This window comes from Vibrio sp. YT-16, assembly GCF_033337405.1.
In the GTDB taxonomy this organism is placed as follows: Bacteria; Pseudomonadota; Gammaproteobacteria; order Enterobacterales; family Vibrionaceae; genus Vibrio; species Vibrio alginolyticus.
This window is the reverse complement of record NZ_JAWOQQ010000001.1, coordinates 338,659-454,001: the sequence shown is the minus strand read 5'-3', so window position 1 is coordinate 454,001 and position 115,343 is coordinate 338,659. Positions and strand designations below refer to the sequence as shown.

Sequence of the window (115,343 nt, the reverse complement as noted above, 5' to 3'; positions counted from 1 at the left end):
AGCCTAGTATGAGCAACGTTCTCAATGGTTATTTTATCTAGTAGGTTATCGAGTTCTTTAGCTAGTGATACCTTTTTATCAGTAATTTTTGAACGGATCATTCTAATGTACATTATTCTTATAAGAATGATCTTAGTTGAGGTTGATGAGAGAACATCTAGGCTATGAACCAAGTCTGATAGTGATATTGCTTGTTCATCTTTACCTTCATCATATAGTCTTGTTATTTCACGTTCAAAAATCTCAGCATCGATTATTTCTGGTGTCGAGCTATAATTTTGAATACCTTGAAAGTATAAAGATCTTGCTTCTTCATTGTGTGGTTCCAAATATGTAGAAAACTTATTACACAAAAATTCATATTCAGGGTCTATAATTTCTCTATCTAATGATTTAATAAAGTTTAACGTAGATATCCACCTTTCCTTTTTAGACTCACTTTGTAAATCAAGTACAATACACATGATTAAGTTGTGGAAAAAATCAATATTTAGTGATTCTGACTGTTCAATTATTTTTTGTATACATTTTAGATATTCTAAAAATCTATCATCATCAAGACTTTGAGATAGGTTTATAAAAAACTTTATATGAGTGTCTTTCAATAAGTATGGATTGGAATTTTTATTAGAAGTGTGGATTTTTTTACTCTCATTAATTTTTCTGAATATAGAGTCCCAAAATAAATCACAGTCTTCATCTTTTTCATATCGCATAATAGAAGGAACTATAACATCCAGTCCAACAGCATACTGACATGCACTATCTATATGATGTTCAGAACTGATATTATCTAGTTCTTTAAGAATCATACTTGCAATATATAACACTTCCATAATTGAATTCTTTATATCTATTGAAGATTCATTTTCAACTGATATAGATAATTCCTGAATTATTGATTTACAAAGTCGTATTATTTCATCGGTATGATTACTATTAGATTTTAACAGAGCTAGACAATAATCTACTGTTGCTCGATATTTCAATAAATCTAGCTCATCGCCATTTACTAAAGTTGATAGCTCTTCGATAGCTGCCTCTATAGAGTTTGTTTTAAAAAAACTAAACCCAAGCATCCAAGAAACTTCTCTTTGATCTATTTTTTCTACGTCTTTTAATAACTTACAATACTTAATAGTATCAGTATATTTAGCATTAAATAGCGTACAAGCAGCTAGCTTGTAACGAATAAAGTCCAACTTTTCATCGTTGATTTCAGAGTCAATTAATGTCAGAAACTGCTTTTCAGCGGCTATGTACTCTTTTTTATTGAATAGGTCTAGTGTTGACTCAATAGATGCAGAACTATTTATACTTAGACTACTTAACCAAGTTTCAGATAGACTTGCTTCAACTACTCTATTTTTAAATGCTACAGATTCGCCAGCTTCAGATGGAGCAGCAATGCCCGCTAAATATAACTTAGACCTTATGTGATCGGATACTGGTTTATTATAGTGCATTGAAAATAGACCACTTTGTAAGTCTTTATCAGCAGATGCGAGAACTCTTATATGATCTATTGGTGGTCGATCAAAATTTGAAAGATATAGGTCTTTTATTACAGAGTTAATTGAATCAATATCAATATTTATACCAGCTTTTACCTTGTCTTCTATAGTAGATAAAACTTCCCATGACATTCTAGGATTTCCCTGAATCCAATGATAAATACGCTCGATGATAATATTGTTCAGTTCTAATTTGGACTTCTCGACAAATAAACGAAACTCACTAAGGCTAAAATCGTTTAAGAATATTTTTTGACCAATGTTAAATGGTGATATAGATTTATCTTTGATTATCTCACTTGGTTCGGCAACACCAGATATTATATATGTTAAACGCTTTAACTCTGGGAAGTTTACTCGTTCAAAATATACACTTCTAATATGTGCGAATATTTTATCAGAGTAATCTGCTGAAGTGAGGGAATCAATCTCATCAAGGTTGATAATTAGTTTTCCAGAAAGTTTATTTAATATCTTTCTTATTTCAAATCCATGTTCTTTATGTGATGGTATTTTTCTGTTGTTTCTTCTGTTTTCTATTTCTTCTTCTATATCTTCCAATTTATCATAGTTAGATTCAATGATTGTGTCTATTATACTTCTAAAACACTCTCTTGCGGTATTAAAACGATTAGATAGATCTATATAAGCAAAGATATCATTCTCAGTTTCAAGTTTTCTTTTTGTATGGATTAATAAATTTGTTTTACCCATTTGTCTAGATACTAGTATGTATCCAGGCCTCCCCATATCATTGACTATTTGCTCAATCTGTCTATCTGCATCTCGTTCTATGTATAATTCTCTAGGAATTATTGTTTCTGATATTAATTTTTTAGTCATGATCTAGCCTTTAAAATGTCTAATGACTCTCGATAGTGGCTTTTTAACTTCCTAGGTGAACCTTCTATAAGTTCAATATCAACATTAGGTAGGTTATCAATATGCAAATGTCTGTTTATTATTTTGTCTAATTCAATTAGATCTTCTTTATTCCAGTAACCAAGAGAGAATATACTAAAGTTGTCTGATATCTTTTCAAACTCCGTTCCAACTAGAGAGTCAGGCTCAAATATAGAAGATAATACTAGTTTGAAATTTTTAATTTCTTTTAATTTTACCAATATAGAGTAGATGCATTGAGAAAATTCTTTAAATGCACAATGATCACTGATTGGTATTTCTTCAATAAATAAAACAAAACCATCAGATTTACATTTATTTCGTATGATCAACTCTATATTATTTAAAATTACAGATATTCGTTCGGAATCATTTATTATGACATTTTCATCGAGATCGTAGGCAATACTTGTAAACATTTGTTGAATATTTTCATTTATAGAGGTACCTAAAGAAATATATTGAAAGTCAACTCCGTTTTTGAATAACATTCTTTGAATAATAGCAGTTTTTCCAACACCAGATGGGCCACAAACCCATAGTCCTGATAATCTGAATTTATTTAAGATTATTTGATCTACATCTCTATGTAGGTAAAAGTTTTCTTGATTAGGGCTATATAAATCGAAAAGGACATCTTCCTTGGAGTCATCTGTTTTTGCTGATGAACTTATTAATTTTATTTTACAGAAATCATTTCTTTCAATAAAGCCCCAGAGTACTTTGTGTGATTGGCTATCTTCATTTTCTGGCTTTACGATAGATGAATGATCTGTTCCTGCTATAAGTTTAGCTTTACCAAAGTAGCGTGCGGCTGACTCCTTGGATACAACTCGGTGTTTTGAATGATTTAACAAGGTCAAATGAAAAGGAGACTTATTTTCGTAGCACTCTAAACCGACAATATCAAGCTTAGATGATTGCAATAACTCTTTAAATCTACCATCAAGATCATCTAATAATGCACTTCCCCAAGCTAGTTCTTGAGCTAGTTGGTTTTTGAATCGTTTTGCAATCCAACCTAAGCTAGTTGCCATCCGAGAGCCAAAAGAAGGAGATGCATATAGTGCCAATCCAATTTTCTTTCCAACAAAGTTGTCTGATTTTGACTCTAAAATATACCTTGCAATTATTCCACCAGTACTGTGAGTTACGAAAATGATATTACTTTTACTTAGAGCTGGACTTCTCATGTATTTGTCGGTTTGGCTAATATGATCCCAAACTTCGTCTGAGCAGTTTTGAACTCCATAATCATTTGAGTCTATTGATGTATAAAAGTTGGCTAGAAATATATCAATTCCATTAAATCTAGGATCGCTTGCGATTAAGTCAGGCCAGTAGCGCTGATTCTTATCGTTGAACCAGCATTTTTTACTACTAGAAAATAATCCATGGATAAATATTATGACAGTATTACTGTTTGAGTACCTTAACCAACCATTTTCTTGGACGTTCAAATTATGCCTTAAAGCTTTGATTTTTAACTATGATACAGCGCTCGCATCATTAAAATCAATGAACAGTGTCAGTCCTGTTTAACAATTCTGAAATTTCATTATTTAAAGAGAATTGCGTTAGGTCATCAAGATTCCACTCTAATCGCTCTATGTAGGGCTGTAACACGCCTATCAAAATCCTTACCATGTCTATCAAAAGCAATTGAGCTATTCTCATGCCTAACAATGCCCTGTACAAAGCAGCTCTCACGGTGGCGTCTTGCTTGAAGTAGTTGATAACAGTATGTCAAAAAGAATGAAAGTCATGCCCCTTGTCCAAACCAAGATTTGATTTAAATCGAGCAAACCACTTCGAAGCGTTACCACCAAATCCATTTGTTTTCTGTATAGGGTAGTTCTGAGAAAACTCTCTCTTCATTTGATGCCACATAATCTAAAAAGCCTAATTCGATTAGCTTTGAATGGATTGGGACTAAACGTCTAGCTGAATCATTTTTTAGTCTCTGGCCTTCAAGAGTGTCAGAGAAGCTAAGACAGCAAATATTGTCTGTTTTTGTATGTCGGTACAGTGATGCTGTGCTAGCTCATTGAGTGTTGCACCAGTGAGTTCTCTCTGAAATTAGATTTTATAGTCTTTATTATTCCTGGTAAGAAGATAAGTGCTCGACAAGTAAACTGAAGGTTTTCGGAATCTCTTTTGCGCCCCCCCCCTCAGATAAATGTACTTTGAACCGTCGATTTCGAATAACTTTTTGTAGGGCAATTTCACATTAACAGGATGTGCATGAGTAATGGCACTAAGCAGAAATGGGGCAATTTCGTGCCAGTGATTTTGCTAAATTAGCAATCCATAAATTACTTTAGCTATGGAAAAGTCGCTTAATGGTTTGTCCAGTATTAATGGTGCAGATCATATCAGTGGGATGAATCCTACGTTGACATTTGAACTAGTTACTTAAATCACAGCTACCCTTGTGATAACTTAGTTTGATAAGTAATTGTTCAAAGTGGGCTGTCAGAATGGGATTATATAAACAGCATATACTGGGTCTTTTGTTCTTGTTACCTAGCATGACCTTAGCTCGACAATTGCCATTTGGCTTCGATAGTGGAACAACACAGTTTGAAATCCCCTATCCTGTAGTAGAAGTGCAGAATCTGACGGACTATTGTCCTATCGCCAGCAGCCAGTTGGTTGGGAAAAGTATTCCTTTTGCTAAGCGAGAAAGCATTATGGACTTTACGTCTGTGGATTTTGATAGACTCAGAACATCTGAAGAAATAGACAGATTTAATGAGGTTCCTTCTGGCTTTTATAGAAATGCCAAGGAACATCTTGTTAATTTTTATAAGAAGTCAAAAAAATATGAGTTTGATGTTAAGCTAGCAACGGCTTTTAGTTCTTCTGATACGTTCAAGCAAGCACTGGCAGAGATTCCAGATGATATATATCAATATCAAAAAGTGTTTGATGTTAACGGCACTTTAGTTTGCGGTGAGTTTATTAACGATGAGCTATGGTCTATTTCGTTCACCCCTGAAAGTACCAAAAAGTTTTATCTTATAAGCGCTGATATTAAAAAAAAGTATAACAAAAAAGGTCTTTTAACTAAATGGTATGCAGATTGCGATTTGTTTAAATTTAGTTCAAAGGATGAGTGTGTATTAGTTTCAAATTCAGTAAATCTCCAGCAAGGTATGTCAGTTTCCTACCTTTTAAAAGCGCCAGAACAAAAAGGATTTGGCATTTATGACCAAGAGGAGCGGCAATATGATGGTCTACCTATTTCAAGAGAAAGCAATGAGATAATACGTTATGCTGACTGGGATCTAGAAAGAAATCATTGGGACTCAAACAAGGCTGCTTGGCATAGTTTTATCTCTCGTTATGCCAAGCCTATCAGAACTATTTATGAGCAAGAAATATTAAAGCACAATGATTCAGTAAAAGAGTTCTTAGACCCGTTTTGATTTGTATTGAATAAGTATTTGTATTGAAAACAACGATTAAAAGTGCCTCTTTTGAATGGTTGTGGGAGATTCCGTGCATCGGTGTTGTGTGGTCTACCATTAGTAAAAGTCTGGGTAATTTCTGACGGGACTTACTAACGATTTGTTGCACAAACTCGAAATGGGGCAAAGACGTGTTTGCCTAGATCGGCGTCAGCACGTCTTTGGACAAAACCCTGTAAGTTACATTACTAAATTAGAACGTAACGGATTAGCTCACGTATGGAGAGGTAACGCTCCACTGAAAATAAAAACGGCTAGCGAGAATAACTCAAACTAGCCGTTTATTTTATGTTCACGTTATTAAAAACCTAAGATAGAACGCTTGTTCTTCTTTAGGTGTTTTAGGTACGGGTCTTCCTTAGCATCATAGCTCTTTAAGTGATCTATTCCTGCAAGTAATCCATACTCCTCTTCTGCCTGCTTAAGGGCTTTTTGAATGATCGAATCTTTAGAATGTAGACTGACTTTTGTCTTTGCAACCCTTGGTCGACCTATTTCCTCAACTGTAAAATATCGTCTAGCTTTGGTGAGCTCTCGAATCTGAACCCCAATGTCTTGGTGCTTCACTATATATGAGTTTGGTGTACTGTTTTCCACAACAGCTGCGATGTTGCATGCAACAGACTGCAGATCGTTTAACTGCTTTTCCCGGTGCGCGTTAATCAAACTCTCTAACGCCTTTTTTCTCTCTATAGTTCTGCGTCTCTTTGCCGATTTCAGCTTCGCATTAGAGTCATAAGATTTGCTGGAGTTAGATGTTGATGGCGCATCATCTTCCTTATATGCGTCATATAATTTTTTTGCGCCATACGCTAATGGTATAACCGCCAACCATAAAGCCATTGTTTTGCACCCTTTAAACTTGAAAGAGGGTCCTGCAATGAACACAGGCCCCTCTTGTAATGATTAAGCCGTCTTAGATTCAAACTTTCCAGTTAGTAAGTCACGAATCTCAACTAGAGCTTCAACAGAACGCTTTAATTCATCAATCTCATAGTCTGTAGCTGCATCTTCCTTCAGCTTATTGATGTACTCTTCGGTTTGTTCTACCAGTTCATCTAGACCAGCCTGAATTGCAGTCTCAGTATTGTTCCAGAACTTAGCAATGCAATCTTCAATTTGGTCCCAAACGTTTTCCTTTTTGATTGCTTCAGCAACCTTTTTAGCGAGGCTTTTCTGCCATGAACTACCCATTAAACGATAAACCATATATCCAATCGCAGCTGCAATGGCAATACCGATAGTGATCGGGCCACCAAGAGCCGCCACGAACGATGTAACTGAGGTTACGCTACTGGCAAGTCCTAACGAAACAAGTACACCCGCAGCTTTACCAACTAGGATGTAAGCCCCTAAGTTGCTTGCAATCGTAGATACATATAGTGCCATTGCACCTAGACTTCCTAGTCCGGCCATACCACCAACAAATGCTGCGCGGGAGTTAAATTCAGAAACATCGATATCAAGCCCCCCAATTTCTGAGTCAATAGAAGCCTTTGTCATTTTAGGAGCTGCTTCTTGCCATCGCACCAGAAGGGCGTCCACCTCATTTGAGACAACTTTACCGCTAGATTTTAGGTTACTCTCAAGTTTAGAGGTGATCAGTTGGCTGAAATAATTGCCAATTTCTGTTTGAGCTTCTTTCTTGTCATCATAAGTTTCGGTAATAAGCGTTTCCAAACCTTCCGCAGATGAATTGTACTGATAGAAGGTCTTCATATCAGAAAGATCTTTTTTCTTACGGTCAGCACAAGATGCAATAAGTTCCTCGAAATCGGCCTTTATTTTAGAAGCCTGCTTACGAAATCGCGCATCCTGTTCATTGACCTCATTTACACGGTCAACACTTGATTGCTCTTTGTCTTTCAATGATTCAATAGCAACCGCTAGAACCTTATCTGCTTGAGAGTAAATATTCTTGATATTTTGCTCTACGATAGCAGCATGATTCTCATTCAGGTAATCTGCCATTTCATCGACTTGACGGATAAGCGATGTACGATATAGCTCATTCTCTCGCCAGAACGGTTGTGTACGAGCAGTCAGTTCCTGAGATTCTGGTGCTTCATCGATATAACCATCTTCTATCCAATGATTGAAAATTAGCTTATCTAGCTGCTTTTTCACGCGTTTAAACGTCACTTTACCAACCATAGAAACATCATCAGCATTTAGATCGCTATGACAGTGCGATTGGACGAATAATAGATGCTTCAGAGGATTATTTTTATCAACTGGTGGGCGCTGACGGATGATATTTGCTGCAAAGCCCAAATCACTTTCCTTAAAGAAACCAGCGTGCATAGACAAGAATACAACACCATCAGCTAGCTCTACACCACCAAGCGCTTTTTCTGTGTCGCTGTCGTCTTCACTGTTTAGATCCCCAGGAGTATCCATCAACCACACTTTTTTGAGGATAGGCGCATCCATGAACACGATTGCTATGTACGCATCGTTCTCAAATGATTCATCATAATTGTGTACGCCTAAACGGTCTAGAATATCGGTACCGCCTTGTTCTATCAGGTACTTATTGACCAGTTCTTGAGAATGAATCATGTATGGCTTAAAACCTTTACGGAAGATTGCCACTTGGCCATTGATTATGGATGGTTGATCATCCGTGTGCATCAACAGGTTTACCACGCAGGTAGCAGGAGTGAACTTTTCTTTTAGTACCTTCCCATCCGTTAACGTGTTGAACATTGTGGTTTTGCCTGAGTCATAGTGTCCAAAACCACCAATGATAGGCTTTCCATTTAGAGATTTTAGAAGCTCTTCGAACTTTTCAAACTTGTCTCCAAGTTCAATCGAATCAATGTAGCTTCTCTCTTTAGCGATTTTAGCAATAGCGGATTTTGTATCGGTAATCTTATCTAAGGCCTGTGCTACTTTTGTTGCAACTTCAGTTGTAGTGATAATAGACATGGAAATATCTTCCTTTTTGTAAGTTATTTGGTTTAGGAATTCATAGAAGCGACTTGGTTCCATACCTATTGCGTTCAGGTAACCAGCCATTTTTATCGCATCTGCTTTCAGTGGTTGCTTTTCAATTCGGGAAACGGCCCTTTGATCAAGAGTTCTTCCCATACCATAGATATCAGAACGTGCAGCAACATCTTCCTGAGAAAGACCTGCTTCAGTTCTAGAACCAATGAGGAATTCTATAAGTTGTTTGTTGATGTTTTCGTTGCTCATACTCTGTACCTGCTAATCAGCAAAGCGTTATTTCTTGCAAATTTTAAGACGTTTTTGTCTAGAACAATGTTAATATAGAGCCCCAAATAAGAGCTGTCAATAGGCTAGACCATTTTGTCTATGTAAAATGCACATTATCAGTAAAGCATTAAAATTTAGTGACTTATAACTCTGATCACTTTTTCTTATCTGATAAAAAACTCATTAATTGGGTAGGTAGCCCTTGTCATAGAGCAATCTGAATAGTCACCAGTATCGTAGCCACTTTTAGCATTACCCAAAATAGGCCAATTTATGACAAAAGAAATGAGTCCTGATTCTTGTGCTAGAAAGGATTTGGGGCATAAATGAGCCAGCACAGATCTAGCTGGCTCGAAGATGGACAGAACCTTCTTAGATCTGATGCTCTTAAGGGTTTTGTGAGATTAGGAAAAGTATGTTGATGGCATAGTCTCTTGTTAGGTCATTTCTTGTGGCTTAGTAAATTCAGACGCCCAAAGCTGCTGAGCCCAATTAAGTTGCCCTTTCCCTAATTCAGGACAAACCTCTAAAGCCTGCTGCAACTCGTCTAACTTGCTCTCAAATTCAGGCTGGCTCACATTATTTGTAATGATTTTACCCAACGTCCAACTAAGCAAAACATGAATCAACATGATTCTGGTAGCTTTATTAGCATCATAAGTATTAAAGCCGAATTTCATGTACAAACTAATGCTTCCACTGTCATCCACTTTTGCACTATCTAACACTTCGAGTTGCCACCCTTGTAATTCTCGAGAGTAATGAGCGTAAGGCTGTATTGAAGAGCAGAATTCTCCAAAATATTCCGTCCAGTCTCGTGACCACAATGATTTAGTATAATGCTGCCAAACATCTTGGCTTAATCTTTTTCTTATTGCCCCCGAACTTTTTGAACCTTTGATCCATGCTATAACTAAACCTGACGAAAGACTTCGGTCTTTTAGGAAGCCACTTTCAATCAAAGTTAACGCTTCGACACTTTGCCTCGTTAAGCTCAACGCAATTGCATGTTTACCTTCTCGATTTGCATCTGCACTCGCCACTAAGCATTGAATATAATGAATAACTGCACAGTGTACCGAGGTCTTACAATCCAACGATAAGTCTGACAACTGGTCAGCAAGATGCAAAGCAACGTCAGATACTTCGCCAATTAACTTGCTACCAACTTCAAACCATTTAGGAGTACTACTCAAGTTTTACTCCTTTGACCTAACGTCGCCATAAACGGCACGAGCTAGGGAGCGAATTTGATGGCTTTGTTATACATTATCAGTCAGTAATTGTTTTAATGATTGGCTCAAAATCCTTAATCTTCTTAACCTGAATAACCATACCCAAGTTGTTCGGTATTGCTGAAACAGATACAGCTTTTTGATTCGTTGGTACGGGTACAATTCGAACATCACCTTGTGCGGTATGTTGTGGACCAGCATAAAGAACACCAAGCAATCCAAGTCTTGTGCCTACAACCGTATTACCTTTTTTGTCAAAGTACATTCCGAGATTGGCTAAAAAAACAGGTGATCCACTCGATCCAGGAAAGCACGCAGCATCAATTAAGAATTCTGGCTTACCGTTAAATTCGTACTTTGGATGTGTTGAAGTAATTCCTTTTCTAATTAATGGTAGGTTATGCTTAGAATCCCATATACCATTTGGATAGCCAATCATGACAATATCTTCCATTGAGGATATTTGGTCATAAAACTCTTCAGGGGGAATAATACTTTCATCAAGAGTAACGTAAAAAAACTCTTTCCCTTGCTGCTTAGCTTGATTGAGAATTGGCCCAGCTAAAAATATTGCCAAATCAATGCTATCTTCTGGATGCTTAATACATTGCGCCTCAAAATTGTCAAATTCGAGTCGCATATGCGAGCCAAGAAGTGGCTCTCCATTTTTGCCTTTGAGGGTTAAGTGAAATGCTCCCTTAACTGCGCCATTGATCACGTGCTTATTTGTAACTACAGCCGGTATTACCTCTTCACCGTTTTTCAAAAAACCAAAGAAAAATCCGGTACCTGAAGATTGATTTCCTTTTGAGTCTACACATTCAATTCTAACAGTAGCGTGTGCCAGTTTGTCTATAACACCTAATTCCACGATTTGTCCTTTATGTATAACAGTGTATTTTCAGCAGACATTGTCTTTATAAGATTGTAAGAAAATACAGACATCATAGCAGGCAGCATACTGTTCTATAGGTCTTATTCTTCCTTCCACTCATAAATTGCAGAACATGTCTATATAGTCATAAGTGCTCAACTAGGCTCATAATCTGCCATTAAGAAAAGTAGGTCAAGAACTGACTTAAGAAAGTAGTCAGGAATTGAATGCAGGATGATTTTGGGGCAGAAGTACTTCATAGTGATTTTTGCAACAGGCTGTTGCAAAATTGGGGTTGGAGTTTGTCCAACAGCCTGTTGGACATTCGATGAAGCAGGCAATTTCCTAATTGTGCAGCAGCTTGTTGCACAAATAAACCTCATGTTGGTTTCATGCGCTCTAAACACGTCTTGGGGCAAAGACTTCTTAGAACTATTACATCCACAACGTGCCCACTACGAATGTATTCACGGGTAAAAACACCATATGTATCGCTTCAGCTAAACAACTACCGTACACAAAGACCACAGCCAACACCGACCAACTTCTTGGATTTATACCCAACTTTTTGGCTCGATAAACAAAAAATTGTATCGGCATGCACTACTATCATCCTACCTAGCTGATTTTGCAGAAGAAAGTTAATGGCATGCTTACTGCTTATTGCCGTGATAACTAGTATTCACTTTAGGTATTTGTGTGTCCTATAAAGTTCTTCCACTGTCGGAAGTAATGTCTCATGAATTTGGATTGATAGAGGGCAACTTCCATAATATTTCGGAAGCGGATATCGCCTCTGCTATTCCTTCACATCTTACTTTTGAACAGCTAAAACAGCATCTCTACGAAGGCAATCTCGCACTCGTGAGTGATACGCCTCAAACTCCCGCTCTGCTTAGTTACAACGACCCAATAGGTCCTAAAGCTTGGCGGCTGAATTCTGAGGTTATCTCTGAACTTTCGGATGATGCGGCTAATAATTTGTTAGCAATAACGAAAACCACCAGAGCAACGGGAGGTTACCGCTCTTGTATCGGGGAAACCTCGACGCCCGAACGAGTTTACACGCCGCCGCCAATCGCAACCGCAAGTGAAGAGGAACTAATCAAGGAGTTTGAGTACAGCTTCGAAGTCGGATGCTCGGATACCACCATAAAGAAAATGGTGCACAGTGACTTTGCTTTAGCGAAAACTGAAAAAGAGAACGCGGTGACCCGTTGGGAGCAAGCCAATACCGAGCAAGGCACCCGCTACACAGCGTTATGTGTGTTTGATGAGCCAAAGCGTTTAAATATCCACATCGCTGATGACAATCTCGGACTGACACCATTGGAAGCCGTCACACTAAAAAAAGTCGGCAGCCATAAAGCTGAGGAAGGTTTTATACCTGTTGTCCCTGCAGTGCGATTGGGTGAACGTTTAGGTTTGCCTACAGAAGGCTATTACTACCACTTTAATGATGGCGAACTTGTCCAAGAATACAAAATTCTTGGGGAAGAAAAATGGGCGTTTTACGCTACGCAATCGACACAAGACAAGCTCAATGACGAGCGTGGTTTTACTAAAGACCAAAGCGCTATTTTGGTGTATTGGAAATTAGCCGATCAAATCATCGAAAATCAATACATCATTTATCTTGAGCGACAAATCACGCGTGAAGAGCTCGATAATCTCAGTGAAGATTGGCTGTGTGAAAACGGGATAAAGTTGGATATCCCCGCATTGTTTGATACGGTCAAACAGCCGGAAGAAGCGCGCTCAGAAGGTAACAACGATGAGACGCAAGCGGAACAAACCGCAGCGACGCACACCGTAACAGCAGGGGAAGACTGGCAAAGCATCGCTGAACTATATGGTATGGGAGCTAAAGCCTTGCTCTTGCTTAACCCAGTGTTTGAGGCCGACCCTCTGTCACTCGCGGTCGGTGATGAAATTACTGTTGCTGAGAAACAGCAACAACAAGCACCGGACAAAAAGAATACCTTTCCGCCGCTGCGCCCACAAACTTACAACAACATCCTCAACAGTCATTATCAGCACAGTGATCCATTGCTCGGGTTGACCAAATATAGAGCCATTAACACTGCCGATTGCATAGAAGGCGATGTGGTAATACTCAATTTAAAAGACGCCACAAGCTCGCTCGTGTTCGCTAAATCCTGCACCAGACCAGATGGATGTATTGAAATTGGCGACCAACAAGAGTCAATAAGTAACTTTGGCCCTTGGTCATTCTTCTTTGCACAAGCCAATGCAAGCCCAGCTGCTGTCATACCCGCCATTCAAGCGACACAAGCACAAATGGCTATGGGCAGTTCCGCAGCTGTCGCCGGCTCACCAGAGCAAGCGCAGCAAACCCAAACCGCGGCTATGCAGTTGGATAAACTGGCCGGCACATTGAAAGACAAAATCGTTGAGGGCTACCGCTGGCAGGTCGAGGGCATTGGCGCTTTGTTTGCCATGCAGCAAAGCTTATTTGGCGATAACACCCAATACACAGACCAAGATTTACGCCAAGTAACCACAGCGCAAAGCCGCGTTCGTGTCCACATTACCGATCCCCAAGATGGTGAGTTTTATCCGCACGTACAGGGCTATCATGTAGATGACACACGAATCCCCATCAAATATGTGAAACAGGGGAACAATGGTCAGTTGTTCGTTGCGATTGAAGAGAACGGACCAACCATCTATTGGACACCAGAAGAAAACGGTGAAGCAAGTTGGCAAACTACCCCCGATCATAGTGATGGGTTTGAAAAAGACGATATACTGGTCACGCCAATCCACTCGGATAGCGATGCGAACGTCACCGTTACGCCTGCGCCTGAAGAGAAAGACTGGCGTGATGCGATCTTGGTATTCCCTGAAAGCTCAGGCATTACACCGCTCTATGTGGTTTACAAAGAAAGCCCGAGAGATAAGCCCGGAGTCGTTACTGGTAAGGGCGAAGATATCTTGGGTATCTGGTTAGCTGATGCGGGTAAAGATTTAGGAGCTCCAATACCGTCTCAAATTGCTGATAAGCTAAGAGGAAGTGAGTTCAGTAGCTTTGACGATTTTAGAAGAGTCTTCTGGGGCGAGATTGCCAATGATCCTACTCTATCAAGTCAATTTATACCTGCGAACCTTAAACGGATGATGGATGGCAAAGCTCCTCGAGCAAGGTTTAAGGATACCGTTGGAGGAAGACGTTCTTTCGAACTACACCATGTTGAAGAAATACAACATGGCGGTTCTGTATACGATGTTGACAATTTAAGAGTAAACACCCCCCGTAACCATATTGATATACACAAGAGTTAACGATGGAATTAAAAGACACACTGAGTGCTTATACTGAAGCTGATTTCATAAACTTACTAGATGAGATAATTGAATCAAAGGGCAGCGATGATTATCAAGATAAGTTGCTTGAACACTTCATATTAATTACGGAGCATCCGGCGGGTTCAGACTTAATTTACTACCCAGAGAACCCGGGTGAGGATACGCCTGAAGGGATAGTCAAAATAGTGAAAGATTGGCGTGCTAGTCAGGGACTTCCTTGCTTCAAAGAGTAAAAGCTAAAAGGCGTCACGATGACGCCTTTTCTCATTCCCATTCCTCAACCTGCTCTAAAAACCGCTCAAAATCCTCTTGTGTCAGAACCTTATGGCTGCTCTCGGTGAACTCAATATTTTGTCCATTGCGATTGAAGATAACGTACCAACCATAAATTGGACGCCAGAAAAAACGGTGAAGGAAGTTGGCAAACTCCCGATTCAAGTCAATTTATACCTGCTAACCTTAAACGGACGATGGGTGGCAAAGCTCCTCGAACAAGGTTTAAGGATACCGCTGGGGGAAGACGTTCTTTCTAAATGCACCATGTTGAATAAATACAACATTGTGGTTCTGTGTACGATGTTGACAACTTAAGAGCCCCCGTAATACAACATGAGGATTAACAACGAATAGCATTAGAAGAATGGATTACTTTTAGTAAGGCAAAACCCAATTAACAGGATATGAATGAGTATTTACTCTGTCTTATAATGGGGCATAAGTTTGCCAGTAAGTCCCGCATAATCAGTCAGGTTTGAAATCGACAGGTTACAAGAATATAATATTGGTGCTTGCTATGAGAAACGCGGCTTCGGCTCCACTCATAGACAAATGAATTCAAATAGCCCTGTTCTCTTCCGCTCATAGAGTATTGACCGCAGGTAGCGCGTGATAGAGCCACTTATGTGGCTCTTATCGTTTATTGAGAGGGAATGAGTAACTTTGAGAAGCGATAGAACACTGCTACTCCATTTATATTGGATAATGTTCTTCTTCATATGCTTCAACAAAAGAAATTAGCTGTTCAAGCTCATCACCTTCAGGTGTACCTAGCTTCGCATCGAATATGGCTTCAATTCTCTTTAAAGCCATTCGGTAGTCGTTTTCGGAAGGCGTATTCAATTCAGTAAGCCCTTTAATCTTCTTAAGGGTCTCACCATCAAGAGTTCCATTTTTATTAAAGCGTTCAGCCATTTTTAACAGTGTTTCCATTCGGGATGCACCGAAAACATCATCCCTTTGGATTAAGAAATCATCATCAGCTTTATCTACATTTTCTGAGTAACTGCCCCAATCTCTTTCACTAGTTGTAGCAAGATCATCAGCATGTGCTGTATGAGGTGTCATCCCCTCAATCAGTTCTTTTTCTGACAACCGTTTTTTACTCATAACTTACTTCTCAATTCGAAAATGGCATTAGAAAAATTTATAGCATAATGGACTACTAGCCGTAACGTAATATCTGTTTCGAAACACATAAAGGGGCACAGGCTTTTCAGGAGAAAAGCCTGTATCAGCAAACCTCAGCAGTCTGTTTGCTCTGAGAGCCTCAGAGCGTCTTCCAGTTCCACTCCAAGGTAACGAATAGTGTTATCTAGCTTCGAGTGCCCCAGTAAAATCTGTACCGCTCTGATGTTTTTTGTTTTGGCATAGATCAAGGTTGCTTTAGTGCGGCGGATGGAATGAGTGCCATAGTAGTCCGCATTCAATCCAAGTTTTACTGCCCAGTTCCTGATAATCGATCGATAGAATGAGTAGCTGATAGGTTGTCCTTTTCGGCGACCACTTGGAAACAAAAAACTGCTTGCCTCTATGGATGCCGAGTAGATCCATCGGCTAATACTTTGTTGCGTTCTCGGGGTAATCTCGTAGTGGACGTCGGTGCCAGTTTTTTGTTGGATGCATTGAACCCTTTCATAGATTACACCTTGCGAAGAAACATCATATACATGCAGCCTTAGTAAATCACTTGCCCTTAATTTGCTATCAATGGCTAAGTTCAATAGTGCAAGCTGCATTAGGTCGCTTTCAAGCTCTAGCCTAGTTCTAATTCGCCAAATTTCTTCCAACTTGAATGGTCGTTTAATGCCGCTGCATTTTCCTGAAGATAACTTTCTCATGTTGACCTCCTCTTCGATATTATTGGTCAACATAAAGTCTGGCTATAAACTGAAACTGTTCCAGCCTGATAGCCATCGATCACGCAGTCGTTCAGGGTGCTCAGAATCATCCGTGGACATATCTGAGTTAGGGCGTCGGCACTATCAGGAGAATTTCGGATAAAAATGTCTATGGCTTAACGCTTGCGTAATAGGCGCGAGCTGGCGAGCGTCTTAATTGACGCACTTGTTAGATTCATGATTCTAAATGCTCCTCACAGCTTAAAACTACTTGCTCAACCAATGAAGATAAATCACTCGATACATATGTCTTGATTGGAAGAACCCAAGGATAATTTTTGAAGTGTTCAAACATTCCGTACTCTTGGTCATCTAACTCTAAGATAGGCTGCACCGGAACTGATGGGAGGTGTGGAACAATAGAAGTTAGTTCTTGGGGAATACTTCTAGGGTCGGACAAGTCAGCAACGATGAATTTGGACAATGCCGCTAAGGTAATAACCGTTTCGGTTATGTCTCGGCTAGATGGAACCTCAAAATCGAAAAGAACAGCAAGATAACCATGTTCATCTAATTGACTTTTAATTTCGTCGAGAACAGCCTTCCTCTCGGGAGTAAATCTACCTAAGATTAATACTACTTTTGATGTTATCGTTTCGATGACTTGCCGAAGGTTTTTACTCTTAATTAACAAGGATATAAATTGTGCTAACTCAATGGTAGGCACTGTAATTGAATTGCTAGTTTCGGATATGGCTATATTTGATTGTTTACAGTCATTTAGGACTAAATCCCAGGCAGAAATACCATATGCGCAAGAATTTTCTATTCGTGCATTAGAAAAATTTGTCTTTACCAAGCTCATATTACTTAGATTGGTGTTTACTAAATATGAACCAGTAAAATTTGTCTCTTCAGCACTACAGTAGGAAAGATCAGCGCCAGTAAAATTACATTCTATGAAATTTGCTGACCCAATTTTCGATACATTTAGACCAGCGCCACTAAAGTTGCATTTTAAACAGTATGAATCCACCAAATCTGAAAAATGAAAATGGCTATCAGTAAAGTCACATTCTATAAAAGTACTATTCCTCATAGATACGCGATTTAGATTCATGTGAGAAAAATCAAACCCTTGAAACTCAGGAAGGTCATAGAATCCACCATCACTTGGGCAAGCTCGTACGAAATCCACGTCACTTAGATCTGCTCTTCTTCCTTCTTCAGTGAGGCGCCACTTATTCCAATTTTCAGCGCCAGATTTTAAAATTTCTAATATTTGTTCCGATGCCATCACTTTCCTCGATTGAATCTAACATTTTATTAGTGCGCATGCGCGTTTACCTTATTGGACTAGTGAAAACCCACACAGTTAACTATCTGTATGTAATGAACTTATCAGTATTTTGCTAAATTCACCATCTGGAAAAACGTGCACGAAGTTGAGATAAAAATCGTCATAATTTCAATATGACTGCATGCCTGCCCAACTTTTAGGCATTGCAAAGAATTGCAACATTTGAGTGAAATGGATGAAAATTTGTAGGCGAGAAAGTCTGCGTTTGACCGCGCCACAGAGAACGAGTTAACTCTTTTTGAGGTCATAATGAAGTTCAGCGACTTATTATGCGACATATTGCTACGCTCCCACTAATGATGAAATTCTTTGTTCTAATTTTAATTGTAAGTCTCGTAGACCTTCACCATTATTCAGATACGAGACGTAACGCAAGTGCCTTAGGTCAAAAGGAATATCGCTCTCTACCTGTGTGATTAAGATAACTTCTCTACCAAGAGCATGTGCAATGCCTGCCTCATAAAAGACATTTGGATTTCTACCCGTACAGTCACAAATCACGATTCGTGATTTGTCTATTAGTGAGACTACATCTTGCATCACAGCTGGATTTTCCCAAATATCGTCGGCTCTACGGCACTTCAAACCATATTGTTCGGATATTTGTTGGAGAGCTGAATAGACCTGATTAAACTGGGGGGAGAATGGCATCATTGCAGAAACCAAAAGGGGCTCGATCTGCTCAGGATCACTTAGAGTAAAGACTTTTGGTTGTTTTCTTTTTGGATTCGCATGCCTTAATAGCACTCGAAAAAGATCTTGGCTTTTTATTGCCCAATGAGTGCGGCTGAACTCGAAATCAGCTATATCAAGTTCCCTTGCAATTCGCTCTAGAGTTTCATTGGAGATTGGAGCTATTTCTGGATCATAGAAATACTCAAGGGATATAGTGCCTCTAGATTCAGATACTTCAATGATTCTCCCGACTCTTGCGTATTGTTGCTCCGAGCCCCAAGACTCCTCCATAAATAAGGTAGGGAGACTTCGTATCGCCTCAAAATCTAGAACTCCATTGGGCTTGAAACGAGCGACTAGATCGTCAGATGTGTACTCGAGCATGCGGCCAAGGGTAAAAGTATCTCGACTTTCTGCCCAACCTCCGCCGTTAACAATCAGATTAAACATTAATCTTCCTATACATAGTTTCCAATCATGCATGACGCTCGCAGCAGAAGTGCGAGCTTGTGGGCGTCCTGCTGCCGGCATCTGTTATACGTTTTTTCTCGCAACCCACTGTGTATGTTCCCTTGAGAAAGCATACTCACTATTGATTATAAACTCGGACAGACGGCTCTCCTCTGTTACAGAAACAGATTCTCCCTTTATCAGGACAATTTCGTGAGCAGCCAAAGCATATGAGGAATTAAGCTCATTATGTTTTTTTGCTTGCACCCAAGTAAGAACAGCACTGGCTGCAGTAGCAACGACTTCAATTGGTAAGAAGGTTGATGGCTCCTTGATACGATAGAGCAGCAATAGTATTGCCAAGGAATGCAAAACTATAGAAAAAACAAACCATTTTTTTGCTAAATGTTTATTGAGTTGAGATTTGTTTGAATACCAGAGGGACTGGTTATCAATTCTTTCTGAAACATATACTTCTAGACGCTTTTCCCAAGGTAACGATCGAACATCAATCATTACATCTGAAATTGCCTCTCCTAAATCGGGAGTCCATTCCAGTTCATGTGATAATGCCCTATTTTGATCTAGAATTGCTTTAAGGTCATTGAGAAATTCTGTTTGAACTTGCTGATTTGGTCCATCTGATTCGTATGGCTCAGCTTTCATCATCCAACGCCACGTCCGTGTTTTAACAGATTCTGCGACAGCCCTTCCGTTGTACCAAGTGTCCTCCGGCTTCTGAACTTTTAGCCAAATTAGAATACCTAAAGTAATCAGGAATAACAAAGCAGATGCTATAGCAGCGTATACATCTGCCGGATAAGAAAACGACACGAGTGCAGCTATGATTAAAAGAATAAGATAGCATCTTAAAGCGTTAAAATATGCGCTTTGAGCTTTTAAAGAAGCACTATCCGCAGAATTGTACAGTGCTGGAAAATCTTCCTCATTTATAGTCACAATTGATATCCTAAGCTTGTGTATACATGATCTTTGTAGTGATAATTGTTGTTATCATTATGCATTTCATAATTCTGGATTGCGTGAGCTACTATTGCGGGTGAAAAAGGGACAAAAATAGCTCCTATATCCCTGATAATAGGAGGGCATGTATCTCTAACCATAGATCTTGAACCATCTAGATTAACCCCTATAATCGTACAGCCCTTTTCTATGGCAACCTCTGCCTCCCAACGAACGTATTTATGCTTGCTTTTAGTATCTTGCCCGATTAATAGGACATATTTTCCTGCCATATTAATTCGTTCTCTACACTTTCGCTTAATGTAAGCTTCATTTACAGAGTTAACTTCAGTCTGAAGTTGGCAATTAGCAAAATTAAAATCAATATTTTTATTGGCTTTCCACGCTTGCATCAGACGCCAATAGTGAATATCGGTGCTACTGAATCCTACAAAAGTCCTTGGTAATGACATCATCCTCTCCTTACGTATAACGCCCGCATTTCAGGCCACAGTGAAGCGTTTGTTAAAGCGCGACTAACTCTGCAAGTTTACCAGCAACATTATCTAATGGATCTTCCGCTGTATCTAAACCACTTCGAGAACCAAGTAACGGGCTTATATCACGAAGATCTTCATATGTTGTACCGTGTACAATTGGTACAAGCAAATCAGTAGAAAGTAGAGCTGATAGTTCCTTATCTGCAATACCTTCACCGTCTATACGCTTCAAAAACGAAGGAGTGACCATGACGATACCAATTCTAGATTTAGCTAAACCTTTATCGATTTCACGCATCAAGTTAGAGCCAAGTAAAACATCTTTTTCACTAAACCAAACCGAAACACCTTTCGCTTCTAGTAAATCATGTAGTTCTTTGGCAATTCCCTTACGGTCATCCCAAGCGTGACATAGGAAAATATCACGAAGGTCTGGTTTAGAAGCGCGCCTTTCTACATTTTTCCGAACTGGAGTAAGAGTTCTGATTTCAGCTGAAGTATAAATAATAGAAGAACCGGAACTAGACCAACTTGGCTTAGGGCTACTTGAGATTGACCCGCTTGACCTGTTACTACTACCTTCATACGAAGAATACGAAGACGATGGGTATGATGAAAATGAACGGTAACTTCCACGACCACTGCCACTACACGCAGGACAGTTAGCTCTAGCACTTGCTGTCCGGTGACCATTTACTGGTGCTGTACATCTTGCCATACAATAATTCTCCGATTGTAAATACAGTCCAAATGATAAGTGAACGAACACAATATGAAACAAAAGTAGTATGATATTTTAAACACTGTCAAAATATTAATTATGATACGCTCTAACATTTATTTCATGAATAATTTCCATCCATGCAATCCATTGACATGGCGAATCGATTTCACACTCCCCTTATGCATTCTAGTGCTTTAACGCGCTGTTTTGATTTAAGTAAAAAATTGCACCATTGTTCTAAATCTTTTTCTAAAGATGTTATATACAAAAGGAATTTGCCCAATATTTAGCAAAGCATGGCGAAACATTGAGATTAGAAAAAAAAGTAATGCGATTCCAGCGGTACGGTCTGCCTCTAGGTAATCACGCTAACGCGCAGAAAGGGGCATTTTTGATTCAGGCTAATTTGTGCAACTGGCTGTTGCACAATTGGAGTCGGTGGTAGTTGTTGCTGATTTTGCAACAACTGAAATTTCTCCTCGCTCAGGCAACTATTGCACATATTGCAACAGTTCAACTGCCGAGGAATACTCGATCGTTGATTGATAGGCAATGTGCATGTTTTGCACATAAGCTGATTCTATTGCCAGAACTATGCTTCCTGAAAAGTTGTGGGGCAAAGAAGATTTACGAAAGACGATGCATGTACTACTGCATCAATAACTTTCACGCTGAATTAGCAAAAAATCCAATTGCCGAACCTAAACTTAAGTGATGTAGATGAGCTTTGACAAAAAATGGTATATCACGGACTTTAAACTAATGGAGACGCTTCCTATTGAACCTGTTTAGATGAGTGTAGACACGTCACAATGTCAAAGCTATATTTACTTATCATCGTCATCGGATGAAATCCGCGGCTCGCCATCTAAGATATATGACATGAAACAAGAAACTAAAAAAATTCGCCTTTCCGACCAACAGCGTCGTGAAGCAGTTACTCGCTTGATGAGTCGAGTTATTGTCAGTGAGCATCGTGCCCCCAAGATCAAGAAAGTCCGCCGTAATGTTATACAACAGATGTGCGTTGCATTTAGTAAGGCAGTTCACGCTGAATAGCAATCACTAATAATTCTTTCACAGCCTTCAAAGGTGTTTTGTTATCTAGCCAAAAACTAGCGCTATTATTGCGTTAGCTTCCTCTCTAGAAATTGAATGAAAATGTCATCTTCTATGTAAAACAGATCATAACCAACATGCTGAATACCCTCTTGCGATATTTCCGTGATTTGCCCTTTACCATCGTTCTCGAGTGAAAACTCTCGTTGAAGGTTATATATCAACTGATTGAACCGAAGGTCAGTATTGTTGCTCCAAAGTTCCTTCAAAAGTGAAAGCGTAGTTTCTATTCGTTTAGGGTCACGCATTGAGGTGCTCCTTGTGGTCTAACGTCAAAATACATATTTGAATCAATTTTTATGGTGTTAATTATCAGCGCCAAGAAGCAACACGTCTAGCGTACATACATTTTAATTAAGGTGTTCCCTAAAGTATTACTATTTAAAACCAATACCAAAATTTAACTCTAGTTTTGGTATTTCACACTTTTCTGGTCGTGTATTTGAGCGCAAATACCAAAAGTAACGTTGAATTTAGTATATATACCAAAAGTATGCATAAATTTTGGTATCGCATGTAGAAAATGCAGGATGCAATCTCCCTTCAACCAATTTGTATCAATTTTGCTTGTCCAGGAACCTGTTAGCACCTAAAGCGTTGGAGGCGCTTTAGTCTAGAGGACGCGCCCAATAGAGAAAAAGACAATATAAACCTGATTGATTGTAACGATATCTTTACTTAGTTATTACTTGTTCCTTTCCAAAAATAAGAGCAAACTCATCACGCAAGTTGCGTCACGCAACCTGCGTGATACGTTTTTTAGCTCGTAGAAGGAATCAAGAAAGGTTTGCCATTAATGCACAGCACACTCTTGGGTAACAATTTGTTAGCTATTCACTGTGCGGGGAGCGCTTACAAAAATTGAGTAATGTGAATTTTTGAACATTAGCGACGTTCTGTCACTTATGCTAGGGAAACACATACAATTACAGAACTCGTCGCTTCAGATAGACCAAGTGCATATTTCGGGCGAGTTTACCCCTGTTCAAATAGAGTTTATTGAGTTCACCTTAGATGAGTACATTGTGGATGGTGTTCAAGAACTGGCTGTGAAAAAAATGCGTAATCTGGTCGAACTCAACTCAGTACGACACCATAAGTGATGCAGATGGGTTGCTTGGATCGCCTGCCGCTATCAGTGGCACGTTTGTTGGGTTTTAGAAGTATTTGTTTGAGTAGGGGCTTGGTAGCCCCTACTAGAATGTGCCGGTTAGAGCTTGAATTGGCTACTTGCTGTTTAGATATTCCAATACAACTTCATGGTGATCTTTGGTCTTGAACTTGTTGAATACATGTTCGAGGTTGCCTGACTCGTCAATCAAGAAACTTGTTCTTACAACGCCCATATTCTCACGGCCCATGAACTTCTTGAGTTGCCATACACTGTACTTCTCACAAACTTCGTGTTCTTCATCAGCTAGTAGAGTGAAGTTAAGCTCTTGCTTGTTGATAAAGTTCGTCAGCTTTTTTGGGGTGTCAGGGCTAATACCAAGCACAACAACATTGTGAGCATCTAGTTCAGTTTTAGTATCACGAAGTCCTTGAGCTTGGACTGTACACCCAGGCGTTGAAGCGCGTGGGTAGAAATAGAGTAGTACTTTTTTTCCTTTCAGTTCAGAGAGGGTTACTGGGTTGTTGTTTTGATCGTTTAATGTGAAATCTGGAGCGGTTTGTCCTGCTTCGATAGCCATGGGTTATCCTTACTTTCTTTAACTTTACTCTAAATCGAGCTTTCTTTTTATGTCTAGTTTTATCTATGCTTGCTAGTGCTGTCTAGTAGTAACTTTAAACGAGGCTCAGTTACTTTCTAAAATTACCTTCAACGATATTATCTGGTCTGGCATTAACCACCTTATCTATAGCTTTTTCTCGCTCTGAAGCAGGAAGCATTTCCATTAGGTCTTGAACTATTTTGATATGAGTGGCAGCTTGAACAGCTAATGCCTCCTTATGGCTTTGAGCTTCGTCGTAATACTCTTTTTTCTTTTTATTCGCTTGAGTCTTGTCTTGCTTTAGTTGTTTAATATCAGCTTGTAATACATCAATAGGTGTTTGGCTAGAGCCGTCTTGTGCCCCCCGAGCTTCAAGAAGTTTAGTCTTGATCATGACTCGAACGTCTTCATGCCTGCGCAGTGAGCCAACCGAGAGGCCGGCTTCCTTCTCAACGGTACTATTGTTAATTTTTAGCTTACCTTCACGAGCTTTTTTCCTCAGTTCACGATTTTCAGGCTTGCCTTCTAATAGTCGCTCTAGGGCTTCCAGTAATTTGTGTTTGGTCGCCTTTGTCATTATTGAGTTACCTCGTAAAGAATTAAAAGATCTTTAGCTTGTTGTGGGAGCTCAACAGGCTCAAAGTTGATGCCTAAGTCTTTCATAATGCGCTCCGCAGCCGTAATTTTTATATACGCTTCTGATGCCGTTTGAGGCGTTAATTCATCATGTACAATATCCCATAGCATATTGATTTCAGCCTCCTTACGTTTAGACTCCGCAAAAACAGCATCAACAATGTAGTCATTCTTACAGTCAACACATTCAAGAAGATTTACCTGTGTGCGCAGACTACAGCCTGTCGACGTGCAGTAAATTCCAGGGGCTACTGCATGAATGTGGCGCTTTTGATCTCGGATTTGCTTTTTCCAGTAGTTGAGCGAGAGCATGTCGTCATCGACCTTATCTTTAAACAGGTTACGCTTAGCCTTCATCATGTTTTTGGCAAACTCTTTGCCCTTGCCGCCAGCGACACGTTCTTTGTTAGCGAGCTTCTTGTAGATGTTGAGGTACACCTGCGCTTTTTGATCAATCCTTTCTTCATCAATGGCGTGAGCCAAGTTCTCCTTTTTCTTTCTTATTTTCTGGAATTTACTGGCGTTCTTAGCGTAATGGCGTGTCATCGCCATCGATACATGGCTGAACTGCTGCTTGAGTTGGGGGAACGCACAAAGCTCGAAGCCGATCAGGTAGTAGGCAAACGAGCGGCGGAGCTGATGTCCTGAGAAGTTATAGTCATCCCCCACATTAAACGAAAGGTTAGGATCGGAGACCTTCAAATCAATTAAATCGCCATTGGTAAGTGCAAGCTCTTCACTCAATTCGTTTTCAAACCAAGCTTTAGCATGCCTACTGGGATCTTTTGCCCCCATAGCACTACAGCCCCCTTTTGTTTTGTGGAAAAACGCATAGCTTTCAGGGCTGTGCTCTCTAAGTGGTGTATGTAAAGCTTGTAGTATCTCGTAAGCTTTTTTACCGACTTCTGTTGTAACAAACTCATCCTGCTTTGACTGAGAACCTCTAATAGTTTTCGATAGATCAGCATGAATAATGTGAATTGTTTGCTTTGATATGATCTCCGTTGTGCATCCGTTAGCTGTATGAATATGATAGAGTTCATCAGAGCGCATACCTGTGCGAGACATTAAAGTCCAACAACAACCACCGTTAAGATGTCTAAATAGTGACTGAGCTTCTTTAATATGTGTGATTTTCCTTGTTCCAATACTCAATTCGTTATTTGGGTGAAACTGGTCAATATAATTACTTTTGACTTCTGGCTTATACCTTTTTAGTAACTTAAGGGTTTTTGCTTCGGATGGGGAGTTTAATACTAAAAAGGCTTCTTGAAAGGCAATGGTTCTTTCTTTATTAAGGGTATTAGTCTTGCCTAAAAGCCAATGGATTTTACCTTTTTTAGTTTTTGATTCATCACTTAAAAGGTATTTAGCATAACCTTCATAAACTTTATCAAAGTAAGTCGAAATATAACAAGATAGCTGACTAAGTTTGTCACGAATAGGGTATAGCTCATTTACCAATGCTTCTGACTTTTGTAGCCCCATATAATATAGGCGTTGAGGGATAACGGTGTATTGTTCAGCCTCTCTAAAAGTTAACCCAAAAATGGAGGGAGTCAATCGTTTAGTTAATGGCACTTCAAAAGGCAAGCCTTCTGCCTCGGTGTACAATTTATTAAGTGCGGTATAGATGCTCTCCCGTTCAAAATCTATGTCAGTAAAATCTGTAATTACCCATGTTTCTAGCCGCTCAAAGTCTACGGAACCTAAGCAGTTTTCCCCTTCATCGAGTAGTGGGGGAACAAGCTTTTTTAAGGCGACGATGGTATTATAAATAGACTGAAATGAATAATTTTTAGGTGATAGCCATATCATTTTTAAAGCGAGTGCTTTTAATTGGTTTCTCAGATTTCTCTCGATTACTTTTTCATCTATCTCAAAGTTTAATGTATTAATTTTGGTAGCGTTAGGTTCAAAAAAGAGTTGAAGCTTTCTCCAAGCATCGTTGTCACCCACCTTACCCAATGATTCTCCTGTGACGCTAAAACCAATATCTAGCGCTTCAAAGTTATCCCACTCTCCCAATTTAATGGCAGGCTCTAACACATCCTTCAGGTAGTTTGTGTAGCCTCCAACATGATTTTGCGCGCTTAACAGGGCATCTTGTTGGTCAATATTGTACTTAGGTAGCTTTATCATGATTGGCTCCCAATCAATGTTGTAGGGCTAAAATGGCGTGCTCCATAGATACCCGAGGGTGACGCCCGTTTTTGTTAAATAATGCCATTGCACCGTCGTACACATTCTTGCTGGCACCATCGAGGGTAAACTCAAAAGCGGCGATTCTTTCATGGACTTCCTCTTGCGCGTTAGGGTACAGGTTTACTGCCTCCCTTAGTACATCAATGAAAGAGATAAGTTTATAGATGTGTTGAGTCTCATTGACGGCTTTGGCTGATTGGCATTTATGGCACATGTCGTACTCAGCACAAGGTAGCTGTAGCTTGATGGCGTTATTGGTTTCACGCTGGGTGTTTTTTCCACCTGCAATGATTTGTTTCCCATTGCAATGAATGCCATTGGGATTGGTTTTTGCCCTTTCTTCCTCTTGCTTCTTTTTCCATTCATCATGCGTCAGCATTGTGATGCCAAGTTTGGCTGCAACTATCTCTTTTGCTTGCTCTAACCCCGTCTCTTCATCCAATAGTTCCATCACTTGTAGAGATTGTGAGACGATGATTTTGTTAAGCCTTGGGTCGCCATTGGCATAGTGTTTCTCAATGGTTTGAAGGAGGTTTTGCAGGAGGTTTTGAACGCCGCCAGCGCCACTCACGGAGTACACTTGGTTACTGGTCATTTCTCGCCAGCGGCTTGACTGAAGTGAAATAAAGTAGTTATTTGGTTCAATTGACCACGTTAACATTTGGCTGGATGAGATCGGGCTTATCCCTTCCCAGTCCTGAGGGGTATGATTTGCTCCACCTCTTTTGAATAATAATCGTTCATGCTTTTTTGAGCATTGCTTATCTGCTAACTTAGTGGCGTATTGTTCAATATCTTGGACTAACGGTTTGTCAGTGGCAGGAATAGAGAAGTAATTGCTGTCTCCATTCCGATATTTGAACGAAATTATGATGTTGCCCTCAGCGTCTTTATCCGAATAAGTCAGCGGCAGTAATATGCCCTTGAGGGGTAAGTCTGTGTAACACGATAAAATACAGTAGGCGGTATTGGTTGCGCCTCGAAATGCTCCAGTTTTACTGCACGGCCGAATAACTTTGCGTACCACGCTTCTACCAATATCATTTACTTCTTTACTAAGCTCGATGACTCGTTGGTTTTTATAGCTATAAAACAGTTCTTTTAGCCAAGGAAGAATGGATGCTCGGGTGGGGGAGAGAAGGTTTAACATCACCATTAGATGTTTGTTTAATCTTACCAAATTGAATTTGTCGTTTATATTACCCTTATTATTGAGAGTGAATATCAACTCTGTACCTTCCTTACCACTACCGTACAGTTCTGAAAGTTTCTCCAGAGTTTTAATAAACTTCACTCCATCACGCTTTTCGACATCAAATGTCTCGTAACTCTCATTGGTTAGAACTGCGTCTACTTCTTTATTTGATCGCGCTTTAAAACTCGATACCTTAACTACCTTTATGCTTTTATCACGTTCATCAGTATGAATTGTAATTGGGTGGGCGATGGCTCTAATATTGCTGTCGTTCAATGAGGTGAAAAAACACATTAGGTGATAAGCTGCCCCCATTGCTAGGTTAAATGCAGCACTGTGGTTTACTGATGTACCGTTCTTACTTTGCCCGAGTGTTTGGCTTTTTAGAGAAGTTTGGACCGAAATTACTTCTTGATATCTACCTAAATTAATAACAACAAATAACTTTTCTGGTAGTGCTAAGTTCTCCTTTTTGGCTGCAATAAGCTGTGGTGCTAATGTGAAAAATACCTCGCTCAAACGAGTGACAAGGAGTTCTTCTTCGGTTTCAGAGTAGCCTTTTTTGGGGGTAGGCCAACGAGAAAATCCCCTATGATGCCTTGCCCATGAATCAGCGGGTAAGCCACACCAACTAAGTGCAATGCGAAGTTGTGTAAGGGAACTAGCAGCTGTTGGTTCCTTAATACCAAGTTCATCTCCGTGGTGTCTTTCCCATAATTTTTTTGACGGGGTATACATTTTAATGCGATGTCGTAGCTCACCATCATTCCCCGCATATTTTAAATATCCTTCCTCGGAGAATGGGTTAACGTTCACTGAATCACAAAAGACAATGAAGGGCTTTAAGTTTTCATAAGCCTTTGTTACTGACGATGCTGACTTATTGTTATCAACGTACTTTTGTGCTTTTTGACAAAAGTTTTTTAAATAAGGTGTGCGACTTTCAATTTTGCAGTTGTTTTTATCTGCTCTTAAGTGCAACAAGTGAGAAATATCAAACTCTGTTACCTTACTTTGCTTCATGTTTTTGTATGGAATTAGGAAGTTAAACGGGATAATATTCTTATTGTTTCTGACGTGTTTAACCGTCTTTGAGTTCTTAGCTAGTGGGCTTTTTGCCATACTACAATCCTTTGTTGATCTTGTTATTTTTGCTCTCTGCTACCCTTAACTGCTCATCAAATTTATTTATGAACTTGATGTACTTTTCCGTCGTGGCTGTGTTTGAATGCCCCATTAACAAGGCTAACTCGTCCATTAAGTACTCATAGTCAACCTGTCGTTCCTGAGACTCATTCCAAAGCCAATGTGTGGCAAAGGTTGAACGCAGATCATGGATTCGGTAGTACCATCTAGGCTCTTTTGATCGTATGCACTTTCTCAGTACGCTAAAGTACACTTCCAAAGTATTTTCTGTGTATGGCCGCCCTTTGTTGGAGACAAAGAGGTAATCAGTGGTGTCCTGTTCTTGTTTAGAGTCGATCAGCGCTTTTCGGCGAGTTAGGCTCTTTTGTCTCTGATTGCTTTCTTTGAATTGCTCTAGTTCTTCATACAGCGCAATAGGGATTTCAATCGTGCGGTGCTTACTGCCTTTGGTATGTGTAATGTGTACTGGCACAACGTCTAGCTCACTGCAATCCTTGTCACCAATATTACGAGCAGGAAAATGGGTGACTTCATCAATCCTAAGCCCTGACTCTTCACACAACCTCAGCATTAGGGAAATGGCCTTAGGCAACGCATCAAGGTGTTGAGAGAAAAGTTCTTTGTGATTGAGCGACATAGGCTTCAACTTTTGATAAGTAGGCGTTTGATCGTTTTTTGGGAACATCTTCATGATGTTTGATATTTCATACACTCGCTTTTGGGTAGGCTTGGTATGGGTAAGCATGTCGTGCTGATCGGGCGCACCTTCGTAAACCTCAACCTTGCTGAAGTGTGTCAGAACATGTTCGTCATCATTTTTGAGGTAGCCGTTTTTTTGCATCCACTTATAAAAACCAATAACAGCGCCCATATAACTTCTTGCAGAGCTAAGCGAGTATGCTTCGTCACCAGTAGCTTCCCCTTTGGCTCGGCAGTTTGCTAAAAGGTGTTCAGCAAATCGCCAAGGCGCACCTTCTTCTTCATACTTTGATAGGGTTTTATAAGTTAGATATTCAGGTGGTATTTCGTTACCATTTTCATCAACTTGAGAGCGGTTAGTCGAATCTAAATAACGAGTAAAAGCTAGCAAACCTTTTGCCATTGAGTCAGTGTCTTTGACCACACCTTTACCACGCAATTTAGATACTAAGTAAAGAGATTGTGGGTAAACAACAACCCCATCAGGTGCAATGATGATATTGGTTTTCTTTAGGCGTGACTGTAGGTTGGATGGGGACAACTGTGGCGTCAAGACCACTTCCCCAGAATCATTTTTTATAATCTCCGTGATTTTTAGTTTAGCAAGGGTATCAACTGCTATTTCTAGCAACCAAAAATCATTTTCAGGGCCTTGATTGTCACTTTTGTGTTCTATATACATAAACACCTGCCAGCTAATGCTCAGTGTGCCTCAGAGCGTGAATCTAGAATGCTTTACGTGCGATAAAATGGGAGTTCTTTAGAAGTTCTTACTCGCCTTGTCTGTGCCTATAGGGCTTTGACTTTAGGTTACCGAGTGCTTCACCGTGTTCACGCAGTTATGGCATAATAAACCTGACATTGAGAGGTTTTCTGCAGACCCTCGCTGACAATAATATATGTCAGTGGTTCTTGCATTTTGTGCAGTTATGCTTTGACAGAGCCCCTTAGGTAGATTCTTAAATGATCTGATTGCGTAAGACGCGCTTATTGGAGCAGCATTTGCTTTTGAAGCTGAGTCGAATGGAAAAATAGAATCCGGATTGTCATTTTTTATTTGATTGAGAAGGAGAGCGGCTCGCTCAGCTAATCGGCCTGATAACAAGAGTTCCTTACGTTCTATCTGCCCCATTTTTGTCACAGCAAGTTCTATTTCTGCTTGAGTAGCAGATAATTGTGAGGCAAAAGTAGATTTAATTTTCGAAGAAAAGTAGTGACTTTTCGAAAAAATAACTAGTTGAGAGCTTCTGTCTGTGAGAGTTCGCTGCTTTGATGTTTGAACGAGATCGCTGTGGCCCTTGTACCCAATGGCTACTGCCAGCCAATCGTTGCGATTGAATGATGAAATTCGTTTACACCCAGTTATATCCTCAATGATTGATGAGAATTGCTTAGCTTTAACTTTAAAGTCAGTTAACTGGGATGGGAAGATAGGAAGCTTCTGCGTGTACATATTCTATTACCTCATATCCGAGTGGGCGTTCACCGTTTGCGATGTGGCTCTCACGCAAAACACCCAATTAGACTAAGGAAGATAAAATATGTTCGCCTTGACCAGTGAGCCAAGTCTAGGTGGCGAAAAACCCAGCCTCAAGATATCAAAGAATTGAAACCTGTAACGTGCTCAAACTCAAACTTTGCGCTCATCGTGTAATATGTAATATACAGCGATTGATTATGAGTTGAAAAAAGGAAGGTTTTATATTGCCGAGAAGTGAACAATTAGTGATGTTGAACGTTGTTAGAACAGTCCCGCTTTATTTAAGATTTAAGTACTACGACCATTGTGACCAAGAAGACAGTTTAACCGAGAGTCAGTATGTCATAGATAATACCCAAGGTTATTTGTCATAGATTTTTTTCAAGGGTGAATTTCTTTTCGCCCCAAACGCCGAACTGGTCAGCAACGGCATGGTCTTCATCAGAAAGCAGAGTGAAGTTTAAATCATCGCGCTCGATGAACTTGCCTAGGCGCTTTACAGGGTCGATGCTTACGCCGAGTACCACCACGTTATGTGCATCGAGTTCAGCTTTGATGTCACGAAGGCCTTTTGCTTGTGTAGTACAACCCGGCGTCATCGCCTTAGGGTAAAAGTAGAAAAGTACTTTCTTGCCTTTAAAGTCTTCAAGAGAAACGGTATTTCCGTCTTGGTCGAGCAAAGAGAAGGCTGGCGCTGGCGAGCCTGCTGTCAGCGTATTCATTTTGATTTCCTTTACTTTATAGTGTGTTTTTAATGAAATTCAGAGAACCTTGTACGTTGAGCGACTTACAAAGTTCATCGAAGTCTTCTTGTAACTGCATCAAATTAAAATCCGCGCTTACAGATGCAGTAATCGCAATGTGAAACTGGTCAGAATCGAGTTGAATTTTCGACTTGCTGATGGTTTGCGCGCTAAGAGAGTCTAAACCAATCTGCTGATCAGCGAAGAACTTAGTAAATTTTTCAGTTAACCCAGGGCGGTCTTCAGACTCAATAAACACTTCCATGGTGTAGCTGTTATCGAGCAGTTCGTGCGCCGCTGTGCGTTTCATGATCGTAATAAGGTCATGTTCTTGGCCAAGCAGGGGCAATTGCGTTTCAACTCGAGTCACGCTGCTGGCGTTCCCAGTCAGGAGCATGATCAGCGTAAATTCGCTGCCAAAGATAGCGATACGGCTATCGACTATGTTACAACCAGCTTGAGTAACGAGCTGTACGACTTGGTTACAAATGCCTGGACGGTCCGTTCCAACTGCTGTAAGTACCAGATGTTGCTTCATAAATGAGCTTCTTGTCCTTTCTTCAATAGAGAGATGTTAGCACAGATATTGCGAAGAAATATCGAGCCAGTTCTTTTTTAGTCCATAAAAAAGCAGTCGGAGCTTGAGGGGAGTGGTGGGAAATAAACAGTAAATGCAGGCTATAGGATAAACAAAACGTTTGCATGATGTGCTTGCCTATTGTCTGGCCGTTTTATTCACTTAGATCTGACTTGGCTAACAAGACCAAAGAGTATATTTTCCTTGCTTGTGCTCTTCAGTATTTTCCAAATCACTGATAGATTCTAAAGTCACTCGAAAGCCCAACACGATTATCAATATTGCCGTTAATCAAACCAAATAGAGCAATTAAGTTGCTAGACCTCTAACAACTGATAATTATTCATTCATTTGTACTTTGTAAGCGAGTTTACGCTCTTGTGTTTTTCAATCGCATTACAGTACCATGCAGAAAGAGTTAAATGAGGGAGATAAACATGTTTTCAGGAAGTATCGTAGCGCTGATTACGCCATTCAAAGCAGATGGCGAAGTAGACTTTGACGGTCTGCAAAAGCTAGTAGAGTACCACGTTGAAGCGGGTACAGACGGTATTGTGGCAGTAGGCACAACAGGTGAGTCAGCGACACTGACCATTGAAGAGCATGTAAAGGTCGTTAATAAAACTGTTGAGTTTGCCGACGGTCGCATCCCTGTGATTGCTGGCACGGGTGCAAATGCTACCCATGAGGCAGTAACATTTAGCAAATTACTGGCTGATTCTGGTATTGCTGGCTTCCTGAGTGTGACACCGTATTACAACAAACCAACTCAAGAGGGTTTGTTTTTACATTACAAGGCAATTGCCGAAGCGAGTGATGTGCCTCTAATTTTGTACAACGTACCAGGCCGTACTGCTGTTGATATGCAGCCAGAAACAGTGGCACGCTTGTCAAAGCTTGATAATATCGTGGCTCTAAAAGATGCAACGGGCGATTTGGAACGAATTGCAATTCATCGTGAACTTTGTGGCGAAGATTTTATCTTACTAAGTGGCGATGATGCGACAGGGCTGGATTTTGTGAAACTTGGCGGCAATGGTGTTATCTCGGTAACGAACAATATTGCAGCTAAAGACATGGCAGACATGTTCCATTTGGCAAGTGAAGGTAAGTACGAAGAAGCAGAAGCGATTAACCAACGCTTGATGACTCTACACAAAAACCTTTTCATCGAAGCAAGCCCTATCCCAGTAAAATGGGCAGCGCAAAAGCTTGGTTTGATTGAAGAAGGTGGTTTGCGTCTTCCTTTAACTACGCTTTCTGAAAAATCGCAGCCGATCGTCGAGCAGGCGCTAACAGACGCCCATATTTATTAAGATTGAGCTATTAAGATTGAGTTACTAGGATTGAAGTTCATACTGGGGGCCAAAGCGCCCTCGGTGTTTTAGGAGTATAGATGAAGCTTTCAAGCCAGTTAGTGTTAAGTTCATTAGCTGTATTCGTATTGACTGCCTGTTCAGGTGGTGCCAATCAACGTCGTCAAGCAAAAGATGACTTCGAGTATTTGAACTCCCCCAATTTGGGTGAGTGGAATGTCCCACAGGGTGCACAGCCTCAGTTTTACCCTAACTACGAGATCCCTCAGGGTAACTACGCTGGTGGTGTCGGTAAAGATGTCGACATTCGTCCACCTCAACAAGTCCTAGAGCTTATTCCCGGTGCACGTCTAGACCGCAGTAGTGATGGTGAAGTGACACTTTGGCTACTTCGTAAAGATGAACTAGATAAAGTTTGGCAAACGGTGCAAAACATGGTCGCGGCCAACGAGATTCCAGTTGAAAGCCAAACAGACTCTCGCATCGAGACAGGATGGGTGACTTGGGATTCGCCAGATGAAGAGCTAGAAATTGGCAGCCGATATGAAATCGTACGCGCTGAAGCAAATGGTCGACACGGCTTTAAGGTGAGCCTTATTGACTGGCGTGAAGGCAATCAAGTGAAAGAAGTAACGGCGACCAACCGTGAGCGCTACAATGTGTTCATGACGAACTTGGTCACCGCTCGCTACGATCAAGAAGTGCGTGAAGAAGCACAGCGTAAAGCGCAAGAGTTGGTTAAACAGATCCCAATCACAATGGGTAAAGACCGCAGCGGACTTCCAGTGATTATCGCGCGTGCGCAATACAACATGCTTTGGCAGCGTCTGCCTAATATTCTACCTAAGATGGGCTTTAAGATTGAAGAGCGTAGCCAGTCTCAGGGCACAATCACTGCGAAATATGCGTCTCCGGATGATGAATTCTGGAACGATATCGGCGTTAAACCAGTGGAGTTAGCCGCTGGTAAGTACACATTCTTACTTGGTGATTTAGGCAACCGTACGTCTATCAATATCACCGACTCCTCTGGCAAGCCAGTAGAAGAAGAGTTTTTGAAATCACTAGCGCCTGTATTGGCTGCAACAGTGAAGCAGTAAACAAAGCGAGCTTAACGCGGCGTGTTTACTTAATGATAGAAAAGGGACCTAGTGGTCCCTTTTTTGATGTTTAGATTAAATGTGTCGAGATGAAGCTGGTGAGTAACTAACGAGGCTCGTTTTTGTTTTTATCTTCTTCAGCGTAGCGCTGTTTATCCAATGTGTTCAGCTTATCTAAATCGTTCTTACGGCTTTTATCCATCTGACCAAACTTCATTTTTGCGGTATATTTGAGTGCGGCAATATTACCAATGACCACGCTCAACACTACAATAATAATGACCCAAGGATTGGTTAGTATTTCTATCATAGAGCCTCCGGCGGCGTGATATTGTGAATAAATTTGGCAACGACGTTATCCAAATTATTCAGTATGACGTCAATCCCTGCAATGTTGTCGGTCTGATTTTGTTTAATCAACTGGCTTCTGAGTACATCAAGCGTCAACTGCTCGAGGCATTGCTGCCCGACAGCGCGGTGACTAATGTGCCAAGGCTCAATCGAAACGCCACCTAAATCATGCTGATAAGGAAAGAAGAAACCGAACCGACCAAGGTTGGCTTTTAACCATTGGTAGAACGCCTGCTGGTGGCCTTCAAGATACTCCCAAGGTTCCAACTTGAGTTTGGTGTCAGCAGGCAATAAATTGCGCGCATAGACATCAAAATCACAACCCCAATGATGACGACTTCCTCCGGGCAATGCCGACCAGCGCAAAATGGCCATCAATTTCTCTTCGTCATTTAACTCTGCTTTATTCAAAGGGCGGGAGTTGATGTCGAGAATTGGCAACTCACCAGAAAACTTCCCGTTCCAGATGGCTTTTTGGCGATTAAAGTCACGAAAACCACTGGCGATTTCCATTTTGAAACCTGCTTCTGTTGCCGCTTCAATCATCTTTAGCAGATCGTCAGCCACTTCAGGGTGGAGTAGAAACGCTTTTTGCCCCACTAGTGTGGATTGAAGATGAGAATCAGTGATTCCGGTGAGTTGCTCTGGTGTCATTGTGTTCTCGCTGATTATTTCGCCAATAGGTGTTTCAACGTGTTTTCGTACATGTCCGTCAACTTTTCAAGATCGTCGACTTTCACACACTCGTTCACTTTATGAATCGTAGCGTTAACAGGACCTAACTCTACGACTTGACCTCCCATTCGAGCAATAAAACGACCATCAGACGTACCGCCAGTTGTAAGTAGCGCTGGCTTCGTATCATTGACTTCGGCCACTGCAGCTACAACCGCGTCTAGCAGTGCGCCCGTATCGGTCAGGAATGGGTCACCGTTGAATGTCCATTTTAGGTCGTAGTCCAGCTCATGCTTGTCCAATGTTTCGGTAACACGCTGAACAATTGCGTCATTGTTAAGCTCAGTACTAAAACGTAGGTTGAACTGAACATGGAACTCGCCAGGAATAACGTTAGACGCACCAGTGCCAGCCGATACATTCGGGATCTGGAAACTGGTCGGTGGGAAGTAATCATTCCCTTTGTCCCATTCTGTCGTCGCGAGTTCATGAATCGCGAGTAGAGACTCATGCACTGGATTGCTGGCTAGGTGAGGGTAGGCCACGTGGCCTTGTGTTCCTTTTACCGTTAAATCACCAGTGATGGATCCACGGCGTCCATTTTTCACTACATCGCCAACCACGTCGGTGCTGGATGGTTCACCAACAATACACATATCGATGTTCTCACCACGTTCCATCAACGTTTCTACAACGCGAACGGTACCATTGATAAATGGCCCTTCTTCATCTGACGTAATCAAAAAGCCAATTGAGCCTTTGTGGTCTGGGTTTTCTTCAATGAAGCGTTCGACAGCAACGACCATAGCAGCTAGTGACCCTTTCATGTCAGCTGCGCCGCGGCCATGCAAGTAACCATCAATAATGGTCGGTTCAAACGGATGTGTATTCCAGTGTTCCAATTTGCCAGCTGGTACCACATCGGTGTGGCCAGCAAACGCAAATAGCGGCGCTTCTGAACCACGTCGAGCCCAGAAGTTCGTGGTGTCTTCAAATACCATCACTTCAATTTCAAACCCGAGTGCTTTTAAGCGCTCGATCATCAAATCCTGACAACCTGCGTCTTCCGGCGTTACGGACTGTCTACTGATCAGATCTTTAGCAAGTGCCAATACTGGACTGTCTGTCATCCTTGAGTATTCCTTTATTTAAGAGTTGAAAATGCTAGCGTATTGATCAGCTTTAAAACCGATATGAAGTTGATCATTTACTTTTAAAATTGGGCGTTTAATCATCGCAGGGTTTTCTACCAAAAGAGCGATGGCGTTTTCCTCGTTAAGTGTGTCTCTCTGCTCTTGCGCTAATTGGCGGTAGGTTGTGCCACGTTTATTGAGCACCTGTTCCCAACCTAAAGCGCGACAAAATTCACTTACCATTTCTGCATCAATGCCTTGCTTACGGTAGTCATGGAAGTCGTAAGCAATATCCTCGGCTTCTAACCATTTCTTGGCTTTTTTGATCGTATCGCAGTTGGGAATACCAAACATGGTAATCGACATAGTGTTTCCTTTTTCTTTGTTCTATTTTTCACTGGCGCGGTTAAGACGCACTTAAGTGATTTGGGCTGTTAAAGCATCCTATCAAGAAGCAATCAAACTGACAAAATGCGGTGGAAAATATTTTCAGATAGATTGAGATAACTAATGTCACATAACTTATTTACGATGAATGCGCTATAAATCGAATAAAAATTCGTCTAAATCAAATGGAAAAGTCGAGTTATTGATCAAACGCAACACCTCGCTGAGCAAAAACGAAATAATGAATCAGCACAATTTTAGGAGGTGTCAATGGAATTGAGTCCTGTTTTTGCAAGGCGGCTATATTTGGCCTTGTTGGTGGAAAACCTAGAAAGGCCGAATGTGCCAAAGTTGATCGAAAAAACGGGGTGGCCTCGTCGTACTATTCAAGATGTACTCAAGGCGTTACCTGGGATCGGCATTGAACTCATATTCGTTCAAGATGGCCGACGTCATAATGACGGCTATTATCAACTTTCAGATTGGGGGCCTTTTGATAGCCAATGGGTTCTAGAGCGGGAGAGAGATATCGCTAACAGTCTTGGATTTCGTGCATAAGCCAGCAATTGCTGGCTTTTTTCATATTCAGGCCTCATCCATTGCAGCGGTAGGCGGAACCCAGCACGCTAAATGAAGTGATAAAATCTTGTGGGGAAACCATAAAAACGGTGTCCGCATCGATAGCCGCTGCATTGTTTTTTAAATCGTTCATCGCGCCTTGCATCATCGCGTCATTAGTCATGAAAATGTAGTTATACCAATGGCCTTCACTTCCGGTGACTTCGCCTTTGTATTCGCATCGCTCAGGGTCGAATTGCGCGTCAATGCGAATATGAACATCTTGACTTTGAGCATGAGTAAGGTGAGAAGGCATCGTGCAACCCGTTAGAAGCACGACAAAAAGTCCAAGTAACAGGCGTTTCATTAGCTATTTCCCCAATACTATGTAAGCAGCAAAGCCAATCCAGCTCAGGACAAGTAGTGTCCAAGGCAGTTTGCTTGATGAATGGTTTGGCGCATCGTCGGTGATATTGTCTTGTTCGATAATCTCTTCATGCTGACGTTGTTTTTCACGTTGCTGTTTTTTCTTCGCTTTATCGGCTTGGCGGTTGCGCTCTTTTTGTTGTTTCTTATATTGCGCGATGCCTTTTTCGATACCTTGAGCGATGAGCTTGGTTTGCTCTTTGGTTTGGCCGGGCTTTTGCGTGGATTTAGCAATTCTCATCGCTTCGGCTTGTGTTTCTTGAGAAGGCACAGGGGTGGCAGGAGTTCTTTTTTTCATGTTTCTCATCAACGTCGCTGTAAATCTTTGTTTAGTTTACCTGTGTAAGGTGCTGAAATGAACTTCAGTTCTCATCTTTGTTGGCTTGCAACTCTGAAACGATAGGTTAAAGTGACGTTTTTATCACATAAAGAAGAAGATGTTGTGCGCTATTCGTTTGACCAATATGACGCTCATGGATTTTTAAAGGCGCCGATCATTTTATGGGTGGGATGGATGTTTCTTGTGCGTTCATGGATGGTGTTTGCCATGGCTGGTGTAAGTCGTGATAGTGGCAGCAAGCTACTCGCTATTGTTTACCCAGATTCAAGTACGTTGTATTTAGGTTTGGCGATGGGCATTCCAAGTTTGCTTCTTATGTGGTTAATGGGGCTTCGTCATCCCGACAGAGGATGGGTAAACAGAATTACTCGCTATGGTCGCGAGATCACTTTGATCTTGTGCGGTATTCAACTTGCTCAGACCATGTATCATGTGTACCTAGAACATGGAGTGTTTAATTGGGCAAACGCCCTTACCATTACCTTATTAGCTTGGTTTATGATCTATCTTCTAAATGGAATATGGGTAAAAGACTGTTTTCATGTGCCACAATTGGCGCACGATGAACAGCAGCATTCAAAGAATTAAAAACAATAACTTCCCACTCTGGGGCAAAGTAATAGAGGAAACCTCAATGTCACAAGCTCAAACGGCGATCGTGCCAGAAGCCGGGCCATTTGCACTGTACACTCAACTCAAAGTGAACCAAAACCGTGAAAACGTATTAGAAAAACTGAAAGCACTGCCAAAGTTGGTGGAAGAGTTAAACATTACCCAGCCAGGTGCTGCGCTGACGCTTTCTATCGCATTCACAAAATCGTTTTGGGAACACCTTAATGTAGACGCGCCAGAAGAGCTTATTGATTTTACTCAACTTGGCGAAGGTGACATCGTTGCTCCTGCAACAGACGTAGATGTGCTTATTCACTGTCACTCGACTCGTCACGACTTGCATTTTTACGTGTTGCGTAAGTTCCTAGAAGAGACGGCACAAGATGTCACCATTGTGGACGAAACATATGGGTACCGTTACCTTGATGCTCGTGATATGACAGACTTCATTGATGGCACAGAAAACCCGAAAGGGGAGGCTCGCGCTGATGTGGCTCTAGTAAAAGAGGGCCCATTTGCTGGAGGCAGTTATGTTATGGCTCAGCGCTTTGAACATAACCTTGCCGCTTGGAATCGATTGAATGTCAAAGCGCAAGAAAAAGTGATTGGTCGTACCAAACCAGACTCTATCGAGCTAGAAGATGTTCCTGCTGCGTCGCACGTTGGTCGGGTTGATATCAAAGAAGAAGGTAAAGGTTTGAAGATTGTTCGCCACAGCTTACCATACGGGACGGTGACCGGAGCTCACGGTCTGTTGTTCATCTCTTACTGCAATACACTTCATAACATTAAAGTGATGCTAGAAAGTATGTACGGCGTAACAGATGGTAAAACAGACCAAATGCTTCGTTTCACAACAGCGGTAACAGGTGCGTACTTTTTCGCTCCTTCGCAAGAAATGCTCGCAGAGCTAGCCATCAAGTAAGTTCTCAGACTTTATTTCTTAAGCCCTCCAATGGAGGGCTTTTGTTTTCGATTTCTATTCCAATCTCTTTTCAAAAAACACTAAACTTTTCTGTTACTTGGTCGATAAGTACTCAAAGCCTTAATTTTAGGACTCTTTATTCGTGGCGATCACCGTTAATACCAATGTTGCAGCACTTGTCGCACAGCGTCACTTGACCAGTGCAACGGATATGCTGAATCAATCCATGGAGCGTTTGTCTTCAGGGAAGCGTATTAATAGCGCAAAGGATGACGCTGCGGGTCTGCAAATTTCCAACCGCTTGCAATCACAAATGCGTGGTTTAGATGTTGCGGTTCGCAACGCGAATGACGGCATTTCCATCATGCAAACTGCGGAAGGCGCGATGAATGAGGTGACCAATATCATGCAACGTATGCGTGATTTGTCGCTACAGTCAGCCAATGGTTCAAACAGCAAAGCGGAGCGCACTGCACTGCAAGAAGAAGTCTCTGCTTTAAATGATGAGTTAAGTCGTATTGCAGAAACCACATCTTTTGGTGGACGTAAATTGCTGAACGGCACATTCGGTACATCGTCTTTTCAAATCGGTGCAACGGCTGGTGAAGCGGTACAAATTGGCCTGCGGACCATGCAGCCGGAATCTTTAGGTAGCTTTTCAATGAGCTCATATCAAAGAGTCAGTTCAGATTGGACGGTTCAAAACGGAAATAATGAAATTGTTATCAGCTACCGTGATAACAATTTTGAAGAGCAGGAGATCCGTATTGAAGCTAAAGCTGGCGACGATATAGAAGAACTCGCGACTTACATTAACGGGCAGACCGATAAAGTGAAAGCGTCTGTTAATGAAGAGGGGCAACTGCAGTTACTCATGTCCCACAAGGACGCCATAAAATACCCTGGACCAACCTTCAGTGGTGGCCTGGCTGATGAGTTAGAACTTGGCAAGTATGTCACCGTAAATAGAACGGTAGATAGTATTGATATTAGCACGGTCGGTGGCGCTCAGATGGCGGTCGGCATTTTAGATGATGCTTTGAAAACGGTAGATGGCAGTCGTGCGGAGTTAGGCGCGTATCAAAACCGCTTTAATCACGCGATCAATAATCTCGATAACATCCACGAAAACTTAGCCGCTTCCAACAGTCGTATCCAAGACACTGACTATGCCAAAGAAACTACGCAAATGGTGAAGCAACAGATTTTACAACAGGTCAGTACCTCTATTCTGGCGCAAGCAAAACAAGCGCCAAACCTAGCATTGACCTTGCTTGGCTGATGAACGGCCTTGCCCGAATTTAACGTAAAACCTGCCTGTATCGACAATTCGAAAAGAAGCTTTAGCGAAAAATGAAAGTTTTTTTGCTTTTTTATCCGCTTTGTCACGATTACCCCTCCAAACGAATTATTTTCAAAAAATCCAAAATTTTCTCTAAAGAAAACAGGGCATGCGCCGTTAATAAAAGTAACTTTGAGAGAACTACTTGGTTTTCCGAGACGTCGGAAACCGCTACACCGGAAAATCAATTGGAGAAATCACCATGGCAGTGAATGTAAACACTAACGTATCAGCGATGACCGCTCAGCGTTACCTAAACAACGCAAACTCAGCTCAACAAACTTCTATGGAGCGTTTGTCTTCAGGTTTTAAAATCAACAGCGCAAAAGATGACGCTGCGGGTCTACAAATCTCGAACCGTTTGAACGTACAAAGCCGTGGTTTGGATGTAGCGGTTCGCAACGCGAACGACGGTATCTCGATTGCACAAACTGCTGAAGGTGCAATGAATGAGACCACTAATATTCTTCAACGTATGCGTGACTTGTCTCTGCAATCAGCAAACGGTTCAAACTCGAAAGCAGAACGTGTTGCGATTCAAGAAGAAGTGACCGCGCTAAACGACGAACTAAACCGCATCGCAGAAACCACTTCTTTCGGTGGTAACAAGCTACTAAACGGCACACACGGTGCGAAATCGTTCCAAATCGGTGCGGATAACGGTGAAGCAGTGATGCTTGAGCTAAAAGACATGCGCTCAGACAACAAAATGATGGGCGGTGTGAGCTACCAAGCTGAAAGTGGTAAAGGTAAAGACTGGAACGTTGCTGAAGGTAAGAACGACCTAAAAATCAACCTAACGGACAGCTACGGCCAAGAGCAAGAAATCAACATCAGCGCAAAAGCGGGTGATGATATTGAAGAGCTTGCGACTTACATTAACGGCCAAACTGACCTAGTGAAAGCGTCAGTAGACCAAGACGGTAAACTGCAAATCTTCGCTGGCAACAACAAAGTTGAGGGCGAGGTCGAGTTTTCAGGTGGTCTATCTGGTGAACTAGGCTTGGGCGAAGGCAAAAAGGTAACGGTAGATACTATCGACGTAACCTCAGTTGGTGGCGCACAAGAATCTGTTGCCATCATCGATGCGGCACTGAAATATGTAGACAGCCACCGCGCAGAGCTAGGTGCTTTCCAGAACCGTTTCAACCACGCAATCAGCAACTTGGACAACATTAACGAGAACGTGAATGCGTCGAAGAGCCGTATCAAAGATACAGATTTCGCGAAAGAAACGACGGCAATGACCAAATCACAAATTCTATCGCAAGCGTCAAGCTCAATCCTTGCGCAAGCGAAACAAGCGCCAAACTCAGCGCTAAGTCTGCTAGGTTAATTTCAAACCTAAGACGAGAACCTCATTGGCTCGTGGTGAGAGATGAGCGAGTAAACCCAGCTTCGGCTGGGTTTTTTTCTGTCTTTGGGGCCCCCAGGATTTCTGCGAATCACGACATTAGAGCTTCATCACATTTCAGTAAGCCAAAGAAAATAATCGCAAAAAATTGAAAATTTCTTCTAAAGGATATTCATCGGTCGCCGTTAAAGGGACTGAGAGAAATGAGATGTACCTAAGTGAGGTGAGAGACACGACGGTACATTCACTAAAGCCTTAAGGAGATCAATTATGGCGATTAACGTTAATACTAACGTTTCTGCGATGACTGCACAGCGTTACCTAAACCAGGCAGCTGACGGTCAACAAAAATCAATGGAGCGTTTGTCTTCGGGTTATAAAATCAATAGCGCGAAAGACGATGCTGCAGGTCTACAGATTTCAAACCGCTTGAATGCACAAAGCCGTGGCCTAGACATGGCAGTGAAAAACGCAAACGACGGTATTTCTATTGCACAGGTTGCTGAAGGTGCAATGAATGAATCTACCAACATCCTACAACGTATGCGTGATCTTTCGCTTCAATCGGCGAACGGCTCTAACTCAAAAGCAGAACGTGTAGCGATCCAAGAAGAAGTAACAGCGCTAAACGACGAGCTAAACCGTATTGCTGAAACTACCTCTTTCGGTGGTAACAAGCTTCTAAACGGTACTTACGGTACTCAGTCTTTCCAAATCGGGGCGGACTCAGGTGAAGCAGTGATGCTTTCTATGGGTAACCTACGCTCAGACACTTCAGCAATGGGTGGTAAGAGCTACGCAGCAGAAGAGGGTAAAGACGCATCTTGGACTGTTGGTGAGAAAACAGAGTTCAAAATGAGCTACACCAACAAGCAGGGTGAAGAGAAAGAGCTATCAATCAGCGCTAAGCAAGGCGATGATATTGAACAGCTAGCGACATACATCAACGGTCAAAACGATGATGTAAAAGCCTCTGTTGGCGAAGATGGCAAACTACAAGTATTTGCTTCTTCTCAAAAAGTTGAAGGTGATGTTGAGTTTTCTGGCAACCTAGCAGATGAGATCGGCTTTGGTGGTCCGAAAGACGTAACAGTGAAAGACATCGACGTAACCACAGTAGCTGGCTCTCAAGAAGCAGTAGCGGTTATCGACGGCGCTCTTAAGTCCGTAGACAGCCAACGAGCTTCACTCGGTGCTTTCCAAAACCGCTTCAACCACGCAATCAGCAACCTAGACAACATTAACGAGAACGTTAACGCGTCTAAAAGCCGTATTAAAGATACTGATTACGCGAAGGAAACCACTGCGATGACTAAGTCGCAAATTCTTCAGCAAGCAAGTACTTCAATCCTGGCTCAAGCGAAGCAGTCTCCATCTGCAGCGCTAAGCTTGTTGGGCTAAGTGGTAAACCCAGCCTGAGGTCAACACCTTAGTGCTGGGGCACCAAAGCGATAGATTCTATCGTTAGCCCATAAGGTGGAAGGGAGATTGTAATGGATATATCCTCCTACGCATCGAACATCCAGCCTTACGGCACGCCAAATGGCACAAAGTTTGCTAATAAAAATGGCAATGATATAGGCACGTCTAGCCCAGCAAATTCAAATGGTGAGATTTCGCCGCAAAAAGCGAAAAACACCGAATACGACTTCTCTGTTCAAGCTGCGATCGAGATGGCTGAAAGCCGTCAAGAACTGAACAAAGAAGAACGTGAAAAATTGGTCGCACAAATGAATGAATTTGTAACGTCCATAAACAAAGGAGTCGCATTTCGAGTGGATGAAGAATCCGGACGAGATGTGGTGACGATTTATGAAGCCAATACCGGTGACGTGATTCGTCAAATTCCTGATGAAGAAATGCTAGTGGTATTGCGTCGCCTAGCTGAGCACACAGCCAACAGCGGGTTGTTGACTGAAAAAGTGTAAGTCGTTTTTAGAGGTGATTTGATGAGTTTAGGCCCTTTGGGGATGTCTGGCGGCATGGATATTAATTCCATGGTCAGCAAAATTGTGGATGCCGAACGCGTACCAAAGCAGCAACGCATCGACAACGAACGCACGACAATTAATGCCAGTATCAGTGCTTACGGACGACTCAGAGAATCATTGGATACGATGAAAAATCTCATGGCGAACTTTCGTCAGGAGAAAGCATTTGCCGTTCGCACTGTCGAAACGACCAATGACAATATCGTATCTGCCACGGCAACCACAGATGCTATCGCTGGCAAATATGCTATCGATGTGTTGCAGCTTGCTCAGAGCCATAAAGTCGCTTCTGACGTATTGCCAGAAGACGCAAAATTTGGCCCTGGTAAGCTGCAGATTTCGCTTGGTGATGAGCGTTTTAATATCGATGTTCGTTCCCGATCTAAGCTCATCGATGTCGTACGCGGCATCAATGGCGCTAAAGATAACCCTGGCGTTCGTGCATCTCTTATTAACGACGTCGAAGGTCCACGCCTTATCCTTGCTTCTAACCTCTCTGGTAAGGATCATCAAATCAGAGTCAGTGTGGAGGCCGAAAAAGGCAACCCTCTTAAATATTTCGAATACCAAACACTTGAAGACCGCGTCAACGCGCTTGAAGAAGCTCGTTCAGCGGCGGAAGATGTCTTAGGTCCTCTTAAATTTCCGGAACAACCAGCAGAAGAGCTAGATGCAAACGGCAATCCTCTACCTCCAGAAGAGCAAAAAGCGGCAGACGATGTACAAGATGATGCATCGCAAGCGCCAATCTCTGCGGCGGGGGCAGAAGCAGCCAAAGCTGGTCAAGAAGCCATTGATGAAGCCAACCGACGCGCGAGTTTACGCCCTGAAGAAAGAATTCCAGGGTGGACAGAAACTGCGTCAGGTACTTTGTTGGACTCTTATGAAGAACCAGAGCTCGAACTCGACGAAAAGGCAATAGAGAAGGCACCAGATGTACCAGGCTGGAATAATGCCGCATCGGGCACCCTAACCGATTCTTACGTTACGACGAAAGAGGCTAAGCAGCTTCTTGAGCAAGAAAAAGCGGAAATCGAGCAAAAAATTGCGAGTGAAAAGCAAGCGTTAGACGAAAAAGTGGCACGTGGTGAACTTTCCGAAGCGCAAGCTAAGCAAATTCATCGCGCTAAACTTGATCCTCAAGAACGTGAGCGTCTGGAAAAAATTGATGAAGCAGAAGCGAAAATCGCAAAGGCACAATCTGCTTTTGAAGAATACCTTGGGATGACAGAAGTACAAGCAGGGCAAGATTCAGAAGTTCTGCTTGATGGAGTGGCAAAGCTATCTAGCCACAACAATGTGATTGAAGATGCGATCGAAGGTGTTGATTTAACGCTAAAAGGCAAATCAGAACCGAATAAACCGCCTGCTGAAATTGGTGTCGAGTACGACCGTCAAAGTGTACGCAACGATATCGAAAACTTTGTGGCAGCGTATAACTCGTTTTATCAAACCTCCCAAGCGTTGGCGAGTGTGGATCCGGTAACTGGTCAAAAAGGGCCGTTGTCAGGTGACAGCACCGTACGCAGTGCAGATTCACGATTAAAATCGGTCTTTTCTACTCGAATCGATAAGGCGCCTGAAAACCTAAAGTCCTTAACAGAATTTGGCATTACGACCACACGTCAAGGCACCCTAGAAATCAACTATGACATGCTAGATCGCCAGTTGAACAATAACTTCAACGAGTTAGAAAAGTTCTTCGGTGGCAACACAGGTTTTGCTAAACGAGTAGAAGATGCGATTCACGGTATCACAGGTATTACAGGCAGTATTCGTACTCGAGAAAAAAGTCTCACAGAACAAAACTACCGTTTGAGTGACGATCAAGCGGCATTAGATCGCCGCATGGAAAGCCTAGAGAAGCGTACTCATGCGAAGTTTACCGCGATGCAAGATGCAACCGGTAAAATGCAAGGCCAGTTAGGCGCTTTGATGAGTGCGTTGGGTTAATAAATGCAAAAAGAACTCATGGAAATTAGTGATATAGATCAACTAATTACGCAAGAATTAGAAAAAATTGATTTTAATGCTGAAGAAATTCTTCGCTTGGTCGATATCAGGGAACGGTTATTGCAAAACCTGTTACCAATTATTCATCAAAATCCTTTGGTTAAGCAGGATGCAGAGTGGCAAGCGTTGCTAACTCGTACCAAAAGAATTGTCGAGCTGATGCAATCGGAAACGTCAAAGGTCGGAAAAGAGCTCCATAAGTTTCGTTATGGCCAGCGTTCACTTCAGCAGTACAAAAAATTTATTTAAAAGAGGATTACTATGCGCGGTTCTTTGCAAGCATACAAAAAGGTATCAGTCGACAGCCAGCTTAGCGCGGCTTCTCCGCACAAAGTCATTCAAATGCTTATGGCTGGTGCGATTGAGCGCCTTATTCAAGGTAAAGCAGCCATGCAAGCAGGCAATATTCCAGCAAAAGGTGAGCGCTTGGGTAAAGCGTTAGACATCATTATCGCGCTACGCAGCTGTCTATCTATGGATGACGGTGGTGATATTGCTTCAAACTTAGATTCACTGTATGAGTTTATGATCACGCAAATTTCTGCTGCTAACCATCAAAATGAGCCTCAGCTGATCGACGACGTTATCGACATTATCCGTGAGATCAAGTCCGCTTGGGACCAAATCCCAACAGAGTTTCATAATCTTACCGCTGCTGAAGTTGGTATTTAATAGTCAAAACAATGCGTTAAGATACTAGACGAATATATTTGTCAATTGCGCAACGAGTTGTGTAGCAAAGTTTCTATCAAGCTCACACCTCTCCATTGCTTGGTTGCCTTATTTTTATATTCAAATAAAATAGAAGCCATTAGTAGCCCTAATGGCTTTTTTGTTGCTGATTTTCCTATTTTGTCTATCGTAAATTGAGTGTGGTGGTTCTGCCTTCTTTAGCACCCAATTGCGCAAATCAAGGTTTGGCCGCAACGCACCTAAAATAAAGGCAATCATTCTTACTTATGCATGGTTTGGCAAAGCTGCTTGTAATTGATGATGACGCATCAAGTCGTTTAAATTTAAGCAATATATTGGAATTTGTTGGAGAAAATTGCGAAGCGGTCAGTTCTGATCAGCTCAGCGATGTTGATTGGTCTAGCGTATGGTCGTGCTGTATTGTTGGTAATATTCCAGCAGGTCAAGCGGCGAGTACGGTTATCTCTCATTTAAACAGCGCTTACCACATCCCTCTTCTAGTCATGGGCCGTTTTCCTTTGCCTGTTGATGATCTTCCAAATTTTGTTGGTGAACTAGAGCTGCCGCTTAATTACCCACAGCTTAGTGAAGCGTTACGCCACTGCAAAGATTTTCTGGGGCGAAAAGGAGTGAATGTTGTTGCTAGTGCACGCAAAAACACGCTTTTTCGCAGCTTAGTTGGTCAAAGTAGAGGTATTCAAGAAGTTCGACACCTGATTGAGCAAGTATCAAACACGGAAGCAAACGTGTTGATCTTAGGTGAGTCCGGTACGGGTAAAGAAGTTGTTGCGCGTAACATCCACTATCACTCTTCATACCGCGATGGCGCATTTGTACCTATTAACTGTGGTGCAATACCGCCTGAGCTCCTAGAAAGCGAATTATTTGGTCACGAAAAAGGCGCGTTTACTGGTGCGTTAACTGCCCGTAAAGGTCGATTTGAGCTCGCAGATGGTGGCACTATCTTTCTTGATGAGATTGGCGATATGCCAATGTCGATGCAAGTAAAGTTGCTTCGTGTATTGCAAGAACGCTGCTTTGAACGTGTAGGTGGCAATAGTACCATCAAGGTAAATGTTCGAGTTGTGGCGGCGACACACCGTAATCTAGAAAATATGATTGAAGAAGGTACGTTCCGAGAAGACTTGTTCTATCGTCTGAACGTGTTTCCAATTGAGATGCCAGCGCTGAAAGAGCGCAAACAAGATATACCATTGCTGCTGCAAGAACTGATGACACGTTTAGAGGCGGAGGGCGGACAACCTATCTGTTTTACACCTCGTGCAATCAACTCACTGATGGAGCATAACTGGCCGGGCAACGTACGCGAGTTGGCTAATCTTGTTGAGCGAATGATTATTCTGTATCCAAATAGCTTAGTGGATGTAAACCATCTACCAACCAAATATCGCTACAGTGACATCCCAGAGTTCCAACCAGAGAGCAATCCATTTGTTTCGGTGGAAGAGCAAGAGCGTGATGTATTCCAAGATATCTTCTCTGAAGATTTTAGCTTTGAAGATCAAGACGACCTTGATCACAGCATGAACGCCCCGCAAGCGCTGCCACCGGAAGGGGTTAATTTGAAAGAGCTGCTGGCTGATTTAGAAGTTAATATGATCAGCCAAGCATTAGAAGCGCAGGGTGGCGTTGTAGCAAGAGCGGCCGACATGCTGGGTATGCGACGTACTACGCTGGTGGAAAAAATGCGTAAGTACAACTTACAGCGCTAGGTAAAGTGAAGTTTTAAGACGATATCTGAATTATCACTTGTGCTAGTTAACATCGTTTTTCTGGCATCCAAAACCGTTATCTCTGAGTGTCAACTTATTGTCGATAGCTTAACGTCCTGATAAATATAAAAAATAGCTTGGTACGCTAATTGCTTACCAAGCTATTTTAGTTTTAGCGGCGATATTTCGACAGGCAGTAATGGATAACAACACCAATCAATCCCATTTAGATTCCGTAGAGAATCAGGTTGAGCGCTACAAACAGGTGCTCGATGTGATGCCTGCTGGAGTGATTTTGCTCGATACGTACGGAGTAGTGCGTGAAGCAAATCCAGAAGCGCACCGAATTCTTGAGATTCCACTGGTTAACGAAAAATGGTTCAACGTTATCCAGGCGGTGTTTGACCCACGTGAAGATGATGGCCATGAAGTTTCATTACGTAATGGCCGTAAAGTTCGACTCGCCATCTCGGCGTCCACAACAGGTCAATTGATCCTGATTACCGATTTAACCGAAACCCGTTTACTTCAAGCTCGTGTCAGTGATTTACAGCGCTTGTCGTCGTTAGGACGTATGGTTGCGTCGCTTGCTCACCAAGTAAGAACGCCGCTGTCGAGCGCTATGTTATATGCATCCAATTTGGGAGCGCCAAATCTTCCTCCAGCGACAAAAGATCGCTTCCAAACCAAATTAATGGATCGACTGCACGATTTGGAAAAGCAGGTTAATGATATGCTGCTTTTTGCTAAAGGTGGTGATAATAAAGTCATTAAGCCATTCACGATTGCCCAGTTGGTAGCGGAATACCAGCCGATGGTCGAAACCGCGCTAAAAAACAACAGTATTGATTACTGCCTAGAAGTGGAAGAAGAACAAACTGAGCTACTAGGCAATGCGAACGCCATTGCATCCGCATTGAGTAATCTGGTCATGAATGCGATTCAAATGTCTGGTAAAGAATCGCAAGTCGATATTTTTTTCCGCCCGGTAAATGGTGAGTTACGCATTTCTGTGCAAGACAGCGGACCGGGAGTGCCCGAAGAACTGCAAGCCAAAATCATGGAGCCATTTTTTACCACACGTTCTCAAGGAACTGGATTAGGGTTGGCAGTTGTTCAAATGGTTTGCCGTGCCCATGACGGTCGATTGGAACTTATTTCAGAGCAGGGTGATGGAGCCTGCTTCACCATGTGCATTCCGCTAGAGCGAGTGCAAACAGAAGCGCAATAAGCGGCTTTTGGTAATAACAATTTCTGGAGAATCATAATGGCGCAAAGCAAAGTGCTGATCGTAGAAGACGATGAAGGTCTTCGTGAAGCCCTAGTCGATACTCTGGCTCTGGCAGGGTATGAGTGGTTGGAAGCGGACTGTGCTGAAGATGCACTGTTAAAGCTGAAATCGAATACGGTTGATATCGTTGTTTCTGATGTGCAAATGGCGGGGATGGGTGGCTTAGCTCTGCTCAAAAGCATCAAGCAGAATTGGCCTAACTTACCAGTATTGCTAATGACGGCGTACGCCAATATCGAAGATGCCGTGTCTGCAATGAAAGATGGCGCGATTGACTACATGGCGAAACCATTTGCACCAGAAGTGTTGCTAAATATGGTCAGTCGTTATGCACCGATAAAAAGTGATGACAACGGTGACGCTATCGTTGCTGATGAGAAAAGTCTACGTTTACTCGCGTTGGCCGATAAAGTGGCACGTACAGATGCGAATGTTATGGTGCTAGGTCCTAGTGGCTCAGGTAAAGAAGTGATGTCGCGCTATATTCACAACGCGTCAAATCGTAAAAATGGTCCTTTTGTCGCAATTAACTGTGCCGCGATTCCTGACAATATGCTCGAAGCAACACTGTTTGGCTATGAAAAGGGCGCATTTACTGGTGCTGTTCAGGCATGCCCAGGAAAGTTCGAACAAGCACAAGGTGGCACAATCTTACTTGATGAAATCAGCGAAATGGACTTGAACCTGCAAGCGAAGTTGTTGCGTGTTTTGCAAGAACGAGAAGTAGAGCGCCTAGGCAGTCGCAAAAGCATCAAGTTAGATGTTCGTGTGTTAGCGACGAGTAACCGTGATCTTAAGCAATACGTGTCAGAAGGAAACTTCAGAGAGGACTTATATTACCGCCTGAATGTATTCCCAATTGCGTGGCCTGCACTTAAAGAACGTAAAGGCGATATTGCACCGCTTGCCAAGCATCTTGCTGAGCGTCATTGCAGTAAAATGGGCATGCCAGTGCCTCAATTCTCGACCGTTGCGTTAGAAAAACTATTGCAATACCCTTGGCCGGGTAATGTTCGTGAATTGGATAACGTGGTTCAACGAGCGCTGATATTAAGTGAAAATGGCGACATCGATGCAGAGCACATTTTGCTTGAGGGCGTAGATTGGCAAGATGCCAATAGCTTGCAACACGTGGTGCAAAATGCAGATATGGTCGTGCCTAATGTTAAGCCAGTTGCGCAAGCTGAGAATGTCAGCCGTCCAGTAACTGGTGGAGAAGGCTTAGGCAGCGAGCTGCGCGATCAAGAATACGCCATTATTTTGGAGACTTTGGTTGAGTGTAATGGTCGACGCAAAGAAATGGCGGAGAAACTGGGTATAAGCCCTCGAACCTTGCGCTATAAGCTTGCCAAAATGCGTGATGCTGGTATAGATATCCCGAATTAACACAGACAACGGCCATAAGACAAAAAGTGTAAGTAAATTGATTACTAATGTCTTATGGCACGTTAATTGCTGTGTCAATAATCAGTTTTGTTAATAGTCAATCTTTTGGCTTAGAGGTGCTAATGAAAATTGATGGTATTCAGGCAGAAATGCGCGCCATGATGGTAGAAGCAACCAATACGGCTCCTACTGCAAGTGGGGCGAAAGTTGGAGCAGATTTTAACGATCTCCTAACTAAAGCCATCAATAACGTGAACACACTTCAAAAAGCATCTGGTGATTTACAAACCCGTTTTGATCGTGGTGATGCCGATGTATCCCTTTCTGACGTTATGATCGCTCGTAACAAGTCTAGTGTCGCTTTTGATGCGACGGTTCAAATTCGCAATAAACTCGTTGAGGCATATAAAGACCTCATGAACATGCCAGTGTAATTTAGGTAATAAGTGTGGCAGACAAGTCTACAGATTTAACCGTCACTGAAGGCGGCTCAGATGGTGCACTGGTAGCAAGTTCCGATGTGGATGTGGAGAGTCAAAATCCAGATCTAGAGGAGCGTAGTGCGTCAAAATTCGATATGGCAGTGGGCGACCTCGATTTACTTCGTCAGGTTGTGCTTGTGCTGTCGATATCCATCTGTGTTGCATTGATCGTGATGCTGTTCTTTTGGGTCAAAGAACCGGAGATGCGCCCACTTGGTGCGTATGAGACCGAAGAATTGATCCCCGTTCTGGATTATCTGGACCAGCAGAAAATCAATTATAAGCTTGATGGCAATACTGTTTCTGTTGAATCGAGTGAGTACAACTCGATCAAACTTGGCATGGTTCGTTCCGGCGTTAACCAAGCTACAGAAGCGGGCGATGATATTTTGCTGCAAGACATGGGTTTTGGTGTTTCACAACGTCTCGAGCAAGAGCGTCTCAAACTCAGTCGAGAGCGCCAATTGGCTCAAGCAATTGAAGAAATGAAGCAAGTTCGCAAAGCACGAGTGTTATTGGCACTGCCAAAGCACAGCGTGTTTGTGCGTCATAACCAAGAAGCGTCTGCGTCGGTATTTTTGACATTGTCGACAGGCACTAACCTTAAGCAGCAAGAAGTGGATTCTATTGTCGACATGGTAGCGAGTGCCGTGCCGGGAATGAAAACTTCTCGAATTACCGTCACAGATCAGCATGGCCGCTTACTCAGCTCAGGCTCCCAAGATCCTGCTTCTGCGGCGCGACGCAAAGAACAAGAATTAGAACGCAGCCAAGAGCAAGCGCTGCGCGAAAAAATTGATTCCGTACTATTACCCATTTTAGGTTATGGCAACTATACGGCGCAGGTTGATATCCAAATGGACTTCAGTGCGGTTGAACAAACCCGCAAACGCTTTGATCCAAACACCCCTGCGACCCGCAGTGAGTACGCACTCGAAGATTACAATAACGGTAACATGGTAGCGGGTATTCCGGGTGCGTTGAGTAATCAGCCTCCAGCGGATGCCTCAATTCCGCAAGATGTGGCTCAAATGAAAGATGGTTCTGTCATGGGGCAGGGTTCAGTTCGTAAAGAGTCCACGCGTAACTTTGAGCTAGATACCACCATCAGCCACGAGCGAAAGCAGACCGGGACGGTGGCTCGTCAGACCGTTTCTGTTGCGATTAAAGACCGTCGTCAAGTTAACCCTGATACGGGTGAAGTGACTTATACCCCAATGTCCGAATCTGAAATCAATGCCATTCGCCAAGTATTAATTGGTACCGTCGGCTTTGATCAAGGTCGTGGCGATTTACTGAATGTATTGAGTGTAAAGTTTGCTGAGCCAGAGGCTGAGCAGCTAGAAGAACCACCAATTTGGGAGCACCCTAACTTCAGTGATTGGGTTCGTTGGTTCGCAAGTGCATTAGTGATTATTGTGGTTGTGTTGGTTCTGGTTCGCCCAGCAATGAAGAAATTGCTTAACCCTACCAGCGATGATGAAGACGAAATGTACGGACCAGACGGCTTGCCGATTGGTGCGGATGGTGAAACTAGCTTGATTGGCAGTGACATCGAAAGCAGCGAACTGTTCGAGTTTGGCTCAAGTATTGATTTGCCAAACCTTCATAAAGATGAAGATGTATTGAAAGCGGTTCGCGCTCTGGTTGCGAATGAACCTGAACTGGCTGCTCAAGTAGTGAAAAACTGGATGAATGACAATGGCTAACGATATCGTACCTCAAGATGACAACGCCGCGGGAATGCCAGTAGAGCTGGATGTTTCAACCATTACTGGCGAAGAAAAAGCGGCAATTTTGCTACTGAGCCTTAATGAACAAGATGCAGCTGGCATTATCCGTCACCTAGAACCAAAACAGGTTCAGCGTGTTGGTAGTGCGATGGCTCGCGCGAAGGATCTCAGCCAAGACAAGGTATCTGCTGTTCATCGTGCGTTTTTGGAGGATATCCAGAAATACACCAACATTGGTATGGGCAGCGAAGACTTTATGCGTAATGCACTGGTTGCCGCTCTTGGTGAAGACAAAGCCAACAACTTAGTTGACCAGATCCTACTTGGTACGGGCTCAAAAGGCTTGGATTCTTTGAAATGGATGGACCCACGCCAAGTGGCGAGCATTATTGTCAATGAACACCCACAGATTCAAACTATCGTACTGTCTTATTTAGAAGCAGACCAATCTGCAGAGATTTTGTCTCAGTTCCCTGAGCGCGTGCGTTTGGATCTGATGATGCGTATTGCCAACCTTGAAGAAGTTCAGCCATCAGCATTGGCAGAGCTGAACGAAATCATGGAGAAACAGTTCGCGGGTCAAGCGGGTGCACAAGCAGCCAAAATTGGCGGCCTGAAAGCAGCAGCGGAGATCATGAACTACCTAGACAACAACGTCGAAGGTTTGTTAATGGAACAAATTCGCGATCAGGACGAAGACATGGCGACGCAAATCCAAGACCTAATGTTTGTCTTCGAAAACTTAGTCGAAGTGGACGACCAAGGTATTCAGAAGTTGCTGCGTGACGTACCACAAGACGTGTTGCAAAAAGCACTCAAAGGTGCAGATGACTCGTTACGTGAGAAAGTCTTCAAGAACATGTCTAAACGTGCTGCTGATATGATGCGTGATGATATAGAAGCGATGCCGCCAGTACGAGTGGCAGATGTAGAAGCCGCTCAGAAAGAAATCTTAGCAATTGCCCGTCGAATGGCGGATGCTGGTGAGCTCATGTTGTCTGGCGGTGCTGACGAATTCTTATAATTTCTATTGCTTCGCAATTATCCTATTGCGGAGCACCCTCACTTCTTAATCGAACACACAATAGGTAACCCATGGCTGGCGATAGAAAACGTGGATTTATCCGTCCTGATGAAGATGATTCGATGATCGAACCTCAACGTTGGGGGCTGCCTGATTATGGCGAGCCTAAAGCCAAACAAGCAAAACAAACCGCGTTCAACTATGACCCGGGGTGGGTGCCGAATTTTGATGAGCCTGAAGAAGAGCAGCCACTTGCGCTAACCGAAGAACAAATTGAACTGATTAAGCAAGGTGCTTATCAAGAAGGCTTACATCAAGGTCAGGAAGCTGGCTTTAAGCAAGGTTACGACAAAGGTAAAGAAGAAGGGTTGCAAGCCGGCCATGCTGAAGGTCTTGAGCTCGGAAAAGCTGAAGGGGTGACTGCAGGGCAAGAATACATTCAGCAGCAAGTTGAAACCTTTATGAACTTGGCCAATCAGTTTGCTCAACCTTTGGAGTTGATGAATGCTCAGGTTGAAAAGCAGCTGGTGGATATGGTGCTCTGTTTAGTTAAAGAAGTGGTGCACGTTGAAGTACAAACCAACCCTCAAATTATTTTAGATACGGTGAAGCAGTCGGTCGAAGCGCTACCAATATCAGGCCACCCTATTACCTTGCACCTGAATCCAGAAGATGTCGCGATTATTCGTTCAGCTTATGGTGAAGAAGACCTTAATTGTCGCAACTGGACGTTAGTTGCTGAGCCATCGCTCAATCGAGGTGACGTCCAGATTGAAGCCGGTGAATCAAGCATTAATTATCGCATGGAAGAACGCGTCAAAAGCGTATTGCACAGCTTTTGTGGCGCAAACCGTCATCAAGAGGGTGAGTAATCCATGCAAGCACTCGCTGACCGCTTAAAAAGCTACAAAGTTGAAGGCCTTACGACGCGCCCTGTCGCCTCTGGCAAACTGGTGCGTGTGGTTGGGTTAACGTTGGAAGCAACCGGCTGTCGCGCACCAATTGGCAGTTTATGCTTAGTGGAAACCATGTCAGGTCAGATGGAAGCCGAGGTTGTCGGCTTTTCAGGTGACAACCTATTTTTAATGCCAAGCGAACAAATTACGGGCATTTTACCTGGCGCGAGAGTCACCCCTTTAACCAGTGACGCTGGTTTACCTGTTGGCATGGAATTACTTGGGCGCGTTATAGACGGGGTTGGGAATCCACTTGATGGACTTGGTCCTTTATATACCGATCACCGTGCCTCTTTTAATGCCGAGCCGATCAACCCGTTAGCTCGAAAGCCAATTTCTGAACCGCTCGATGTTGGCCTAAAAGCCATCAATGGTTTGTTGACGGTTGGTAAAGGTCAGCGTATCGGTCTGTTTGCAGGTTCTGGTGTGGGTAAATCGGTCACGCTTGGCATGATGACGCGAGGCACCACCGCACAGGTTGTGGTCGTCGGCCTGATAGGTGAGCGTGGACGTGAAGTTAAAGAGTTCATCGAAGAGATCTTGGGTGAGGACGGTCGTCGCCGCTCAGTGGTGGTCGCGGCGCCTGCCGATGCTTCACCTCTAATGCGCTTAAAGGGGTGCCAAACGGCATTAACGATTGCTGAATACTTCCGAGACCAAGGGTTAGATGTTCTGCTATTGATGGACTCGTTGACTCGTTTTGCACAAGCACAGCGTGAAATCGCACTTTCTGTTGGTGAGCCGCCAGCGACGAAAGGTTACCCGCCTTCTGTATTTGCCAAGCTGCCAGCGCTGGTTGAGCGAGCGGGTAATGGAAGTGCCGAGCAAGGCTCGATTACGGCGTTCTTTACCGTGTTGACCGAAGGGGATGATTTGCAAGATCCGATAGCGGACGCATCGCGAGCTATTCTTGATGGCCATATTGTACTTTCTCGTGAAATGGCGGATGCAGGCCATTATCCGGCGATTGATGTCGAGAAGTCGGTGAGCCGTGTTATGCCGCAAATCACGACCGAAGAGCACGTTCTGATGTCAAAAGCGGTGCGACAGGTCTTGTCTATTTGTCGCAAGAATCAAGATTTGGTCTCGATTGGAGCGTACAAACCGGGTACCGATCCTGCTATTGATGGCGCATTTACTTTGAAACCGAAGTTAGACGAATACTTGCAGCAGAGCATGAAAGAATCAGTGTCATATGATATGTGCGTCAATATGCTTAGAAACATTTTGGGTGGGTGATAGCGCATGAATAATGCGATGGAGTTTCTACTTGAGCAAACTAAGGATCGTGAAGACCAAGCTGTGCTTGCACTGAACAAAGCGCGTTCTGAACTCGAAGATTATTACCGTCAGGTTGAACAAATTGAAAAGTATCGGCTTGATTATTGCCAGCAACTCGTCGACCGTGGTCAGGCGGGCCTAACGGCAAGTCAATATGGACACTTAAATCGATTCCTTACCCAGCTAGATGAAACTTTATCTAAGCAAAAGCAAGCAGAAAGTCATTTCAAAGAGCAGGTTGAAAACTGTAAAGAATATTGGTTAACCGTGCGTAAAGAACGCAAATCCTATGAGTGGATGATAGATAAACGCGAAAAAGAGAAACAACTTGCTGAAGCTAAGCGCGAACAAAAGCAAATGGACGAGTTTTCCACCTTACTTTATAGTCGAAAACCACATCGTTTCTAAACGTTATCGGTTCGATATTGCATTACGGTGTTGCAGTTGACTACATCTCTACCGATTCAAGTAAGGTAACTTTGATTGAGTCTTGTTCAATTAGCTCAAATACCTTCGGTCGAATCTCGCGAACCCACCACTCGTTGTATGTTTTTTCGTAGAGAGCCTGGCGTGCTTGTTCATTGTCGAACTCTCTAAGCCAAACAAAATAGTCATGTCCATCATCACCAGTGTGGACGTAAGTATTCAGTACACGCATGCCTTGTGAGCGTTGATAGGGCAACAGTTCTTCCTTCATCCAACTTAGCCACTGTTCTGTTTTGCCTGCTCTGATTCTATATTGGCGTAATTCTGTGATCTTCAAAGTGATTCCTTAATTGTTAAGTCAAATGTCTGTTTACGCTTATCGTTTTTCAAAGTCAATCAAGTAGCTGTACATCATGTTAGGAACCAGGTTCTCGGATAGTACTGTTGATGTTTGTTCCATAAACATGCCATCTATTAGCTTACCGAGAATTGGCTCAATATTGTGGTGTGATTTTTGCATTTTAGCTGTCAGTGTCGGGTCTTTTTGACCTTTGTTTGCCGCCAGTATTGCTGTCTGTCAGCGATACGCTCAGAGCCACGAGAACGAGAGTTTCTAAATGAGTGTGAATTTGTCCCATGTATCTGCGACTACCAAGACGCCAGTTTCTGATGTGTCCGCTAAAGCGTCCGCAGAGAGCACTGAGAGCAAGGGATTTTTAGAAACGTTAACCGATGCGTTTGCTGGTAAACAAAAGCCCGAAAAAGTAGCAACAGAATCGACAGTGGTTGAAGAAAAAGAAAGAGCGGATGTAGGCAGTACTTCTTCTGCTAACGTCTCGGACGAATTGTTGGCGCAAGAAAGCCAAGAATCCGTCAGTGACGAGACCCATGGTTTTGATGAAATATCAGCAAACAAACCGAATGCAACCTTAAGTGAAGAAGCAAGTTTACAAAAGGCGGGTAACAGCACACCTTTGGAGAATGATGTTGAAGCTATTGAAAAAGTGAAATCAACATCAATCGATACGAGCAACCCATCAAATACAATGGACGTAAAAAGCACTATGGGCGAAGGACAACAGCTTCTTGGCCGAATTGAACAAGCGAATCAAACCCTGAATGCGAGTAATGCATCCATCAATAGTGGCAAAGTTTTGCCTCAGAGCGCGAATTTAGTGCATTCGTTCCACGAGCAAGCAACCGTTTCGACAAACCTTGATGAGCTGGCTTTGAATGAAACGCCATCAGTTCATTCTCTTGAACAAGCACAGCTGATCCCAGGGCAAGACTTAGAGCCAATTTTAGATAAGAATGGTCAACCTATCGATGTCGACAAACTCTCGTCTGAGTTTGCTGCTTGGCAAGAGCTAGCGAAACAAGCCAGCCATCCGACGGCTAAGAGCGCAGTCAGTGGTGAAGTAGCTAATGATCTGTCGCCGTTGTTAACAGACGTTGATGGTTCCAACATCGACGCGCTTCCACGAGTCTCCTTGGATGAACTTGAAGTTATAGATACTAAGTTGGCGCAAGGAAAACCACTGACTCAGCAAGAAGCTCAGATCATTGAAGGGTTGAAACAAGGAAGGATCACGGCGGATATTCCTGAGCAAGACCTTGCCCAATTTGTTGCGCTCCCTAATGACATTAAACAGATTCTCGCAGAGCAACAAGTACAACATAATTTAACTCGCCAGGCTGGACCTATGGCAGTGTCTCAACAAATCCAGCATACAGCGGCTCAAGTACCCCAGCCACAAACTGCTCATAGTGGAGAAAAAGTCGCATTATCTCCAACGCCCGATATGTTGATAGCCGCGCAAGTGCCGACGTCGCTTCAAGGTGTGAAAGACGGAGAGATTAGCCAGAAAGTAATGAACGCAGCATTGGCGACTGGTGCGCTAAAGGCGACTGCGGATAAACAAGATAAGCCGGACCTCCAACATGGCTTCGCTGGACAGCTTCAGGCTATGGCAGGCCAGCAAGGAATTAATGTGCAGCAACAAGCGCGTATTGATGCTGCACAACAAGCTCAGCTTCCGTTGCAACTAACTAAAGAGCTAGCCAACGAGCAAGTTGCGGAAAAAGTGCAAATGATGATGTCGAAGAATCTGAAAAATCTCGATATTCGTCTTGATCCACCAGAGTTAGGTCGTATGCAAATTCGTATGACCATGAATAATGACGTTGCCAATGTACATTTTACAGTGAACAACCCGCAAGCTCGTGACATTATTGAACAGACGCTCCCTCGTTTGAGAGAAATGCTAGCGCAACAAGGTATGCAGCTGGCTGATTCTTCCGTCCAGCAACAAAACAGCGGGCAACAGCAAGGTAGGTATACTGCTGAACAACATGGTCAAAGCGCGCAAAGTGGCGGTTTTTCTGGACAGTCCGAAGAGGGTTTTGAATCTGATGTCAATCTGGATTTGAATGTCGCTTCAAAGCGTGATGGAATTAGTTTTTACGCATAAAAGGCCGTTTAACGGCAATGGCATACGGTTACCCAGCAACTCACTAAAACGTCTTGGTAACTCAAAAGAACAATAAGAGACAAGAATGGCAGAAGAACAGTTACAAGGGGCCGATGCGCCGAAAGGAAAAAGCAAGTTACTTATCATCATCATCGCTGTTGTAGTATTACTACTTGGTGGCGGGGCAGCGGCATTTTTTCTAATGGGCTCTGATGAACCTGCTCAGGCTGAATCGTCTCAACAGGCTCAAGTGAAGGCATCGGATGCTGCGCCCATCGCGTATGTGAATCTTCCTCAGGCATTTGTATTTAACGTTACTGGGGATAGCCGCGATAGGTTGGTTCAAATTAAAGCGCAGTTAATGGTTCGCGGTGCAGAAAATGAAGAGTTGGCGCGGTATCATTCGCCACTGATTGAAAGCTCTATGCTATCAACGTTTGCTTCCGCGACGGTTGATCAATTGCGCTCTCCTACAGGACGAGTGGAATTGCGCGATCGTGCTTCCGAAGATATCAAAGCAGCGCTGAATGCTGCGGTCGGTAAGCCAGTGATTGAAAAAGTACTGTTTACAGATTTTGTTATTCAATAGGTAAAACGTGACCGATCTATTAAGCCAAGACGAAATTGATGCGCTATTGCATGGGGTTGACGATGTTGATGACGTCGATGAACCGATAGAAAACGACACTGAGGGGGCCGTCAATTTTGATTTCTCGTCGCAAGACAGAATCGTACGTGGTCGAATGCCGACGCTCGAACTTATCAACGAGCGCTTTGCACGGCACATGCGTATTAGTCTGTTTAATATGCTGCGTAAAACGGCAGAGGTGTCGATCAATGGCGTGCAGATGATGAAGTTTGGTGAATACCAGAACACATTGTACGTGCCAACCAGTTTGAACATGGTGCGTTTTCGTCCGTTAAAAGGCACTGCGTTGATCACCATGGAGGCTCGTTTAGTCTTTATTCTGGTAGAAAACTTCTTTGGCGGTGATGGTCGATTCCACGCCAAAATCGAAGGCCGCGAATTTACCCCAACGGAACGCCGCATCATTCAGTTGTTACTGAAAATTGTATTTGAAGATTATAAAGAAGCGTGGTCGCCAGTGATGGGGGTAGAGTTCGAATATCTCGACTCTGAAGTAAACCCAAGTATGGCAAACATTGTCAGCCCGACAGAAGTGATTGTCGTGAGTTCCTTCCATATAGAAGTTGACGGCGGTGGCGGCGATTTTCATGTCGTTATGCCTTACTCCATGGTTGAGCCTATCCGTGAACTATTGGATGCAGGTGTTCAGTCCGACAAGATGGAAACGGACGTTCGCTGGAGCTCAGCACTACGTGAAGAGATCATGGATTGTCCGGTTAACTTCCGCGTGAACTTGCTCGAAAAAGACATTTCTTTGCGTGATCTCATGGAGCTGCAACCGGGCGATATCATCCCGATTGAAATGCCAGAACATGCGACGATGTTTGTAGAAGACCTACCGACCTATCGCGTAAAAATGGGTCGTTCGGAAGACAAATTAGCGGTGCAAATTTCTGAGGAAATTGAGCGCCCACATGTCGTCAAAACAGATTTAGCTTTCTTAGGTAAAGACATCATGTCCGAGCTTGAGAGTGAAGACGATATAGACCATTAAGATACCTTATTAAACAGACATGCTATGGCATGAGTTAGGCGTAACACAGGATAGAAAAATGGAACCAAGTGACGATCAAAAGCTAGCAGACGAATGGGCAGCCGCTCTTGGCGAAGACCCGTCTGCCCCTTCTGTAGACGTAGATGAAGTATTGGCTGCGCCACTGGAAGAGCTAAAAGACACTTCAAGCCCAATTAGCGAAGATGAGCGTCGTAAACTCGACACTATTATGGATATCCCGGTGACGATTTCGATGGAAGTCGGTCGTTCTCAAATTAGCATTCGGAACCTGTTGCAGCTTAACCAAGGTTCGGTTGTTGAGTTGGATCGTCTAGCCGGTGAGTCGCTCGACGTATTGGTTAACGGTACTTTGATTGCTCACGGCGAAGTCGTGGTCGTCAACGATAAGTTTGGTATCCGTTTGACGGATGTGATCAGCCAAACTGAACGAATTAAGAAGCTGCGTTAAGATGAGTCGTTCAATCAAAATGCGATTGAAGCAAATCACTGGAGCACTGAGCTTAATGCTAAGTGCTCCTTATGCATTCGCTGCCGCACCAAATAATCTGGATCTTGCGACGACACTTGGCTCGCTTGTGCTTGTAATCGGCGTGATTCTTTTGCTGGCTTGGTTGCTGAAACGTATGCAAGTGCCAGCGATGGGACAACAAAAGGGCTTGCGTATAGTGAGTCAGTTGCCAGTGGGTACAAAAGAAAGAATCGCAGTAGTTCAAGTGGGTGAAGAACAGTTTTTGGTTGGGATTACTAGCCAATCGATCCAAACTTTAGCCAAGTTAGATAAGCCACTGAAAGAGGAAGAGTTGGCGACCAATGCTTTTGCGACTCAATTTAGCCAGCTGATCAAAAAACATGACAAAGGGTAATCCAATTCGTTTGCTCCTGAGTACGTCGTTACTTTTTGTCGGCGTGCTGTTTTCTTCATTTACCTTTGCTGAAGCAGAGGAGTCAGCGCTGCCAGATAACTTAGCCGATGGAAGTGGTGTTACAGTTCAGGCTATGCAAAGTGATACTGGTGCTAGCCGTGCTATGTCCGTTTCTAGTGGCGGTGGTATTCCAGCATTCACCATGACCACGAACCCTGATGGCAGTGAAGACTACTCGGTTACACTACAAATTTTAGCGTTAATGACCATGCTTGGCTTCTTGCCTGCCATGGTGATTCTGATGACCTCGTTCACTCGAATTGTGGTGGTGATGTCGATATTGCGTCAGGCAATGGGTTTGCAACAAACGCCTTCTAATCAGGTCATTATTGGTATTGCGCTGTTTTTGACCTTTTTTGTTATGTCTCCTGTCCTGAACGAAATCAACGACAAAGCTGTTCAGCCTTATTTGAACGAGCAAGTTACGGCGCGAGAAGCGTTTGATGCTGCACAAGCGCCAATGAAAGCATTTATGCTTAAGCAGACCCGAATCAAAGATTTGGAGACGTTCGTAACCATGTCAGGAGAGCAAGTCGAGAATCCAGAAGATGTGTCGATGGCGGTGTTGATTCCGGCTTTTATCACCTCAGAGCTAAAAACTGCATTCCAAATTGGCTTTATGCTCTTCTTGCCGTTTTTGATTATTGACCTTGTAGTCGCTTCGGTACTGATGGCAATGGGTATGATGATGTTGTCACCAATGATTGTTTCGTTGCCGTTCAAGTTGATGTTGTTCGTATTGGTCGATGGTTGGAACTTGATACTCTCGACACTTGCGGGCAGCTTTGCCCTTTAGATAAGCGCAGATAGAGGATAAGACATGACACCAGAAATGTTTGTCGAGCTTTTCCGTGAAGCACTTTGGATGGTGCTTATCATGGTCTGCGCTATTATCATCCCAAGCTTGCTGATCGGCCTTGTAGTTGCGATTTTTCAAGCTGCGACATCCATCAACGAACAAACATTGAGCTTCTTACCGCGTTTGATTGTCACGCTTTTGGCCCTGATGCTGTTTGGGCATTGGATGACGCAAATGTTGATGGAATATTTCTATGGCTTGATTGAACGCTTACCTCAGGTGCTTTATTAGAGGCGCCTATGGAGTACCCCACTAGCGTTGTCTTAGATTGGATCGCAAACTACTTCTGGCCCTATGTTCGTATCTCATCCATGTTGATGGTGATGACAGTAACCGGGGCCCGATTTGTTTCGCCAAGAATCCGCCTTTACCTCGGTTTAGCCATCACTTTCGCTGTCATGCCAGCTATCCCCGCCGTACCTCAAGACATTGAGCTACTCTCGTTTCGTGGCTTCATGACCATTGCCGAGCAAATGATCATCGGCATAGCGATGGGTATGGTTACTCAATTTATGATTCAAACCTTTGTCCTGCTGGGTCAAATATTGGGTATGCAATCAAGTTTGGGCTTTGCTTCTATGGTCGATCCCGCAAATGGTCAGAACACGCCATTGCTTGGTCAGTTATTCATGTTCTTAACGACAATGTTTTTCCTTGCCACCGATGGACACTTAAAAATGCTGCAATTGGTGGTGTTCAGTTTTAAAACTTTGCCGATTGGCTCCGGCTCGCTCAACGCGGTTGATTTCCGTGAAATGGCAGGCTGGCTTGGTATTATGTTCCAAACTGCATTGAGTATGTCTCTATCCGGCATTATTGCACTACTGACCATTAACTTGTCGTTTGGTGTAATGACCCGTGCCGCACCACAGCTGAATATCTTCTCGCTTGGTTTTGCTTTTGCTTTGATGGTGGGTCTATTACTTTGTTGGTACATACTGGCTGGTCTATACAGTCATTATGAAATGTTCTGGACAGTGGGTGAGGCGCAGATTTGTCGGCTTATTCGCTTGGAGTGCTAAGATTTGGCAGAATCAGACGGTCAGGAACGCACCGAAGAAGCCACGCCCCGACGGTTACAACAAGCCAGAGAAAAGGGGCAGGTCGCTCGATCTAAAGAGCTTGCATCAGCATCTGTGCTGATCGTTGGCGCCATTTCATTGATGTGGTTTGGCGAGGCGTTAGCACGTTCATTGTTTTCCATCATGAGCCGTTTATTTGATCTTCAACGAGAAGAGATTTTCGATACTGCAAAACTGTTTGATATCGCTTTGGGCGCGATGAGTGATTTGTTGTTCCCACTATTTTTGGTGTTAGCGACATTGTTTACCGCCGCCATGATTGGAGCAGCAGGTGTGGGAGGAATCAGTTTTTCTGCCCAAGCGGCCATGCCCAAGCTGTCGAAAATGAATCCGCTTAGCGGCTTAAAGCGAATGGTTGGAATGCAAAGCTGGGTAGAGTTGATCAAATCAATCCTTAAAGTGGTTCTGGTCACTGGTGTCGCCATCTATTTGATCCAAGCATCACAGGCCGATCTGATTCAATTGAGCATGGATGTGTATCCGCAAAACATCTTCCATGCTTTAGATATTTTGCTGAACTTTATTTTGCTGATCAGTTGCTCGCTATTGATTGTGGTTGCCATCGATATTCCATTTCAAATTTGGCAGCACGCCGATCAGTTAAAAATGACCAAGCAAGAAGTCAAAGACGAATACAAAGAGACTGAAGGTAAGCCGGAAGTGAAAGGCCGTATTCGTATGTTGCAAAGGGAAGCGGCTCAACGTCGAATGATGGCGGACGTTCCTCAAGCTGATGTTATTGTTACTAACCCAGAGCACTTCTCGGTAGCGCTTCGTTATAAACAGAAGACAGACCGTGCGCCAGTCGTGATCGCTAAAGGTACTGACCACATGGCGATGAAGATTCGAGAAGTCGCCCGCGAACATGACATTACGATTGTGCCCGCACCACCTTTGGCTCGTGCGTTGTACCACACGACAGAGCTCGAGCAAGAGATCCCCGATGGGTTATTTACTGCCGTCGCTCAGGTTTTGGCATTTGTATTCCAATTGAAGCAATACCGAAAACGAGGTGGACAGCGCCCGAAAATTCAAGATTATGATTTGCCAATCCCGCCCGAGCACCGTCATTGATACGAAAAGCGGTAAAGCCTTAAAAAAGCTCGTTTGATCAAAATCTAAGCTCTATTTGAGTGTTTAGTCATTATTTTGGCGCTAATTATGGTACATAGATTGCTTAAAACGCTTTAATTATCAACCCTACCTAAACTTTTAGGCTAAAGCGGTCGCGTATTAATAGTAAGAGCTTACGTGACGCTTCAATCGATTGAGATCTCTCGCAGTATGAAGTTAAGCCTGCCGTTTGCAGATAAATTGCCACGAATACCTCAACGTGAAATGCCAGCTATTGGTGCTCCGGTGATGGTTTTGGCCACCCTAGCGATGGTGGTACTGCCGATTCCAGCATTTTTGCTGGATATGTTCTTCACCTTTAACATCGCGCTGTCGATGGTGGTGTTGTTAGTGACCGTTTACACACGTCGCCCTTTGGACTTCGCTGCTTTTCCAACGGTATTGCTGATCGCCACGTTGCTCCGCTTGGCTTTGAACGTTGCCTCGACTCGTGTCGTCTTACTGCATGGTCATGAAGGCGGTAATGCGGCAGGTAACGTAATTGAGGCGTTCGGTAACGTCGTTATTGGTGGTAACTACGCGGTCGGCCTAGTGGTTTTCCTCATCTTAATGATCATCAACTTTATGGTGGTGACCAAAGGTGCGGGTCGTATCTCTGAGGTAAGTGCTCGCTTTACGCTTGATGCGTTGCCGGGTAAGCAAATGGCGATTGATGCCGACTTGAATGCCGGATTGATAGACCAAGAGCAGGCAAGAGTTCGTCGTTTTGAAGTGACCAAAGAAGCGGATTTCTATGGCTCGATGGATGGTGCCTCGAAGTTCGTAAAAGGTGACGCGATTGCCGGTATTTTGATTCTGTTTATCAACATCGTCGGCGGTCTGTCGATCGGTATGGCGCAGTATGGATTGGGTTTCGGTGAAGCGATTGAAATCTATACCTTACTGACAATCGGTGATGGTTTGGTCGCACAAATCCCATCGCTATTGCTGTCGATTGCAGCGGCAATGATGGTGACGCGCCAAAACACCGATGAAGACATGGGGGAACAACTGGTCTTCCAGATGTTCGACAACCCAAAAGCGCTGATGATTACTGCGGCTATTCTTGGTGTGATGGGCATCGTACCGGGCATGCCACACTTTGCGTTTTTGAGCCTGGCAGTCGCGGCCGGTGCAGCGGCATATTTCATCGACAAACGGCAGAAGCAGAAAGCGAAAGAGCCCGCTTTACCAGCAACAGCAGACGAAGGTACAGAACCTTCCTCACAGCGCGAACTGTCTTGGGATGACGTCCAGCCAGTCGATATTATTGGCTTGGAAGTCGGTTATCGCTTAATCCCTTTGGTGGACAGAGACCAAGGTGGGGAACTGTTAGAGCGCGTAAAAGGCGTGCGTAAAAAGTTATCGCAAGATTTTGGGTTCCTAATTCCAGCGGTTCATATTCGTGACAATCTTGAGCTGACCCCAAACAGTTACCGAATTACATTGATGGGGGTTGCGGTGGGCGAAGCAGAGATCCGTCCGGATCAAGAGCTAGCGATTAACCCAGGTCAGGTGTATGGCATGATTGATGGTGAACCAACCATTGACCCTGCTTTTGGACTGGAAGCCGTATGGATCCGAGAAGATCAGCGTGAGCACGCGCAGGCTCTGGGTTATACGGTTGTTGATTCATCAACGGTATTAGCGACGCATCTGAGCCAGCTATTGACCAACAACGCGTCACAGCTAATTGGCCATGAAGAAGTAGAGAATTTATTAGAAATGTTGGGACGCAGCGCGCCTAAGTTGGTCGAGAACTTTGTTCCTGACCAATTACCATTAGGTGTGGTGGTGAAAGTCCTACAAAACTTGTTAAACGAGGCCATTCCAATCCGCGATATTCGCACGATTGTTCAAACTTTGGCTGAGTACTCAAGTAAGAGTCAAGAAGCTGACATATTGACGGCAGCAGTTCGAATTAGTCTTAAACGTCTAATTGTTCAAGAAATCAATGGTATAGAGCCTGAGTTACCAGTGATTACTTTGATACCTGAACTGGAACAAATATTGCATCAAACTATGCAAGCATCAGGAGGCGAATCCGCGGGGATTGAACCGGGACTCGCTGAGCGATTGCAGTCTTCACTAAGCCAAGCGACACAGGAACAAGAACTGAAAGGCGAACCTGCCGTTCTGCTTACTTCTGGTGTATTACGCTCGACGTTGGCGAAATTTGTGAAGAACACAATACCTAATCTCCGGGTACTGTCTTACCAAGAAATCCCGGATGAAAAACAGATCAGAATTGTGCAAGCCGTGGGTAACTGATCTCACGCATCATTAATGGATTCATAGTTTGAAAATAAAGCGATTTTTTGCCAAAGACATGAGAACGGCACTGCTCCAAGTGAAAGAGGAGTTAGGCGCGGAAGCGGTGATCATGTCAAACAAGAAAGTGGCTGGTGGAGTAGCGATTGTTGCGGCGATAGATAGTGAATCTAATCCGCCTCAAGCAAGCGCAGCGTCACAGCAAAATCGCGGTGCTTCTCAATCGAATCGCTATAACGAACATCGTCAAATGTCATCGTCTTCTGCTGATCGTTACCAAGATCGTCATTTAGATGAAGATAAAATTAGCCTGAACAGTAATAACAGTAACAATGAAAAAACAGGCTCAATGACGCAGCGATTCGCTAATATGCTTAAGCAATATAGCGGTGGTGCAGCAGATACTGACGACCACGTAGCGGAAAATGAAGATTCGCTCTCTGCTTTGCTGCAACGCCAAAATAAGCATCGCGACGGCTACAACCAAGAAAAGCCAGCGCCATATCAACCAGATTCACCTTTGGCGAAGCTAATCGCACAGGACAATCGATTTGAACGTCCGACGCCCAAGCTGGACCCGACGCGCTATGACCGACGTCGCCCAAGTGATGAGCGTGACGAATCGGCCGATGAGCTAGAAAGCATGCGCGAAGAGATGACGTCAATTCGTCGTCTGTTGGAGCACCAAGTTTCTGGCCTGATGTGGCAAGAAGTAGAACGCCGTGAGCCTCTAAGAGCGATGCTGATTAAGCGCTTAGAGCGAATGGGCGTTTCTCCGGAGTTAGCAGACCAGATGGCCTGTTACATCCCGGAAGATACAAAGCCAGCGCGAGCGTGGAAAGCGTTATTGTCGCTGGTGGCGGATCAAATCAATATTCCTAAACAGGACATTTTAAAACGTGGTGGCGTAGTCGCATTGTTGGGTCCGACGGGGGTTGGGAAAACAACAACCGTAGCGAAACTCGCAGCACGCGCAGCCATGGAATACGGTGCCGACAATGTGGCCCTTGTGACAACAGATACATATCGCATAGGTGCACATGAGCAACTCTCAATTTACGGAAGAATTATGGGTTGTCCCGTAAGAGTTGCTAAAGATTCTAACGAGTTAGCCGATGTTATATATCAGCTAAGAAACAGAAGACTGATTTTGGTCGATACGGCAGGGATGGGGCAGCGAGATGTGAGGCTTTCCGAGCAGCTCGACACTCTAATGCAAGAGAGCGGGGAAGTGATTCACAGCTACCTTGTTTTGCCGGCTACCGCACAACGTCGTGTTCTACAAGAAACGCTGGATCACTTCCGACGTATACCACTTTCGGGTTGTATTATGACGAAGCTTGATGAGTCATTAAGCCTAGGCGAATTCATCAGTGTAGTGATTCAAAACGCAATGCCAGTAGCTTACATCGCTAATGGTCAGCGCGTACCAGAAGACATTGTGATAGCGCAACCAAAATATATGCTTGCGAAAGCAAATGAACTGTTAGAGAAGTCGACAGAGAACGAACCTCACTTTTGGAACAGTGACAGTGAAGGACTCTAAGGCGGCGGACTACTATGACTGAGAATATGATACACGATCAAGCAAGCGGCCTCCGTCGCTTAACACAACCATCGTTGACCAAAGTGATTGCTGTTACTGGCGGCAAAGGTGGTGTGGGGAAATCAAACGTAACACTGGGTCTGGCGATTTGTATGGCTCGCCAAGGCAAGAAGGTGATGGTTCTCGACGCTGATTTAGGTCTGGCCAATGTGGACGTGATGCTCGGAATTCGTGCAAAACGTAATCTAGGACATGTCTTAGCGGGTGAATGTGAGCTAAAAGATGCGATTGTCGAAGGGCCTTATGGTATAAAGATAATTCCTGCAACTTCTGGCACACAGAGCATGACAGAGCTTTCTCACGCTCAGCATGCCGGACTCATCCGAGCATTTGGTAGTCTTGAAGACGAAATGGATGTCCTGCTGATTGATACCGCTGCTGGTATCTCTGACATGGTAATCAGTTTTTCGCGAGCAGCTCAAGATGTGGTTGTAGTTGTGTGTGATGAACCGACGTCAATCACAGATGCCTATGCATTAATCAAGCTGTTGAGTAAAGAACACCAAGTTCAACGCTTTAAAGTTGTAGCAAATATGGTCAGAAGCTACCGTGAAGGGCGAGAATTGTTTGCAAAGTTGACACTAGTCACAGAGCGATTCTTGAATGTTAGCCTTGAACTCGTAGCATGTATTCCATTAGATGATAAAGTACGACAGGCTGTAAAAAGACAAAAAATTGTCGTTGATGCGTTCCCACGCTCGCCTGCCGCTTTAGCTATCAGCTCACTAGCAAACAAAGCGTTGACGTGGCCACTACCGAAAACACCAAGTGGACACTTGGAATTTTTTGTGGAAAGGTTGCTAAATCGTACCGAATTCGCAGAGGACCCTTTTGGTGAATAAAGCGATAACCTATGACCAACATGGCAAATTTAATAGCCAGCAGGCGTTCATTGAACGTTATTCAGTGTTGGTTAAGCGCATTGCCCACCACCTACTAGGCCGTTTACCGCCGAGTGTTCAGGTAGAGGATTTAATTCAGGCCGGCATGATCGGTCTTATCGAAGCTCAGCAGAATTATGATGGTTCTAAAGGTGCGAGCTTTGAAACTTATGCAGGTATCCGTATTCGTGGCGCAATGTTAGATGACATGCGTAAAGGCGATTGGGTACCGCGTTCTGTTCATAAAAATAATCGAGAGATTAACCAAGCGATTGCGGAGCTGGAAGGCGAATTAAATCGAGATCCTACTGATTCTGAAGTAGCCACGCATCTCGGTATGACACTGGATCAATATCATAGTGCTCTTACCGATATCAACTGCTCAAAATTAGTCGGTATTGAAGATTTAGGCGTTTCTGATGATGTGATTTCACCGGCGGATGAAACCGATGACAGCAACCCATTCAAAGGGGTAGTTGATGAATCATTTCGAAAAGCACTGGTTGAATCAATAAAACAGCTTCCAGAGCGTGAAGCTTTGGTTCTTTCGCTTTATTATGATGAAGAACTCAATTTGAAAGAAATTGGCGATGTGTTAGGCGTAAGCGAATCTCGCGTAAGTCAAATACTGAGTCAAGCGATGCAACGTTTACGTACCAAGCTCAGTGCGTGGACACAAAATGACTAAAAACACTGATTTTACGATTCAGTGGAGGCAATTTTGAATAAAAACATGAAGATCCTTATTGTTGATGATTTCTCAACAATGCGCCGTATTGTTAAAAACCTGCTTCGTGACTTGGGTTTCAATAACACTCAAGAAGCGGACGATGGTTTAACCGCATTACCAATGCTGAAAAAAGGTGACTTCGATTTTGTTGTAACTGACTGGAACATGCCAGGTATGCAAGGCATCGATTTGCTTAAACACATCCGCGCGGATGCAGAACTTAAGCATCTGCCAGTTCTAATGATCACGGCTGAAGCGAAGCGTGAGCAGATCATTGAAGCTGCTCAAGCAGGTGTAAACGGCTACATTGTTAAGCCATTTACTGCTGCAACATTAAAAGAAAAATTAGATAAAATTTTCGAGCGTTTATAACTCTCTCTTTCTCTTTGTTATTCGAGTCATTCATACCAATTATTAAATACCTATTAAATGACTCGTTTAGCGTTTTCAAAGTGATAAGAAGAACTAAACGTAAAAGGGTCTATTCAGAATGATCTCACTAGAGCAGGCGAAGTCACTCGTTCAAATGCTAGAAAACGGGGAACAAGACCAAGCCAATATGCTTGTTGCCTCGATCTACGAAGGTGCCGATAACCCAATGCTGCAAGAAATTGGAGCGTTAACTCGAGACCTTCACGAATCACTCAAGCAGTTCAGTCTCGATCAGCGCATGACCGAAATTGCGAAAGACGAAATCCCTAATGCTAGGGATCGTCTCAATTATGTGATCGAGAAGACAGAGCTTGCAGCCAACAAAACAATGGATGCGGTCGACTGCTGCCTTCCTATCGCTGACAACCTGCATGATTGCCTTCTAAAAGTTCGTCCTCAATGGAATGAACTCATGCACGGGCGCATAGAATTAAGCGAATTTAAAGCACTGTGTCACCGAATCGACGGGCTATTAGTGCAAGTCGAAGGTGACAGCACTGAATTGCGCGGCCAATTGACCGAAATTCTCATGGCGCAAGACTTCCAAGACCTAACTGGCCAAATCATTCGCCGCGTAATTACGTTGGTTAATGAAGTTGAAGGCCGCTTAGTGGAAATCCTAACCGTATTCTCTGGAAATAAACTTGAAGAACATATTCAAGTTTTGTCAGAACCGGCAGATAAAAAGAATACACAAACAAGCGAAGCCGAAGGCCCGATTCTTCATCCAGAACTGAGAGAAGATGCGGTTTCATCGCAGGACGAAGTCGATGACTTGTTGTCCAGTCTTGGATTTTAAAGGTAACGTATGAGCTACGATTTAGACGAAGATATTCTTCAGGACTTTCTCATTGAGGCTGGGGAAATTCTCGAGCTGCTTTCTGAGCAGTTGGTTGAATTGGAAAATAACCCAGAAGACAAAGACTTACTTAATGCTATTTTCCGCGGGTTTCATACCGTAAAAGGCGGTGCCGGCTTCCTTTCATTGGCAGAGCTAGTCGATACTTGTCATGGTGCGGAGAACGTGTTCGACGTTTTACGAAACGGTCAACGCACGGTAACGCAAAACTTAATGGATACGATGCTAAAAGCCTTGGATACGGTTAATACCCAGTTCCAGGCTGTTCAAGATCGTGAGCCGTTAGAAGCTGCGGACCCTGAGCTTCTTGAAGAACTTCATCGTCTATGCAAACCTGAGTCAGAAGATGAAGTAGCGGCAACCGTAGTTGAAGAACCAGTGGCTACTCCAGAGCCTATTATTCCCGAGCCTATCATCGAAGAACCTGCTGCGCCGTCAGCACCATCAAGTGTCGGCTCTGTTGATGAAATTACCCAAGACGAATTCGAAAAGCTACTTGATGAGCTTCATGGTAAAGGTTCAGCGCCAGGCGCCTCAATGTCTGCGACATCTACAACGCCATCTGAACCGCCTCAATCGAGTGCGCCATCAGTTGAAAGTGGTGATATCACTGATGATGAGTTTGAACGTTTACTCGATGAACTGCACGGTGTAGGAAAAAGCCCTTCTACGGCAGAGGCTGCTGCATCTGCATCCGTACCAGTAGAGCCACCTAAAGCGGCAGAGCCTTCCGCTCCAGTGTCATCTTCATCAAATCAAGACAGTGACTTAATGACGGACGAAGAGTTCGAAAAGTTACTCGATGAGCTACATGGTTCAGGTAAAGGTCCAACGCTAGAAGAATTGGATATGGCAACGAAGCCTGCTTCAGCAAACGTAGAGCAAAGCCCTGCGAAACCTGAGCCTGTTGCTAAGCCAGCACCCGTTCAAACAGCGCCAGCACCAAAGCCAGAATCTAAACCAGTCGCCGTAAAAGAAGAAGCTAAAGCACCAGCGGTTAAAAAACCTCAGGCTGAAGCAACCGTTCGTGTTGATACCTCGACGCTTGATACCATCATGAACATGGTGGGTGAGCTCGTATTGGTTCGAAACCGCCTATTAAGCCTTGGTTTGAATAGCGACAACGAAGAGATGTCCAAAGCGGTCGCTAACCTTGATGTGGTAACTGCGGATCTACAAGGCGCAGTAATGAAAACGCGTATGCAGCCAATTAAGAAAGTGTTTGGCCGTTTCCCGCGCGTTGTCCGTGACTTGGCTCGTAACCTAAATAAAGACATCGTGCTAGAAATGCGCGGTGAAGAAACCGATCTCGATAAGAACCTTGTAGAAGCATTGGCCGATCCGTTGATTCACTTGGTACGTAACTCGGTTGATCACGGTATTGAAATGCCAGACGCACGCGCGAAGGCCGGCAAATCACGCACAGGTAAAGTGATTTTGTCAGCATCGCAAGAAGGGGACCATATTGAACTATCCATCGTAGATGATGGTGGCGGTATGGACCCGAACAAACTGCGTGGCATCGCGGTGAAGCGTGGCATGATGGATGAAGATGCGGCGGCACGTTTAACAGATAAAGAGTGCTTCAACCTTATCTTCGCACCTGGTTTCTCAAGTAAAGATAAAATTTCTGACATCTCTGGTCGTGGTGTGGGTATGGACGTGGTTAAGACGGCGATCAATACCTTAAACGGTTCAATCGATATCGATTCTGAGCTAGGCAAGGGCACTAAGATTACGATCAAAGTACCACTAACGTTAGCGATTTTACCGACTCTGATGGTTGGTGTTGGCGGTCATCCGTTTGCTCTACCACTGGCTTCGGTGAGTGAAATTTTCCACTTAGATCTTAGCCGTACAAACGTGGTAGATGGTCAGCTGACGATCATTGTACGTGAGAAATCTATCCCGCTATTTTACTTACAAAACTGGTTAGCATCCAAATCGCAAAACGTCCAAGAGCGTACTGGTCACGGTCACGTGGTGATTGTACAGATTGGTAACCAACGCGTTGGTTTTGTTGTGGATACGCTTATTGGTCAAGAAGAAGTGGTTATTAAGCCACTCGATAATCTATTACAGGGCACTCCAGGTATGGCTGGTGCGACAATTACTAGCGATGGCCACATTGCATTAATTCTAGATGTGCCTGATTTACTTAAGCGATACGCTGCGGCTTCACGCCTTTAAGCAAAGCTGACGTTATTAAAAGGAATAAGATGGCGATTAAAGTACTAGTCGTTGATGATTCGAGTTTTTTCCGACGTCGCGTGAGCGAAATCATCAACTCAGAATCGCGCCTAGAAGTGATTGACGTTGCGGTAAATGGTAGAGAGGCGGTTGAGAAAGCCAAATCTCTCAAACCTGACGTCATCACGATGGATATTGAAATGCCAGTGATGGATGGCATTACAGCTGTACGTGAAATAATGGCCGCTGCTCCAACGCCAATTCTAATGTTTTCGTCCCTGACCCACGACGGGGCGAAAGCTACGCTTGATGCGCTAGATGCGGGCGCATTGGACTTCTTACCGAAAAAGTTTGAGGACATTGCGCGTAACCGTGAAGAAGCGGTGTCATTACTTCAACAGCGTGTGATTCAGATTGCCTCGAAGCGCGCTTTCATGCGTCGACCTATCGCTCGCCCAACAGCGAGTACCAGCACGACTACTCGATCATTAGGTTCAAGAACGGCTTCACTTGTGACTCCAACACCAACTCGACCTGCTGCGACAAAGTACCGTGCTTCTGGTAAGAAGTATCAACTGACGGCAATTGGCACATCAACAGGTGGCCCCGTTGCTCTACAAAAAATTCTGACGCGTTTGCCGATGAACTATCCGCATCCGATTGTATTGATTCAACACATGCCAGCAACGTTTACTGCTGCGTTTGCCAGTCGTTTGAACACCTTGTGTAAGATTCAAGTGAAAGAAGCACAAGATGGCGATGTGTTACAGCCCGGTGTGGCATACCTTGCACCAGGTGGGAAACAAATGATGGTGGATGGACGAGCGGGCGCTGCTCGTCTTCGCATTATTGATGGCGGCGACCGCATGAACTACAAACCATGTGTGGATGTGACTTTTGGTTCTGCCGCAAAAGTATATGGCGACAAAGTGCTCTCTTTAGTGTTGACAGGCATGGGTGCAGACGGTCGTGAGGGCGCTCGCATGTTGAAGTCTGCAGGCTCAACAATTTGGGCACAAGATGAAGAAAGTTGTGTTGTTTATGGCATGCCCCAAGCGGTTGCTAAAGCAGGCATTTCTTCAGAAGATTTACCGCTTGACCGCATTGCTGAACGCATGTTGGTGGAAGTTGGCCTAGCTTAGGATTCATCATGATTGTTTGGAGTGTAGCTAACCAGAAAGGAGGCGTGGGTAAAACCACCTCAACAGTGACATTGGCGGGCTTATTGAGCCAGAAAGGCCATCGAGTATTGATGGTTGATACTGATCCTCACGCCTCACTGACTACTTATCTCGGTTATGATCCTGATGCAGTAACTTCGAGCCTATTTGATTTATTCCAGTTGAAGACGTTTTCTCGTGAGACGGTTAAGCCGTTGATTTTAGAAACAGAGCTGGAAGGAATGGATATCATTCCCGCGCATATGTCCCTTGCCACGCTTGATCGCGTAATGGGTAATCGCAGTGGTATGGGATTAATCTTAAAACGGGCGCTGCAAACTGTCTCACAAGACTATGACTATGTGTTGATTGATTGTCCGCCAATCCTTGGCGTGATGATGGTGAACGCGTTGGCAGCCAGTGACCGAATTTTGATTCCTGTTCAAACAGAGTTTTTGGCAATGAAAGGTCTGGAGCGCATGATGCGTACGCTAACCATTATGCAAAAATCTCGCCCGGGCGGTTTCAAAGTGACTATCGTCCCAACCATGTACGATAAGCGCACGAAAGCGTCATTGCAGACATTGATGCAACTGAAAAAAGATTACCCAAATCAAGTGTGGACCTCAGCGGTGCCTATTGATACCAAGTTCCGCGATGCCAGTTTAAAGCACTTGCCAGCGTCGCATTTTGCTTCTGGTAGTCGTGGTGTGTTTGCCTATAAACAGCTACTGATTTATCTGGAGAGGTTGGCGTTCGATGAGCAGTAATGATGTGCTGTCCAGTGAACAAGCACTTGATGACTACTTTAATGCATTACTGGATGATGAAACTGAAATAACGACTCTTGAGGAAGACCTTGACCTGTTGGCTCAAGAGGTATCATCTGCAGAGCCAGAGCCAGAGCCAGAGCCAGAGCCAGAGCCAGAGCCAGAGCCAGAGCCAGAGCCAGAGCCAGAGCCAGAGCCAGAATTACAGCTACAATACTCGGAGCCAGAAACGTACCAGTTTCAAGAAACATATCCGCCAGAGTTGGAAGCTCCAAACCTGGAAGATGTTCAAAGGCTATTAAGTCAGCTTGAAGCAAGCAACCCAGTGGCTGAGTTGGATATTGATAGTATTCTTGAACAAAATACGATTGATATTGCAGCAGAGATAAAAGCGGCTGAGCCTGAGGTACAAACCTTTAGTGAGGTGCCTGAGCTTCAGGGTGTTGAGGAAATACAGGACTGGGTGATTGATGAGCCAGTTTTTGAGGAAGCGCAACCAGAGGTGGATGAACCTCACGCAGTGATCGAACAAAGTATCAATATAGAATCGAACGTCGATACTGAACTCGAAACACAAGCAGATTCCGATATACCAACGGTCTGGGAAAGCACGAAGCGAAGTGAGGACTTCCAAGTTCTTTACTTTGATGTGAATGGTGTCACGTTTGCTGTACCTCTTGATGAGTTAGGTGGTATTCATCGCATTAGCGAGCTTAACCATTTGATAGGAAAACCCGCCTGGTATTTGGGGCTACAAACAAATCGCGAGCAGCAGTTTGATGTCGTCGATACCGCGAAATGGGTGATGGCAGATAAGCTTCGTGATGATAGCTATAAAGATAACTACCAATATGTCGTCATGCTTGGTGAGAGCATGTGGGGGTTGGCCAGTAACCAATTAATGGGGACTGAAACGCTTAATATCGACAAGGTTCGCTGGCGTGAGCAGGCGGGTAAACGCCCTTGGCTAGCGGGCATGGTAAAAGAAAAAATGTGTGCCTTAATTCATGTCCAGGCGCTCATTGACATGCTAAACGCCGGTTTAGATGTCAAATCACTGAATTAGATTTAAGTCGGGAACGACATTAACGAGGATTAACTATGTCTCAAGCTTTTGAAGTAGAAGTGAAGAAAGATGCATCGAATGACGAAGTTCTTCAGTGGGTGACGTTCCAGCTAGAAGAAGAAACGTACGGCATCAACGTAATGCAAGTTCGTGAAGTACTTCGTTATACTGAAATTGCCCCTGTTCCAGGTGCACCAGATTATGTACTTGGTATCATCAACCTACGCGGTAATGTAGTTACTGTTATCGATACACGTTCACGTTTTGGCCTGATGGAAGGCGAAGTCACCGACAACACTCGTATTATTGTGATCGAGTCTGAGCGTCAAGTGATCGGTATCTTAGTAGATAGCGTGGCAGAAGTCGTTTATCTGCGTTCTTCTGAAATTGATACGACGCCTTCAGTTGGTACCGACGAGAGTGCGAAGTTCATCCAGGGTGTGAGCAACCGTGACGGCAAGCTTCTTATCCTTGTGGATTTGAACAAGCTGCTAACAGATGACGAGTGGGACGAGATGGCTCACCTTTAATGGCTGAATGATGATGGCTGAAGAGACTCTTTTATCTGCTCCATTCCTTGCGGGTGGCGTCGCTTTTATCGTGTTAGTATTGGTTGTTTTGCAACTGCGGATTCGCTCGGGGTTACAAAAGCAGTTAGACCAACAACGAGCTCAATCTCGACACGCAGATAAAGAAGTGCAAAAGTTGAGTAAGCAGTTACTCGAAGTGCGCTCGGTTGTCGTTGGTCTTGGACAAAAAGTGACGGAGCAACAAGACATTATTCAGCACTTAAACGAGAGAATTCGCGAACTCGAACACGCTGATACTGATGGTCGCTTGTACAGTCGCGCTTCTAAAATGGTACAGCTTGGCGCTGATATCAACGAGCTGATTGAAGAGTGCGAACTACCAAAAGCCGAAGCTGAGTTGATGCTTTCACTGCAGAAGAAACTGGCAGGGAAAGAGAAGATTCCACCATTAAGTGGTCAGCCATCAGATGACGCAGAATATCCAGCGCGTGGACGTCGTCGACGCTAAAGGTTATCAAGCGATAAAAAAGAGGCGTTATTACGCCTCTTTTTTGTTTTTAGCCGCTAATGCTCTTCTTAAATACACCCCTAGATAACCTTCAGTCGATCTTGCTCTTAGCTCTGGCCTCTCAAATTCAAAATGAGCGCTTATAACTACTTATAGTTAATTTTATTAAAGTGTGATGATTAATTAACAAAAATACATGAACTTACATGTAACCTAGCCCTCTTATCCTGTTTTGTCATAACTAAGCTGTGCTAATATAGCGGCTCGTTCATTTTTTAGTTGAAGCTCTATGTTAGAAGTGTCTAACCTGACAGCAATCCGTGATGAAAGGGTTCTGTTTGAAAACCTGCAGTTTGAAATTAAGCCTGGTGAATTGGTCCAGATCGAAGGGCGTAATGGTACTGGTAAAACTACATTGCTACGGATTGTGACAGGGTTAGGTGATAGAGAAGAAGGTGTCATTAAATGGAAAGGCGAAGAGGTTGAAAAATCTCGTGATGTTTTCCATCAAGATCTGCTTTTCTTAGGACATCAAACAGGAGTGAAACGAGAGCTTACCGCATTAGAAAACTTACGTTTTTATCAATCTATTCAAAATAATCGCTCTTCAGACGAAGAAATCTTCATCGCTTTGACTCAAGTAGGATTAGCTGGCCGAGAAGATGTGCCTGTAGCACAACTTTCCGCAGGTCAGCAACGACGAGTCGCATTGGCAAGGTTATGGCTCAGTAAGCAAATCTTATGGATTTTAGATGAGCCGTTGACTGCCATTGATAAGCAAGGCGTCAAGGTGCTTGAATCTTTGTTCGCAAGTCATGCTGATAATGGCGGTATTGTTGTGTTGACGACGCATCAAGATATGTTTGCGGACAGCCCGAAACTTAGAAAAATAAAGCTGGGTGACTGATATGATTTCCTCGATGAGCACCATCATTCGTCGTGAGCTCCTAATCGCATTTCGCCGTCAGGCAGACATTCTGAACCCGCTGTGGTTCTTTATTATTGTCATTACTCTCTTTCCTCTGAGTATTGGACCTGAACCTAATTTGTTAGCACGTATTGCAGCGGGCATCGTTTGGGTTGCCGCATTGCTGTCCGCCTTATTATCATTAGAGCGTCTATTTCGTGATGATTTTCAAGACGGTGCACTAGAACAAATGATGCTAATGCCGATTCCATTGCAACTTGTAGTGGTTTCAAAGGTCATAGCACATTGGTTGTTAACAGGGTTACCTCTGATTTTAATTAGCCCATTATTGGCGGTTTTACTTTCGCTCGACTTCAATACTTGGCTATCGGTTGTATTAACCTTGATGATCGGTACACCAACACTAAGTTTTATTGGCGCCATTGGTGTGGCGTTGACTGTTGGGTTGCAAAAGGGTGGCGTTCTTTTGAGTTTGCTTATTCTTCCGCTCTACATCCCAATTTTGATTTTCGCAACATCGGCAATTGATGCCGCCGCACTCGGTATGGCGTATAACGGTCAACTAGCGATTTTAGGTGCGATGCTAATGGGGGCGATGACATTAACGCCTTTTGCCATTAGTGCCGCATTGCGAGTTAGTGTTAACTAACTCAATAAAGTGCCAGTGAAGCGGCGCTTGATCAAAGAATTATTATTAAAGCACTGCTACGGTCTCAACCCTTTAGACAGTGTCCCAGAAGTAAGAGTGAGAACAAAACATGTGGAAATGGCTACATCCTTATGCCAAGCCAGAAGCAGCTTATCGTTTGAGTGGTAAGTTTCTGCCTTGGTTTTCTGTATTGGCCCTCGTATGCTTATCGGTTGGTACGGTTTGGGGGCTTGCATTTGCGCCTTCAGATTACCAACAAGGTGACAGTTTCCGAATCATCTACATTCATGTCCCATCAGCTATTTGGTCTATGGGCGTTTATATGTCGATGGCGATCGCTGCATTTATTGGCCTAGTATGGCAAGTTCGCCTATCTGATATGGCGGCACTTGCGATGGCTCCGATTGGTGCAGTATTTACTTTTATTGCTCTACTTACAGGTGCTGTTTGGGGCAAGCCTATGTGGGGCACTTGGTGGGTATGGGATGCCCGTCTTACATCTGAATTGATTCTTCTATTTCTCTACCTTGGTGTGATTGCGCTTTACCATGCGTTTGACGATCAAAAAACCGCCGCAAAAGCTGCTGGTATTTTAGCGATCGTAGGCGTAGTAAACCTACCTATCATTCACTTTTCCGTGGAATGGTGGAACACGCTTCATCAAGGTGCGACGATCACGAAATTTGAACAACCTTCTATTTCATCCGACATGCTTTGGCCGTTATTGCTGAACATCTTTGGCTTTGCGTTCTTCTTTGGTGCCGTGACGATGGTCCGTTTTCGTAACGAAATCATCAGTAAAGAAAGTCACCGCCCTTGGGTGCGCAAACTCGCAACAGAACAAACTCAGTGAGGTAACTGATTATGCATTTTGAATCTCTGAGCGACTTTTTTGCCATGGGTGGCTACGCATCATACGTATGGAGTGCGTTTGGTATTACTTTCTTATCCATGCTGATTCTTCTGATCACTAGCCTTCGCCGCGGTGATGCATTATTGAAAGAAGTGAAAGCAAAAATTGACCGTCAAGCTCGTATCGACGCAGCGAAGAACATGGAGAACACCTTATGAACCCGAGACGTAAAAAGAGGCTAGGTATTGTACTAGCGATCTTTATCGGTATTAGTGCCACCATTGGTTTGATACTTTATGCGCTTAACCAAAATATGGACCTTTTCTACACTCCAACGGAATTGGTTAATGGTAAGCCAGATGGCACCAAGCCAGAAGTAGGCCAGCGTCTGCGTATCGGTGGAATGGTGGTTGTGGGCTCAGTTCGTCGAGATCCTAATTCTTTGAAAGTGAGTTTTGACCTGCACGATGTCGGTCCGAAAGTGACGATTACCTATGACGGTATTCTTCCTGACTTGTTCCGTGAAGGGCAGGGTATTGTTGCTCAAGGTGTACTGAAAGATGCCACGACAGTTGAGGCATTTGAGGTCCTAGCGAAGCACGATGAAGAATACATGCCACCAGAAATTGCAGAAGCGATGAAGAAAACGCATGAACCGCTTCAATACAGCACCGAACAGAAACAAGGAAGCGGCCAATGATTGCTGAAATCGGTCACTTTGCTCTCATTCTTTCGCTTGCAATGGCTGTGCTGTTGAGCGTATTGCCATTGTGGGGAGCATCGAACAATAACACCATGCTAATGAACACAGCGCGACCGCTATCTTGGTCTATGTTCCTGATGCTGTTGTTCTCTTTCGCCATTTTATGTTGGGGATTTTATACCAACGACTTCACGTTACAGTATGTAGCGAGCAACTCGAATAGTCAGCTTCCGTGGTACTACCGTTTAACCGCAGTATGGGGTGCGCACGAAGGTTCACTGTTGCTATGGGTTTTAATCCAAGCTGCTTGGACTGTCGCTGTAGCGACGTTTAGTCGTGGTATGCCGCAAGAGTCGGTTGCACGTGTACTTGCTGTTATGGGCATGATCTCAGTGGGTTTCCTACTGTTTATCATCCTAACTTCAAACCCATTCTTACGTACGTTACCGTTCTTCCCGGTTGACGGACGTGACTTGAACCCTCTGCTTCAAGACCCTGGTTTGATTGTTCACCCGCCAATGCTTTACATGGGCTATGTTGGTTTCTCGGTTGCATTCTCTTTTGCTATCGCATCCCTAATGACCGGACGCCTTGATACGGCTTGGGCTCGTTGGTCTCGTCCTTGGACAACCGCAGCATGGGTATTCTTAACACTTGGTATCGCACTAGGTTCTTGGTGGGCTTACTACGAACTTGGCTGGGGTGGCTGGTGGTTCTGGGACCCAGTAGAAAACGCATCATTCATGCCTTGGTTAGCGGGTACCGCATTAATGCACTCTCTTGCCGTGACAGAAAAACGCGGCACATTTAAAGCGTGGACGGTACTATTGGCAATCTCTGCATTTTCGTTGAGTTTGTTGGGCACCTTCTTAGTCCGTTCCGGTATTTTAGTATCGGTGCACGCGTTCGCGTCTGACCCGTCGCGCGGTATGTTTATTCTAGGCTTCCTCGTTTTCGTTATCGGCGGCTCTTTATTGCTGTTTGCCGTAAAAGGGGCAGCAGTGCGTGTACGAGGTAACTTCGACTTAGTCTCACGTGAAAATGCGCTCTTAGCCAACAACGTATTACTTATCGCCGCTCTTGTTGTGGTGTTAGTGGGGACACTGTTGCCGCTCGTACACAAGCAGCTTGGTTTGGGGTCGGTCTCTATCGGTGCGCCATTCTTTGACATGCTATTTGCGTGGTTAATGATGCCATTTGCTTTTCTGCTTGGTATTGGTCCTCTTATTCGCTGGAAGCGAGACAATTTATCTAAACTTGTGAAACCAATGCTCGTTTCAGGTGTGCTTGCTTTCACCTTGGCCGCGCTATGCGTGTACCTGTTTGCCGATTTCTTCTCAACCATGGCTTACATTGGTTGGGTGATGGCGATTTGGATTATTGCGATGCATGGCTTTGAACTGTACAAGCGTGCAACGCACCGTCATAGCTTTAGTGAAGGTGTTCGCAAGCTGCAACGTAGCCACTGGGCAATGATGTTGGGTCATGTTGGTCTGGCGGTATCTGTTATCGGTATTGCGATGGTACAGAACTACAGCATCGAGCGTGATGTACGTTTAGCACCTGGCGAACACTTCCAAATTCAAGGCTATGATTTCTACTTCTCAGGCTTGCGTGATAAAGATGGTCCAAACTACGATGGCTACATCGCAGACTTTGAGATCACACACGATGGCAAATACGTGAATACGCTTCACGCAGAGAAGCGCTTCTACCGTACGGCTAAGTCTATGATGACTGAAGCAGCCATTGACCGTGGTATTAGCCGCGACTTATACATTGCAATGGGTGAACGTTTAGACGACAACCGATCTTGGGCTGTTCGTATTTACTATAAACCGTTCGTTCGATGGATTTGGGCTGGCTCTTTGATTATGGCATTAGGCGGCGCACTAGCGATTTCTGATAAACGCTACCGCTTCCGTAAATCGCCGAAGAAAAACGCGAAGTCAAAAGAGCAGGAGGCATAACATGAATAAGAAAATCTTATTTATTCCGCTTGTCGCTTTCATGATTCTAGCGGGCATTTTCGCAACCCAATTAATGCGTAACCAAGAGGGCGATGATCCAACTAAATTGGAGTCGGTTTTGGTTGGCAAGCCAGTTCCTGAGTTTCATTTAGAAGACCTGGCTGAGCCTGGAAAACAGTACGACCAATCAATTTTTAAAGGTGAACCGTTGCTCTTGAACGTTTGGGCAACGTGGTGCCCAACGTGTTATGCAGAGCATAAATACCTAAACGAATTGGCGGGTAAGGGCGTTAAGATCATCGGTATGAATTACAAAGATGATCGTAATAAAGCAATAGGTTGGCTGAATGATCTCGGCAACCCGTACTTGATCAGCCTATTTGATGGCAGTGGTATGCTTGGCCTTGACCTTGGCGTTTATGGTGCTCCAGAAACATTCATTATTGATGCAAATGGTGTGATTCGCTATCGCCATGTAGGGGATGTAAACCCACGTAATTGGTCAGAAACACTGGAGCCGCTTTACAACAAATTGGTTGAGGAGGCGAAGCAATGAGAAAGCTAATTCTTGCCGTTTTTGCTGCGATGACATTATCTCTTGCTGCTCATGCGGCCATTGAAGTGTACGAGTTTGATAATTTGGAACAAGAACAGCAGTTCAAAGAGTTAAGCCATACGCTCCGTTGCCCTAAATGTCAGAACAACACGATCTCGGATTCTAACGCTGAACTTGCTCAGGACTTACGCCATAAGGTGTATGAAATGACCAAAGAAGGTAAGTCCAAAGATGAGATTGTTGATTACATGATCGCCCGTTACGGTAACTTCGTGACTTACAACCCACCATTTACGGTCGCGACTGCGATTTTGTGGCTAGGGCCACTCGCTGTAGTAATGGGTGGTTTTGGTTTGATTGTACTGCGTAGCCGTAAATCTAAAGTTAAGGCAAAAGCGAGCAGTGACGAGCAATGGGATGAGCAAAAAGAAGCTCGTTTAAAAGCATTGCTTGAAGAAGAGAACAACGGAGATAAGAAGTAATGACACTATTTTGGATTTCCACCGTTGCTCTCACGCTTATTGCTTGTGCGCTGGTGGCTTTGCCGCTGCTTAAACAAAAAGCGAACAATGATGATGTGTTACGCGATGAGCTCAACAAGGCATTTTATAAAGACCGACTATCTGAGCTTGCAGAAGAAACTGACGAAGGTCTTGTTGAAAGTGAAGACGAACTGATTTCTGATCTAAAGCAATCACTGCTTGACGATATCCCTGGTGATAAAGCGCAAAAAGAAACCAAGGTTTCTCCAATCGCGGTTTTAGTTCCATCGGTAATTCTGACAGTGGTGCTGAGCTATGGTTTGTATTATAAATTTGGCGCGTCAGATGATATTGTTCAATGGCAAGAAGTGTCTGCAAATCTACCTGAGTTATCGAAAAAGCTGATGTCGGCTTCTTCTGAGCCGCTGAGTGACGATGAAATGGCGGATTTGACCCTTGCCCTTCGAACTCGCTTACATTACCAGCCGGAAGACTCGACAGGTTGGTTACTGCTAGGTCGTATTGCGTTAGCAAATCGTGATGTCACCACAGCTATCGATGCGATGGAAAAATCGTACCGCCTAGAGCCAAAAGACCCAGATGTGATGTTGGGTTATGCACAAGCTCTGATGCTGTCTCAAGAGGAAATGGATCAAGCGACGGCTCGCTCATTACTCGGCAAGCTGATGCAGCAAGACTATGTCGATCTGCGTGTGTTTTCTTTGTTAGCGTTCGATGCGTTTGAGCGTCAAGACTTCCCGGCAGCCATCAAGTACTGGGGAATCATGCAGCAAATGATTGGTCCAGAAGATAGCCGCTACGAGATGTTGTCACGCAGTATTGAGAGTGCTCGTAAGCAAATGGGCGAAGCGGTTTCACCGGATAAGAGTGTAGCTGTGACAATTAATGTGGCACCAAATGCTCAGTTGGATCCAAACGCAGTTCTGATTGTGTCAGTACATCGTTCAGATGGCTCCCCAATGCCTGTGGCTGCTGCTCGTTATCCGCTAGGTACTTTCCCTCGCACAGTCGTATTAGATGATGGCAATGCCATGATGCAAGGGCAAAAGTTATCTACACTCGATAAGCTAATCGTCCGTGTGCGTGTAGATTCTGACGGTAACGTAGCAACGCGTGATCAAGATTGGCACGGAGAAAGTGACGTCGTTGAATTTGGCGCACCAGTAGAAGTGACCATTGATCAGCAGTATTAATTGTTAACATCTGTCTCTGAAACATGACAACGAGGTAGAGTCAGTTGCCTTTAGTGGTATGACTCTAAACGATCGAGTAGAATACCGAAGGCCAGCGATTGCTGGCCTTTATTTATTCCCATATCTGAGTCATCTTTACTATGTATCCTGCTCAACATACGTACAATGGTTAATCGGGGTGACTTAGGTACATTAATAGTCGTTATGGAAAATAAAATGTATAACAAGGGTAAATCTACCTTCTTGTTGCTGTTAGCCGTTGGACTGGTTGGCTGTTCAAGTGCGCCTGATGAAGCAGTAACAGGACAAGAAACAAATCAAACGACTTCTGATGTGTATGACCCGTTGGAAGGCTTTAACCGAACCATGTGGGAACTCAACTACGAATATTTAGATCCGTATTTGGTTCGTCCTGTATCACTTGCGTATGTAGAATACACGCCAGTTCCTATTCGTTCTGGTATCGCTAACTTCTTATCGAACTTAGATGAGCCAGCAAGCATGGTTAATAACTTAATCATGGGTAATGGTACGAAAGCCGTGGACCACTTTAACCGTTTTTGGATTAACTCGACGTTCGGTATTTTCGGTTTATTCGATATTGCAAGTGCCGCGGGTATTACGAAGTACGACGAGAAAGCGTTCAGTGATGCAGTAGGCCACTATGGTGTTGGAAATGGTCCTTACTTCATGGTTCCAGGTTATGGTCCGTATACCTTACGTGAAGTGACAGATACCGTAGATAGTACGTATTTACCCCTCTCTTATCTCAACTTCTGGGCGAGTTTGGGTAAGTGGGCGTTTGAAGGAATGGAGAAGCGTGCTTTATTAGTACCGCAAGAAGCGCAGCTAGACTCGTCGCCGGATCCATATATTCTAACTCGCGATGTTTATATCCAGCGTCAAAACTTTAAAGCAGAAGTTGAAACGGTAGAAGAAGTTAACATCGAAGAAGAAGAGTATTTAGATGAATATCTAGAAGACTTTTAAGCGTTGTTCTTCACAATAGAGAAATGAAAAAAGGCTTAGCTGATGCTAAGCCTTTTTTGTATTTTGCAGCTTGGTTAGAAACGGTAGTTTGCTTGAACACCGATTAGCCAAACATTACCCGTAGTTTCGCCTACAAATTGGCCGCCGACTTGTTCTGCAGTGTCGTCTGACTTGTAACCACGAGACTCAACGATTGGTGCGTCTTTCGCAAAAATATAGGTGAAGCCAGCGTCTAGGCTGAAGTCTTTCGTCCAATCGTACGTTGCGCCAATACTTAGCCAAGTGCGGTCAGTTTCTGGAATAGTGATCGTACGGTTTTTGTCGCTTACCGCTGAAGTATCGTATGCAATACCAGTGCGTAGCGCTAGCTTAGGATCAAGCTGGTAAGTGGCACCAACAGCAAAGCGATAGTTGTCTTCCCAGTTTTCTACTTTAACCATATGCGTGCCAGCAGTATCTAGACGTGCTTCCAATTTCTCGAAAGAGCTCCAATCCGTCCAGTTAACGCTTGCGTGTAATGCAAGTTGGTCTGTTACTTGGTGGAAGCTTGCCAACTCAGCCGTTGCAGGCAGGTTTAGATACATGTAGCCGCTGTCGCGTTCAGAAGTACCGAAGCCAAAACCAAGACCTTCAGCATGGCCTTCAAGCTTTAGTTCAACTTCAGATTTGTACGCGAAGCCGATACGGTTATTTTCATTGATCTGCCATGCTGTACCAACTTGCCAGCCCCAAGCGGTATCGTCACCTTCCATGTATTTTAGAGCGGTACCTTGAGGAACACTGATTGGTTGATTAGTTTCAGGATTTAACCCTACAACGTTATTCTTAGGAGCTGCTGCGCCAAAGCTGCCTTCGCCGATGATGTAACGGATACCACCACCAACGCTGATTGATTCATTGACTTTGTAAGCTGCGTTCAAGTTCGCTTCCATTGTCGTTACGCTTGCTTCATTGCCGAAGTGCGAGGCACCAAAGCCTTTACCTAAATCGGTTTCCATGCCGTAGTTGGTGCCAAATGCCAAACCAATCGCGAATTTCTCATTATATTGGTGTGATAGGTAGAAGTTTGGAATGATTGCATCATGTGCGAAGTCATCTGAAGATGCAGAAGAAGTGCTACCGTGGAAGTTTACATCACCTTCAATATCAATATTTGGGTTCACATAGATTGCACCAACGGACACTTGAGTGCCTTCCAAATAAGTTAGCATTGCTGGGTTACGCCATTGTGCACTTGCGTTGTCAGCCATTGCAGCTTCACCAGCATATGCTCGACCTAGGCCTGTTGCAGAATATTCAGCAAGTTGGAAACCTGCTGCGTTAGCCATGCCCGTTGTGCCAAGTAGGCTTAATGCCACTGCTGTTGATAGAAGAGTCTTGTTGGTTTTCATTCGAATGTTCGCTGATTTGTTTATAACGTGGGACGAAAGTTTAAAGGTAGAGTTTTTACTTTAGAAATGAAAATCCAGCGTAAGTGGTCATTTGGAATATTATCCTTTCAAATGTTATTTGTGCGGTTTAATAATCTAACTGTGAAAGGCTTGTAAACGGAATTCAGCGAACAGCTGTGCGTCCTAATTGTGAGATTTAGATACACGTGTTCACTCAAATTGAGTGGGCAATAAATCGCAGATATGAAAAAAGGCTGGAAATCCAGCCTTTTATATAAAGTATTTTTCTACTAACTAACAGCGAAGCGTTTAGAAGCTACGGCTGTATTGTAAGCCGAATAGAATTGCATCAGCATGAGTTGTTGCTGTTACACCGGTAGAAAGACCAGGAGCTAATTGAGTATTCTCATTAACTTTTACATCTTCACCTAACAAGTACGTGAAGCCAAAATCGATGTTTGAGCTATTATCAATATGGTAAGAGAAACCTGTGGAGAACCACTGGCGATCCGAGTCTGGTACCGAGATAGACGTTACTTTATCTTGAGCGCTTGTGTCGTACATGTAACCAGCACGAAGTGTCCAGTTGTTGTTTAGGTAGTAAGTACCACCAATTGCGTAGTGCCAGCCATCTTGCCATTGATAGTCTTTCGAGTAACCACCTTTAAGTAAACCCTGATTTAGGTTCTCAAAATCAATTTGGTCGAAATCTTTCCAGCCGATGTATTGGATGCTGTAGTGTACAGCAAATTTAGTGTCTTGGATTTTGTGGAAACCGGAAAACTCGGCCATATCTGGTAGAGGTAGCGTGATTTCCTGACCTTTGTCGTCTTTCGCCGTAAATTCAGGGCTGTAACGATACGCTAGACCAAAACGGTTGTTTTCATCTAGTTCGTACACAGTACCTACGTTAAAACCAACAGCCCAACCATCAGCTTTATCTACGTCCAGAATTTTTTGACCGCCAACCCTTGGGACTGAAGAGCTAGTTGTACGCTTCATTGTGCCTTGGCCGTAGATTAAATCTAAACCAGCACCAAAGCTCCATTGTTCGTTTAAACGGTAAGAACCCGCCAATCCAAAGTTGAAGCTTTTTACGTCCGTAAGACCACCGTACTCTGTTGCAGTGTAGTTATCTGAAAATTCAGTTTTAGTGCCGAAATTAGAGTATGCGTTTACGCCCCATGCAAACTTGTCATTTACTGGAACGATTAGGTGAATGTTTGGAGCTATTGACGTATCACCCACATCATCAGTATCAGCAACACTTACAGTATTGGAGCCCAAAGGAGTATTAACGTTATATTTCGCATCTTTCACTTCAATCATTGAAGTAATGCTTTCGAAACCTAGCGACAGTTCCATTTTATCAAACAGAGCCATTGCTGCTGGGTTACGAGCCATTACTGCTGCATTATCTGCGATTACCGCATCACCAGCAAATGCACGGCCGATGCCAGTTGCTGATTGAGCGTTGATTTGGAAACCCGCTGCCATCGATTGACCTGAGGCAAAAGCTACCGTTACTGCTAGGAGAGTCTTTTTAAACAGACGCGTGTTCTGAGTCATTTGTTTTTCCTTATTAGATTCGTCTCTTTGGACGATAAATTGAGCTTTTGCTCAGTGGCGCAGATAGTAGTATCAATAGTTGCTTGGACAAATCCGACCATTGGATAAAATTGAATAAAAATTGCAGAAATGATGTCTAAAAGACGGGAAATTGCACTTAAAATGCATAATTTAGAGTTTAAGCTCTAAATGCGATAGGGGTGGTGAATGTTTTGTGTTCTATTTATACAAAAATGCCGCTAAATAAGATCATTTAGCGGCATTTAACCTTTTGAAGGCTGGAAATCGTCGAAGTTGTTACATCGGCTTAATCATTGATGCAAGAGTCGTAGCGAGCGCATCAATATTTTCACCTTCTTCCCCGACTAAAATCAGGCTTGAACTCCCGACGGGCTGAACGATTCCGGTCATGCCATCCTTACTAAAGTCGGTACTTTGTTCGCTTGGAATACCAGTAATAAATAACGTTACTTTACCTTTTGGACCTTGGAACACCATATGCACCGCATTGGATTCGCCAAAACCGCAGTGGTTTAGGTAGTAAACGTGATATGGAAAGTTTTCACTAAACTGGTAATGAAATGGCGACATTTTCGCATTAATTTGCGAGCTCGGTACATCCTCATCAAGATGACGAACAAACGGTTCTTCATGAATAACGTGTTTCATCGCGGTATCCGCTAAACTGGCTTGTGCTGGAGACACCAAAACATTTCCCCAGTTTACTTGGCCAACTAATAACCCTGCGGTGAACGCAATAGAAGCGGCAAGTGCCATTGCTTTGCGGACAAAGTTTGGTCTTACGACCTTCTCTTCATCAAGTGCACTCGACGTCTGGCTAAATAAAATCTTATCTGCGAGATCTTCGGGTACATCCACATTCATGGCTTGTTTAATTTTTACATCGAGATCCAAAACGTCATCAACAAACTTATTGTTGGCGTCGCTACCAGCTAAAGCTTGCAGAATCTCTTCATCCTTTTGTTTTGGATCCGACAAAATACGACGACGAAATTCTAAATCATCCATTCTTTTGTCCTCTCTTGGTATCTTGAGAATCCAACATCTCTTTAAGTTGATTACGAGCGCGAAATAGTCGAGTCATCACTGTGTTTTTATTTAAATCAAGAATGTCACCAATTTCTTCTCCACTGAAACCACCAACAACTTGGAGAAATAAAGGCTCACGGTATTCAACATCGAGCTTCATGATCTGTGCCTGCAGCCATTCTTGCTGATGATGTGGTTCATCGCTGACTTTAGCATCATTGCCGTAATCATCGATATCAACTAAATCAAATTGTTTACGTTCGAAGCGGCGCGCGTTTTCTCGTCTCAATATTGTGATGAGCCAAGACTTGGCAGCTTTTTCGTCCTGGAGGCTATCGAGTGACTTCCAAGCTCTAAGACAGGTTTCCTGAACTAGATCTTCCGCGACCGCTTTATCTTTGCACAACCAATATGCGTAGCGGTACAAGTCACGATGATACCCTCGGACGAGCGCTTCGTATTTTCTTTGCTTGTCCATATCAGAGTTGACCGGACTGTTGGAATTTTTCTTTCCAAACATTTTTAATATGGCCACAGGAGCCTCCATCCTCGCTCTGTGAGTTTCTTATTTGTTCTGAGCATGACTTTACTTGCTTCATCGCCTAGCGGTTTTGGTTGCAGGATTTGTCATGCAACCCCTTTGACACAATAAGCCATGTGGTTACCTAAAAGTGTATACGCAAATGTCAGATATCATCGAACACGAATTGATATATATTGTTAACAATATCATCATTAGTAATCAATGGCTTGGATAAGTTCACTCGATGGAGCATTAAAAGGGACTTCTGATGGTGGATTCTTGAATTGTTTTGAATCAATAATCGCTCTAGGTGAGCTTAAAACTCGTAAAATCACTATAAAATTGATCTATTTCAAAATATCAAGCAGTGAAGGGGTTATAGTACACCTTGTCATCTCGTTAGTCATTGCGACTAACATGTTGAGCAAGATGACACTTCCTTTTGAAGGCTGACTTTACTTTCTCCTAATCAGGAAACTGATTACTTTTCAATTGGCGTAAGTTAATTGTTTTATAGATATTCCGACCACACAGTTATGTGTGGTTTTTTTTTGCTTCGATTTTACTTTCCGTATACCTCTTACCGTTTTAACTCTCTATAGTTAACCATTAGTAATCGCATAAGAATCAAAGAAGTAGAGTAATTGAACTACTTGCTTCACGTTTATTTAAACGCACGTTTGATAAATTTAACAAATTCATTACAATGCCTCAGGTCAGACCTCTTGTATTTAAGGAGAAACAATGGGCAAGCAGGAAGTAAAAACACGCAATGGTGAGCGTGTCGCTATTGTCGCGGGGCTTCGAACTCCCTTTGCTCGTCAAAGCACGGAATTTAGCCAAGTGCCAGCGGTCGATTTAGGGAAAATGGTAGTAAGCGAAATGCTTGCTCGAACAGATATTGATCCGAAGCTAATCGAACAAGTGGTATTTGGACAAGTAGTACAAATGCCTGAAGCGCCAAACATCGCACGAGAAATCGTGTTAGGCACCGGTATGAACATCCATACTGATGCTTACAGTGTGACTCGAGCGTGTGCAACGAGTTTTCAAGCGGCGGTTAATGTCGCAGAAAGCATCATGGCGGGAACCATCGATATTGGTATTGCTGGCGGTGCAGACTCTTCTTCCGTCCTGCCTATTGGCGTATCAAAGAAATTGGCCGCTAATCTGCTTGCTCTTAGTAAGACAAAAACAATGGGTCAGAAGCTTAGTATCCTCAAAAACTTGAGCTTTAAAGACCTGATGCCAGTGCCACCAGCAGTAGCAGAGTACTCTACGGGTTTATCCATGGGACAAACTGCAGAGCAAATGGCTAAAACACATGGTATTTCTCGCGCAGAACAGGATGCGCTTGCACATCGTTCTCATACGCTGGCTTCTCAAGCTTGGAAAGAAGGAAAAATCCAAGATGAAGTGATGACGGCTTTCCCTGAACCATACAAAAAGTGGATTTCGGAAGACAACAATATCCGTCATGACTCAACGGTTGAGGGATACGCGAAATTGCGACCTGCGTTTGATCGTCAGTATGGCAGTGTTACGGCTGCGAACAGTACGCCATTGACTGATGGTGGTGCGGCAGTGATGTTGATGCGAGAAGGTAAAGCGAAAGAGCTCGGAATGGAGATTCTTGGTTACATCCGAGGTTATGCATTCTCTGCTATCGGCGTGGAAAAGGACATGCTGATGGGGCCGACTTATGCCACAGCGAAAGTGCTTGAAAATACAGGCTTGGAACTGTCAGACCTGACGTTGATCGACATGCACGAGGCCTTTGCTGCTCAAGCATTGGCGAATGTGAAGATGTTTGCTTCCGATAAGTTTGCTCAAGAAAACCTTGGTCGCTCAAAAGCGATTGGTGAAATTGATATGGATAAGTTCAACGTGCTTGGCGGATCAATTGCTTATGGTCACCCATTTGCTGCGACTGGTGCGCGTATGATGACGCAAACCCTACGAGAGCTAAAACGCCGTGGCGGTGGTATTGCATTGAATACCGCATGTGCTGCTGGTGGTCTTGGTGCGGCAATGATTCTGGAGGTTGAGTAATGAGCGAGCAAAAAGCATTTAGTCTAAAGGTTGATGAGCAAAATATTGCTTGGTTAGCCATCGATGTTCCTAATGAAAAAATGAATACGCTGCAGGCGGCTTTTGCTGACGAAATGAAAGAAATTTTTGCTCAGCTAAAAGACTCCAGTGGTATTAAAGGGATGATCATCCACTCCCTAAAACCGGACAATTTTGTTGCGGGTGCTGATGTTCGAATGCTAGAAGCATGCACCACAGCAAGTGAAGCGGAAGCCTTAGCAAGGCAAGGTCAGGATTTATTCCAGCAGCTATCGGACTTACCTTATCCTGTCGTTGCGGCTATTCATGGCCCATGTTTGGGCGGTGGTTTAGAACTGGCTCTTGCATGTGATTATCGTGTTTGTACGGATTCTGACAAAACGCGTTTAGGTCTGCCAGAAGTACAACTTGGTTTATTGCCAGGTTCTGGTGGTACTCAGCGTCTGCCACGTTTGATTGGCCTGTTACCATCGTTGGACTTGATCCTGACGGGTAAACAACTTCGTGCGAAGAAAGCTAAAAAACTGGGCGTTGTGGACGCCTGTGTGCCGGACACCATTTTGCTCGACGTAGCAAAACAGTTTATCGACAAAGGTAAAAACAAGGGTACGAAAAAGCTATCGACGAAAGAAAAGGTGATGTCTGGTAGCGGGCTAGGGCGCAAGTTTGTATTTGAGCAAGCTGCGAAGAAAACGAATCAAAAAACCCGTGGTAACTATCCAGCAACGGTTGCAATTCTAGAAGTTATTCAACATGGCTTAGAGAAAGGCTTCGCTAAAGGTCAAGAACTTGAAGCGAAGCGCTTCGGTGAGCTTGTGATGAGCTCAGAGTCAAAAGCGCTCCGTTCGATCTTCTTTGCCACAACAGAAATGAAGAAAGAAAATGGCACGGATGCGAAACCAGCACCAGTTCATAAAGTTGGTGTGCTTGGTGGTGGTCTGATGGGCGCCGGAATCAGCCATGTGTCTGTTGCAAAAGCAAAAGTACCTGTTCGCATCAAAGACGTTAGCAACGATGGCGTTTTAAACGCGCTCAACTACAACTACAAGTTATTTGAGAAACAGCGCAAACGTCGCATTCTATCCAAGGCCGACCTGCAAGCGAAAATGCTGCAACTGTCTGGTGGTGTCGACTTTACCAGTTTTAATCATATTGATGTCGTAATTGAAGCCGTTTTTGAAGACCTAGATCTTAAGCAAAAAATGGTGGCGGACATTGAAGCGAACGCTAAGACAGAAACTATCTTTGCGACCAATACTTCTTCGTTGCCTATCCACAAAATTGCAGAAAAAGCGGAGCGTCCAGAAAACGTAGTGGGTTTGCATTACTTCAGCCCGGTAGAAAAAATGCCGTTGGTGGAAGTGATTCCGCATGAAACGACGTCAGATGAAACCGTTTCAACAGTTGTTGCACTTGCTAAGAAGCAAGGTAAAACCCCGATCGTAGTGAAAGACAAAGCGGGCTTTTACGTGAACCGCATTCTTGCTCCATACATGAACGAAGCGGCGCATATTTTGTTGGCTAACGAACCGATCGAAAAGATTGATACGGCGTTGCTTGATTTTGGTTTCCCTGTTGGCCCGATTACCTTGTTGGATGAAGTTGGTGTCGACATTGGCGCGAAAATTATGCCGATCCTGGTTAATGAGTTAGGTGACCGATTCAAAGGGCCGGATGTGTTTGATATCTTGTTAAATGATGGACGTAAAGGACGCAAGAGTGGTAAGGGGTTTTACACTTACAAGGGCAAGAAGAAAGATGTCGACAAATCGGTTTACAAACTGCTTAAGCTCGACCCTGAATCTAAGCTAAGCGATAACGATATTGCGTTGCGCTGTGTGCTGCCAATGCTGAATGAAGCGGTACGTTGTTTGGATGATGGCATCATTCGCTCGCCACGTGACGGTGATATTGGCGCGATATTTGGTATTGGTTTCCCACCGTTCTTGGGTGGCCCGTTCCGTTACATGGACCAATTTGGTATTAAGGAGCTCGTAGAGAAAATGAATGAGTTTGCATCGAAATATGGCGATCGTTACGCGCCATGTGATGGTTTGCTTACTCGAGCTGGTGAAGGGACAACGTTCTATTAAACGTTGCTTCGGTAGAGAAAAAGGCTTGCCAGTGGCAAGCCTTTTTCATAAAGAAGAAATGGTTACTTCTTCTTGTCTTTCTTATCTTTATTGTGGCCTTTACCAGGGTTGTCGTCCCCATGAATGCTGCTATTACCTTTTTTGTCTTTATCATTCCACTGCTTTGAAGAGCAATCATCTGATTTGATGGATACATTGTCTCCACTAAGGCGCACACAGTCGTCACTTAGTTCGAAACCATCGCCTTTGACTGAGATTTCAGCGTGAGCAGATGCCAATGGCAGTATAAGAGCCACGAGTAAAAGTGCTTTTTTCATGATTACCTCATTAAGTTATTTTTAGTTTGGTAATTAGAGCATAAGCCGCAATGGCGCAATTTCAATTTTCTGCCAATTATGGTGCCGATTCAATCTATGAGACCGACAACCTCATGGGTTTGTAGGTTCATTCTAGTAATCGACAATTTTATTTCTGCGCAACTAGATCACCCCAAGCCGCAATCTTTTGGCCGAAGTTGGAACTCTTCAATCGATCCTATTTCTTGTCCTAGATGGATGCGCGGAGCCTCCGAATGCGCTTGACCTTGAGAGTGCATGATCAAACGATTTGCAGTACGAGGTTTCAATTCGTTCACAACGAAGCGAATCATGTCTGCGCGCGTCAGCTTCTTCAACTCCGCCAGTACCTTGTCACGTTGGTTAAACTCAGTGTCCTTATTTCCTATCGCAACCCAAAGACGTTGAGCCCGTCCTCGAAGTGTGGTGTCCGGCGTTGCTATTTGGTTCCACAAGCCGCGCTTACTACTGTGCCATTGGTAATCGTTTAACTCTAACAGCACCATATAAAAGGCATTTAAAAACTCATCGATTGAGGTAACCAGCTCGGCAGGTGCTGCATTAGGTGACTGCACATACAGTACAATACCAGGGTGACGATTTAGCGGCATATTGCCAGTGCCTACCATGTAACCTAATTGCTGCTTGGTACGGATTTCGTGGAAAAACGTTGCCGACATAAGGTGATTGGCCAATGAGTATAGCGCGATACTGCGAGGCTCAATATCCTCGCACTGGTGGTAAATAACGACTGCTGAATCTTGCTGATTACAATGCACCTCACGTTGAAAACTGCCATTTTTACCTAGCATAATGAGCGGACGAAGTGCCTCTTCATAACGTTGCTCGTTAACTCTTAGAGCATCCTTCAAGGTCGTAGCCATGTCATGGGCTTGCTGGCGTTGCCAGTCTCCGTAAACAAACATTTCAACGTGCAGTTCTGCAAGAATGGATTCTACGAATACCGAGAGTTCATCGACTTCGATTTCTTCTAGCGCTTCGACTAAGGTTGCGAAAGGCGGGTTATTGGGTTGAAGTAACCCAGTAAGTGCGTTAAACAGCTGCGAAATAGGGCGATCTTGTGAAGCATTTCTCCAGTTTCGTAACAGTTGTTGTTTGATGGTTTCAAAGCGAGCAGGGCTGAAATCTCGAGAAGCAAAACGGTGCAGAATCATTTCCAGCAACTGAGGCAGCTTTTGACTGAACCCAGAGAGGGTTAAGGTCACGCCACCTTGGTGAGCGTACATGTTGTAACCCATCCCTGCGATTTCTGCTTGATAGGTTTCTTTTGCTAGCGAATCGAGGAACATCTCTACACATAAGCGCGTTTTGACGATGTTCTTTGGTGATGCAACGGCATGAGAGCTGTCGATAGCGACATAAACGACACCTTTAGGCACGCGAAATTCGTCATCTTGCAAATGCCACAGCCGAAACCCTTCGAGATCCTCAATCAACTCTGGCAGTGAATCACCATTTTCGAGTGGCATGGGGTCGAGGTCGTAGCAAATATAAGGGTTCTTTTCCGGTAAGACGAATTGCCAGCTTGGGTCGATTTGTTGATAGAAACGACGTTGGTCTTCACTAAAAGGTGTGACGGAGTACGGGGTAAAGTACCATTCGGCAGTACGGTTGTATTCCAGGCCTTTAGCAATCAAAGTGACGCGTACATTATCGATGGTTAAGTATCGCAGCAATGAACGCTGTAACTCCTCATCGTAGCCCGCCATTTTGTAGTCACCATAAACCGTGTCTTCCGGTTGATAGTGCTGCATGTTGATCACCAGATGGCTGACGAGATCCATTGGGCGCGATGGCTCTTGGAAGCGGAAAGCCGATTCTAATACCGCTTGTTTTTCGAGATAGCGCCATTCATCTAACCCGTCTTGTTTGATCATCGAGAGGTATTGAAAAACCGCTTGAACGATATCATCAACATGATCTAAGCCGTTTGGCGTCAGGGTGCAGCTTACGGTAAAGTCTCGGTAGTTACTGCCACTCGCGCCGCCGCCCGCTGAGAGAGAGGTAATCCAGCCTTTTTCTTTGAGTTGAAGCATCAAACTGCCTTCTCCTTCATAACCCAACAGGTGAGCAAAGTAGGAGAGTGGCTTCACGCTATAATGCGCATCCATTCCCGGCATGGGGAATGTGAGAATCAGTTTACGGAACTCTTTGAGCGGCTCGACTTGAACCAAAATGCCCGTGCTTTCCTCAGTGCCTATCGGTACATCAATCGATTTTCCACGAAGGTGGTGATTTGGGATGTCGGCAAACATGGTTTCTACCCAAGCTTGCTGTTCATCGAGCGACTGTGGCCCAAATAGAGTCAGTGTCATCAAATCGGCGGAATACTGAGAGTGGTGAAACTCCACAATTTCGTCGCGGATGGATTTACCATCTCGGTCGCCAAGAGTATCTAAGTTTCCGACAGAGAATTTTGAAAACGGGTGCTCTGGATTGATGACTTCTTTGTTAACTTGATACAGGCGACGAGAATCATCATTGAGTTTGAGCTTGTATTCGGAGTCGACAGCCTGTCGCTCTTTGTCTAATGCTTCTTCGTTAAACAAAGGTGCGGTAAAGAATTGGCTAAATCGATCTAAGGCACTTTCAAAGGCATTTGGAGCAATATTGAAAAAGAAACAAGTGTGCTCTGTACCAGTCCAAGCGTTGTTTGTTCCACCGTGTTGGCTAATATAGCTTTGAAACTCGCCCACTTTAGGGTATTTTTCCGTACCCAAAAAAAGCATGTGTTCTAAATAGTGTGCCAGACCTTGGCGATCGTTTGGGTCGTCGAAGTGTCCAACGTTCACTGCCAGAGCAGCTGCCGACTGTTGAGCTGTATCGGAATGAATCAGCAGTACACGCAGTTCATTGCTCAAGGTAATGTAGCGGTATTGATTTGAATCGTTAGGACTTAGATGCACGATGCGTCTCCAGATTTCGCATTACAGTAATTTAGGCTCCCCTCGCGGGGGGCGCAAAGTTTGCGTTTCGACAAATACTGCTTGCCGTATTTTTGTTATTCGTAGACTTCTGCACAGGCCCATCGCGTTTGCGTATGGGGAAGAACTGTTTGAGTGAATGCTCTGAACTCATTGCACAGTTAAATAGTGTGATGAACTGAGTACATTCTTTTAATAGATTGTTAAGAAAGTCGCTATCTTTAACAAGCGAATTGGTATAATGAACAGATAATTATATCAGTATTTTTGTTTCGTCATTGTTAAAGTTAGCCCCGTCTATCTAATAAAGATAGCAGTCAACCTTTTGGTAGCGTTAGCTATCCCTAGGAAATAACATGAAAATATTCATCATGCGTCACGGTGAAGCCGAGCATTTTGCAGATTCAGACGCAGCACGACAATTGACCCCAAGAGGCAGAGTCGAATCAGAAGCGGTTGCGAGAGCCTGTAAAGAACAGGGTTTTGCGCAATTCGATAAAGTGTTGGTGAGTCCGTACATTAGAGCTCAACAAACTTGGCAAGAGATCAGTGCGTATTTCTCTGCAAAAAGCATTGAAACTTGTGAAGATATTACACCTTATGGCCAGTCCGAGCATGTCTTCGATTTCGCAAGTGCATTAATCGAAGTCGAACAATTGGACTCGCTTTTGTTCGTATCTCATTTGCCTTTGGTCGGTTATCTGACTTCAGAGTTTGTAAAAGACATGACACCACCGATGTTTCCTACATCAGGGCTAGTGTGCATTGAATATGATTTACAAACACAAAATGGTGAAGTGCTTTGGCATATTACGCCATAAGTGTCTAAACCAAAATAAGCGTTTGCAAATTAGAGACAGAATAAGAAAGGCAGGAGATCCCTGCCTTTTCGTTTCGTCGTGTATACAGCAAGCTTGTTACTTTTCAGGAATTGAAAGCAACACTAACAACGCACCATCACCACCAAATTCTAGTGGCGCTTGGTGAAAAGCCATAACGTCAGGATGCTGTGCTAACCAAAGTGGGGCTTTCTGTTTCAGGATGTGTTTCCCAATACCATGTTGCACACACGCACAATGAATCTCGTTTTTGATGCAATAGGCTATCATCGCACCAAGCTCGCGTTTTGCTTCTTGCTGTGTCATGCCGTGCATATCGAGGAACACGTCCGGTACATACACGCCACGACGTAGACGTTTGACTTCATAAGTGGAGACGTCGTCACGTGCATAACGAGTTGGACCTTCATCGTTTAATAGAGGGACAAACTCGTCTGAAAAGTAAAATTCAGAGTCACTCGCTTCACGGTTGGAGCGCTTGATTTCTTTTTGCTTAGTATTTTTTTTTGGTTGCTGGATTATGGTATCCTGTCGCAACTTTTTTACGCCCTGTACTGCTTCCTGAAACAAGGCGAAATCGTCATCGTTCTCGGTGTCTTTTTTGCTCATTAGGTAAACAATTTCATTAATAAACTTTATTGGCAGTATTGTAGCGCTTTTCGGAGGCAATTTTGGATAAGATTTTTGTAGAAGAAGCGGTATCGGAACTGCATACCCTTCAAGATATGATTCGTTGGACGGTAAGCCGCTTTAATGCAGCGAACCTGTTTTACGGTCATGGTACTGATAATGCGTGGGATGAAGCTGTTCAGCTTATCCTGCCAACCTTATACTTGCCGATTGATGTGCCTCCGCACGTATTGAACTCTCGCCTAACGACAAGCGAGCGTCTGCGTATTGTTGAGCGCGTAGTAAAACGCATCAACGAGCGTACGCCAACAGCATACCTAACAAACAAAGCATGGTTCTGCGGTCTTGAGTTCTTCGTTGATGAGCGTGTACTTGTGCCACGCTCTCCTATCGGCGAATTGATTCAAGCGGAATTCCAACCTTGGTTGGTGGAAGAGCCTACGCGCATCATGGACCTATGTACGGGTTCTGGTTGTATCGCGATTGCTTGTGCGCACGCTTTCCCTGAAGCAGAAGTGGATGCGATCGACATCTCTACAGATGCTCTACAAGTGGCTGAGCAAAACGTACAAGATCACGGTATGGAGCAGCAAGTGTTCCCAATTCGCTCTGATTTGTTCCGTGATCTTCCAAAAGAGAAATACAATCTAATCGTGTCTAACCCACCATATGTGGATGAAGAAGACATGAACAGCCTGCCAGATGAGTTCACGCATGAGCCTGAGCTTGGTTTAGCTGCGGGTACGGATGGTCTAAAACTTGTGCGTCGTATTCTAGCTAACGCGCCAGATTATCTAACAGATAACGGCATTCTTATTTGTGAAGTCGGAAACTCAATGATTCATATGATGGAACAGTACCCAGAGATTCCATTTACTTGGATTGAGTTCGAGAACGGCGGTCATGGCGTATTTATGCTAACGCGTGACCAGCTGGTTGAGTGTGCAGAAGAGTTTAAACTGTACAAAGACTAATAGAGTCTTGCACTAAACATCAAAACACCGAGCTTTATGCTCGGTGTTTTTTTTATGCATACCTCGCCGATATTAACTCTTTACATCAAAACGTAATAAAGCCACTATGAATCCACGAAGAATTGGAAAGCAGCTATGCTCTGTTTTGAGAGAGCGTGGCGATAAAAACTTGAGGAAGTAATGGCAGGAAACAGTATCGGACAACATTTCCGAGTGACGACATTCGGGGAAAGTCACGGTATCGCACTGGGATGTATCGTAGACGGATGTCCTCCGGGGTTGGAAATTACAGAAGCAGATCTACAAATCGATCTCGACCGCCGTCGTCCAGGCACATCACGTTACACCACACAACGTCGTGAACCGGATGAAGTTAAAATTCTTTCTGGCGTTTTTGAAGGCAAAACCACGGGCACATCGATCGGTTTGCTAATTGAAAACACCGATCAGCGCTCAAAAGACTACTCTGACATCAAAGATAAGTTCAGACCGGGTCATGCTGATTACACTTACCACCAAAAATACGGCATCCGCGACTATCGCGGTGGCGGCCGTTCTTCAGCTCGTGAAACCGCAATGCGTGTGGCGGCTGGTGCAATCGCGAAGAAATACTTAAAAGATGAGTTTGGTGTTGAGATTCGTGCTTACTTGTCACAAATGGGTGATGTATCTATCGACAAGGTAGATTGGAGCGAAATCGAGAACAATGCATTCTTCTGCCCTGATGCTGACAAAGTAGAAGCATTTGACCAACTTATCCGTGACCTGAAAAAAGAAGGCGACTCTATTGGCGCAAAAATCCAGGTTGTGGCAACTAACGTGCCTGTTGGTCTCGGGGAACCCGTATTTGACCGTCTGGATGCAGACATCGCGCACGCACTAATGAGCATCAACGCGGTGAAAGGCGTAGAAATCGGAGACGGTTTCGAGGTGGTAAACCAAAAAGGCAGTCAGCACCGTGATACGCTTGCTCCTGAAGGTTTTGGTAGTAATCATGCGGGTGGCATTCTTGGTGGTATCTCGACTGGTCAAGACATTGTCGCAAACATTGCGCTTAAGCCAACATCAAGTATCACTGTGCCGGGTGAGACCATCACAAAAGAAGGTGAACCAACTCAGTTGATCACCAAAGGTCGTCATGACCCATGTGTGGGTATTCGTGCTGTGCCTATCGCAGAAGCGATGCTGGCAATTGTGGTGATGGATCATTTACTACGCCACCGTGGTCAAAACCATGGCGTAACAACTGAAACACCGAAGATTTAAGAGCTTTGTGTCATTCCAGCGAGCTATAGCGAGACTAGGAATCTAATTTCAGCACGATGAAAAGAGAAAGAAACATCTCTGACAACAGAGTGCTCGGATAATAGATCCTGAATCATGCTCCTTCGTCGCTGTTCAGGATGACTGAATATAAAATTATGCCACTCACTGAATCGCGGGTGGCACAATTTTATCAGGCAACCTTTTTTGTTTAAGTAGTTTTTGCTTAATGAATCGAGCCTTCGGTTTCCAAATGGAAAGAAGGCAGACGCCACTTAAAGCGTACCGCAGCCATACGCAACATGTAACCAGTAACCAGTGTAATAATAGTGGCAGTGACTTCGGGAACATTGAATTCTAATAGCGCTAAGTACATTCCTGATGCGATAAGAGCGACAGAAGCGTAAAGCTCTTCATGCAGTACCAATGGTGTTTGGCGACAGATTAAGTCGCGAAGTAGCCCACCGAATACACCCGTTACTAACGCTGAAACCATACAAATACCAGGGTGCAAGCCCATGCCCATCGCAATTTTTGTTCCGATGATGCTGAATACGATTAGACCTAACGCATCAAGGCGAATGAACAGGCCTTTTAGCTTAATCACCCATTTCGCTAAACCTGTTGTTAGCACACCTGCAACACACGTAATTGCAAGGAACTCTGGGTTTTTTACCCAACCAAGAGGGTAGTGGCCTAATAGAATGTCACGTACGGTGCCACCACCAATGGCCGTTGCGCTGGCCACCAACATAACACCAAACCAGTCCATCTTTCTTCTACCAGCACTTAACGCACCTGTCATGGCTTCAGCCGTGATACCAATGATATACAACACACTTAGCAACATAGGGAAACACTCAACGTAAAAAGTCACTACGTTCTACGAGAATCAGCGTAGGCGAAGTAACAACACTTACAAACGGTTCTATCTCTCTTAAAAAGTGATTAAAACCAGCAACATGCTTGTAATCAAACGGCTTAAAAATAGCGGTTTGAACGGCATCAAAATAAGGCGAGAGTGTAGTGGTAAATAAGTACGCTGACGAATGAGAAATTGTATGGAGAAAGCGATGTTCAGATAAATTCAACTAATAACCAAAAATGTGGGGTTGCCTTTACCTCATAGCTAAAAACAGCGACAATATGCAGCGCATGTCAAACTGAAGTACAAACTCGACGATGACCCACGAATACCAAGACTTAATCACCATTTTTAATGACACCTTTTTAGAACAATTTAATACGAAATTAGAGTTAGGTGGTGATGAGCCTATTTATCTTCCTGCTGATGATGAACACCCTCATCATCGGATTATTTTTGCTCGGGGTTTTTACGCCTCTGCTTTACACGAGATCTCGCATTGGTGTGTGGCTGGTCCAGAGCGTCGTTTGCTGGAAGATTTTGGTTATTGGTATGAACCCGATGGGCGAACAGCAGAAGTTCAAGCGGAGTTTGAGAAAGTTGAAGTGCGACCTCAAGCTTATGAATGGATTCTGGCACAAAGCGCTGGCTTCCCTTTTACGGTGAGTTGTGACAATCTACACGGCGATTTTGAACCAGATAGGCTCGGCTTTATGAAAAAAGTGCATAAAGAAGTGCTAGGTATTTTGGACGTTGGCTTGCCTTTGCGAGTGAAAATGCTTTCTGATGCCCTGCGCGCATTTTATCAAACTAAGCCACTGGAAGCGTCGGACTTTTGCGTTAAATAACCACTAATAACCTCAGAGATACACCATGATTATTGAATTTGAAGAAAAACTACTGGAACTGATTGATGCTCGAATTGAAACAGCATCTGACGATGAATTGTTTGCTGGTGGTTATTTACGTGGTCACATCTCTTTATCCGCGGCGTCTTGTGAAGAAGAAGGGATTAGCGATATTACTGAGCTGAAGTCACGCATTGAGAGCAGCTTAGAAAATGCGCGTACCGAGTTAAGCCCGGCCGATCGCGTGATTGTCAGTGATTTGTGGCAGGAGCTCCAGGCTCAGGCTTAGTCCCTAAGCAGCGTTCTCCCTTTATTTAATCCTAGTCATTTACTACTTCGAAAAATTCGAACCTCTCCATAAAATTTTTGTGGTTGTAGCGAAACTGTTCAACTTTTATTCTGATCAGCATAAAACGTGAACAAAGGATTACAACCATGAAAATTGTCGCATTTGGTGCATCTACCAGCTCTACCTCAATCAACAAACTACTTGCTACATACGCAGCAAATCAAGTCGAAGGCGCTCAAGTGAATGTTCTAGACTTAAACGATTATCAAGCGCCAATGTTTAGCGAGGACAAAGAGAAAGAAATAGGTCAAGCTGAAGGGGCTGTCGCGTTTTTACGTGACTTGGCGGAGGCTGACGCTCTCGTTGTCTCCTTCGCAGAGCACAACGGTTCGTACCCAGCGGCCTATAAAAACTTGTTCGATTGGGCGACGCGCATTGAGCGTAATGTATTTCAAAACAAACCTGTCGTTTATTTAGCAACTTCCCCAGGTCCCAGTGGTGCGCAAAGTGTTCTTGCGGCGGCGACCGGTTCTGCACAATTTTTTGGCGCGGATGTAAAGGCATCGTTATCTGTGCCGAGCTTCTACGAAAATTTTGACGTGGAATCGGGTAAGGTTGTAAACCCAGAAGTGGCAGAGCAAGTGAAACAGGCAGTTGCACTGCTGAAGTAATCTCAGTACGAGCGACTTAATGAGTTAGCGATTCCCGACACGTATCTGTGTCGGGAATCAAAACAGAGAATACTCTTACAGCTCGGTAATGGCTTTGCCTTTTCTTAGTTTACGAACCCACATTCGACTTGGGTGAAGTTCGGTCAATACATCAACCGGTAATGGCAGCGGGTCCCCACAGATCTGGGAGGCCAACACTTCAGCTAATAATGGTGCAGAGCTCAGTCCACGAGATCCTAAACCTAAGAAGCAGAATAGGTTAGGGTACTGATGAATGGTTTCTACCTCTTCTTCTTTTTGATTTTGTAAGTTGGCGTATTGCGTTTTGATCGTCTCAAAGTCACCCACATTTCCGACAAATGGTAAGTGATCTCGGCTAACACAACGAATACCTTGGCGAGATTGATTACCAGTGATATCTACCTCTTTTGCCCATGTTTGATTCGGTACACATTTCACTAGCTTTTCCGCATTATCTTTTTGGGCGTTTTCATCAAATTCGTAGTCAAGGTGACTGCGGTCGTAGCTTGCACCGATACACAAGTGTTGATTACTTGGGTTAACAGGTGTCATGTAACCGTCGTAACACAACACCGTTTTCAGCTGACTCAGCGTTTCGGTTGCTGGCGCATGACTGACTTGTCCTTTCACTTGTCCCATTGGTAGGGAAGCGGTTTGACTCAATGTCTGGAACTCATGGCCGTTCGCAATTACAACCGTTGAGTGCTCAAATGTTTGACCACTCGCCGTTAGTAGCCAGAGCTGACGCTTTTCATCCCAATCTAATGCCTCAACAAGATGTTCAAACTTCGTTGAGAGTAACGACGTCTTCTCCAATTGATTAATTAACCCGCGAGTTAACTCGGCAGGGCACAGCCACCCTCCCATTGGGTAGTGCACAGACGCCATATCAATAGGTAACCCGATAGTGTTCGCAGTTTCCTCGGCGGACAGCTTTTGAATGAGCTCTGGAGTGAAGTTACCCGCAAGCATTTTCTCCAGTTTGTCTGTGGATTTGTCATCCCACATCAACTGAGTTACGCCACACCAGTCATGATCAAAATCGATCTCTTGTGCTGCTTGTTCAACAAACTGACGTGCGAACAAAAATGCAGGAGCAAACACTCGTGAAACACCCGTGTGCGGGCCATTAAGCAGCGGATAAACGGCTCCTTGTCGATTGCCTGAAGCTCCTTTGGCTGGTTGTTTGTCTTTACAGTAAAGGGTGACGTTTTGGCCACGACGAACTAACGTTTTCGCTAACGCCGCGCTGGCTATACCACCACCAATGATGGCAATCGAATCAAGATTGCTAGATGCTGTGCGATTGAACCAAGGGAGATGGTTCGACTGCTTTTCACGTTGCTCCATAGAGCCGGCGATCATTTCTCGTTTAGTGCCGAAACCTTTCACCTTTTTCATTGTAAAGCCAGCTTCGTTCAAACCACGACGTACAAAGCCTGCTGCGGTAAACGTGGCAACTGTACAATCTTGCTTGGCTAGCTTTGCCATGTTGTTGAACAGGCCTTGGTTCCACATCTCTGGGTTTTTGCTTGGCGCGAATCCATCTAAGAACCAAGCATCAATCAAACCTTGTTCGTTGTATGGGACTTGCGGCATGCAGTCTTTAATGTCACCAAACCAAAGGTCGAGTGTGATTGCACCGTCTTCTAAAACAATGCGATGACACTCCGGCACAGCGGCAGGATAGTGCTTTTGTAACTTTTCCGCGTACTCAGCTAGCTCAGGCCAAGCTTCATGCGCCTTCTTTAAATCGGCTTTGCTTAATGGGTATTTTTCAAAGCTAATAAAATGCAGCTCTTTCAATGTTGCGTCCGGATGCTGACGACGAAACTCACTGAACCACTGGCATACTGCTAAGAAGTTTAATCCCGTGCCAAATCCTGTTTCACCAATGACAAAACGTCTTTGGTCAAATTCCTGCCATCTTTCTGGGAGATGATTTTGTTTTAAGAAAACGTAGCGTGTCTCTTCAAGACCGTTTACGTTAGAGAAGTAAACATCATCAAATTGGTCTGAAACCGGAGTACCAGCTTCGTTCCAACCAAGTTCTGCGTTTTTTATTGAAGTCATAATGGTGCAAATTTGTGATTTGGCGCGGTAAGAATGGGGCGATTGTACGAATTTATGGGAAAGCTGACCACTTTTGTTGACTATCTTAGTTATCATCTAGCGGATTTTTGAATTATAGGAATGTCATAATGAAACGAGTCGTAATCACCGGTATGGGTATTGTTTCAAGTATCGGTAACAACGTCGAAGAAGTTCTAGCGTCTCTTAAAGCGGGCAAATCTGGCATCACTGCATCTGAGCAGTTCAAAGAACACGGTCTTCGTTCGCAAGTATGGGGTGACCTAAAAATCAACCCGGCGGAACACATCGACCGTAAGCAGATGCGCTTTATGGGTGATGCGGCTGCTTATGCATACCTATCAATGGAGCAGGCAATCGCAGACGCTGGTCTTACAGAAGAGCAGGTTTCAAACGATCGTACCGGTATCGTTGCAGGTTCTGGCGGTGCTTCTGCATACAATCAAACGGTAGCGACAGACACGATGCGCGCCAAAGGCGTAAAGCGAGTTGGTCCTTACATGGTTCCTCGTACTATGTCTTCTACTGTTTCTGCTTGTCTTGCTACGCCATTTAAGATTCGTGGCGTGAACTACTCAATGAGCTCTGCATGTGCAACATCTGCACACTGTATCGGCCATGCTATGGAGCTTATTCAACTAGGCAAACAAGATATTGTTTTTGCTGGTGGCGGCGAAGAGCTAGATTGGTCTCAAACTATGATGTTTGATGCGATGGGCGCACTGTCAACCAAATACAATGACACGCCAGACAAAGCATCTCGTACATACGATGCAGACCGTGACGGTTTTGTTATCTCGGGCGGCGGCGGCATGTTGGTTATTGAAGAACTAGAGCACGCACTGGCACGTGGTGCGAAAATCTACGGTGAAATCGTAGGTTACGGTGCGACATCAGATGGCTACGACATGGTAGCGCCATCAGGTGAAGGCGCAATTCGTTGTATGAAGATGGCGATGCAAGACGTTGATGGTGTGGATTACATCAACACGCACGGCACATCGACACCAGTTGGTGACGTGAAAGAGCTTGGTGCTATCCAACAATTGTTTGGTGAGAACAGCCCTGCAATCTCTGCAACAAAAGCAATGACTGGCCACGCACTCGGCGCAGCGGGCGTGCACGAAGCAATTTACTCAACACTTATGCTAGACAAAAACTTCATTGCTCCAAGCATCAATATTTCAAACTTGGACGAAGCAGCACAAGGTCTGGACATCGTGACAGAAGCACGTGATGCAGAGCTAACGACCGTAATGTCAAACAGCTTTGGCTTTGGCGGCACAAACGCAACTTTGGTTATTAAAAAGTACCAAGGTTAACTGAATTTGTTGGCGCTTTGCGAGAGTACTGTAAACGCCAACAATCCAGTTTCCAGAGCTTGATCAGTCACACTGATCGAACAGACGCAGACTCTATCCCATGGAGAGCGGGATAGGATCCTTTTGTTCTGGAACTTTGCCCGGCTATTTAGCCGGGCTTTTTCTTTTCTCTGTTTCTGCTTTTCTCTAGGCTTCCCGTCAATCGATTCTATAGGAGTTACCTCCTTGAGGTTTATTGGTGTTATATCTTGAGATTTTTCGGGAAAAGGGCACAATCGCTTTAGTTTCGCATCTTGCGAATAAACGAACTCATACAAATGGATGTTAGAACGCTGGCGCTATGAAAATTATTGTTGATGAAAATATGCCGTATGCTGAAGAGCTATTTAGCCAACTCGGTAACGTAATTCTAAAACCAGGTCGTACACTGACCGCCGATGATTTAGTGGATGTTGATGCCCTAATGATTCGCTCAGTCACCAAAGTGAATGCTGACCTGATCAGCAAAGCAAACAAGCTGAAGTTTGTTGGTACGGCCACGGCAGGCATGGATCATGTTGACCAAGCACTCTTAAAAGAGAAAGGCATTTTCTTCACTGCGGCGCCAGGGTGTAACAAAGTGGGTGTGGCGGAATACGCGTTCAGCGTGATGATGGTGCTCGCTCAGCAACAAGGTTTCTCGGTATTTGACAAGACGGTAGGTATTATTGGTGCAGGCCAAGTAGGTAGCTACCTAGAGAAATGTTTGAAAGGCATGGGTATTAAAGTTCTCATCAATGACCCATTCAAACAAGAGGCTGGTGATCCTCGTAGCTTTACTCCGTTGACAGAACTGATTGAAAGCTCAGACATCATTACACTACATACGCCAATCACCAAAGATGGCCCATACCCAACGCATTATTTGATTGATGAGAAGGTATTAAATGGTCTCCGCAGCGATCAAATTTTGATTAACGCGGCTCGAGGTCCCATCGTTGACAACGCTGCTTTGAAGCAACGTCTTTTGAAAAATGATGGCTTTACAGCGGCACTCGACGTATTTGAATTTGAACCAGAGGTTGATATGGAGCTTCTGCCTCTGCTAGCATTCGCAACCCCTCACGTTGCAGGCTACGGCTTGGAAGGGAAAGCTCGCGGTACAACGATGATTTTCAACAGCTACTGTGAGTTCTTAAATAACGAATTACGTGCGCATGCCAGCGATTTACTGCCAACCGCGCCTGTTCCTACTATGGTATTGGACAGAGCTTGGGACGAAGCAACACTGCATAACATCACGCAGTTAATCTATGATGTGCGTAGAGATGACGCTCTTTTCCGCCGTGAAATCAGTAAGCCAGGCGCTTTTGACCTGATGCGTAAAAACTACTGGGATCGCCGTGAATACAGCGCTGTCACGCTAGTGGGTAACAAAACATGTAACCTTGCTCCATTAGCAGAACTAGGTTTTCAGATTGAGGTAAGTCAATGAGCCAGCAATATAATGTTGCCATTTTAGGTGCGACCGGTGCGGTCGGTGAAACAATTTTGGATGTGCTTCAAGAGCGCAAATTCCCAGTAGGCGAAATCTTCCTACTCGCGAGTGAGCGCAGCGAAGGCAAGACTTATCGCTTCAATGGTAAAACGGTACGCGTTCAAAACGTAGAAGAGTTCGATTGGTCTCAAGCGCATATCGCACTGTTTTCTGCTGGTGGTGAGCTATCAGCCAAGTGGGCACCAATTGCCGCTGATGAAGGCGTGATTGTTATCGACAATACATCACACTTCCGTTACGAGTACGACATTCCTCTTGTTGTGCCAGAAGTAAACCCAGAAGCGATTGCAGAGTTTCGTAACCGTAACATCATCGCGAACCCGAACTGTTCAACCATCCAAATGCTGGTGGCACTAAAACCAATTCACGATGCGGTGGGCATTGAGCGTATTAACGTATCAACTTACCAATCGGTGTCTGGTGCAGGCAAAGCGGGTATCGATGAGCTAGCAGGTCAAACGGCGAAGCTGCTAAACGGTCTGCCCGCAGACAAGAAGCAATTCTCTCAACAGATCGCGTTTAACTGTATTCCACAAATCGATCAGATGATGGAAAACGGCTACACCAAAGAAGAAATGAAAATGGTGTGGGAAACACAGAAGATCTTTAACGATCCATCAATCACAGTTAATCCAACGTGTGTACGTGTTCCTGTATTTTACGGTCACGCAGAAGCACTTCACATTGAGACTCGTTCACCTATCGATGCACAAGAAGTCGTTAACTTGCTTGAGCAAACTGACGGTATCGAAGTGTTCCACGGTGAAGACTTCCCTACACAAGTTCGCGATGCGGGCGGTAAAGACCATGTAATGGTTGGCCGTATCCGTAACGATATCAGCCATCATCGTGGCGTAAATCTGTGGGTTGTTGCTGATAACGTGCGTAAAGGTGCGGCAACTAACGCGGTGCAAATCGCAGAAGTTCTGATCCGCGATTACTACTAAGTCGTTTACAGTTCATTTCAAAGCCTCGCACAGTGCGAGGCTTTTTTGTACGAACGAAACAAAATAGTGTGAGATTAGTACGAATATGGCGAGAGCCACACATTTTTTATTCTCAACGCTATAGTTTTGCATGCGATATCCGATATATTTAACCGATCACCATTTCAAATTGTATTTAGCACAAAACTGAGCCTTCTATGCGTCAAAATTATAAGCGTTTGTTAGCAGCCCTTGTGTTGATGAGCGCGACTCAGACATCATCAGTGGTTCAAGCCGAAGGAATTCGTCTTGTTGGACCGTCTGGTGAAGTGCAATCATCTCCGAGCTATGCTGAAGATATTGAGCGAGCATTACCTGCTCCTCCTGCGAATACTCAACCGTCACGTTTCTTTGGTCCGACTGGTGAAAATCAAACACTATGGTCGATCGCTTCAGAATTACGACCTTCACGCGGTGTTACCGTTCAACAAACGCTTCTTGCTATTTACCGAATTAACCCTCAAGCGTTTGAGAACCAAAACATTCATGAATTGATCCCAGGGAGTCGGCTACGAGTACCTTCTCTAGAGCAAGTGCAAAGCGCGACCACAGCGCAAGCTGTTGCGATTATGAAGGCGCATGAAGCTAAGTTAAAACAGCCGAAGCCGACAAATAGAGCGACGCCAGCACAACGAGTCACCGAGCAACCAAAGCCACAAATTAAAGTAGAACCCAAGCCTGCGACTAAGCCAGAGACAGTGGCAGCAACGGAGCCAAAACCAACTCCGAAAACAATACCCGTCATCCCTGCGCCACCAGTAACCACCTCTCCGCAGGGTGAAAAGCAGGTCAGTGCGCTAAAGGACAAACTTCAAGGCTCACAAAGTGAATTAGAGTCATTAGAAGAGAAGAACCATCGTCTTCGATTGATGCTGTCAGAAGTGCAAAGCGAAGTCGAAACTTTGAAAAGCGAGTTGAATGACGAAGAACGCATTCGCTCAGAAGTCGAGAAACTGCTTGCAGAAGAGCGCCAGCGCCTTGCTGAACAACAACGCATGCAACCAAGCACCATGGACAAAATTTTGTCTAATGGTTGGCTTGTTGGTCTTGCGGCATTAATTCCTGGTGCTTTGATTGCGTTGCTAGTTGTTATGCTTCTTGGTCGACGCTCTAAAGGGAAAGAGGAAGAAGTGGCTGCACAGGAACAGCAAAACGTTGATCCTCTTGTGGCGCCAATCGGTTTAGCGGCGGCGGATGAGCTGGATGAAGAGCTCACGCTTGATGATGAATTGTTTGCAGATGAAGATATCAACACACAGTCTTTACAAGAAGAGAAGTCAGATTTAGAAGAAGACGTCTTTGCTAACCTCGATGATGAAGAGCTTGATTTCAATCTGGAAGGGGACGATGACCCATTTGCAGATATTGGCGATGACGGTGACCTAGATGTTGGTCTGGATGAGTTTGAGTCATCGAACAATGGTATCCAAGTCAACGGCGAAGAAAAGGCGCTTGGTTTAGAAGAAATGGAGCGAGCCTTAGATGAGGTTGCTCCAGAACTAGAAGTGCTCGATGACGATGAGTCTGGCTTCGATCTTTCGGATGATACGAATGAGAAATCAGACTCGCTTTCAGACGATGCATTTGCCGAGTTACTTGCAGCCGATGAGCCGTCAGAAGAGTTACCAAGTGACACTGTCGACCAGGATATGCTTGATGACTTGTTTGCTGAACTTGGCAACGATGACTTCGATTTAGATACTGATGAGCCTGAGTTAAAACAGCCCGTTTCGGATGATGACTTTAGTGTAGGAGAGGCATCTGACGACGATATCGATAAGCTATTGGCCCAGTATGAACAACCGGCTAGTGAATCGGAAGTTCGAGAAGCTGACGCCAATGAAGGTCCTGTTCTAGATGAAAACAGTACAGAGCTACTCGATGAACTCATTGATTTTGATGAAGATGACACAGACGAGTTTGATCCACTAAACGAGCTAGAAGCAATCTCTGGTTTTGAAGGTGATGACTCGATCGAAGAGTTAGACGCAGATAGCACAGACTTACTGGATGAACTCATTGATGATGTTACCTCTGAACTTGATGAAGAGACTGAAGCTGATTTAGATCCGTTTGATGATCTGATTCGAGAGGACGAGAGCCCAGAGCAGAATAAATCGGAAGAGGAAGAGTTACTGAAATCACTTGGTTTTGGTGAATCAGACGCCGACGAAAAGCCATCTCCCGTAGTTGAGTCAGAACAAACTCATGAAGATCAGGACATTGAGTCTGGGTTGGACATCGACGCTTTATTAAGTGAAAGCCAGCCAGACACGCAACAAGCTGTAGAAGATCAACCATTAACCGAGCCAGAAGCTACTTCAGAGCCATTTAGCAGCGATGAATTTCTTGGTGATTTAGAGGACCTCTCACCAGAGAATGATCCTTTAATGAGCGAGCTAGACGACCTATTTGAGTCAGACAGTGAAGAGCTTCTGCCAACAGAACAAGAAAAAGCGGATTTTTCTGCTGAACTTGACGCTCTATTTGATAGTGAAGACGATTTACCGCAGCAAGTTGAAAAAACACAAGCGGAGATAGAGGAAGCTTCATCACTACAGCAAGAGGCTACCGATACTGATTCAACACAAGAACCATCCGTGGAGTCCGATGCTGAGGTACAGCCTCACGTTGAGCAAGAGGAAGACATTCCAGCCTTCACGCCGACACCAAATACAATAGAAAATGAATTCGGTGTTCCACAAGAAGAAGATTGGCTACTGGATGAGCCTGAATTGGAGCCGGAAACTGAGTCGACCAACGATTCAGAAGAAGAATTCAATTTTGATGAGCTAGATTTGCCAGAATTCAGTGAAGAAGATGCTCTAGCATCTATGGCTGGCGAACCTGCGTTAGAAACGTCCGAGTCCGTTGAGCCAGAACAAGTTGAAGCCGACTTGTCAGCTGAGTCCGAAGAAGAGTTCAATTTTGACGAGCTGGATCTTCCTGAGTTTAGTGAAGACGACGCATTGGCGTCTATGGCTGGCGAACCTGCGTTAGAAACGTCCGAGTCCGTTGAGCCAGAACAGGTTGAAGCCGACTTGCCAGCTGAGTCCGAAGAAGAGTTCAATTTTGATGAGCTCGATTTGCCAGAGTTCAGTGAAGAAGATGCACTGGCGTCTATGGCTGGCGAACCTGCGTTAGAAACGTCCGAGTCCGTTGAGCCAGAACAGGTTGAAGCCGACTTGCCA

General features: G+C 44.0%; 107 protein-coding genes and 1 pseudogene (1 of these 108 running past the window's edge). 69 read left to right on the top strand and 39 right to left on the bottom strand.

Annotated elements, in window-relative coordinates:
- Both R7F07_RS02025 and R7F07_RS02020 read right to left on the bottom strand, forming a co-directional pair.
- Nucleotides 1–2,357, bottom strand: partial view of an AAA-like domain-containing protein gene (locus R7F07_RS02025; RefSeq protein WP_318110431.1) — the 5' portion only. It extends 205 nt beyond the left edge of the window; 2,357 of the gene's 2,562 nt are visible here — the first part of the coding sequence; it begins with the start codon at nt 2,355–2,357; its stop codon lies beyond the left edge, outside the window.
- Nucleotides 2,354–3,877 carry an ATP-binding protein gene (locus tag R7F07_RS02020; RefSeq protein WP_318110430.1) on the bottom strand — a complete coding sequence of 508 codons (1,524 nt, stop codon included), beginning with the start codon at nt 3,875–3,877 and terminating at the stop codon, nt 2,354–2,356. The genes R7F07_RS02025 and R7F07_RS02020 overlap by 4 nt, the downstream gene beginning before the upstream one ends.
- 1,020 nt (nt 3,878–4,897) lie before the next feature.
- Here R7F07_RS02020 and R7F07_RS02015 point away from each other — a divergent pair.
- Nucleotides 4,898–5,848 carry a hypothetical protein gene (locus R7F07_RS02015; RefSeq protein ID WP_318110429.1) on the top strand — a complete coding sequence of 317 codons (951 nt, stop codon included), beginning with the start codon at nt 4,898–4,900 and terminating at the stop codon, nt 5,846–5,848.
- 342 nt (nt 5,849–6,190) lie between these two features.
- On the opposite strand, the gene R7F07_RS02010 is transcribed toward R7F07_RS02015, so the two are convergent.
- From R7F07_RS02010 to R7F07_RS01995, 4 genes are all read right to left on the bottom strand, one after another.
- Nucleotides 6,191–6,733, bottom strand: a complete 543-nt coding sequence (locus R7F07_RS02010) for a hypothetical protein (protein WP_213970507.1) — start codon at nt 6,731–6,733, stop codon at nt 6,191–6,193.
- Nucleotides 6,734–6,796: 63 nt separating this feature from the next.
- Nucleotides 6,797–9,091 carry a hypothetical protein gene (locus R7F07_RS02005; RefSeq protein WP_318095625.1) on the bottom strand — a complete coding sequence of 765 codons (2,295 nt, stop codon included), beginning with the start codon at nt 9,089–9,091 and terminating at the stop codon, nt 6,797–6,799.
- 458 nt (nt 9,092–9,549) lie between these two features.
- Nucleotides 9,550–10,308 (bottom strand): hypothetical protein, encoded by a 759-nt coding sequence (locus R7F07_RS02000; RefSeq protein ID WP_301575590.1) that lies wholly within the window; start codon nt 10,306–10,308, stop codon nt 9,550–9,552.
- A gap of 76 nt (nt 10,309–10,384) precedes the next feature.
- Nucleotides 10,385–11,218, bottom strand: coding sequence for a serine protease (locus R7F07_RS01995; protein ID WP_318110427.1), 834 nt, complete (start codon nt 11,216–11,218; stop codon nt 10,385–10,387).
- A gap of 702 nt (nt 11,219–11,920) precedes the next feature.
- Between R7F07_RS01995 and R7F07_RS01990 the strand changes: the two genes are divergently transcribed.
- From R7F07_RS01990 to R7F07_RS01980, 3 genes are all read left to right on the top strand, one after another.
- Nucleotides 11,921–14,527, top strand: coding sequence for an S-type pyocin domain-containing protein (locus R7F07_RS01990; RefSeq protein WP_411976905.1), 2,607 nt, complete (start codon nt 11,921–11,923; stop codon nt 14,525–14,527).
- Nucleotides 14,528–14,529: 2 nt separating this feature from the next.
- Nucleotides 14,530–14,784, top strand: a complete 255-nt coding sequence (locus R7F07_RS01985) for a bacteriocin immunity protein (protein ID WP_169644329.1) — start codon at nt 14,530–14,532, stop codon at nt 14,782–14,784.
- 91 nt (nt 14,785–14,875) lie between these two features.
- Complete coding sequence (locus R7F07_RS01980) at nt 14,876–15,142, top strand: hypothetical protein (protein WP_318110426.1); 267 nt, start codon at nt 14,876–14,878, stop codon at nt 15,140–15,142.
- Nucleotides 15,143–15,520: 378 nt separating this feature from the next.
- Here the strand turns inward: R7F07_RS01980 and R7F07_RS01975 are convergent, their stop codons facing one another.
- From R7F07_RS01975 to R7F07_RS01945, 7 genes are all read right to left on the bottom strand, one after another.
- Nucleotides 15,521–15,937 (bottom strand): hypothetical protein, encoded by a 417-nt coding sequence (locus R7F07_RS01975; protein WP_318110441.1) that lies wholly within the window; start codon nt 15,935–15,937, stop codon nt 15,521–15,523.
- 134 nt (nt 15,938–16,071) lie between these two features.
- Entirely contained in the window at nt 16,072–16,668 is a 597-nt protein-coding gene (locus R7F07_RS01970) for a tyrosine-type recombinase/integrase (protein WP_318110424.1), read from the bottom strand.
- Between the two features lie 235 nt (nt 16,669–16,903).
- Nucleotides 16,904–17,965: a pentapeptide repeat-containing protein gene (locus R7F07_RS01965; RefSeq protein WP_308386815.1), complete on the bottom strand. Its 1,062-nt coding sequence runs from the start codon at nt 17,963–17,965 to the stop codon at nt 16,904–16,906.
- 345 nt (nt 17,966–18,310) lie between these two features.
- Nucleotides 18,311–19,153 carry a hypothetical protein gene (locus R7F07_RS01960; protein WP_031858040.1) on the bottom strand — a complete coding sequence of 281 codons (843 nt, stop codon included), beginning with the start codon at nt 19,151–19,153 and terminating at the stop codon, nt 18,311–18,313.
- Nucleotides 19,154–19,237: 84 nt separating this feature from the next.
- A complete protein-coding gene (locus R7F07_RS01955; RefSeq protein ID WP_202633873.1) occupies nt 19,238–20,113 on the bottom strand; it encodes a DUF4231 domain-containing protein in 876 nt (291 codons plus the stop codon).
- Complete coding sequence (locus R7F07_RS01950) at nt 20,110–20,589, bottom strand: TIR domain-containing protein (protein ID WP_031858042.1); 480 nt, start codon at nt 20,587–20,589, stop codon at nt 20,110–20,112. Before R7F07_RS01950 ends, R7F07_RS01955 begins: the two co-directional genes overlap by 4 nt.
- Nucleotides 20,590–20,641: 52 nt before the next feature.
- Nucleotides 20,642–21,334: a toll/interleukin-1 receptor domain-containing protein gene (locus R7F07_RS01945; RefSeq protein WP_193229126.1), complete on the bottom strand. Its 693-nt coding sequence runs from the start codon at nt 21,332–21,334 to the stop codon at nt 20,642–20,644.
- Nucleotides 21,335–22,222: 888 nt separating this feature from the next.
- On the opposite strand from R7F07_RS01945, the gene R7F07_RS01940 reads away from it, so the two are divergent.
- The gene (locus R7F07_RS01940) at nt 22,223–22,399 is read left to right on the top strand and encodes a hypothetical protein (protein ID WP_308386814.1); all 177 of its coding nucleotides are present in this window, start codon (nt 22,223–22,225) and stop codon (nt 22,397–22,399) included.
- Between the two features lie 65 nt (nt 22,400–22,464).
- Here R7F07_RS01940 and R7F07_RS01935 read toward each other — a convergent pair whose 3' ends face one another.
- From R7F07_RS01935 to R7F07_RS01895, 9 genes and pseudogenes are all read right to left on the bottom strand, one after another.
- The gene (locus R7F07_RS01935; protein ID WP_318110423.1) at nt 22,465–22,707 is read right to left on the bottom strand and encodes a hypothetical protein; all 243 of its coding nucleotides are present in this window, start codon (nt 22,705–22,707) and stop codon (nt 22,465–22,467) included.
- 978 nt (nt 22,708–23,685) lie between these two features.
- Nucleotides 23,686–24,150 (bottom strand): thioredoxin-dependent thiol peroxidase, encoded by a 465-nt coding sequence (bcp, locus tag R7F07_RS01930; protein WP_193229128.1) that lies wholly within the window; start codon nt 24,148–24,150, stop codon nt 23,686–23,688.
- A 109-nt stretch (nt 24,151–24,259) separates the two neighbouring features.
- The gene (locus R7F07_RS01925) at nt 24,260–24,748 is read right to left on the bottom strand and encodes a hypothetical protein (RefSeq protein ID WP_053349791.1); all 489 of its coding nucleotides are present in this window, start codon (nt 24,746–24,748) and stop codon (nt 24,260–24,262) included.
- A complete protein-coding gene (locus R7F07_RS01920; RefSeq protein ID WP_318110422.1) occupies nt 24,748–26,949 on the bottom strand; it encodes a site-specific integrase in 2,202 nt (733 codons plus the stop codon). Before R7F07_RS01920 ends, R7F07_RS01925 begins: the two co-directional genes overlap by 1 nt.
- Nucleotides 26,950–26,962: 13 nt before the next feature.
- A complete protein-coding gene (locus tag R7F07_RS01915) occupies nt 26,963–29,329 on the bottom strand; it encodes a hypothetical protein (protein WP_308386811.1) in 2,367 nt (788 codons plus the stop codon).
- Nucleotide 29,330: 1 nt separating this feature from the next.
- Nucleotides 29,331–30,734 (bottom strand): site-specific integrase, encoded by a 1,404-nt coding sequence (locus tag R7F07_RS01910; RefSeq protein WP_308386810.1) that lies wholly within the window; start codon nt 30,732–30,734, stop codon nt 29,331–29,333.
- A 123-nt stretch (nt 30,735–30,857) separates the two neighbouring features.
- Nucleotides 30,858–31,505: a hypothetical protein gene (locus R7F07_RS01905; protein WP_318110421.1), complete on the bottom strand. Its 648-nt coding sequence runs from the start codon at nt 31,503–31,505 to the stop codon at nt 30,858–30,860.
- Between the two features lie 416 nt (nt 31,506–31,921).
- Nucleotides 31,922–32,254: pseudogene (gene bcp, locus R7F07_RS01900) on the bottom strand (thioredoxin-dependent thiol peroxidase); the annotation flags it as partial.
- 16 nt (nt 32,255–32,270) lie between these two features.
- On the bottom strand, nt 32,271–32,813 hold the full coding sequence (locus tag R7F07_RS01895; protein ID WP_005380420.1) for a glycine cleavage system protein R: 543 nt from the start codon (nt 32,811–32,813) through the stop codon (nt 32,271–32,273).
- Nucleotides 32,814–33,289: 476 nt separating this feature from the next.
- Here R7F07_RS01895 and dapA point away from each other — a divergent pair, with 476 nt between their 5' ends.
- Complete coding sequence (gene dapA, locus R7F07_RS01890) at nt 33,290–34,168, top strand: 4-hydroxy-tetrahydrodipicolinate synthase (protein ID WP_005380422.1); 879 nt, start codon at nt 33,290–33,292, stop codon at nt 34,166–34,168.
- A gap of 80 nt (nt 34,169–34,248) precedes the next feature.
- The gene (gene bamC / locus R7F07_RS01885) at nt 34,249–35,268 is read left to right on the top strand and encodes an outer membrane protein assembly factor BamC (RefSeq protein WP_005380424.1); all 1,020 of its coding nucleotides are present in this window, start codon (nt 34,249–34,251) and stop codon (nt 35,266–35,268) included.
- Nucleotides 35,269–35,374: 106 nt separating this feature from the next.
- Here the strand turns inward: bamC and R7F07_RS01880 are convergent, their stop codons facing one another.
- The 4 genes from R7F07_RS01880 to R7F07_RS01865 are packed head-to-tail and all read right to left on the bottom strand — an operon-like array spanning nt 35,375 to nt 37,793.
- Nucleotides 35,375–35,578 (bottom strand): DUF2897 family protein, encoded by a 204-nt coding sequence (locus tag R7F07_RS01880; RefSeq protein WP_005380425.1) that lies wholly within the window; start codon nt 35,576–35,578, stop codon nt 35,375–35,377.
- Nucleotides 35,575–36,273: a M15 family metallopeptidase gene (locus R7F07_RS01875; protein WP_053306708.1), complete on the bottom strand. Its 699-nt coding sequence runs from the start codon at nt 36,271–36,273 to the stop codon at nt 35,575–35,577. Before R7F07_RS01875 ends, R7F07_RS01880 begins: the two co-directional genes overlap by 4 nt.
- A gap of 14 nt (nt 36,274–36,287) precedes the next feature.
- Nucleotides 36,288–37,424, bottom strand: coding sequence for a succinyl-diaminopimelate desuccinylase (gene dapE / locus R7F07_RS01870; RefSeq protein WP_005380429.1), 1,137 nt, complete (start codon nt 37,422–37,424; stop codon nt 36,288–36,290).
- An 18-nt stretch (nt 37,425–37,442) separates the two neighbouring features.
- A complete protein-coding gene (locus tag R7F07_RS01865) occupies nt 37,443–37,793 on the bottom strand; it encodes an ArsC family reductase (RefSeq protein WP_171343220.1) in 351 nt (116 codons plus the stop codon).
- 291 nt (nt 37,794–38,084) lie between these two features.
- Here R7F07_RS01865 and R7F07_RS01860 point away from each other — a divergent pair, with 291 nt between their 5' ends.
- Nucleotides 38,085–38,372, top strand: a complete 288-nt coding sequence (locus R7F07_RS01860) for a winged helix-turn-helix domain-containing protein (protein WP_171343221.1) — start codon at nt 38,085–38,087, stop codon at nt 38,370–38,372.
- A gap of 34 nt (nt 38,373–38,406) precedes the next feature.
- Here the strand turns inward: R7F07_RS01860 and R7F07_RS01855 are convergent, their stop codons facing one another.
- Both R7F07_RS01855 and R7F07_RS01850 read right to left on the bottom strand, forming a co-directional pair.
- On the bottom strand, nt 38,407–38,739 hold the full coding sequence (locus R7F07_RS01855; protein ID WP_005380435.1) for a DUF4156 domain-containing protein: 333 nt from the start codon (nt 38,737–38,739) through the stop codon (nt 38,407–38,409).
- A gap of 3 nt (nt 38,740–38,742) precedes the next feature.
- On the bottom strand, nt 38,743–39,096 hold the full coding sequence (locus R7F07_RS01850; protein WP_005380437.1) for a DUF2956 domain-containing protein: 354 nt from the start codon (nt 39,094–39,096) through the stop codon (nt 38,743–38,745).
- Between the two features lie 144 nt (nt 39,097–39,240).
- Here R7F07_RS01850 and R7F07_RS01845 point away from each other — a divergent pair, with 144 nt between their 5' ends.
- The 18 genes from R7F07_RS01845 to fliJ all read left to right on the top strand — a co-directional run bounded on the left by R7F07_RS01845 (nt 39,241) and on the right by fliJ (nt 58,362).
- A complete protein-coding gene (locus tag R7F07_RS01845) occupies nt 39,241–39,726 on the top strand; it encodes a DUF2919 domain-containing protein (protein ID WP_171343224.1) in 486 nt (161 codons plus the stop codon).
- Between the two features lie 46 nt (nt 39,727–39,772).
- Nucleotides 39,773–40,675: a Dyp-type peroxidase gene (locus R7F07_RS01840; RefSeq protein WP_054576281.1), complete on the top strand. Its 903-nt coding sequence runs from the start codon at nt 39,773–39,775 to the stop codon at nt 40,673–40,675.
- A 142-nt stretch (nt 40,676–40,817) separates the two neighbouring features.
- Entirely contained in the window at nt 40,818–41,957 is a 1,140-nt protein-coding gene (locus R7F07_RS01835; protein WP_005380443.1) for a flagellin, read from the top strand.
- Nucleotides 41,958–42,219: 262 nt separating this feature from the next.
- Complete coding sequence (locus R7F07_RS01830; RefSeq protein ID WP_005380447.1) at nt 42,220–43,353, top strand: flagellin; 1,134 nt, start codon at nt 42,220–42,222, stop codon at nt 43,351–43,353.
- Between the two features lie 288 nt (nt 43,354–43,641).
- Nucleotides 43,642–44,772, top strand: a complete 1,131-nt coding sequence (locus tag R7F07_RS01825; RefSeq protein WP_005380449.1) for a flagellin — start codon at nt 43,642–43,644, stop codon at nt 44,770–44,772.
- Nucleotides 44,773–44,864: 92 nt separating this feature from the next.
- Nucleotides 44,865–45,299, top strand: a complete 435-nt coding sequence (gene flaG, locus R7F07_RS01820) for a flagellar protein FlaG (RefSeq protein WP_005384493.1) — start codon at nt 44,865–44,867, stop codon at nt 45,297–45,299.
- 21 nt (nt 45,300–45,320) lie between these two features.
- On the top strand, nt 45,321–47,315 hold the full coding sequence (fliD, locus tag R7F07_RS01815; protein WP_115386230.1) for a flagellar filament capping protein FliD: 1,995 nt from the start codon (nt 45,321–45,323) through the stop codon (nt 47,313–47,315).
- A 3-nt stretch (nt 47,316–47,318) separates the two neighbouring features.
- A complete protein-coding gene (locus tag R7F07_RS01810) occupies nt 47,319–47,624 on the top strand; it encodes a flagellar protein FliT (RefSeq protein WP_005380456.1) in 306 nt (101 codons plus the stop codon).
- Between the two features lie 12 nt (nt 47,625–47,636).
- Nucleotides 47,637–48,047 carry a flagellar export chaperone FliS gene (gene fliS / locus R7F07_RS01805; protein ID WP_005380457.1) on the top strand — a complete coding sequence of 137 codons (411 nt, stop codon included), beginning with the start codon at nt 47,637–47,639 and terminating at the stop codon, nt 48,045–48,047.
- 287 nt (nt 48,048–48,334) lie between these two features.
- Nucleotides 48,335–49,801, top strand: a complete 1,467-nt coding sequence (locus R7F07_RS01800; protein ID WP_005384490.1) for a sigma-54 dependent transcriptional regulator — start codon at nt 48,335–48,337, stop codon at nt 49,799–49,801.
- Nucleotides 49,802–50,000: 199 nt separating this feature from the next.
- Nucleotides 50,001–51,032 (top strand): sensor histidine kinase, encoded by a 1,032-nt coding sequence (locus R7F07_RS01795; protein WP_005380459.1) that lies wholly within the window; start codon nt 50,001–50,003, stop codon nt 51,030–51,032.
- Between the two features lie 36 nt (nt 51,033–51,068).
- The gene (locus R7F07_RS01790; RefSeq protein WP_053304425.1) at nt 51,069–52,478 is read left to right on the top strand and encodes a sigma-54-dependent transcriptional regulator; all 1,410 of its coding nucleotides are present in this window, start codon (nt 51,069–51,071) and stop codon (nt 52,476–52,478) included.
- Between the two features lie 122 nt (nt 52,479–52,600).
- Nucleotides 52,601–52,912, top strand: coding sequence for a flagellar hook-basal body complex protein FliE (gene fliE, locus R7F07_RS01785; protein WP_005384482.1), 312 nt, complete (start codon nt 52,601–52,603; stop codon nt 52,910–52,912).
- Between the two features lie 14 nt (nt 52,913–52,926).
- Entirely contained in the window at nt 52,927–54,669 is a 1,743-nt protein-coding gene (gene fliF, locus R7F07_RS01780) for a flagellar basal-body MS-ring/collar protein FliF (RefSeq protein WP_005380462.1), read from the top strand.
- Nucleotides 54,662–55,717 carry a flagellar motor switch protein FliG gene (fliG, locus tag R7F07_RS01775; RefSeq protein WP_005380470.1) on the top strand — a complete coding sequence of 352 codons (1,056 nt, stop codon included), beginning with the start codon at nt 54,662–54,664 and terminating at the stop codon, nt 55,715–55,717. The genes fliF and fliG overlap by 8 nt, the downstream gene beginning before the upstream one ends.
- Nucleotides 55,718–55,788: 71 nt before the next feature.
- Complete coding sequence (fliH, locus tag R7F07_RS01770) at nt 55,789–56,589, top strand: flagellar assembly protein FliH (RefSeq protein ID WP_005394317.1); 801 nt, start codon at nt 55,789–55,791, stop codon at nt 56,587–56,589.
- Nucleotides 56,590–56,592: 3 nt separating this feature from the next.
- The gene (gene fliI, locus R7F07_RS01765) at nt 56,593–57,912 is read left to right on the top strand and encodes a flagellar protein export ATPase FliI (protein WP_132936877.1); all 1,320 of its coding nucleotides are present in this window, start codon (nt 56,593–56,595) and stop codon (nt 57,910–57,912) included.
- 6 nt (nt 57,913–57,918) lie between these two features.
- On the top strand, nt 57,919–58,362 hold the full coding sequence (gene fliJ / locus R7F07_RS01760) for a flagellar export protein FliJ (protein ID WP_005380474.1): 444 nt from the start codon (nt 57,919–57,921) through the stop codon (nt 58,360–58,362).
- A gap of 40 nt (nt 58,363–58,402) precedes the next feature.
- Here the strand turns inward: fliJ and R7F07_RS01755 are convergent, their stop codons facing one another.
- Both R7F07_RS01755 and R7F07_RS01750 read right to left on the bottom strand, forming a co-directional pair.
- Nucleotides 58,403–58,717, bottom strand: a complete 315-nt coding sequence (locus R7F07_RS01755) for an NIPSNAP family protein (protein WP_005380475.1) — start codon at nt 58,715–58,717, stop codon at nt 58,403–58,405.
- 39 nt (nt 58,718–58,756) lie between these two features.
- Nucleotides 58,757–58,900 (bottom strand): hypothetical protein, encoded by a 144-nt coding sequence (locus R7F07_RS01750; protein ID WP_005394314.1) that lies wholly within the window; start codon nt 58,898–58,900, stop codon nt 58,757–58,759.
- Between the two features lie 97 nt (nt 58,901–58,997).
- Between R7F07_RS01750 and R7F07_RS01745 the strand changes: the two genes are divergently transcribed.
- From R7F07_RS01745 to R7F07_RS01595, 31 genes are all read left to right on the top strand, one after another.
- Nucleotides 58,998–60,851, top strand: a complete 1,854-nt coding sequence (locus R7F07_RS01745) for a flagellar hook-length control protein FliK (RefSeq protein ID WP_171342812.1) — start codon at nt 58,998–59,000, stop codon at nt 60,849–60,851.
- 85 nt (nt 60,852–60,936) lie between these two features.
- Nucleotides 60,937–61,440 (top strand): flagellar basal body-associated protein FliL, encoded by a 504-nt coding sequence (fliL, locus tag R7F07_RS01740; RefSeq protein ID WP_005380477.1) that lies wholly within the window; start codon nt 60,937–60,939, stop codon nt 61,438–61,440.
- A 7-nt stretch (nt 61,441–61,447) separates the two neighbouring features.
- Complete coding sequence (fliM, locus tag R7F07_RS01735) at nt 61,448–62,494, top strand: flagellar motor switch protein FliM (protein WP_005380478.1); 1,047 nt, start codon at nt 61,448–61,450, stop codon at nt 62,492–62,494.
- 58 nt (nt 62,495–62,552) lie between these two features.
- Entirely contained in the window at nt 62,553–62,963 is a 411-nt protein-coding gene (gene fliN, locus R7F07_RS01730; protein ID WP_005380479.1) for a flagellar motor switch protein FliN, read from the top strand.
- A gap of 1 nt (nt 62,964) precedes the next feature.
- On the top strand, nt 62,965–63,378 hold the full coding sequence (gene fliO, locus R7F07_RS01725; RefSeq protein WP_005380480.1) for a flagellar biosynthetic protein FliO: 414 nt from the start codon (nt 62,965–62,967) through the stop codon (nt 63,376–63,378).
- Nucleotides 63,365–64,234, top strand: coding sequence for a flagellar type III secretion system pore protein FliP (fliP, locus tag R7F07_RS01720; protein WP_104979599.1), 870 nt, complete (start codon nt 63,365–63,367; stop codon nt 64,232–64,234). Before fliO ends, fliP begins: the two co-directional genes overlap by 14 nt.
- A gap of 24 nt (nt 64,235–64,258) precedes the next feature.
- A complete protein-coding gene (gene fliQ / locus R7F07_RS01715; protein WP_005380488.1) occupies nt 64,259–64,528 on the top strand; it encodes a flagellar biosynthesis protein FliQ in 270 nt (89 codons plus the stop codon).
- 8 nt (nt 64,529–64,536) lie between these two features.
- Nucleotides 64,537–65,319, top strand: coding sequence for a flagellar biosynthetic protein FliR (gene fliR / locus R7F07_RS01710; RefSeq protein ID WP_005384463.1), 783 nt, complete (start codon nt 64,537–64,539; stop codon nt 65,317–65,319).
- A gap of 3 nt (nt 65,320–65,322) precedes the next feature.
- Nucleotides 65,323–66,453 carry a flagellar biosynthesis protein FlhB gene (gene flhB / locus R7F07_RS01705; protein WP_005380490.1) on the top strand — a complete coding sequence of 377 codons (1,131 nt, stop codon included), beginning with the start codon at nt 65,323–65,325 and terminating at the stop codon, nt 66,451–66,453.
- A gap of 210 nt (nt 66,454–66,663) precedes the next feature.
- A complete protein-coding gene (gene flhA / locus R7F07_RS01700) occupies nt 66,664–68,763 on the top strand; it encodes a flagellar biosynthesis protein FlhA (RefSeq protein ID WP_025998722.1) in 2,100 nt (699 codons plus the stop codon).
- 28 nt (nt 68,764–68,791) lie between these two features.
- Nucleotides 68,792–70,309: a flagellar biosynthesis protein FlhF gene (gene flhF / locus R7F07_RS01695; protein WP_031780894.1), complete on the top strand. Its 1,518-nt coding sequence runs from the start codon at nt 68,792–68,794 to the stop codon at nt 70,307–70,309.
- A gap of 14 nt (nt 70,310–70,323) precedes the next feature.
- On the top strand, nt 70,324–71,211 hold the full coding sequence (locus R7F07_RS01690; RefSeq protein WP_005380498.1) for a MinD/ParA family protein: 888 nt from the start codon (nt 70,324–70,326) through the stop codon (nt 71,209–71,211).
- A complete protein-coding gene (locus tag R7F07_RS01685) occupies nt 71,204–71,938 on the top strand; it encodes an RNA polymerase sigma factor FliA (RefSeq protein ID WP_005380499.1) in 735 nt (244 codons plus the stop codon). The genes R7F07_RS01690 and R7F07_RS01685 overlap by 8 nt, the downstream gene beginning before the upstream one ends.
- 45 nt (nt 71,939–71,983) lie before the next feature.
- Nucleotides 71,984–72,352, top strand: a complete 369-nt coding sequence (gene cheY / locus R7F07_RS01680) for a chemotaxis response regulator CheY (protein WP_017635949.1) — start codon at nt 71,984–71,986, stop codon at nt 72,350–72,352.
- Between the two features lie 118 nt (nt 72,353–72,470).
- On the top strand, nt 72,471–73,211 hold the full coding sequence (locus R7F07_RS01675) for a protein phosphatase CheZ (RefSeq protein ID WP_005380502.1): 741 nt from the start codon (nt 72,471–72,473) through the stop codon (nt 73,209–73,211).
- A 9-nt stretch (nt 73,212–73,220) separates the two neighbouring features.
- The gene (locus tag R7F07_RS01670) at nt 73,221–75,461 is read left to right on the top strand and encodes a chemotaxis protein CheA (protein WP_017635948.1); all 2,241 of its coding nucleotides are present in this window, start codon (nt 73,221–73,223) and stop codon (nt 75,459–75,461) included.
- A gap of 29 nt (nt 75,462–75,490) precedes the next feature.
- A complete protein-coding gene (locus R7F07_RS01665; protein WP_171342814.1) occupies nt 75,491–76,603 on the top strand; it encodes a protein-glutamate methylesterase/protein-glutamine glutaminase in 1,113 nt (370 codons plus the stop codon).
- Between the two features lie 8 nt (nt 76,604–76,611).
- A complete protein-coding gene (locus tag R7F07_RS01660; protein ID WP_005380505.1) occupies nt 76,612–77,391 on the top strand; it encodes a ParA family protein in 780 nt (259 codons plus the stop codon).
- Nucleotides 77,381–78,457, top strand: coding sequence for a chemotaxis protein CheW (locus tag R7F07_RS01655; RefSeq protein ID WP_017635946.1), 1,077 nt, complete (start codon nt 77,381–77,383; stop codon nt 78,455–78,457). The genes R7F07_RS01660 and R7F07_RS01655 overlap by 11 nt, the downstream gene beginning before the upstream one ends.
- Nucleotides 78,458–78,492: 35 nt before the next feature.
- The gene (locus R7F07_RS01650; protein ID WP_005380507.1) at nt 78,493–78,987 is read left to right on the top strand and encodes a chemotaxis protein CheW; all 495 of its coding nucleotides are present in this window, start codon (nt 78,493–78,495) and stop codon (nt 78,985–78,987) included.
- A gap of 13 nt (nt 78,988–79,000) precedes the next feature.
- Nucleotides 79,001–79,495 carry a DUF2802 domain-containing protein gene (locus tag R7F07_RS01645; RefSeq protein WP_025998721.1) on the top strand — a complete coding sequence of 165 codons (495 nt, stop codon included), beginning with the start codon at nt 79,001–79,003 and terminating at the stop codon, nt 79,493–79,495.
- A gap of 289 nt (nt 79,496–79,784) precedes the next feature.
- Nucleotides 79,785–80,402 carry a cytochrome c biogenesis heme-transporting ATPase CcmA gene (gene ccmA, locus R7F07_RS01640; protein WP_005380511.1) on the top strand — a complete coding sequence of 206 codons (618 nt, stop codon included), beginning with the start codon at nt 79,785–79,787 and terminating at the stop codon, nt 80,400–80,402.
- 1 nt (nt 80,403) lies between these two features.
- Nucleotides 80,404–81,072 carry a heme exporter protein CcmB gene (gene ccmB / locus R7F07_RS01635; RefSeq protein ID WP_171342816.1) on the top strand — a complete coding sequence of 223 codons (669 nt, stop codon included), beginning with the start codon at nt 80,404–80,406 and terminating at the stop codon, nt 81,070–81,072.
- Nucleotides 81,073–81,181: 109 nt separating this feature from the next.
- Nucleotides 81,182–81,925: a heme ABC transporter permease gene (locus R7F07_RS01630; RefSeq protein WP_005380513.1), complete on the top strand. Its 744-nt coding sequence runs from the start codon at nt 81,182–81,184 to the stop codon at nt 81,923–81,925.
- 11 nt (nt 81,926–81,936) lie between these two features.
- Nucleotides 81,937–82,143, top strand: coding sequence for a heme exporter protein CcmD (ccmD, locus tag R7F07_RS01625; RefSeq protein ID WP_005380515.1), 207 nt, complete (start codon nt 81,937–81,939; stop codon nt 82,141–82,143).
- Nucleotides 82,140–82,625 (top strand): cytochrome c maturation protein CcmE, encoded by a 486-nt coding sequence (ccmE, locus tag R7F07_RS01620; protein ID WP_005380516.1) that lies wholly within the window; start codon nt 82,140–82,142, stop codon nt 82,623–82,625. Before ccmD ends, ccmE begins: the two co-directional genes overlap by 4 nt.
- Nucleotides 82,622–84,598 carry a heme lyase CcmF/NrfE family subunit gene (locus tag R7F07_RS01615; protein ID WP_171342818.1) on the top strand — a complete coding sequence of 659 codons (1,977 nt, stop codon included), beginning with the start codon at nt 82,622–82,624 and terminating at the stop codon, nt 84,596–84,598. Before ccmE ends, R7F07_RS01615 begins: the two co-directional genes overlap by 4 nt.
- A gap of 1 nt (nt 84,599) precedes the next feature.
- Nucleotides 84,600–85,154 (top strand): DsbE family thiol:disulfide interchange protein, encoded by a 555-nt coding sequence (locus R7F07_RS01610; protein WP_005380518.1) that lies wholly within the window; start codon nt 84,600–84,602, stop codon nt 85,152–85,154.
- Nucleotides 85,151–85,636 carry a cytochrome c-type biogenesis protein gene (locus tag R7F07_RS01605; protein WP_053306688.1) on the top strand — a complete coding sequence of 162 codons (486 nt, stop codon included), beginning with the start codon at nt 85,151–85,153 and terminating at the stop codon, nt 85,634–85,636. The genes R7F07_RS01610 and R7F07_RS01605 overlap by 4 nt, the downstream gene beginning before the upstream one ends.
- Complete coding sequence (gene ccmI, locus R7F07_RS01600; RefSeq protein WP_065274745.1) at nt 85,636–86,850, top strand: c-type cytochrome biogenesis protein CcmI; 1,215 nt, start codon at nt 85,636–85,638, stop codon at nt 86,848–86,850. The genes R7F07_RS01605 and ccmI overlap by 1 nt, the downstream gene beginning before the upstream one ends.
- A gap of 216 nt (nt 86,851–87,066) precedes the next feature.
- Complete coding sequence (locus tag R7F07_RS01595) at nt 87,067–87,840, top strand: VacJ family lipoprotein (protein WP_005380523.1); 774 nt, start codon at nt 87,067–87,069, stop codon at nt 87,838–87,840.
- Nucleotides 87,841–87,914: 74 nt separating this feature from the next.
- Here R7F07_RS01595 and R7F07_RS01590 read toward each other — a convergent pair whose 3' ends face one another.
- The 4 genes from R7F07_RS01590 to R7F07_RS01575 form a co-directional block, all read right to left on the bottom strand.
- The gene (locus tag R7F07_RS01590) at nt 87,915–89,231 is read right to left on the bottom strand and encodes an outer membrane protein transport protein (RefSeq protein WP_171342820.1); all 1,317 of its coding nucleotides are present in this window, start codon (nt 89,229–89,231) and stop codon (nt 87,915–87,917) included.
- Between the two features lie 309 nt (nt 89,232–89,540).
- Nucleotides 89,541–90,800, bottom strand: coding sequence for an outer membrane protein transport protein (locus R7F07_RS01585; protein ID WP_005384451.1), 1,260 nt, complete (start codon nt 90,798–90,800; stop codon nt 89,541–89,543).
- A gap of 297 nt (nt 90,801–91,097) precedes the next feature.
- The gene (locus R7F07_RS01580) at nt 91,098–91,829 is read right to left on the bottom strand and encodes a DUF3379 domain-containing protein (protein ID WP_033907380.1); all 732 of its coding nucleotides are present in this window, start codon (nt 91,827–91,829) and stop codon (nt 91,098–91,100) included.
- Nucleotides 91,822–92,397 carry a sigma-70 family RNA polymerase sigma factor gene (locus R7F07_RS01575; RefSeq protein ID WP_033907378.1) on the bottom strand — a complete coding sequence of 192 codons (576 nt, stop codon included), beginning with the start codon at nt 92,395–92,397 and terminating at the stop codon, nt 91,822–91,824. Before R7F07_RS01575 ends, R7F07_RS01580 begins: the two co-directional genes overlap by 8 nt.
- A gap of 720 nt (nt 92,398–93,117) precedes the next feature.
- Between R7F07_RS01575 and fadI the strand changes: the two genes are divergently transcribed.
- Nucleotides 93,118–94,425, top strand: a complete 1,308-nt coding sequence (gene fadI, locus R7F07_RS01570; protein WP_005384447.1) for an acetyl-CoA C-acyltransferase FadI — start codon at nt 93,118–93,120, stop codon at nt 94,423–94,425.
- Nucleotides 94,425–96,536, top strand: a complete 2,112-nt coding sequence (gene fadJ, locus R7F07_RS01565) for a fatty acid oxidation complex subunit alpha FadJ (protein WP_047104368.1) — start codon at nt 94,425–94,427, stop codon at nt 96,534–96,536. The genes fadI and fadJ overlap by 1 nt, the downstream gene beginning before the upstream one ends.
- A 62-nt stretch (nt 96,537–96,598) precedes the next feature.
- On the opposite strand, the gene R7F07_RS01560 is transcribed toward fadJ, so the two are convergent.
- Nucleotides 96,599–96,853 (bottom strand): hypothetical protein, encoded by a 255-nt coding sequence (locus R7F07_RS01560; protein ID WP_047104370.1) that lies wholly within the window; start codon nt 96,851–96,853, stop codon nt 96,599–96,601.
- A gap of 167 nt (nt 96,854–97,020) precedes the next feature.
- Complete coding sequence (locus tag R7F07_RS01555; protein ID WP_017635935.1) at nt 97,021–99,798, bottom strand: insulinase family protein; 2,778 nt, start codon at nt 99,796–99,798, stop codon at nt 97,021–97,023.
- A 374-nt stretch (nt 99,799–100,172) separates the two neighbouring features.
- On the opposite strand from R7F07_RS01555, the gene sixA reads away from it, so the two are divergent.
- Nucleotides 100,173–100,637, top strand: a complete 465-nt coding sequence (gene sixA, locus R7F07_RS01550) for a phosphohistidine phosphatase SixA (protein ID WP_005380537.1) — start codon at nt 100,173–100,175, stop codon at nt 100,635–100,637.
- Nucleotides 100,638–100,733: 96 nt separating this feature from the next.
- Here the strand turns inward: sixA and smrB are convergent, their stop codons facing one another.
- Nucleotides 100,734–101,264, bottom strand: a complete 531-nt coding sequence (smrB, locus tag R7F07_RS01545) for an endonuclease SmrB (RefSeq protein WP_005380539.1) — start codon at nt 101,262–101,264, stop codon at nt 100,734–100,736.
- A gap of 62 nt (nt 101,265–101,326) precedes the next feature.
- Between smrB and prmB the strand changes: the two genes are divergently transcribed.
- Both prmB and aroC read left to right on the top strand, forming a co-directional pair.
- Nucleotides 101,327–102,259 carry a 50S ribosomal protein L3 N(5)-glutamine methyltransferase gene (gene prmB, locus R7F07_RS01540; protein WP_005380541.1) on the top strand — a complete coding sequence of 311 codons (933 nt, stop codon included), beginning with the start codon at nt 101,327–101,329 and terminating at the stop codon, nt 102,257–102,259.
- A 180-nt stretch (nt 102,260–102,439) separates the two neighbouring features.
- Entirely contained in the window at nt 102,440–103,525 is a 1,086-nt protein-coding gene (gene aroC, locus R7F07_RS01535; RefSeq protein ID WP_033907375.1) for a chorismate synthase, read from the top strand.
- A gap of 223 nt (nt 103,526–103,748) precedes the next feature.
- Here the strand turns inward: aroC and R7F07_RS01530 are convergent, their stop codons facing one another.
- On the bottom strand, nt 103,749–104,372 hold the full coding sequence (locus R7F07_RS01530; protein ID WP_065274738.1) for a trimeric intracellular cation channel family protein: 624 nt from the start codon (nt 104,370–104,372) through the stop codon (nt 103,749–103,751).
- 332 nt (nt 104,373–104,704) lie between these two features.
- Here R7F07_RS01530 and R7F07_RS01525 point away from each other — a divergent pair, with 332 nt between their 5' ends.
- From R7F07_RS01525 to R7F07_RS01515, 3 genes are all read left to right on the top strand, one after another.
- Complete coding sequence (locus R7F07_RS01525) at nt 104,705–105,235, top strand: elongation factor P hydroxylase (protein WP_005380546.1); 531 nt, start codon at nt 104,705–104,707, stop codon at nt 105,233–105,235.
- Between the two features lie 25 nt (nt 105,236–105,260).
- Entirely contained in the window at nt 105,261–105,524 is a 264-nt protein-coding gene (locus tag R7F07_RS01520) for a YfcL family protein (protein ID WP_017635933.1), read from the top strand.
- A 146-nt stretch (nt 105,525–105,670) separates the two neighbouring features.
- Entirely contained in the window at nt 105,671–106,195 is a 525-nt protein-coding gene (locus R7F07_RS01515) for an NADPH-dependent FMN reductase (RefSeq protein ID WP_149192448.1), read from the top strand.
- A 75-nt stretch (nt 106,196–106,270) separates the two neighbouring features.
- Here the strand turns inward: R7F07_RS01515 and mnmC are convergent, their stop codons facing one another.
- Entirely contained in the window at nt 106,271–108,289 is a 2,019-nt protein-coding gene (gene mnmC / locus R7F07_RS01510; protein ID WP_149192447.1) for a bifunctional tRNA (5-methylaminomethyl-2-thiouridine)(34)-methyltransferase MnmD/FAD-dependent 5-carboxymethylaminomethyl-2-thiouridine(34) oxidoreductase MnmC, read from the bottom strand.
- A gap of 128 nt (nt 108,290–108,417) precedes the next feature.
- Here mnmC and fabB point away from each other — a divergent pair, with 128 nt between their 5' ends.
- From fabB to R7F07_RS01490, 4 genes are all read left to right on the top strand, one after another.
- Entirely contained in the window at nt 108,418–109,629 is a 1,212-nt protein-coding gene (fabB, locus tag R7F07_RS01505; protein WP_005380557.1) for a beta-ketoacyl-ACP synthase I, read from the top strand.
- A 340-nt stretch (nt 109,630–109,969) separates the two neighbouring features.
- On the top strand, nt 109,970–111,103 hold the full coding sequence (locus tag R7F07_RS01500) for a 4-phosphoerythronate dehydrogenase (protein ID WP_149192446.1): 1,134 nt from the start codon (nt 109,970–109,972) through the stop codon (nt 111,101–111,103).
- Nucleotides 111,100–112,113, top strand: coding sequence for an aspartate-semialdehyde dehydrogenase (locus R7F07_RS01495; RefSeq protein ID WP_171342821.1), 1,014 nt, complete (start codon nt 111,100–111,102; stop codon nt 112,111–112,113). The genes R7F07_RS01500 and R7F07_RS01495 overlap by 4 nt, the downstream gene beginning before the upstream one ends.
- Nucleotides 112,114–112,310: 197 nt before the next feature.
- On the top strand, nt 112,311–115,343 hold a 3,033-nt coding region (locus tag R7F07_RS01490; protein WP_318110420.1), incomplete at its 3' end, for a FimV/HubP family polar landmark protein.

Excerpts from the sequence above, each read along its gene's own strand:
- R7F07_RS02015 (WP_318110429.1), top strand. The coding sequence starts at position 4,898 with ATGGGATTATATAAACAGCATATACTGGGTCTTTTGTTCTTGTTACCT.
- R7F07_RS02010 (WP_213970507.1), bottom strand. The coding sequence starts at position 6,733 with ATGGCTTTATGGTTGGCGGTTATACCATTAGCGTATGGCGCAAAAAAA.
- R7F07_RS02005 (WP_318095625.1), bottom strand. The coding sequence starts at position 9,091 with ATGAGCAACGAAAACATCAACAAACAACTTATAGAATTCCTCATTGGT.
- R7F07_RS01985 (WP_169644329.1), top strand. The coding sequence starts at position 14,530 with ATGGAATTAAAAGACACACTGAGTGCTTATACTGAAGCTGATTTCATA.
- R7F07_RS01980 (WP_318110426.1), top strand. The coding sequence starts at position 14,876 with ATGGCTGCTCTCGGTGAACTCAATATTTTGTCCATTGCGATTGAAGAT.
- R7F07_RS01975 (WP_318110441.1), bottom strand. The coding sequence starts at position 15,937 with ATGAGTAAAAAACGGTTGTCAGAAAAAGAACTGATTGAGGGGATGACA.
- R7F07_RS01970 (WP_318110424.1), bottom strand. The coding sequence starts at position 16,668 with ATGAGAAAGTTATCTTCAGGAAAATGCAGCGGCATTAAACGACCATTC.
- R7F07_RS01965 (WP_308386815.1), bottom strand. The coding sequence starts at position 17,965 with ATGGCATCGGAACAAATATTAGAAATTTTAAAATCTGGCGCTGAAAAT.
- R7F07_RS01960 (WP_031858040.1), bottom strand. The coding sequence starts at position 19,153 with ATGTTTAATCTGATTGTTAACGGCGGAGGTTGGGCAGAAAGTCGAGAT.
- R7F07_RS01950 (WP_031858042.1), bottom strand. The coding sequence starts at position 20,589 with ATGTCATTACCAAGGACTTTTGTAGGATTCAGTAGCACCGATATTCAC.
- R7F07_RS01945 (WP_193229126.1), bottom strand. The coding sequence starts at position 21,334 with ATGGCAAGATGTACAGCACCAGTAAATGGTCACCGGACAGCAAGTGCT.
- R7F07_RS01940 (WP_308386814.1), top strand. The coding sequence starts at position 22,223 with ATGAAACAAGAAACTAAAAAAATTCGCCTTTCCGACCAACAGCGTCGT.
- R7F07_RS01935 (WP_318110423.1), bottom strand. The coding sequence starts at position 22,707 with ATGCGTGACCCTAAACGAATAGAAACTACGCTTTCACTTTTGAAGGAA.
- bcp (WP_193229128.1), bottom strand. The coding sequence starts at position 24,150 with ATGGCTATCGAAGCAGGACAAACCGCTCCAGATTTCACATTAAACGAT.
- R7F07_RS01925 (WP_053349791.1), bottom strand. The coding sequence starts at position 24,748 with ATGACAAAGGCGACCAAACACAAATTACTGGAAGCCCTAGAGCGACTA.
- R7F07_RS01920 (WP_318110422.1), bottom strand. The coding sequence starts at position 26,949 with ATGATAAAGCTACCTAAGTACAATATTGACCAACAAGATGCCCTGTTA.
- R7F07_RS01915 (WP_308386811.1), bottom strand. The coding sequence starts at position 29,329 with ATGGCAAAAAGCCCACTAGCTAAGAACTCAAAGACGGTTAAACACGTC.
- R7F07_RS01910 (WP_308386810.1), bottom strand. The coding sequence starts at position 30,734 with ATGTATATAGAACACAAAAGTGACAATCAAGGCCCTGAAAATGATTTT.
- R7F07_RS01905 (WP_318110421.1), bottom strand. The coding sequence starts at position 31,505 with ATGTACACGCAGAAGCTTCCTATCTTCCCATCCCAGTTAACTGACTTT.
- R7F07_RS01895 (WP_005380420.1), bottom strand. The coding sequence starts at position 32,813 with ATGAAGCAACATCTGGTACTTACAGCAGTTGGAACGGACCGTCCAGGC.
- dapA (WP_005380422.1), top strand. The coding sequence starts at position 33,290 with ATGTTTTCAGGAAGTATCGTAGCGCTGATTACGCCATTCAAAGCAGAT.
- bamC (WP_005380424.1), top strand. The coding sequence starts at position 34,249 with ATGAAGCTTTCAAGCCAGTTAGTGTTAAGTTCATTAGCTGTATTCGTA.
- R7F07_RS01880 (WP_005380425.1), bottom strand. The coding sequence starts at position 35,578 with ATGATAGAAATACTAACCAATCCTTGGGTCATTATTATTGTAGTGTTG.
- R7F07_RS01875 (WP_053306708.1), bottom strand. The coding sequence starts at position 36,273 with ATGACACCAGAGCAACTCACCGGAATCACTGATTCTCATCTTCAATCC.
- dapE (WP_005380429.1), bottom strand. The coding sequence starts at position 37,424 with ATGACAGACAGTCCAGTATTGGCACTTGCTAAAGATCTGATCAGTAGA.
- R7F07_RS01865 (WP_171343220.1), bottom strand. The coding sequence starts at position 37,793 with ATGTCGATTACCATGTTTGGTATTCCCAACTGCGATACGATCAAAAAA.
- R7F07_RS01860 (WP_171343221.1), top strand. The coding sequence starts at position 38,085 with ATGGAATTGAGTCCTGTTTTTGCAAGGCGGCTATATTTGGCCTTGTTG.
- R7F07_RS01855 (WP_005380435.1), bottom strand. The coding sequence starts at position 38,739 with ATGAAACGCCTGTTACTTGGACTTTTTGTCGTGCTTCTAACGGGTTGC.
- R7F07_RS01850 (WP_005380437.1), bottom strand. The coding sequence starts at position 39,096 with ATGAAAAAAAGAACTCCTGCCACCCCTGTGCCTTCTCAAGAAACACAA.
- R7F07_RS01840 (WP_054576281.1), top strand. The coding sequence starts at position 39,773 with ATGTCACAAGCTCAAACGGCGATCGTGCCAGAAGCCGGGCCATTTGCA.
- R7F07_RS01830 (WP_005380447.1), top strand. The coding sequence starts at position 42,220 with ATGGCAGTGAATGTAAACACTAACGTATCAGCGATGACCGCTCAGCGT.
- R7F07_RS01825 (WP_005380449.1), top strand. The coding sequence starts at position 43,642 with ATGGCGATTAACGTTAATACTAACGTTTCTGCGATGACTGCACAGCGT.
- flaG (WP_005384493.1), top strand. The coding sequence starts at position 44,865 with ATGGATATATCCTCCTACGCATCGAACATCCAGCCTTACGGCACGCCA.
- fliD (WP_115386230.1), top strand. The coding sequence starts at position 45,321 with ATGAGTTTAGGCCCTTTGGGGATGTCTGGCGGCATGGATATTAATTCC.
- R7F07_RS01810 (WP_005380456.1), top strand. The coding sequence starts at position 47,319 with ATGCAAAAAGAACTCATGGAAATTAGTGATATAGATCAACTAATTACG.
- fliS (WP_005380457.1), top strand. The coding sequence starts at position 47,637 with ATGCGCGGTTCTTTGCAAGCATACAAAAAGGTATCAGTCGACAGCCAG.
- R7F07_RS01800 (WP_005384490.1), top strand. The coding sequence starts at position 48,335 with ATGCATGGTTTGGCAAAGCTGCTTGTAATTGATGATGACGCATCAAGT.
- R7F07_RS01795 (WP_005380459.1), top strand. The coding sequence starts at position 50,001 with ATGGATAACAACACCAATCAATCCCATTTAGATTCCGTAGAGAATCAG.
- R7F07_RS01790 (WP_053304425.1), top strand. The coding sequence starts at position 51,069 with ATGGCGCAAAGCAAAGTGCTGATCGTAGAAGACGATGAAGGTCTTCGT.
- fliE (WP_005384482.1), top strand. The coding sequence starts at position 52,601 with ATGAAAATTGATGGTATTCAGGCAGAAATGCGCGCCATGATGGTAGAA.
- fliG (WP_005380470.1), top strand. The coding sequence starts at position 54,662 with ATGGCTAACGATATCGTACCTCAAGATGACAACGCCGCGGGAATGCCA.
- fliH (WP_005394317.1), top strand. The coding sequence starts at position 55,789 with ATGGCTGGCGATAGAAAACGTGGATTTATCCGTCCTGATGAAGATGAT.
- fliI (WP_132936877.1), top strand. The coding sequence starts at position 56,593 with ATGCAAGCACTCGCTGACCGCTTAAAAAGCTACAAAGTTGAAGGCCTT.
- fliJ (WP_005380474.1), top strand. The coding sequence starts at position 57,919 with ATGAATAATGCGATGGAGTTTCTACTTGAGCAAACTAAGGATCGTGAA.
- R7F07_RS01750 (WP_005394314.1), bottom strand. The coding sequence starts at position 58,900 with ATGCAAAAATCACACCACAATATTGAGCCAATTCTCGGTAAGCTAATA.
- R7F07_RS01745 (WP_171342812.1), top strand. The coding sequence starts at position 58,998 with ATGAGTGTGAATTTGTCCCATGTATCTGCGACTACCAAGACGCCAGTT.
- fliL (WP_005380477.1), top strand. The coding sequence starts at position 60,937 with ATGGCAGAAGAACAGTTACAAGGGGCCGATGCGCCGAAAGGAAAAAGC.
- fliN (WP_005380479.1), top strand. The coding sequence starts at position 62,553 with ATGGAACCAAGTGACGATCAAAAGCTAGCAGACGAATGGGCAGCCGCT.
- fliO (WP_005380480.1), top strand. The coding sequence starts at position 62,965 with ATGAGTCGTTCAATCAAAATGCGATTGAAGCAAATCACTGGAGCACTG.
- fliP (WP_104979599.1), top strand. The coding sequence starts at position 63,365 with ATGACAAAGGGTAATCCAATTCGTTTGCTCCTGAGTACGTCGTTACTT.
- fliQ (WP_005380488.1), top strand. The coding sequence starts at position 64,259 with ATGACACCAGAAATGTTTGTCGAGCTTTTCCGTGAAGCACTTTGGATG.
- fliR (WP_005384463.1), top strand. The coding sequence starts at position 64,537 with ATGGAGTACCCCACTAGCGTTGTCTTAGATTGGATCGCAAACTACTTC.
- flhA (WP_025998722.1), top strand. The coding sequence starts at position 66,664 with ATGAAGTTAAGCCTGCCGTTTGCAGATAAATTGCCACGAATACCTCAA.
- R7F07_RS01690 (WP_005380498.1), top strand. The coding sequence starts at position 70,324 with ATGACTGAGAATATGATACACGATCAAGCAAGCGGCCTCCGTCGCTTA.
- cheY (WP_017635949.1), top strand. The coding sequence starts at position 71,984 with ATGAAGATCCTTATTGTTGATGATTTCTCAACAATGCGCCGTATTGTT.
- R7F07_RS01675 (WP_005380502.1), top strand. The coding sequence starts at position 72,471 with ATGATCTCACTAGAGCAGGCGAAGTCACTCGTTCAAATGCTAGAAAAC.
- R7F07_RS01670 (WP_017635948.1), top strand. The coding sequence starts at position 73,221 with ATGAGCTACGATTTAGACGAAGATATTCTTCAGGACTTTCTCATTGAG.
- R7F07_RS01665 (WP_171342814.1), top strand. The coding sequence starts at position 75,491 with ATGGCGATTAAAGTACTAGTCGTTGATGATTCGAGTTTTTTCCGACGT.
- R7F07_RS01660 (WP_005380505.1), top strand. The coding sequence starts at position 76,612 with ATGATTGTTTGGAGTGTAGCTAACCAGAAAGGAGGCGTGGGTAAAACC.
- R7F07_RS01655 (WP_017635946.1), top strand. The coding sequence starts at position 77,381 with ATGAGCAGTAATGATGTGCTGTCCAGTGAACAAGCACTTGATGACTAC.
- R7F07_RS01650 (WP_005380507.1), top strand. The coding sequence starts at position 78,493 with ATGTCTCAAGCTTTTGAAGTAGAAGTGAAGAAAGATGCATCGAATGAC.
- R7F07_RS01645 (WP_025998721.1), top strand. The coding sequence starts at position 79,001 with ATGGCTGAAGAGACTCTTTTATCTGCTCCATTCCTTGCGGGTGGCGTC.
- ccmA (WP_005380511.1), top strand. The coding sequence starts at position 79,785 with ATGTTAGAAGTGTCTAACCTGACAGCAATCCGTGATGAAAGGGTTCTG.
- ccmB (WP_171342816.1), top strand. The coding sequence starts at position 80,404 with ATGATTTCCTCGATGAGCACCATCATTCGTCGTGAGCTCCTAATCGCA.
- R7F07_RS01630 (WP_005380513.1), top strand. The coding sequence starts at position 81,182 with ATGTGGAAATGGCTACATCCTTATGCCAAGCCAGAAGCAGCTTATCGT.
- ccmD (WP_005380515.1), top strand. The coding sequence starts at position 81,937 with ATGCATTTTGAATCTCTGAGCGACTTTTTTGCCATGGGTGGCTACGCA.
- ccmE (WP_005380516.1), top strand. The coding sequence starts at position 82,140 with ATGAACCCGAGACGTAAAAAGAGGCTAGGTATTGTACTAGCGATCTTT.
- R7F07_RS01615 (WP_171342818.1), top strand. The coding sequence starts at position 82,622 with ATGATTGCTGAAATCGGTCACTTTGCTCTCATTCTTTCGCTTGCAATG.
- R7F07_RS01610 (WP_005380518.1), top strand. The coding sequence starts at position 84,600 with ATGAATAAGAAAATCTTATTTATTCCGCTTGTCGCTTTCATGATTCTA.
- R7F07_RS01605 (WP_053306688.1), top strand. The coding sequence starts at position 85,151 with ATGAGAAAGCTAATTCTTGCCGTTTTTGCTGCGATGACATTATCTCTT.
- ccmI (WP_065274745.1), top strand. The coding sequence starts at position 85,636 with ATGACACTATTTTGGATTTCCACCGTTGCTCTCACGCTTATTGCTTGT.
- R7F07_RS01595 (WP_005380523.1), top strand. The coding sequence starts at position 87,067 with ATGTATAACAAGGGTAAATCTACCTTCTTGTTGCTGTTAGCCGTTGGA.
- R7F07_RS01590 (WP_171342820.1), bottom strand. The coding sequence starts at position 89,231 with ATGAAAACCAACAAGACTCTTCTATCAACAGCAGTGGCATTAAGCCTA.
- R7F07_RS01585 (WP_005384451.1), bottom strand. The coding sequence starts at position 90,800 with ATGACTCAGAACACGCGTCTGTTTAAAAAGACTCTCCTAGCAGTAACG.
- R7F07_RS01580 (WP_033907380.1), bottom strand. The coding sequence starts at position 91,829 with ATGGATGATTTAGAATTTCGTCGTCGTATTTTGTCGGATCCAAAACAA.
- R7F07_RS01575 (WP_033907378.1), bottom strand. The coding sequence starts at position 92,397 with ATGGAGGCTCCTGTGGCCATATTAAAAATGTTTGGAAAGAAAAATTCC.
- fadI (WP_005384447.1), top strand. The coding sequence starts at position 93,118 with ATGGGCAAGCAGGAAGTAAAAACACGCAATGGTGAGCGTGTCGCTATT.
- fadJ (WP_047104368.1), top strand. The coding sequence starts at position 94,425 with ATGAGCGAGCAAAAAGCATTTAGTCTAAAGGTTGATGAGCAAAATATT.
- R7F07_RS01560 (WP_047104370.1), bottom strand. The coding sequence starts at position 96,853 with ATGAAAAAAGCACTTTTACTCGTGGCTCTTATACTGCCATTGGCATCT.
- sixA (WP_005380537.1), top strand. The coding sequence starts at position 100,173 with ATGAAAATATTCATCATGCGTCACGGTGAAGCCGAGCATTTTGCAGAT.
- smrB (WP_005380539.1), bottom strand. The coding sequence starts at position 101,264 with ATGAGCAAAAAAGACACCGAGAACGATGACGATTTCGCCTTGTTTCAG.
- aroC (WP_033907375.1), top strand. The coding sequence starts at position 102,440 with ATGGCAGGAAACAGTATCGGACAACATTTCCGAGTGACGACATTCGGG.
- R7F07_RS01530 (WP_065274738.1), bottom strand. The coding sequence starts at position 104,372 with ATGTTGCTAAGTGTGTTGTATATCATTGGTATCACGGCTGAAGCCATG.
- R7F07_RS01525 (WP_005380546.1), top strand. The coding sequence starts at position 104,705 with ATGACCCACGAATACCAAGACTTAATCACCATTTTTAATGACACCTTT.
- R7F07_RS01520 (WP_017635933.1), top strand. The coding sequence starts at position 105,261 with ATGATTATTGAATTTGAAGAAAAACTACTGGAACTGATTGATGCTCGA.
- R7F07_RS01515 (WP_149192448.1), top strand. The coding sequence starts at position 105,671 with ATGAAAATTGTCGCATTTGGTGCATCTACCAGCTCTACCTCAATCAAC.
- mnmC (WP_149192447.1), bottom strand. The coding sequence starts at position 108,289 with ATGACTTCAATAAAAAACGCAGAACTTGGTTGGAACGAAGCTGGTACT.
- fabB (WP_005380557.1), top strand. The coding sequence starts at position 108,418 with ATGAAACGAGTCGTAATCACCGGTATGGGTATTGTTTCAAGTATCGGT.
- R7F07_RS01500 (WP_149192446.1), top strand. The coding sequence starts at position 109,970 with ATGAAAATTATTGTTGATGAAAATATGCCGTATGCTGAAGAGCTATTT.
- R7F07_RS01495 (WP_171342821.1), top strand. The coding sequence starts at position 111,100 with ATGAGCCAGCAATATAATGTTGCCATTTTAGGTGCGACCGGTGCGGTC.